The organism is Sphingorhabdus sp. (assembly GCF_041737645.1).
Taxonomy (GTDB): Bacteria; Pseudomonadota; Alphaproteobacteria; order Sphingomonadales; family Sphingomonadaceae; genus Sphingorhabdus_B.
This window is the reverse complement of the sequence record NZ_JBGSRI010000033.1, coordinates 1-115,343: the sequence shown is the minus strand read 5'-3', so window position 1 is coordinate 115,343 and position 115,343 is coordinate 1. Positions and strand designations below refer to the sequence as shown.

Annotated in this window: 100 protein-coding genes and 1 tRNA gene (1 of these 101 running past the window's edge); 33 read left to right on the top strand and 68 right to left on the bottom strand. The window is 52.7% G+C overall.

What is annotated here, in order from left to right; all coding sequences use genetic code 11:
- The 4 genes from ACEW72_RS04495 to ACEW72_RS04480 all read right to left on the bottom strand — a co-directional run.
- Positions 1–2,216 carry the 5' portion of an ATP-binding protein gene (locus ACEW72_RS04495; protein ID WP_373475177.1) on the bottom strand. 292 nt of this gene lie to the left of the window's left edge, so the window shows 2,216 of its 2,508 coding nt (coding positions 1–2,216); the start codon lies at positions 2,214–2,216; its stop codon lies beyond the left edge, outside the window.
- On the bottom strand, positions 2,213–4,354 hold the full coding sequence (locus tag ACEW72_RS04490) for an EAL domain-containing protein (protein WP_373475176.1): 2,142 nt from the start codon (positions 4,352–4,354) through the stop codon (positions 2,213–2,215). The genes ACEW72_RS04495 and ACEW72_RS04490 overlap by 4 nt, the downstream gene beginning before the upstream one ends.
- 84 nt (positions 4,355–4,438) lie before the next feature.
- The gene (locus ACEW72_RS04485) at positions 4,439–4,666 is read right to left on the bottom strand and encodes a hypothetical protein (RefSeq protein ID WP_373475175.1); all 228 of its coding nucleotides are present in this window, start codon (positions 4,664–4,666) and stop codon (positions 4,439–4,441) included.
- Between the two features lie 14 nt (positions 4,667–4,680).
- A complete protein-coding gene (locus tag ACEW72_RS04480) occupies positions 4,681–6,066 on the bottom strand; it encodes a M28 family peptidase (protein WP_373475174.1) in 1,386 nt (461 codons plus the stop codon).
- Between the two features lie 116 nt (positions 6,067–6,182).
- On the opposite strand from ACEW72_RS04480, the gene ettA reads away from it, so the two are divergent.
- Positions 6,183–7,862, top strand: coding sequence for an energy-dependent translational throttle protein EttA (gene ettA / locus ACEW72_RS04475; protein WP_373475173.1), 1,680 nt, complete (start codon positions 6,183–6,185; stop codon positions 7,860–7,862).
- 93 nt (positions 7,863–7,955) lie between these two features.
- On the opposite strand, the gene ACEW72_RS04470 is transcribed toward ettA, so the two are convergent.
- Positions 7,956–8,192: a hypothetical protein gene (locus tag ACEW72_RS04470; RefSeq protein WP_373475172.1), complete on the bottom strand. Its 237-nt coding sequence runs from the start codon at positions 8,190–8,192 to the stop codon at positions 7,956–7,958.
- Between ACEW72_RS04470 and ACEW72_RS04465 the strand changes: the two genes are divergently transcribed.
- A complete protein-coding gene (locus ACEW72_RS04465) occupies positions 8,169–8,825 on the top strand; it encodes a hypothetical protein (RefSeq protein ID WP_373475171.1) in 657 nt (218 codons plus the stop codon). The two genes, ACEW72_RS04470 and ACEW72_RS04465, sit on opposite strands and share 24 nt — an antisense overlap.
- Here the strand turns inward: ACEW72_RS04465 and ACEW72_RS04460 are convergent.
- Together ACEW72_RS04460 and ACEW72_RS04455 are read right to left on the bottom strand one after the other, a co-directional pair.
- Positions 8,796–9,425 carry a pyridoxamine 5'-phosphate oxidase family protein gene (locus tag ACEW72_RS04460; protein ID WP_373475170.1) on the bottom strand — a complete coding sequence of 210 codons (630 nt, stop codon included), beginning with the start codon at positions 9,423–9,425 and terminating at the stop codon, positions 8,796–8,798. The genes ACEW72_RS04465 and ACEW72_RS04460 overlap by 30 nt on opposite strands.
- The gene (locus ACEW72_RS04455) at positions 9,422–10,045 is read right to left on the bottom strand and encodes a carbonic anhydrase (RefSeq protein WP_373475169.1); all 624 of its coding nucleotides are present in this window, start codon (positions 10,043–10,045) and stop codon (positions 9,422–9,424) included. Before ACEW72_RS04455 ends, ACEW72_RS04460 begins: the two co-directional genes overlap by 4 nt.
- A gap of 138 nt (positions 10,046–10,183) precedes the next feature.
- Between ACEW72_RS04455 and lipA the strand changes: the two genes are divergently transcribed.
- The gene (lipA, locus tag ACEW72_RS04450) at positions 10,184–11,110 is read left to right on the top strand and encodes a lipoyl synthase (protein WP_373475168.1); all 927 of its coding nucleotides are present in this window, start codon (positions 10,184–10,186) and stop codon (positions 11,108–11,110) included.
- A 20-nt stretch (positions 11,111–11,130) separates the two neighbouring features.
- A complete protein-coding gene (locus ACEW72_RS04445) occupies positions 11,131–11,589 on the top strand; it encodes a type II toxin-antitoxin system RatA family toxin (protein WP_373475167.1) in 459 nt (152 codons plus the stop codon).
- Here the strand turns inward: ACEW72_RS04445 and ACEW72_RS04440 are convergent.
- Complete coding sequence (locus tag ACEW72_RS04440) at positions 11,553–12,065, bottom strand: CinA family protein (protein WP_373475166.1); 513 nt, start codon at positions 12,063–12,065, stop codon at positions 11,553–11,555. The two genes, ACEW72_RS04445 and ACEW72_RS04440, sit on opposite strands and share 37 nt — an antisense overlap.
- Positions 12,062–13,213 (bottom strand): bifunctional 2-C-methyl-D-erythritol 4-phosphate cytidylyltransferase/2-C-methyl-D-erythritol 2,4-cyclodiphosphate synthase, encoded by a 1,152-nt coding sequence (locus ACEW72_RS04435; RefSeq protein ID WP_373475165.1) that lies wholly within the window; start codon positions 13,211–13,213, stop codon positions 12,062–12,064. The genes ACEW72_RS04440 and ACEW72_RS04435 overlap by 4 nt, the downstream gene beginning before the upstream one ends.
- 83 nt (positions 13,214–13,296) lie before the next feature.
- On the opposite strand from ACEW72_RS04435, the gene dusB reads away from it, so the two are divergent.
- From dusB to hflX, 7 genes are all read left to right on the top strand, one after another.
- Complete coding sequence (dusB, locus tag ACEW72_RS04430) at positions 13,297–14,292, top strand: tRNA dihydrouridine synthase DusB (protein WP_373475164.1); 996 nt, start codon at positions 13,297–13,299, stop codon at positions 14,290–14,292.
- On the top strand, positions 14,292–15,386 hold the full coding sequence (locus tag ACEW72_RS04425) for a nitrogen regulation protein NR(II) (RefSeq protein WP_373475163.1): 1,095 nt from the start codon (positions 14,292–14,294) through the stop codon (positions 15,384–15,386). Before dusB ends, ACEW72_RS04425 begins: the two co-directional genes overlap by 1 nt.
- Positions 15,383–16,804 (top strand): sigma-54-dependent transcriptional regulator, encoded by a 1,422-nt coding sequence (locus ACEW72_RS04420; RefSeq protein ID WP_373475162.1) that lies wholly within the window; start codon positions 15,383–15,385, stop codon positions 16,802–16,804. The genes ACEW72_RS04425 and ACEW72_RS04420 overlap by 4 nt, the downstream gene beginning before the upstream one ends.
- 137 nt (positions 16,805–16,941) lie before the next feature.
- Positions 16,942–19,152 (top strand): ATP-binding protein, encoded by a 2,211-nt coding sequence (locus tag ACEW72_RS04415; protein WP_373475161.1) that lies wholly within the window; start codon positions 16,942–16,944, stop codon positions 19,150–19,152.
- Positions 19,153–19,154: 2 nt separating this feature from the next.
- Complete coding sequence (locus ACEW72_RS04410; RefSeq protein ID WP_373475160.1) at positions 19,155–20,552, top strand: sigma-54-dependent transcriptional regulator; 1,398 nt, start codon at positions 19,155–19,157, stop codon at positions 20,550–20,552.
- Positions 20,553–20,672: 120 nt separating this feature from the next.
- A complete protein-coding gene (hfq, locus tag ACEW72_RS04405) occupies positions 20,673–21,170 on the top strand; it encodes an RNA chaperone Hfq (RefSeq protein ID WP_373475221.1) in 498 nt (165 codons plus the stop codon).
- Positions 21,167–22,486 carry a GTPase HflX gene (gene hflX / locus ACEW72_RS04400; protein ID WP_373475159.1) on the top strand — a complete coding sequence of 440 codons (1,320 nt, stop codon included), beginning with the start codon at positions 21,167–21,169 and terminating at the stop codon, positions 22,484–22,486. Before hfq ends, hflX begins: the two co-directional genes overlap by 4 nt.
- A 24-nt stretch (positions 22,487–22,510) precedes the next feature.
- On the opposite strand, the gene mazG is transcribed toward hflX, so the two are convergent.
- From mazG to ACEW72_RS04360, 8 genes are all read right to left on the bottom strand, one after another.
- Positions 22,511–23,287, bottom strand: a complete 777-nt coding sequence (gene mazG / locus ACEW72_RS04395; RefSeq protein WP_373475158.1) for a nucleoside triphosphate pyrophosphohydrolase — start codon at positions 23,285–23,287, stop codon at positions 22,511–22,513.
- Between the two features lie 40 nt (positions 23,288–23,327).
- Complete coding sequence (locus ACEW72_RS04390; RefSeq protein ID WP_373475157.1) at positions 23,328–23,933, bottom strand: TIGR02281 family clan AA aspartic protease; 606 nt, start codon at positions 23,931–23,933, stop codon at positions 23,328–23,330.
- Positions 23,930–24,709: a TatD family hydrolase gene (locus ACEW72_RS04385; protein WP_373475156.1), complete on the bottom strand. Its 780-nt coding sequence runs from the start codon at positions 24,707–24,709 to the stop codon at positions 23,930–23,932. The genes ACEW72_RS04390 and ACEW72_RS04385 overlap by 4 nt, the downstream gene beginning before the upstream one ends.
- Positions 24,706–26,274 carry a methionine--tRNA ligase gene (metG, locus tag ACEW72_RS04380; protein WP_373475155.1) on the bottom strand — a complete coding sequence of 523 codons (1,569 nt, stop codon included), beginning with the start codon at positions 26,272–26,274 and terminating at the stop codon, positions 24,706–24,708. Before metG ends, ACEW72_RS04385 begins: the two co-directional genes overlap by 4 nt.
- 23 nt (positions 26,275–26,297) lie before the next feature.
- Positions 26,298–27,260 (bottom strand): DNA polymerase III subunit delta', encoded by a 963-nt coding sequence (locus ACEW72_RS04375; RefSeq protein WP_373475154.1) that lies wholly within the window; start codon positions 27,258–27,260, stop codon positions 26,298–26,300.
- Positions 27,257–27,892 (bottom strand): dTMP kinase, encoded by a 636-nt coding sequence (gene tmk / locus ACEW72_RS04370; RefSeq protein WP_373475153.1) that lies wholly within the window; start codon positions 27,890–27,892, stop codon positions 27,257–27,259. The genes ACEW72_RS04375 and tmk overlap by 4 nt, the downstream gene beginning before the upstream one ends.
- A gap of 224 nt (positions 27,893–28,116) precedes the next feature.
- Entirely contained in the window at positions 28,117–29,079 is a 963-nt protein-coding gene (locus tag ACEW72_RS04365; protein WP_373475152.1) for an RlpA-like double-psi beta-barrel domain-containing protein, read from the bottom strand.
- Positions 29,063–30,040 carry a lytic transglycosylase domain-containing protein gene (locus ACEW72_RS04360; RefSeq protein WP_373475220.1) on the bottom strand — a complete coding sequence of 326 codons (978 nt, stop codon included), beginning with the start codon at positions 30,038–30,040 and terminating at the stop codon, positions 29,063–29,065. The genes ACEW72_RS04365 and ACEW72_RS04360 overlap by 17 nt, the downstream gene beginning before the upstream one ends.
- Positions 30,041–30,291: 251 nt before the next feature.
- Between ACEW72_RS04360 and ACEW72_RS04355 the strand changes: the two genes are divergently transcribed.
- Positions 30,292–30,381, top strand: a tRNA-Ser gene (locus tag ACEW72_RS04355).
- Between the two features lie 134 nt (positions 30,382–30,515).
- Positions 30,516–31,829 (top strand): chromate efflux transporter, encoded by a 1,314-nt coding sequence (gene chrA / locus ACEW72_RS04350; protein WP_373475151.1) that lies wholly within the window; start codon positions 30,516–30,518, stop codon positions 31,827–31,829.
- 15 nt (positions 31,830–31,844) lie between these two features.
- Here the strand turns inward: chrA and ACEW72_RS04345 are convergent, their stop codons facing one another.
- The 6 genes from ACEW72_RS04345 to ACEW72_RS04320 form a co-directional block, all read right to left on the bottom strand.
- Positions 31,845–32,189: a hypothetical protein gene (locus tag ACEW72_RS04345; protein ID WP_373475150.1), complete on the bottom strand. Its 345-nt coding sequence runs from the start codon at positions 32,187–32,189 to the stop codon at positions 31,845–31,847.
- Between the two features lie 123 nt (positions 32,190–32,312).
- Complete coding sequence (locus ACEW72_RS04340) at positions 32,313–33,617, bottom strand: amidohydrolase family protein (protein ID WP_373475149.1); 1,305 nt, start codon at positions 33,615–33,617, stop codon at positions 32,313–32,315.
- Between the two features lie 84 nt (positions 33,618–33,701).
- The gene (locus ACEW72_RS04335; protein WP_373475148.1) at positions 33,702–34,352 is read right to left on the bottom strand and encodes a phosphatase PAP2 family protein; all 651 of its coding nucleotides are present in this window, start codon (positions 34,350–34,352) and stop codon (positions 33,702–33,704) included.
- A gap of 8 nt (positions 34,353–34,360) precedes the next feature.
- The gene (locus ACEW72_RS04330; protein WP_373475147.1) at positions 34,361–34,822 is read right to left on the bottom strand and encodes a hypothetical protein; all 462 of its coding nucleotides are present in this window, start codon (positions 34,820–34,822) and stop codon (positions 34,361–34,363) included.
- A gap of 137 nt (positions 34,823–34,959) precedes the next feature.
- Positions 34,960–36,351 carry a dihydrolipoyl dehydrogenase gene (lpdA, locus tag ACEW72_RS04325; protein ID WP_373475146.1) on the bottom strand — a complete coding sequence of 464 codons (1,392 nt, stop codon included), beginning with the start codon at positions 36,349–36,351 and terminating at the stop codon, positions 34,960–34,962.
- 49 nt (positions 36,352–36,400) lie between these two features.
- Complete coding sequence (locus ACEW72_RS04320; RefSeq protein WP_373475145.1) at positions 36,401–37,654, bottom strand: pyruvate dehydrogenase complex dihydrolipoamide acetyltransferase; 1,254 nt, start codon at positions 37,652–37,654, stop codon at positions 36,401–36,403.
- 153 nt (positions 37,655–37,807) lie between these two features.
- Between ACEW72_RS04320 and ACEW72_RS04315 the strand changes: the two genes are divergently transcribed.
- A complete protein-coding gene (locus tag ACEW72_RS04315) occupies positions 37,808–38,263 on the top strand; it encodes a universal stress protein (protein ID WP_373475144.1) in 456 nt (151 codons plus the stop codon).
- A gap of 8 nt (positions 38,264–38,271) precedes the next feature.
- Here the strand turns inward: ACEW72_RS04315 and rnr are convergent, their stop codons facing one another.
- The 5 genes from rnr to ACEW72_RS04290 all read right to left on the bottom strand — a co-directional run bounded on the left by rnr (position 38,272) and on the right by ACEW72_RS04290 (position 45,586).
- Positions 38,272–40,530 carry a ribonuclease R gene (gene rnr, locus ACEW72_RS04310; protein ID WP_373475219.1) on the bottom strand — a complete coding sequence of 753 codons (2,259 nt, stop codon included), beginning with the start codon at positions 40,528–40,530 and terminating at the stop codon, positions 38,272–38,274.
- Positions 40,531–40,695: 165 nt separating this feature from the next.
- Positions 40,696–42,225 carry a proline--tRNA ligase gene (gene proS / locus ACEW72_RS04305; RefSeq protein WP_373475143.1) on the bottom strand — a complete coding sequence of 510 codons (1,530 nt, stop codon included), beginning with the start codon at positions 42,223–42,225 and terminating at the stop codon, positions 40,696–40,698.
- 36 nt (positions 42,226–42,261) lie between these two features.
- A complete protein-coding gene (gene phaR, locus ACEW72_RS04300; RefSeq protein WP_373475142.1) occupies positions 42,262–42,810 on the bottom strand; it encodes a polyhydroxyalkanoate synthesis repressor PhaR in 549 nt (182 codons plus the stop codon).
- A 118-nt stretch (positions 42,811–42,928) separates the two neighbouring features.
- The gene (gene alr, locus ACEW72_RS04295) at positions 42,929–43,969 is read right to left on the bottom strand and encodes an alanine racemase (RefSeq protein WP_373475141.1); all 1,041 of its coding nucleotides are present in this window, start codon (positions 43,967–43,969) and stop codon (positions 42,929–42,931) included.
- A 30-nt stretch (positions 43,970–43,999) separates the two neighbouring features.
- On the bottom strand, positions 44,000–45,586 hold the full coding sequence (locus ACEW72_RS04290) for an MFS transporter (protein WP_373475140.1): 1,587 nt from the start codon (positions 45,584–45,586) through the stop codon (positions 44,000–44,002).
- Positions 45,587–45,697: 111 nt separating this feature from the next.
- Between ACEW72_RS04290 and ACEW72_RS04285 the strand changes: the two genes are divergently transcribed.
- Positions 45,698–46,471, top strand: a complete 774-nt coding sequence (locus tag ACEW72_RS04285) for a cyclase family protein (protein WP_373475139.1) — start codon at positions 45,698–45,700, stop codon at positions 46,469–46,471.
- On the opposite strand, the gene ACEW72_RS04280 is transcribed toward ACEW72_RS04285, so the two are convergent.
- The 8 genes from ACEW72_RS04280 to ACEW72_RS04245 form a co-directional block, all read right to left on the bottom strand.
- A complete protein-coding gene (locus tag ACEW72_RS04280) occupies positions 46,468–46,872 on the bottom strand; it encodes an MAPEG family protein (RefSeq protein ID WP_373475138.1) in 405 nt (134 codons plus the stop codon). The genes ACEW72_RS04285 and ACEW72_RS04280 overlap by 4 nt on opposite strands.
- A gap of 70 nt (positions 46,873–46,942) precedes the next feature.
- Entirely contained in the window at positions 46,943–48,964 is a 2,022-nt protein-coding gene (locus ACEW72_RS04275) for a biotin carboxylase N-terminal domain-containing protein (protein ID WP_373475137.1), read from the bottom strand.
- Between the two features lie 218 nt (positions 48,965–49,182).
- A complete protein-coding gene (gene bioB, locus ACEW72_RS04270) occupies positions 49,183–50,190 on the bottom strand; it encodes a biotin synthase BioB (RefSeq protein ID WP_373475136.1) in 1,008 nt (335 codons plus the stop codon).
- Positions 50,187–52,310 (bottom strand): methylmalonyl-CoA mutase, encoded by a 2,124-nt coding sequence (gene scpA / locus ACEW72_RS04265; RefSeq protein ID WP_373475135.1) that lies wholly within the window; start codon positions 52,308–52,310, stop codon positions 50,187–50,189. The genes bioB and scpA overlap by 4 nt, the downstream gene beginning before the upstream one ends.
- 171 nt (positions 52,311–52,481) lie before the next feature.
- Positions 52,482–53,264 carry an enoyl-CoA hydratase-related protein gene (locus ACEW72_RS04260; RefSeq protein ID WP_373475134.1) on the bottom strand — a complete coding sequence of 261 codons (783 nt, stop codon included), beginning with the start codon at positions 53,262–53,264 and terminating at the stop codon, positions 52,482–52,484.
- A 46-nt stretch (positions 53,265–53,310) separates the two neighbouring features.
- Complete coding sequence (mce, locus tag ACEW72_RS04255; RefSeq protein ID WP_373475133.1) at positions 53,311–53,748, bottom strand: methylmalonyl-CoA epimerase; 438 nt, start codon at positions 53,746–53,748, stop codon at positions 53,311–53,313.
- Positions 53,745–54,005 carry a hypothetical protein gene (locus ACEW72_RS04250; protein WP_373475132.1) on the bottom strand — a complete coding sequence of 87 codons (261 nt, stop codon included), beginning with the start codon at positions 54,003–54,005 and terminating at the stop codon, positions 53,745–53,747. The genes mce and ACEW72_RS04250 overlap by 4 nt, the downstream gene beginning before the upstream one ends.
- A gap of 9 nt (positions 54,006–54,014) precedes the next feature.
- On the bottom strand, positions 54,015–55,541 hold the full coding sequence (locus tag ACEW72_RS04245) for an acyl-CoA carboxylase subunit beta (protein ID WP_373475131.1): 1,527 nt from the start codon (positions 55,539–55,541) through the stop codon (positions 54,015–54,017).
- A gap of 138 nt (positions 55,542–55,679) precedes the next feature.
- Here ACEW72_RS04245 and ACEW72_RS04240 point away from each other — a divergent pair, with 138 nt between their 5' ends.
- From ACEW72_RS04240 to ACEW72_RS04230, 3 genes are read left to right on the top strand one after another with little or no spacing between them, the layout of a single operon-like run.
- Entirely contained in the window at positions 55,680–57,086 is a 1,407-nt protein-coding gene (locus ACEW72_RS04240) for a short-chain fatty acyl-CoA regulator family protein (RefSeq protein WP_373475130.1), read from the top strand.
- A 27-nt stretch (positions 57,087–57,113) separates the two neighbouring features.
- Positions 57,114–58,052, top strand: a complete 939-nt coding sequence (locus tag ACEW72_RS04235; protein WP_373475129.1) for a rhodanese-related sulfurtransferase — start codon at positions 57,114–57,116, stop codon at positions 58,050–58,052.
- Positions 58,049–58,684, top strand: coding sequence for a glutathione S-transferase (locus ACEW72_RS04230; RefSeq protein WP_373475128.1), 636 nt, complete (start codon positions 58,049–58,051; stop codon positions 58,682–58,684). The genes ACEW72_RS04235 and ACEW72_RS04230 overlap by 4 nt, the downstream gene beginning before the upstream one ends.
- Here ACEW72_RS04230 and gorA read toward each other — a convergent pair whose 3' ends face one another.
- The gene (gene gorA, locus ACEW72_RS04225) at positions 58,685–60,031 is read right to left on the bottom strand and encodes a glutathione-disulfide reductase (protein WP_373475127.1); all 1,347 of its coding nucleotides are present in this window, start codon (positions 60,029–60,031) and stop codon (positions 58,685–58,687) included.
- A gap of 83 nt (positions 60,032–60,114) precedes the next feature.
- Positions 60,115–61,617, bottom strand: a complete 1,503-nt coding sequence (gene pgi, locus ACEW72_RS04220) for a glucose-6-phosphate isomerase (protein ID WP_373475126.1) — start codon at positions 61,615–61,617, stop codon at positions 60,115–60,117.
- A gap of 169 nt (positions 61,618–61,786) precedes the next feature.
- Here pgi and lepB point away from each other — a divergent pair, with 169 nt between their 5' ends.
- Genes lepB through era form a run of 3 tightly spaced genes read left to right on the top strand, consistent with a single transcriptional unit; the run spans position 61,787 to position 64,169 of the window.
- Positions 61,787–62,614, top strand: coding sequence for a signal peptidase I (lepB, locus tag ACEW72_RS04215; RefSeq protein ID WP_373475218.1), 828 nt, complete (start codon positions 61,787–61,789; stop codon positions 62,612–62,614).
- Positions 62,611–63,279 (top strand): ribonuclease III, encoded by a 669-nt coding sequence (gene rnc, locus ACEW72_RS04210; protein ID WP_373475125.1) that lies wholly within the window; start codon positions 62,611–62,613, stop codon positions 63,277–63,279. Before lepB ends, rnc begins: the two co-directional genes overlap by 4 nt.
- Positions 63,276–64,169 (top strand): GTPase Era, encoded by an 894-nt coding sequence (era, locus tag ACEW72_RS04205; protein WP_373475124.1) that lies wholly within the window; start codon positions 63,276–63,278, stop codon positions 64,167–64,169. Before rnc ends, era begins: the two co-directional genes overlap by 4 nt.
- 19 nt (positions 64,170–64,188) lie before the next feature.
- Here the strand turns inward: era and topA are convergent, their stop codons facing one another.
- The 3 genes from topA to plsY all read right to left on the bottom strand — a co-directional run bounded on the left by topA (position 64,189) and on the right by plsY (position 68,513).
- On the bottom strand, positions 64,189–66,732 hold the full coding sequence (topA, locus tag ACEW72_RS04200) for a type I DNA topoisomerase (protein ID WP_373475123.1): 2,544 nt from the start codon (positions 66,730–66,732) through the stop codon (positions 64,189–64,191).
- 80 nt (positions 66,733–66,812) lie between these two features.
- A complete protein-coding gene (dprA, locus tag ACEW72_RS04195; RefSeq protein WP_373475122.1) occupies positions 66,813–67,904 on the bottom strand; it encodes a DNA-processing protein DprA in 1,092 nt (363 codons plus the stop codon).
- A gap of 9 nt (positions 67,905–67,913) precedes the next feature.
- Entirely contained in the window at positions 67,914–68,513 is a 600-nt protein-coding gene (gene plsY, locus ACEW72_RS04190) for a glycerol-3-phosphate 1-O-acyltransferase PlsY (RefSeq protein ID WP_373475121.1), read from the bottom strand.
- Positions 68,514–68,617: 104 nt separating this feature from the next.
- On the opposite strand from plsY, the gene murI reads away from it, so the two are divergent.
- The gene (gene murI, locus ACEW72_RS04185) at positions 68,618–69,418 is read left to right on the top strand and encodes a glutamate racemase (RefSeq protein ID WP_373475217.1); all 801 of its coding nucleotides are present in this window, start codon (positions 68,618–68,620) and stop codon (positions 69,416–69,418) included.
- 128 nt (positions 69,419–69,546) lie between these two features.
- The gene (hemA, locus tag ACEW72_RS04180) at positions 69,547–70,767 is read left to right on the top strand and encodes a 5-aminolevulinate synthase (RefSeq protein ID WP_373475120.1); all 1,221 of its coding nucleotides are present in this window, start codon (positions 69,547–69,549) and stop codon (positions 70,765–70,767) included.
- Between the two features lie 9 nt (positions 70,768–70,776).
- On the opposite strand, the gene ACEW72_RS04175 is transcribed toward hemA, so the two are convergent.
- Positions 70,777–71,754: a threonine/serine dehydratase gene (locus ACEW72_RS04175; RefSeq protein ID WP_373475119.1), complete on the bottom strand. Its 978-nt coding sequence runs from the start codon at positions 71,752–71,754 to the stop codon at positions 70,777–70,779.
- Positions 71,755–71,807: 53 nt separating this feature from the next.
- Between ACEW72_RS04175 and ACEW72_RS04170 the strand changes: the two genes are divergently transcribed.
- The 5 genes from ACEW72_RS04170 to ACEW72_RS04150 all read left to right on the top strand — a co-directional run bounded on the left by ACEW72_RS04170 (position 71,808) and on the right by ACEW72_RS04150 (position 76,466).
- Complete coding sequence (locus ACEW72_RS04170) at positions 71,808–73,016, top strand: saccharopine dehydrogenase family protein (RefSeq protein WP_373475118.1); 1,209 nt, start codon at positions 71,808–71,810, stop codon at positions 73,014–73,016.
- Entirely contained in the window at positions 73,016–74,170 is a 1,155-nt protein-coding gene (locus ACEW72_RS04165) for a carboxynorspermidine decarboxylase (protein ID WP_373475117.1), read from the top strand. Before ACEW72_RS04170 ends, ACEW72_RS04165 begins: the two co-directional genes overlap by 1 nt.
- A 146-nt stretch (positions 74,171–74,316) precedes the next feature.
- The gene (locus ACEW72_RS04160; RefSeq protein ID WP_373475116.1) at positions 74,317–75,522 is read left to right on the top strand and encodes a type III PLP-dependent enzyme; all 1,206 of its coding nucleotides are present in this window, start codon (positions 74,317–74,319) and stop codon (positions 75,520–75,522) included.
- A gap of 65 nt (positions 75,523–75,587) precedes the next feature.
- A complete protein-coding gene (locus ACEW72_RS04155; RefSeq protein WP_373475115.1) occupies positions 75,588–76,016 on the top strand; it encodes an MAPEG family protein in 429 nt (142 codons plus the stop codon).
- 12 nt (positions 76,017–76,028) lie between these two features.
- The gene (locus ACEW72_RS04150) at positions 76,029–76,466 is read left to right on the top strand and encodes an MAPEG family protein (protein ID WP_373475114.1); all 438 of its coding nucleotides are present in this window, start codon (positions 76,029–76,031) and stop codon (positions 76,464–76,466) included.
- Here ACEW72_RS04150 and ACEW72_RS04145 read toward each other — a convergent pair.
- From ACEW72_RS04145 to ACEW72_RS04115, 7 genes are read right to left on the bottom strand one after another with little or no spacing between them, the layout of a single operon-like run.
- On the bottom strand, positions 76,456–77,655 hold the full coding sequence (locus ACEW72_RS04145) for a class I SAM-dependent RNA methyltransferase (protein WP_373475113.1): 1,200 nt from the start codon (positions 77,653–77,655) through the stop codon (positions 76,456–76,458). The genes ACEW72_RS04150 and ACEW72_RS04145 overlap by 11 nt on opposite strands.
- A 30-nt stretch (positions 77,656–77,685) precedes the next feature.
- Complete coding sequence (locus ACEW72_RS04140; RefSeq protein WP_373475112.1) at positions 77,686–78,105, bottom strand: hypothetical protein; 420 nt, start codon at positions 78,103–78,105, stop codon at positions 77,686–77,688.
- A complete protein-coding gene (gene ilvD / locus ACEW72_RS04135; RefSeq protein ID WP_373475111.1) occupies positions 78,092–79,813 on the bottom strand; it encodes a dihydroxy-acid dehydratase in 1,722 nt (573 codons plus the stop codon). Before ilvD ends, ACEW72_RS04140 begins: the two co-directional genes overlap by 14 nt.
- Before the next feature lie 26 nt (positions 79,814–79,839).
- The gene (locus ACEW72_RS04130; protein ID WP_373475110.1) at positions 79,840–80,586 is read right to left on the bottom strand and encodes an N-formylglutamate amidohydrolase; all 747 of its coding nucleotides are present in this window, start codon (positions 80,584–80,586) and stop codon (positions 79,840–79,842) included.
- Entirely contained in the window at positions 80,583–81,422 is an 840-nt protein-coding gene (locus ACEW72_RS04125) for a 4-(cytidine 5'-diphospho)-2-C-methyl-D-erythritol kinase (protein ID WP_373475109.1), read from the bottom strand. Before ACEW72_RS04125 ends, ACEW72_RS04130 begins: the two co-directional genes overlap by 4 nt.
- On the bottom strand, positions 81,419–83,053 hold the full coding sequence (locus tag ACEW72_RS04120; protein WP_373475108.1) for a tetratricopeptide repeat protein: 1,635 nt from the start codon (positions 83,051–83,053) through the stop codon (positions 81,419–81,421). Before ACEW72_RS04120 ends, ACEW72_RS04125 begins: the two co-directional genes overlap by 4 nt.
- Entirely contained in the window at positions 83,028–84,668 is a 1,641-nt protein-coding gene (locus ACEW72_RS04115) for an electron transfer flavoprotein-ubiquinone oxidoreductase (protein WP_373475107.1), read from the bottom strand. Before ACEW72_RS04115 ends, ACEW72_RS04120 begins: the two co-directional genes overlap by 26 nt.
- A gap of 115 nt (positions 84,669–84,783) precedes the next feature.
- On the opposite strand from ACEW72_RS04115, the gene ACEW72_RS04110 reads away from it, so the two are divergent.
- The 4 genes from ACEW72_RS04110 to ACEW72_RS04095 are packed head-to-tail and all read left to right on the top strand — an operon-like array spanning position 84,784 to position 88,929.
- Positions 84,784–85,548 (top strand): uracil-DNA glycosylase family protein, encoded by a 765-nt coding sequence (locus tag ACEW72_RS04110; RefSeq protein WP_373475106.1) that lies wholly within the window; start codon positions 84,784–84,786, stop codon positions 85,546–85,548.
- Positions 85,506–87,284 carry a lytic transglycosylase domain-containing protein gene (locus ACEW72_RS04105; RefSeq protein ID WP_373475105.1) on the top strand — a complete coding sequence of 593 codons (1,779 nt, stop codon included), beginning with the start codon at positions 85,506–85,508 and terminating at the stop codon, positions 87,282–87,284. The genes ACEW72_RS04110 and ACEW72_RS04105 overlap by 43 nt, the downstream gene beginning before the upstream one ends.
- Positions 87,271–87,798: a molybdenum cofactor biosynthesis protein B gene (moaB, locus tag ACEW72_RS04100; protein ID WP_373475104.1), complete on the top strand. Its 528-nt coding sequence runs from the start codon at positions 87,271–87,273 to the stop codon at positions 87,796–87,798. Before ACEW72_RS04105 ends, moaB begins: the two co-directional genes overlap by 14 nt.
- Positions 87,799–87,840: 42 nt before the next feature.
- Entirely contained in the window at positions 87,841–88,929 is a 1,089-nt protein-coding gene (locus ACEW72_RS04095) for a PA0069 family radical SAM protein (protein ID WP_373475103.1), read from the top strand.
- Here the strand turns inward: ACEW72_RS04095 and ACEW72_RS04090 are convergent.
- From ACEW72_RS04090 to ACEW72_RS04065, 6 genes are all read right to left on the bottom strand, one after another.
- Positions 88,926–89,363, bottom strand: coding sequence for a DUF1330 domain-containing protein (locus ACEW72_RS04090; protein WP_373475102.1), 438 nt, complete (start codon positions 89,361–89,363; stop codon positions 88,926–88,928). The two genes, ACEW72_RS04095 and ACEW72_RS04090, sit on opposite strands and share 4 nt — an antisense overlap.
- Positions 89,364–89,366: 3 nt before the next feature.
- Complete coding sequence (locus ACEW72_RS04085; protein ID WP_373475101.1) at positions 89,367–90,965, bottom strand: long-chain fatty acid--CoA ligase; 1,599 nt, start codon at positions 90,963–90,965, stop codon at positions 89,367–89,369.
- A gap of 24 nt (positions 90,966–90,989) precedes the next feature.
- Complete coding sequence (dnaE, locus tag ACEW72_RS04080; protein WP_373475100.1) at positions 90,990–94,466, bottom strand: DNA polymerase III subunit alpha; 3,477 nt, start codon at positions 94,464–94,466, stop codon at positions 90,990–90,992.
- 73 nt (positions 94,467–94,539) lie between these two features.
- Positions 94,540–95,028, bottom strand: coding sequence for a glutathione peroxidase (locus ACEW72_RS04075; RefSeq protein WP_373475099.1), 489 nt, complete (start codon positions 95,026–95,028; stop codon positions 94,540–94,542).
- A 25-nt stretch (positions 95,029–95,053) separates the two neighbouring features.
- Entirely contained in the window at positions 95,054–95,725 is a 672-nt protein-coding gene (locus ACEW72_RS04070; RefSeq protein ID WP_373475098.1) for an ABC transporter ATP-binding protein, read from the bottom strand.
- A complete protein-coding gene (locus ACEW72_RS04065) occupies positions 95,718–96,968 on the bottom strand; it encodes a lipoprotein-releasing ABC transporter permease subunit (protein ID WP_373475097.1) in 1,251 nt (416 codons plus the stop codon). Before ACEW72_RS04065 ends, ACEW72_RS04070 begins: the two co-directional genes overlap by 8 nt.
- Before the next feature lie 422 nt (positions 96,969–97,390).
- On the opposite strand from ACEW72_RS04065, the gene ACEW72_RS04060 reads away from it, so the two are divergent.
- Positions 97,391–97,873, top strand: a complete 483-nt coding sequence (locus ACEW72_RS04060; protein ID WP_373475096.1) for an Hsp20 family protein — start codon at positions 97,391–97,393, stop codon at positions 97,871–97,873.
- A gap of 191 nt (positions 97,874–98,064) precedes the next feature.
- Here ACEW72_RS04060 and ACEW72_RS04055 read toward each other — a convergent pair whose 3' ends face one another.
- The 13 genes from ACEW72_RS04055 to infB all read right to left on the bottom strand — a co-directional run.
- Positions 98,065–99,699 (bottom strand): CTP synthase, encoded by a 1,635-nt coding sequence (locus ACEW72_RS04055; RefSeq protein ID WP_373475095.1) that lies wholly within the window; start codon positions 99,697–99,699, stop codon positions 98,065–98,067.
- A 150-nt stretch (positions 99,700–99,849) separates the two neighbouring features.
- Positions 99,850–100,548, bottom strand: a complete 699-nt coding sequence (locus ACEW72_RS04050) for a Crp/Fnr family transcriptional regulator (RefSeq protein WP_373475094.1) — start codon at positions 100,546–100,548, stop codon at positions 99,850–99,852.
- A 197-nt stretch (positions 100,549–100,745) separates the two neighbouring features.
- Complete coding sequence (gene ligA, locus ACEW72_RS04045) at positions 100,746–102,761, bottom strand: NAD-dependent DNA ligase LigA (RefSeq protein ID WP_373475216.1); 2,016 nt, start codon at positions 102,759–102,761, stop codon at positions 100,746–100,748.
- Positions 102,762–102,796: 35 nt separating this feature from the next.
- Entirely contained in the window at positions 102,797–104,452 is a 1,656-nt protein-coding gene (recN, locus tag ACEW72_RS04040) for a DNA repair protein RecN (RefSeq protein WP_373475093.1), read from the bottom strand.
- Between the two features lie 4 nt (positions 104,453–104,456).
- A complete protein-coding gene (locus ACEW72_RS04035) occupies positions 104,457–105,251 on the bottom strand; it encodes an outer membrane protein assembly factor BamD (protein ID WP_373475092.1) in 795 nt (264 codons plus the stop codon).
- Positions 105,252–105,348: 97 nt separating this feature from the next.
- Positions 105,349–107,565 carry a M20/M25/M40 family metallo-hydrolase gene (locus ACEW72_RS04030; RefSeq protein WP_373475091.1) on the bottom strand — a complete coding sequence of 739 codons (2,217 nt, stop codon included), beginning with the start codon at positions 107,563–107,565 and terminating at the stop codon, positions 105,349–105,351.
- A gap of 321 nt (positions 107,566–107,886) precedes the next feature.
- Positions 107,887–110,226 (bottom strand): polyribonucleotide nucleotidyltransferase, encoded by a 2,340-nt coding sequence (gene pnp / locus ACEW72_RS04025; RefSeq protein ID WP_373475090.1) that lies wholly within the window; start codon positions 110,224–110,226, stop codon positions 107,887–107,889.
- A gap of 167 nt (positions 110,227–110,393) precedes the next feature.
- Positions 110,394–110,663 (bottom strand): 30S ribosomal protein S15, encoded by a 270-nt coding sequence (gene rpsO, locus ACEW72_RS04020; RefSeq protein ID WP_373475089.1) that lies wholly within the window; start codon positions 110,661–110,663, stop codon positions 110,394–110,396.
- A gap of 24 nt (positions 110,664–110,687) precedes the next feature.
- Complete coding sequence (gene truB, locus ACEW72_RS04015; RefSeq protein WP_373475088.1) at positions 110,688–111,578, bottom strand: tRNA pseudouridine(55) synthase TruB; 891 nt, start codon at positions 111,576–111,578, stop codon at positions 110,688–110,690.
- Between the two features lie 30 nt (positions 111,579–111,608).
- Positions 111,609–112,046, bottom strand: coding sequence for a DUF6491 family protein (locus ACEW72_RS04010; RefSeq protein ID WP_373475087.1), 438 nt, complete (start codon positions 112,044–112,046; stop codon positions 111,609–111,611).
- A gap of 35 nt (positions 112,047–112,081) precedes the next feature.
- Positions 112,082–112,663 carry a thymidine kinase gene (locus ACEW72_RS04005; RefSeq protein WP_373475086.1) on the bottom strand — a complete coding sequence of 194 codons (582 nt, stop codon included), beginning with the start codon at positions 112,661–112,663 and terminating at the stop codon, positions 112,082–112,084.
- Complete coding sequence (gene rbfA / locus ACEW72_RS04000; protein ID WP_373475085.1) at positions 112,663–113,067, bottom strand: 30S ribosome-binding factor RbfA; 405 nt, start codon at positions 113,065–113,067, stop codon at positions 112,663–112,665. The genes ACEW72_RS04005 and rbfA overlap by 1 nt, the downstream gene beginning before the upstream one ends.
- A 31-nt stretch (positions 113,068–113,098) precedes the next feature.
- Positions 113,099–115,343: translation initiation factor IF-2 (gene infB, locus ACEW72_RS03995; RefSeq protein WP_373475084.1), on the bottom strand; the 2,245-nt coding region annotated here is incomplete at its 5' end.

The window sequence follows — 115,343 nt, the reverse complement described above, 5'->3', positions numbered from 1 at the left end:
AAGCCATCAATCATTCCAGAAACGAAAACCTCATCTCCGATCGATCGTAGATATTCAATCTGGCTGGGGTCTATCGCCTGATAATCGCGCGATATTCCAGTCGAGAGGGGAACCACCACATTCATCGGATCAGGTCCCGAATTTTCAATGGCGGCAAGTCCTTGCGGCGATGGCGCACACAGATTTTCAATTGTTGCCAGCAATAGCTTGGCATCTACCGGCTTGGTGATCCGCACATCCATACCTGCTTTTTTGCAGCGGATTTCTGTATCGGCGGTTGCATCGGCGGTAACGCCGACAATCGGCAAATGTTGGCGGCCACCCTCTATCTGCCGCCACATCATGCAGGCATCAATGCCGTTCAAGCGCGGCATGTTTATATCGAGCAACAATATATCGAATTGCCCATTTTCCAATGCATCCAGTGCCTCGTCGCCATCGGTGACCATCGTCACGTCATGATTGGCGGAGCCCAATATTGCCCCAAGTACGTTCCGGTTGGTGCGGTTGTCATCCGCGACCAGTATTCTGCGTGGGTGGTAATGCGGTTTTTCCGGAACGGCGTTTTCTTCGGCGGGCTTGAACTGCCTTGCAAAAGAGCAGCCGATCCTGATTGCGCTTCGCAATTCGGCAAAGTTAGGGGCGGCGGGCAAGATCGACGCGAATGCAGCGCGCAGGGCGATCTCCTCAAAATCGACGTCTCGGTCGTCAGACACCAGAACCGGCGCGATTTCGGCTTCTGCAAAAAAGTCCCAAATGGCGCTTTCCGGTTCGATTTGCCGCGCAAGATCTTGCGATATCAACGCAACTTTATAATTTCGAAGCCCCTTATCGGCGATCATCGTCGCCAATTCGTCGGGTGTCGCGCAATTGATATGCCGCAAAATGAAATTGTCAGCCGTTTGTGCCTCGACCAGCAATTCCGGCGCAATATTGCCAAAGGAGATGATATGTACAATATCGCTTGTGCCAGATACCCATTCATTTTCTTCGATTGGGACCAGATTTACGGGGACTTTGATTAAAAAGGTACTGCCGCGTCCCAAATGGCTATCGGCCGAGATCCGGCCGTTTACTTGCTCGACAAGCTGTTTGCATATTGCCAAGCCCAGGCCGGTCCCGCCAAAGCGGTTCAACACCGTTTCGTCGGCTTGCTGAAACGGCTGGAATATCCGCTCGATGGCATTTTCGGCAATTCCGATGCCGGTATCGCTGACCGAAAACCAGATATGATCTTTGCCGGCTTCGGATGAAAAGCCACTGTGGATGGCGATGGTACCCGCTTCTGTGAATTTTAGGGCATTGCCGACGAGATTGAGCAAGATGTTACGCAGAACATCGGTAGGCCCCTCAACAAGGCGATCAGATAGCGGTTCGGCCTGCAAGTGAAGTGAAAGGCCCTTGTCCTCGATCCGGACGGCCATGATGTTGCGGATTTCAGTCAGCAATTCGGTCGGACGGAACGCCGACGTTTTTACTTGTGCCGACCCGGTGCCTGTTTTGGCGACTTCGATCAACTGTTCAATTAGGTGCAAAAGATGTTCGCCGGCAAGAACGCTGGCTTCAATCATTTCCTTTTGAGGACGCGGCATATCGGAATTCCGCAAGTGGTTGCCGTACCCAATGATCGCATTCAGCGGAGTCCGCAATTCGTGGCTGACGCTGGCCAGAAAATAACTCTTTGCCTTGCTCGCCATTTCGGCTTGTTCTTTGGCGTGGGATATCTTGCGGATCAGCGTCGAGCAATATGCCGGAATTACCAATAATGCGAGGGTCAGTGCATAACCCAAAAATGCGTTCTGCTGCCAATATGTGGTCGATACGACGACAAGCCCGAAAGTTATGGTGGACAATATCGCTGCGATAAAAAGCCATTTTACTCCGTATCGAAAGCCGTTCCCCAATATCATCCACAAAATTATGGGATAGAATATCGACATATGCTCCGGTTCGCGCAGCATGACGGTAAAAGCCATCATCACATCCATTGTGATCGCGGCGAACCAGCGTTCTTCGGGACGCCTGATATCCCGTTTCTGCATGGCATACAGGACAGCGTTACATGACAGATATGCAAAAAATGCCGAGAATATGATCGCGTCGAACGCAAACAGATAACACCCGATGCCCGATGTACCGCCCATTACGAGGCGGTTGCGTAATATTTCCTGTTCCGGGCTCAGATCACCGCGAAGCTTTTTGAAATAGGCCTTCATTGTGCGCCTGTTTCAACTTGCGATGAATTTCCGGAAAATAGATTTTGAAGCTCGTTCACACCCAAGGGGCGACCCAGAAAGAATCCCTGAGCCTCGTCACAACCCGATGCACGAAGCAAAGCGAATTGCGCTTCATTCTCCACACCTTCGGCGACAACGCGCATATTCAGCGCATGGGCCAAATGCGCGATTGTGGATATGATCGCACGATCAGCAGAAGAGGATTCAATGCGTGCAATAAACGTCTGGTCGATTTTCAGGCGTGATGCCGGCAAGTCCCGCAAATATTGCAATGATGAATAGCCGGTTCCAAAATCATCAATTGAAATTCCGACCCCTCCGGCCCGCAATTGCATCAATTGGTCACGAACTTCCTGATTATGTTCCAGCAAAAGCTCTTCGGTAATTTCGATTGCGAGCTTGCCGGACGGAATATTGTATTTGGCAACATTCTCCAATATGTCCGCGCTCATATTACTGTATTGAAATTGCTTGGGTGAGACGTTCACGGCAACCGGTGGAAGCATTATTCCTTTTTGTGCGAACAAAGAAATTTGTTTACACGCCTGGTTGACTACCCATTGACCGATATTGCCAATCAGGCCGGAGTCATTTGCAACACGAATGAAATCCGCAGGAACAAGACGTCCGCGAACCGGATGCTGCCACCGTAAAAGCGCTTCGAGACCGACATAATTTCCGGTCCCGATGTCGACGATAGGCTGATATTCCAAAAACAATTGTTCGTGAGCAAGCGCATCGCGCAAGTCACTTTCCACACCGGCATTCAATTGTGCGATTTGGTTCATTCTGGGGGAAAAGAAGCAGAATCTGTTTCGCCCGGATGATTTGGCTTCATACATCGCAAGATCGGCTAGTCGCAATAACTCATCGGATGAATCGCCATCGTCAGGAATCAGCGCGATGCCGATACTAGCGCCAATCAACTGTTCAACGCCACCAACCGAATAAGGCTCACCAATGTGGGTTAGCAGTTTCGAACAACAAGCAACCAGTTGTTCCTGACTTTCAAGATTTTGCATGACGATAGCAAATTCGTCGCCACCAATGCGGGCCGCAAACCCGTTCTTGTCCAATGCGGCGCTCAGGCGCTCTGCAACCTGGCGCAGCAACATGTCGCCTGCCTGATGCCCCCTTGTGTCGTTGATGACTTTGAAGCGATCCAAATCGAGCAACAGCAACGCGGCACCTTTGCCGGTCGTATTGCAATCATCAATCGCGCTTCGCATCCGTTCGGACAGCAAAGTTCGGTTGGGAAGGCCCGTCAACATATCGTGTAAAGCGAGATGCGTCCGGTGTTCTTCGGCAAATTTGCGCGCGGTTATGTCCAGCCCGGTCGTCAATATGCCGATGGTTTGGTTATCTTTATTTAACAAAGGTGATTTGTTGCAATGGAAGGTTAACTCGATGTCTTCGCTTACAAATTTTTCTTCATAATTGGGGATTGAAATACCAGTTTCCAGAATGACATTATTCCGGCGCTGCTCGCGTTCAACGACTTCCGGAGGCAATATTTCGGCAATTGGATGACCAACCAATTCTTCGGGATCACGACCAAATAATGCTGCTTGATAAGAATTTAAAAACAGGAACTTTCCGTTGCGATCAGTTGCGTTGATTAGAATTGGCGTAGTGTCGATAATCTGTTCGAGCATGGATTTTCCGGCAGGCTCGTTGCTGTCGTCGCCTTCTGCCGTTCGGTTATTTAACGCTAAAGATTGCTTAAGTTCTTGCTGCTTTTGAAATTGGCCAAGCAACAGGATCGCCCGATCACGGAATTCGACGTGCGAAACAGGGCTTTGCAAAAAGTCGGTTGCGCCCGCGTCCAATGCGCTAATCCTGCATTCCCGATCCTGCCGTGCCGTGATGATAATCGCGGGAATATGTGCGCCAACGGTTCGTGCCCTGAATCTGGAAATGAACGCAGCGCCGTCCATTTCGGGCATACGATAATCAACGATAAGAAGGTCGGCGTGTTCGGTTTCAAGCCATTTCAATGCTTCAACAGCGCTGTGAAAGCATTTAGCGGAATATTCCGGACCCATCATTGCGACATATTGCGCGTAAACGCGCAAATTGGTCGAACGATCATCAACTATGACTATGCGCGCTAGCATGGTTCTCGCGTTAGCTGGAGAACCTCAAGGATTGGTTAAGGGTGCGTTTGTAATTTGCCCCTTCGCGGGTGCGTTAAACCAATATCATTCAGTGCTAAAAACCTTGGTGGATTCACCCATTGAATCGATTTCGGCTTTTGCATCGGCCTCAATAATTTTTGTGGCTTGCTCTGCCGCTTCTTCAATGGAAATTTGTCGGGCTTTGACCTTATCCTGCGTCCCGTCGGCCGCCGTCACGTTGTCAGAAACCTGCTCGGTATCAATCGCCGGCTCGGCGCTGCAGGCCGTCAGAATTCCCAGCAATCCTGCCACGAACAAGCCATTTCTCATGGCTTGACTTCGGGACTAAGGGCCCCCTCATAATTGGCAGTCAATGCCAAAACGGACACCCAGGCCGCGACATTCTGACGCAATTCGGCCTTATCGATTTTATCGAGCGTATCATCCGGGGTATGGTGCAAATCAAAATATTTGGTACCATCTTGCTGAAGATCGATGATGCCGGGTTTTTGAGCGGCTATGATTGCCCCGATATCTGCTCCGCCCCCGGCTAAATTTGGGCGAGGAACCACGCCAAGGGGCGCAAGTGCGGCGATAATTTGACGTTTCAGGTCGATTGCACTTTCAGGCAGCAGGAAATCTGCAGCCCATACTTTTCCTGCCCCGAAGTCGGATTCCATAGCCAGTCCATGAGCTTCAGTGGCGTGTTTTGCACCATAATCTTTGCCGCCCCAAATGCCAACTTCCTCTGCGCCAGCCCACAGTAAGCGGACGGTGCGCTTGGGTTTTCCATATGATTGCAGATGTTTTGCAGCCGCCGCAATAATGCCGCATCCAGCGGCGTCATCAATCGCGCCGGTCCCCAAATCCCAACTGTCGAGGTGGCAAGCAATAACGATAATAGGCAATTGCGGATTTGAACCCGGCAATTCGGCAATGACATTTCCGGAAGTCTGCATTCCGACATTTTTGGGGGTCAGTTTCAGCCGCATTGTAACGGGCTTACCCCGGGCAAGCATTCGTTCCAGATTCTCTGCATCCGGAATTGAAATAGCACCCGAGGGTATCGGTAAAACACCAGCTTCAAAGTTGGTATTCCCGGTATGTGGATTGCGGTGATAATCGGTGCCTGCCGAACGAATAATGATCGCCGCTGCGCCCTTTTTCGCTGCTATATTGGGACCAACAAATCGGGCTGGACCGAACGCGCCATAGCTGCTGCCATCCTGCGTGCGGCGCATGGCGTGGCTGACAAAGGCAATTTTGCCTTTCAAGCTGCCGTCGGGGGCGGCGCGTAAATCGTCGAGAGTGGGGAAATATACAATTTCCGCCTCGATGCCTGTTTCGCCGGTGCTTCCACTATTGCCGAGGGCGGTAACGGACAGCTTTTGCTTGAAAGGTGACGAAATTTCGGCCGTCTCCTCGCCCCGCACCCATGTTGGCATCTTATATTCTTCGACCCGAACATTTTCAAAACCCAAGGATTTTAATTTACTGACGGACCAGATTCGCGCACGCGCTTCTGCTTCGGTACCGCCTTGGCGCGGTCCTATTTCGGTCGTCAGCCCTTCGATAATGTCGTAAGCAACCTCGTCATTATTCAGCGCAAAATCCCTTGTTTCGGGTAGTTTTGACTGCGCGTATGCGGCTACACTTTGTGTTGAAACCAGCAGCAATGATACCGCCGCGAATGTTCTGGTGTGTTTGTTCATAGCGCACAGGCATAATGGGCTTCTATCGTTTTGCAATCCCGCCTTGCGAGGATAGGGCCAGATGGCTAGGGAAGCGGCCAAATCATCGTCACATCCAAGACAGGAAAGTTACCAACATGGCAGCGCAATATAGCTACGTAATGAAAGGGATGACCAAAACCTTCCCCGGCGCGAGCAAGCCCGTCCTTAGCAATATCAATCTGCAATTCTACCCGGATGCGAAAATTGGCATTGTTGGCCCGAATGGCACGGGCAAATCGACGCTGATGAAGATTATGGCTGGTATGGATACCGAATTTACGGGTGAGGCATGGCCAGGCGAACATATTCGCGTTGGATATCTGGCGCAGGAGCCGGAACTTGATCCGAACAAGACGGTCAAAGAAAATGTGATGGATGGCGTCCGCCCGGTTGCAGACCTTGTTGACCGGTTCAACGAAATATCGATGCTGATGGCTGATCCGCCCGCAGACGCAGATTTCGATGCCCTTATGGAAGAAATGGGAACGTTGCAGGAAAAGATCGACGCCGTCGATGGATGGAGCCTGGATAGCCAGTTGGAGCTTGCGATGGATGCGCTGCGGTGCCCGCCCGGCGATAGTCCGGTAACGAGCCTATCAGGCGGTGAGAAGCGCCGTATTGCTTTGACAAGATTGCTGCTGGAAAAGCCCGATATTCTGCTGCTCGACGAACCGACCAACCACCTTGACGCCGAATCTGTGGCGTGGCTGGAAAAGCATCTGGTCGACTACAAAGGTAACGTAATTCTGGTGACCCACGACCGCTATTTTCTGGATAATGTCGTCAGCTGGATACTCGAACTCGATCGCGGGCGTTATTTTGTCTATGAAGGCAATTATTCGACCTATCTGGAAAAGAAAGGCAAGCGGCTCGAGCAGGAATCGCGCGAAGATGCCGGACGGCAAAAGGCGATCAAGGACGAGCTTGAATGGATCCGGCAAAGCCCCAAGGCGAGACAGACCAAGTCCAAGGCGCGTATCAAATCTTTCGATCAATTGGTCGAGGCGCAGGAAAATCGTACCCCTGGAAAGGCGCAGATCGTCATCCAGATACCCGAACGTCTTGGCAGCAAGGTGATCGAAGTCAAAAATGTGTCGAAAGCTTATGGTGACAAGATATTGTTCGAAAACCTGTCGTTCAGCATCCCTCCGGGCGGCATTGTCGGAGTAATCGGTCCCAACGGTGCCGGTAAATCAACACTTTTCCGGTTGATAACCGGACAGGAAACGCCCGACACCGGAGACGTCGATATTGGCGAGACGGTCCGTTTGGGCTTTGTCGACCAAAGCCGGGATGACCTTGATCCCAACAAAAATGTATGGGAAGAAATTTCAGGCGGTGCCGATTTCATGAAGCTTGGCAAACATGAAACCCCGACGCGGGCTTATGTTGGCGCATTCAATTTCAAAGGCACCGATCAACAGAAAAAGGTCGGACAGCTGTCGGGCGGTGAAAGAAACCGCGTTCACATGGCCAAAATGCTAAAAGAAGGCGGAAACGTTCTGCTGCTTGACGAACCGACCAACGATCTTGACGTTGAAACGCTCTCGGCACTTGAAGAAGCTTTGGAAAGCTTTGCCGGATGTGCGGTGGTCATCAGCCATGACCGCTTCTTCCTTGACCGTTTGGCGACCCATATTCTCGCATTTGAAGGGGATAGCCATGTCGAATGGTTTGAAGGTAATTTTGAATCCTATGAAGAAGACAAGATTGCCCGCCTTGGCGACGAAGCAACCCGGCCTCATCGCGCAACTTACAAGAAAATGACGCGATAGAATGCTCTGGGCGTGCATATTTTTAGGCTGATCTTAGTCTGCGGTATAACATTGGGGCTATTGTGCGCCAATGCGTCGTCGCGGACTAATTGGTCAGTAACCTCCGCCGATGCTTTGGTGGCGGTGGATGATGATTTCGCTAGAAACAATAATGACCCCGAATTCTTCGATGGCCTTGAAATTGCGGAATACCGTTTTTCGGAGAATGGCTTTAATTGGCACCTGATACGGTTTGCCAGCATCACGAATTCCTCTGGTCCGATGTGGCTTGTCCCGCATGACGATGAAAATGCAGCCTTTGACGCGATGATTATTGCGGTCAAAAAACATGGTGGCGTTGCGGTGGCGGTAAATAGCGGCATTGGAAGTTTTCGGATGCAGCCTGGCAACGGCTTTTGCGGAATTAGCCTTCGGCTCCAGAAAAGCTGCGATCCTAACCGTAATTTTGATAAAAGAGCGCCGTTGTTCACATCTGCCATTCTGGAACAGCGACCTTCAAACCAGCCTATTATTGCTCTGCATACAAATAGCCTGGGATTTGCAGGAGATGGCAAAGGGGGCAGAGGCGAAATCAGCATCGTTGACAAGGATGCCTTTCGGCGAGGCGAAATTGTCGCAAGGGCAGGCGGGGTGTTGGCTGTTAATCCGAACTTGGAGATGTTCAACTTCGACACACTCGCGCTCATTGCTTATCTTAAAAGCGATTCTCAAATATCTGAATTTGCTATAGAATGTGGCAAAAAATTATCCAATGCAGGAATTCATTTTTGGCACGAACCAGTGACAAGAAGCGACGGTTCAATGTCGAACTATCTTGCCCTGAACCATCCTGAAATCGCATATGTCAATTTCGAAAGCAGGATCGAAAACAATCTCGATGTGGCCTCGGCGCGGCACATATTCATGGTGAGCGCCTATCTAAAGCATTGTGTTTCAAGGAACAATCCAGCGTCCCGACCATGACTGTGTCCCATCGTGCCAATCCCAACGGGCGCGTCGGTGGCCCTGGTTTGCAAGGAATAGCCATTCGATAGAGTGAATTTCGAACCAGAGAACGGCAAAATTTGCACGCGCATCCACCAGTTGCAGTTCATCAGGTTGCCGACCTTCGATCCAATCTGGCAAGCCGGACGTAGGGACCAGGCTCGGCGTGGCTGGTGGCCGCTCGGCCATATAGCAACGCCGGGCAAAGGTGGTCGAGTTTGACCAGGCGTCGTCAATTTCAGCTTTGTCTTTTTGTATATGCGCTTCGCCCGATAATCGTAACTGTAGCTTTTCTGCGGCATCGTACATCAACACCGACGCTTTTCCGTTCGATGCTATCTCGTGAATTTTCGTCGAGCGCACATCGGTATGAAATCGCAAACGACGATTGGCCCTGTCGGCTTCGCGCAAGACCATTATTCGCAATTGGGGACCTCCATCCCCGCCAATTGTGCCAACAACAGGGGTATGGGCTGGAGAGGTCCTTTTGCTCGCACCCGGTTCGATCAGATCCCAAGCTTTGGCAAAGCTGAGGTTCAGATCATTATAGAAAACTGGGTCTTCGATTGATGGCGTCATTGCGGGTCGAAAGATCCAGTTACTTCATCAAGGACATGTAACTGACCCTCGGCAATGCCAAAATAGGCACCATGCAATTCAAGCATACCCGTCTTCTCTCTCTCCGCAATGAACGGGAAAGTCCGTAAATTGGCGAGACTGACTTTGACCGTTTCCAATTCGAGCGCGTGTTGTGGATCCGGCGTATTCGAAGCCAGAACCGCTTCTTTTGCAGTTTCGATAATGCCAACCCATTTGTTCACGAAATCGCGTGCTTCCGGTCCTAAATTGCTGCCTGACAGAGAAGCCGTGATGCCGCCGCACTGGGCATGACCCAAAACAACGATGTGTCGTACTTTCAACCCCAGAACGCCAAATTCAATTGCCGCAGAAACGCCGTGCAATCCGCCTCCGGTTTCATAAGGTGGAACCAGATTGGCAACATTACGCAATGCAAAAACCTGACCGGGGATTGTATCGAAAACGGTCGCAGGGTCGACCCGGCTGTCACAGCATGAAATTATCATGACTGGCGGCGATTGGCCATCGCTGGCGAGTGAATCGTAACGGGCTTTTTGTTGCACATAAGCTTCGCTGCGAAACCGTTTGTAACCCTCAACCAATGAAGCGAATTCAGACATTTACAAACATCCCTTTGCAAAAAATTGAAGATTTGGTCTGCCGCTGGACCCAATCTTCAAAATTAAGTCCAAAGGCCAGCCCCCGATAGCAGCCAAGTTGCAGTTGGCAAGTGGGTGCGGCATCGCTATCTGGGCAGCATGAACGCACCCATTTTACCGCCCGAGCGTGCTCCGCGCGAACGCAAACCTGACTGGATCCGGGTAAAGGCACCGACAAGCGCAGGTTATAATGAAACCCGCCGGTTAATGCGCGATCTTAACCTGAATACTGTTTGTGAAGAAGCAGCGTGTCCAAATATCGGTGAATGCTGGACAAAAAAGCATGCGACCGTAATGATATTGGGCGATGTGTGCACGAGGGCCTGTGCATTTTGTAACGTCAAGACAGGTATGCCGAAAGCCGTTGATCCGCTTGAACCAGAGCATGTCGCCATTGCGGCTGCGAAGATGGGGTTGGAGCATATCGTTATTACATCGGTTGATCGCGATGATTTGCCGGATGGTGGTGCCAGCCAATTTGTCAAAGTGATCAAAGCGCTCCGTCACAATACCCCAAAAACGACGATCGAAATCCTTACACCCGATTTTAGAAACAAGGCGGATGCAGCCGTAGAGGCCATCGTGGCCGCCCGTCCCGATGTGTATAACCACAATCTGGAGACCGTGCCGCGTTTATACCCGACGATAAGACCGGGTGCCCGCTATTACGCATCTTTGCGATTGCTCGAATCTGTTAAGCGGCATGATCCGTCTATTTTCACCAAGTCCGGCGTCATGCTTGGCTTGGGTGAAGAACGGTTGGAAGTGCATCAGGTCATGGACGACATGAGGAGCGCTGGCATCGATTTTCTGACGATGGGCCAATATCTCCAACCGACGCCAAGGCATACTAAGGTCATGGATTATGTGACGCCTCAGGCGTTCGATGCTTATGCTGCCATTGCCCGCGCAAAGGGATTTTTACTGGTAGCATCAAGCCCGCTTACACGTTCCAGTTATCATGCCGGCGACGATTTTGCCAAAATGCGCGATGCGCGCGCGGCGCAATTGGCAAAGGCTGGCTAAGAATAAAAGGGGCAGGGGCTATGCCACATCATCATGAGCGTCGCGTTTTGCCCCATAGTGCGGCGCAAATGTATGACTTGGTCGCTGACGTGGGCCGCTATCCAGAGTTTCTGCCGTGGGTTAGCGCTGTGCGCATTCGTAAAAATGATGAAAGCGAAATGCTGGCTGACATGATTGTCGGTTTTAAATCGCTGCGGGAAACATTTAGCAGCCGGGTCATAAAGGATGCAAATTACTCGATTGTCGTGGATTATCTTGATGGCCCGATGAAGCATCTGCAAAACAACTGGCGGTTCGAAGATTTGCCAGACGGTGGTTCAACCGTGGATTTCACGGTCGATTTTTCATTCCGCAACAGGGTTTTTGAAGCAATTGCCGGGCAGTTTTTTGACTCGGCATTACGCAAGATGACATCCGCTTTTATCGAGCGGGCCGATGTTCTTTACGGGGCAGGCGGCAGCAACAGCCCCAAGGCGTGAAGTGTCGCATAATTACGGATATCCGCGCGGCTTTTGTCAGAACCAAACTGGATTTTGTCGCCAACCATATCTTCGGCGTCTTTCCCTTTTTCCGCGACCGCGAAAACAACTGTGCCGACGGGTTTTTTCTCGGTTCCACCATCCGGTCCCGCAATTCCGCTAATCGCTACGGCAATATCAGCGCCGCTTTTTTTCAAGGCACCTTGTGCCATGGCCCAAGCTACTGCGACTGAAACGGCGCCAAATGTATCAAGTATGTCGGCGTTAACATCCAGCATTTTCATCTTTGATTCGTTTGAATAGGTTACAAAGCCGCTTTCCAAAACGGCGCTGCTGCCCGGAACTTCGGTTATTGCTGCCGCGACCAAGCCGCCGGTGCAGCTTTCTGCGGTTGCAATCATGCGCCCGGCCGCCTTGTTTTCGGCGACGACGCGTTCAGCCAATTTGGCAATCTTCGCTGGCAGGACAGATTTCATCGGTTCATCTTTTCAAAAGTGGCAATTGCTTGCGCCGCTATACCTTCTCCACGCCCAGTGAAACCAAGCATTTCCGTGGTCGTCGCTTTTACAGAAATCCGGTCTATTTCCGTATCGATTATTTCGGCGATACGTGCGCGCATAGCCAATCGGTGCGGCCCTATTTTGGGGGCTTCGCAAATGATGGTAATATCTGCGTTCGCCAGTTCAAAACCCATATCGCGTGCCAATTTCATGGCGTGTGCCAGAAATCGGTCAGAAGATGCCCCTTTCCATTGAGGATCGGACGGGGGAAAATGGTCCCCTATGTCACCCAAAGCGAGAGCGCCTAACATTGCATCGGTCAGGGCATGCATCGCAACATCGGCATCGCTGTGCCCTGAAAGACCTTTGTCATACGGGATAAGAACGCCGCAAAGCCACAATTGTTCACCCGTCACCAAACGGTGCACATCGAACCCTGTTCCGCATCGGATAGATAAGCCCATTTCTTTTTCCGTCATGTCATTTGCAAATGTTATTTTGGACAAGGCTTCGTCGCCTTTTACTATCCGGACTTCGCCGCCCGCAGCCATCATCATTCGGGCATCATCGGTTGAATCATCAACGCCCCAGTTCCGATGGGCCTCGTAAATCGCCTGAAAATGAAACGCTTGCGGGGTTTGGATGCGCCAAAGATTTTCGCGTTCAACAGATTCCGTCAATATGTCTGCGCCACGGGCGATGCTGTCAACAACCGGAAGTGCCGGCACAGCGCCGGGAGCGATTAGAAGTGCATCGAGCAGATCATCAATCACCATGTTTGACAAAAAGGGACGTGCAGCGTCATGGATTAGAACATAGTCTGCCCCTCCCGACTTGGCGATTTCATCAAGGCCATTGCGGACACTTTCCAGCCGTGTTGCGCCTCCTGTAACAAGAACGGGTGGGGGTAGGCCGTCAAGAGCAGCGCGTGCCAGATCATCCTGTTTCGCGCCTACAACGACAAAAATATCCTCGATTTCCGGCTTGTGCGTAAAAACAGCGTAGCTGTGGCGCAGCATAGGATGGCCCTTGACCTTGCAAAATTGCTTGGGAATGGTTCCTCCCACACGACTGCCTGAACCAGCGGCGACAATAAGGGCGACGATATGTGGACGAGAGGCCATTATCGCGCCTTAGCCAACCCACTGTTGCGCGCCAAGCCGAAAGCGAGTAACGGCCTGCCTAAATTTTAGGCAATGTTGAAAAGATGAAACTAGCACCCATACACATCGGCAATATCGAAATCGATTGCCCTGTCATTTTGGCACCGATGACCGGTGTTACCGATATGCCATTTCGTAAAATTGTCCGCCGCTTCGGATCCGGATTGAATGTTACCGAAATGATCGCCAGCCAGGCGATGGTCCGCGAAACGCGGCAGTCGTTACAAAAATGTGAATGGGATGCGATAGAAGAACCCGTTTCCATGCAACTTGCCGGCTGCACCGCATATGAAATGGGGGAAGCGGCAAAGCTGAATGAAGATCGTGGTGCCGCGATTATCGACATCAACATGGGATGCCCTGTTAAAAAAGTTGTGAATGGCGATGCGGGTTCCGCTTTGATGCGCGACCTGCCTTTGGCCGCGAGCTTGATCGAGGCGACTGTTAACGCGGTGTCGGTCCCGGTGACGGTAAAAATGCGGATGGGCTGGGACAATGACAGCCTGAACGCCCCCGAACTTGCCCATATTGCCGAAGATCTTGGCGCAAAAATGGTTACCGTGCATGGCCGCACACGCAACCAGATGTATAAAGGCAGCGCGGATTGGGCATTTGTCCGTAGGGTGAAGGACCGGGTGTCTATACCGGTCATCGTCAACGGTGATATTTGTACAATCAGCGACGCCGAAACAGCCTTGCAACAAAGCGGGGCCGACGGAATCATGGTCGGTAGGGGCGCTTATGGCAAACCGTGGCTTTTGAGCCAGATGATGCACTGGTTCAAAAACGGAAGCACCCTGCCAGACCCCGGTATCGAGGCGCAACACCATCTTATCATCGAACATTACCGGGCGATGCTCGACCTTTACGGGAATGATGTCGGGTTGCGTTGTGCGCGCAAACATATTGGATGGTACACCAAAGGATTGACCGGCTCGGCAGAATTCCGGAACTTTGTGAACCGTATCGAGGACCCGGAAGTTGTCGTTCAAGAGCTTGCACGTTTTTATGAACCATTTTTGTCCCGTTCCGCAGCCTGATGGCTCTTTTGACTTTGAAACAACCGGATTTCGCGCAAATCCTTACTAATATACCGGTTCCGGTTTTGCTTATCGCGCCAGACAATCATATAGCTTACGCGAATGATGCGAGTGAGGCATTTTTTGGCCGGAGCAGAAAACGGCTTGAAGGGCAGTTCGTCGAGACGGTATTGCTTTTTGAAAGTAACCGGATGAACCTGGCGTTGGTTTCGCAGGAAAACGACCTTTCAGCGCAGGATATGGAATTGAAGTCTGTCCACGGGTCCATCACCGTCGACATCAACATCTCGTTGTTGCCCGGTGAAACCGATTGGCGAATTGCCGTAATTTCTCCTCGACATGGGGGGCGTGAACATATCGGCGAACAAAAAGATAGCGGGCAACAGCAGGCTATGGGCGCACCTGCGATTTTGGGACATGAAATCAAAAATCCTTTGGCGGGCATAAAGGGCGCTGCGCAATTACTGGCGCGGCATGTGGACAAGAAAAACCAGCCCTTGACCGAGTTGATCGTCAACGAAGTCGACCGGATAGCCCGTTTGCTGGATCAAATGCAAAAGCTTGGCCGATCCGAGCCACCCGAACTTGCGCCTGCAAACGTACATTTGTTGATTGAACGTGCGATCCGCTCGCTCCGGGCCGCCAATCGCGCGATGCCCGAACTTTCGATCAATTATGACCCGTCCCTTCCCGAAGTGCTTATCAATGCCGATGCTATGGTCCAGATATTGATTAATCTGCTGCAAAATGCGGTTGATGCGTTGAAGGGCAGGTTGGATGGCGTAATAGGCATTTCCACGCGGTTTGTCATGAGCGGGGCTTTGCGTGAGGCGGATTTTGAACGAAAATCGGTAAAACTGCCTGTAGAAATCGCCATTTCCGACAACGGTCCCGGTGTGTCCGAGCATATTGAGGACGAGCTATTCTCCCCGTTTGTGACCACCAAGCGCGATGGTCAGGGACTGGGCCTTGCGATTGTGCGGAACCTTGCCCAGCAAATGAACAGCCGTATTGTTTTTGAACGCGACGCCCAAAGGCAAATTACCATATTCCGCCTGTTTCTTCCCGTTGCAACCATGAAGGGTGATGCATGACCAATCCCAAAGTTCTGATCGTCGAAGATGACGCATCGATCGGGTTGGTGGTTAGTGCCGCTTTGTCCGCCGAAAATATTGATACGCAAATTTGTGATTCAGTGAGCGCTCGAAATGCAGCGCTCGACAACGGCCATTTTGACTTGATGCTGACAGATGTCGTTCTCAAGGACAGCGATGGCCTCGCAAACCTAAAGGACGTGATGGCGGCGGCACCCGATATGCCGGTCATTATCATGTCTGCACAAAACACGCTGGAAACTGCCGTTCGGGCGAGCGAAATCAACGCATTTGAATATTTCCCGAAGCCATTCGATCTAAATGATCTGGTTTTGGCGGTGAAGCAGGGTATCGACAAGCGACGCACCACTCCTGATAGCACCTCGGATTCATTGTCAGAAGCCAATCTTCCAATGATCGGCCGTAGCGTGGCTATGCAGGATGTGTACCGGATGGTTGCCCGTTTGCTCCGCAACGACTTGTCGGTGCTGATTTCCGGAGAAAGCGGGACGGGGAAGGAATTGGTCGCAGAAGCCATTCATAGCCTTGGACATCGAAAAACGGGACCGTTTGTGGCCGTAAATATGGCTGCAATTCCCAGCGAGTTGATCGAGGCGGAGCTTTTTGGCCACGAAAAAGGCTCGTTTACAGGTGCAGTAGGTCAGGCCATTGGTCGTTTTGAACAAGCGCAAGGCGGCACGCTTTTTCTCGATGAAATTGGCGATATGCCCAAACATGCCCAGACCCGCTTGTTACGCGCATTGCAAAGCGGCGTAATCAGCCGGATTGGGGGCAAGGCCAGCATTCGCCTAGATGTACGCATAGTTGCGGCGACGAACCAGCGTCTCGAAGAACTGATCGCTAATGGCAAGTTCCGTGAAGACTTGTTCTATCGGTTAAACGTTGTTCCAATTCATATGCCGCCCTTGCGGGACCGCACCGACGATATCGGTTTGCTCGCCCATCATTTTCTAATCCTTGCGGCTAAAGATGGTCTGCCGCTCCGTAAAATCGACGACAGCGCGATAGCCGCGCTAATGACTATGCCTTGGCGCGGAAATATCCGGGAGCTTCGAAACCTGATCTATCGGTTGGCACTGGTATGCCGCGAAGACATTATAACCGAAGCCACGATTTATCAGAATGTCGAAAGCGCAACCGACGGCGATGCCCCCGTAAAAGGAGCGAGCTTCGAAGCTGCGGTCGTGCAATTTCTTCGTGACCACAAACAACGCGGACATTCACGAGATAGATTGTATCCCAAAGCGCTGGCACAATTTGAAACGCCGCTGTTGCAGCACATCATGCGCCAAGTGAAAGGCAATCAATTGAAAGCTGCGGCATTGCTCGGGATAAATAGAAATACTCTACGCAAAAAATTGACCGAATATGGTATTATTACGGGTGCTTCGGGATAAATCGGTTTTCTTGTACTTCCTTTGGAAGCATTTATCGTAAGTTTGTGCTTTTCAGGTAACGTTGACGCTGGCACAGTGGCTTAATGGCAACAACTCCTATGATTGAAGACAGCAGAGGGAAATCGTTCCTAACACGGATGCTTCAATCATCCGCGAACGCGTTAGGTAATAGCCAGTCAATCAAGTTTCTGGAAATCGGTAGTGCCCTGTTGCTGTTGATTGTTACGGCGACGACCGCTTATATCCTGATGGACCAGGGCCCTCAATCGGAACCGCTTTCACCGGCAGCATCAGCAACCATGTTGGTCGCCAATCTGTTGCCCGCGACTTTGTTGCTGGTGCTATTTGGACGGCGGATCGCGTTAAAGCGGGCCGAGGGAAGCAATATCGACAGCCAACAACTGCTGCACGTCAGGTTGGTCGCAATATTCTCCGCAATAACGGCGGTACCGACTTTGCTGCTGGTGGTCTTTGCGTCGCTACTTTTCCAAAGCGGTGTGCAGTTCTGGTTTTCAGGATCTGCACGAGGAATGCTGGAAAATGCGGGCGAACTTGCCAAGGGCTATTATGAAGTCAACGCCCGCGATGTAGGTGATGAAACACTCACAATGGCGGGGGATTTTCGCAACGCTTTAAGCCAAACCAACCCCGATGATCCTGCCTTTCTAAGCTACTATTTCGAACAGGTTTTCCGTCGGCGCCTAAGCGAATCTGCGATAGTATCTGTGCGCGAAGATGGAATTCAACGCACTGAGGCGGTGGCGACCGAAAATGAAGGGCGAAACCAGGATTGGATCCCGCCTGAAACTTTGGCAAAATTGCAAGCGGGTGAGGGAACGGTCGTAACCAATCGTACCGATCGTATCGAGGTCGTGACGGTATTGTTCGATTCACCCCGAAGTTATCTTTACGCCAGCCGGGCCCTCTCTGTTCCATCATTTCAACTGGGCGCCAAGGCGCAGTCGGTTTTACGGGATTATGATAAAATGGTTGCCCGCTCCCGGGCGCTGCAGCTGCAGTTCAACATTGCGCTCTATATCGTGTCCCTATTAATCATCGGAATTACCCTGTGGATCGCGTTGCGTGTTGCCGACCGGCTTGTGCGCCCCGTTAATAACCTGGTCGATGCGGCGCAACGTATTGCAGGGGGCGATTTGTCTGCGCGGGTCAGTGAAGACCAATATCGCGCAGATGAGGTCGGTTTTCTGTCGCAATCATTCAATCGCATGACGGAACGTCTCGAGCGCCAGACAGGTGCTCTGTTAGCTACAAACCACCAATTGGGTGAGCGGCGGGTGTTTATTGAAACAGTTCTGGAATCGGTTTCCGCGGGTGTCGTTTCAGTGAATGAAGCAGGCGAGATTGAACTGGCCAATTCGACGGCCGAAAAAATGTTGCGTGGTAAGACACAGACCATTGTTGGCTTAAACTTTATGGACGTTGCCCCTGCGCTTGCCGGGTTAACTGAAAATCGTTCTCGAGGCGTTGTGCAACTGGGTGATGGGCCTGAACCATTGACGGTCGCAGTCAAGGTAACACAACGTGAAAAAGGTGTTGTAGTCACGTTTGAAGATATTAGCCAGCAACTGGCGGATCAGCGCCGTGCGGCATGGTCTGATGTAGCGCGGCGGATAGCGCATGAGATCAAGAATCCGCTCACCCCCATACAACTCGCCGCCGAACGGTTGCAGCGACGGTTCGGGAAGCAGGTAACAAATGACGAAGGCATATTCGAGCAGCTTACCGCGACAATCATAAGGCAGGTCGGAGATTTGCGAAACATTGTGGACGAATTTTCATCATTCGCCAGAATGCCCAAACCGGTTTTCCGAAACGAAAATCTTCACGACATCGTTGGACATGCGGTGTTTCTATTTGAAGTGGCGCATCCCGAGATCAGTTTTCGCTATCAGCCGATTGAGAAATCCCCGATGCTGGTTTCGGACCGGCGACAATTGGGCCAGGCATTTACCAATATTTTGAAAAATGCCGTCGAATCCATTCAGGAAAGACGCAAATCCGATTCTGTCGACGGAACCATTTCTGTCGATATCAAGGAAACTAGCCGGCAGATTTTCGTTCAGATTTCCGACAATGGAATTGGCCTACCCGATGATCGGGATCGAATCATGGAGCCGTATATTACCAACCGGGCGACGGGATCAGGGCTAGGCTTGGCAATTGTCAAAAAAATTATCGAAGAACATTTCGGCGAAATAATCTTGGACGATGCGCCGGGAGGGGGGGCAATCATTACACTGACATTCACGCCGCAGGTCGTCGCCGAAAGAGCAAAAAGTGGTGCTTCACCGGGTGAACAAGGCAAATTAGCAGAGGACGAGTTTTAATTATGGCTCTCGATATTTTGGTAGTGGATGACGAACAGGATATCAGGGACCTTGTATCGGGGGTTCTTGATGATGATGGTTATAACACCCGCACTGCGGCCACCGCGGATGAAGCCTTGTCGGCTTTGGACGAACGTTTGCCATCCCTCATTTTGCTGGATGTCTGGCTTCGGGGTTCGTCGATGGACGGTATCGAGTTGTTAAAGGCGATTAAGAGCCGCGATCCCCAGATTCCAGTAATAGTGTTTTCTGGCCATGGAAATATCGACACCGCTGTTGCGGCCATTTCCCAAGGAGCAGTCGATTTCCTGGAAAAGCCGTTTGAAGCTGGGAAGCTACTTCATTTGGTTGCCAAGGCGACCGAAACGGAAAGGCTGCGTGCCGAAAATGCCTCATTGCGCGCCAAAGTCGGCCATTCTGAAGAATTAAATGGATCATCCGCCGCCATCAATAATGTGCGCGCGACGTTGAAGAAGGTATCGGGTACTGGTAGCCGGATGTTGATTACCGGCCCTGCCGGGGTTGGAAAAGAAGTTGCCGCGCGTCTATTGCACAGTTGGAGTCCAAGATCGGAATCCACATTTGTTTCCGTTAGTGCGGCGCGACTCTCACCCGAACGCTTCGACGAAGAACTGTTCGGCATCGAACAAGACGGTAGTTTGGTGCAGGCAGGAATGCTCGAAAAAGCACATGGAGGAACTCTGTTTCTCGATGAAGTTGCGGATATGCCTTGGACCACGCAGGGCAAAATCTTGCGTGTTTTGACCGATCAGAGCTTTGTCCGGGTTGGGGGAGATCGACAAATTCGTGTCGATGTTCGCTTCGTATCGGCAACGGCGCGGGATCTTGCGGTCGAAATTGCCGAAGGTCGGTTTCGCGAAGATCTGTTTTACAGGTTGAACGTTGTCCCGGTCGAGATTCCGCCTTTGGCGAGCAGGCGTGAAGACATTCCGGATCTTGCCAACCATTACGCCGCACGTTTTGCGTCTGAACACAGAATTTCGCCGCCGGTTATTTCGGATGACGCAATGGCCGCCTTACAGGCGTGCGAATGGCCGGGGAATGTCCGGCAACTCAGAAACATCATCGAACGGACGATCATATTGGCACCGTCGAACCGGATTCATCTGATTGAAGCCGATATGTTACCGTCTGAAATCATCAACAGCTACGAAGGTTCTGAACATAATGTCACTTCGCTAATGGGCGCACCGTTACGTGAAGCGAGGGAAGCATTCGAGCGGGAGTATTTGAGGGTCCAGATCAAGCGGTTTTCAGGAAACATTTCCAAAACAGCCGCGTTTGTAGGCATGGAGCGGTCTGCGCTCCATCGAAAGCTGAAATTGCTGGGTATTTCGGTTCGCAAAAATGGTGAGGAGGCATCCGACGAAGTGGATTGAAACCCGCAATTGCGAAAAAAATGTCACTGTTGTAAATAAAATGCATCAGATGCCGGTTAAGGACTTGCGCCAAGGGTCCAGCCTGCGTTTGCAAAAACATAAGATAAACGGAAAATGACAATGACTGAAAAGAATAATGGTCTTCAAGACCTCTTTCTGAACTCCCTCAGAAAGTCAAAAACACCGGTAACCATGTTCCTTGTAAAAGGAGTTAAACTACAGGGTGTTGTTACATGGTTTGACAATTTTTCGGTTCTATTGCGCCGCGACGGTATGTCGCAACTGGTTTACAAGCACTCTATTTCCACAATTATGCCCTCATCTTCGCCTGATCGCGCTATATTTGAAGATATGATGTCACGAATGACCCATCGGGCTGGCATGTTGCAGGATATTTTTCTCCATGCCATGTGTGATAAACGCGAATCGGTTACCACTTTTCTGGTAAATGGCGTAATGTTGCAGGGTGCAATTGCCGCATACGACCTGTTTTCGTTGTTGCTTGAACGCGATGGCACAACGCAACTTGTTTACAAACATGCCGTGTCTACAATTCAACCTGCACATCCTGTAAATTTGGCGGAATATAATCAAGGTGTTGATGAGGGCGATGTTTGAGCGTTTTTAATCGCAGTGAAACGGACGAATTTGCCCGCGGCGCACGCGCACTTATCATTTATCCTGAATTACCCGGCAAGGCGTCGGTCGGGCCAGAAGCACGACTTGACGAGGCTGAAGGTCTTGCGCTCGCTATCGGCTTGAATGTTGTTCGCAAGAAGCATTATCGGGTTCGAAGCCCGCGTGCCGTGACCTTATTGGGGGGAGGGCAGGTCGATGAAATCGCGAAGGTCGGGCGAGAATTAGAAATAGATCTTTTGATCGTCGATGCGGCGCTCACCGCTATTCAACAACGGAATCTGGAAGAAAAGACGGGCTTGAAAACCATCGACCGGACCGGGTTGATCCTCGAAATATTTGGCGAACGGGCCGCAACCGCAGAAGGCAGGTTGCAAGTCGAGCTGGCCCATCTCGATTATCAGGCTGGCCGGTTGGTTCGCAGCTGGACCCATTTAGAACGACAGCGCGGGGGTTTTGGTTTCCTGGGTGGACCTGGTGAAACACAGATTGAGGCTGACAGGCGAATGATCCGCGACCGGATGGCACGGCTAAGGCGTGAATTGGACGAGGTGAAGCGAACCCGATCGCTGCATCGCGCCCGGCGCAAACGCGCGCCTTGGCCGGTTATTGCACTTGTCGGTTACACCAATGCAGGCAAGTCAACCTTGTTCAATCGGCTGACGCGCGCATCCGTACTTGCCGAAGATATGCTATTTGCAACATTGGACCCGACAATGCGGGAAATTTCAGTTCCAGGCGTAGAAAAGGCGATATTATCTGACACTGTGGGGTTTGTGTCAGATCTTCCTACGCAACTGGTCGCAGCATTCCGTGCGACATTGGAAGAGGTTATTTCGGCCGATATTATCGTTCATGTCCGCGATATCGCTCATAACGAGAGCGACGCGCAACGTGATGATGTGTTGTCGATATTGCGGGATCTGGGCATTGGTAATGCTGAAGATCCGTCGCAAGGCCCGGAAATTATAGAAATTTGGAACAAGATAGATTTATTGACCGATGAAAGATGTCAGGAATTGGATGCGATCGCCAAACGGAATGATAGCATTCAACTTCTATCGGCAGAAACAGGTGAGGGGATTGATGCGTTTAAGACGCTCTTGTCATCGATAATTGCCAAACGAAATGAAGTACGAACATTGAATATCCCCATTGATAATGGTGCATTGCTGGCTTGGCTGCACGCACGCGGGAAGGTCGATGTCGGGCGGGAAGTGGGCGATTTTTTATCTGTTGAGGTTTCGCTCAGCCGGCAGCTTTGGGGGCAGTTCGAAAAGCAGTTTTCGGATAATTGAAGTAACGCTCCGCAAAGGAAAAATCTACTTTTCCTGCGACTTTACTTGTTGCCAGAGCTCTTCTTTTTCAACGAGAGACAATTTCGCGAACCCTTCACCTGATATCGCTTCCATTGCACGGAAACGACGTTCAAATTTTGCATTTGCGGATTTTAGGGCATGTTCCGCATCAACATCATGAAAACGCGCTACGTTCACGACGGCAAATAAAAGATCACCGATTTCGTCAGTCAGTTCGTCTTGCGAATTTGCTGCTTCAACTTCTTCTATTTCTTCAAAAATCTTGGCTTTGGCACCTTGAACGTCTGGCCAGTCAAAACCCGTGCGCGCTGCACGCTTTTGAATTTTCTGGGCCCGAAGTAAGGCGGGTAGGGCAATGGCGACTCCTGCAAGCGCACTTTGATCGGTGCTTGAACTGCGTTCAGCCGCTTTTATATTTTCCCAATTATACGTTACGGTTGCGGCATCATGAACATCGACATCACCAAAGATATGTGGGTGACGGCGTGTCATTTTATCACAGATTCCATTTATAACATCTTGTAAATTAAATATATTGCTTTCAGTCGCCATCTGACTGTGAAATACGACTTGTAGCAACAAATCGCCAAGTTCGTCTTTCAGCGCATCCATGTCATCGCGATCGATTGCATCGGCGACTTCATAGGCTTCTTCGATCGTATATGGCGCGATGCTACAAAAATTTTGTACGATGTCCCACGGGCAACCGGTGTCCCGGTCACGCAAACGCGACATGATCGACGTCAGGGGAGTAATATCGGCAGTTTCTTCTTTTGGCATTTTTAAGTTCGATAATATATATTATGTTAAGTAATCAGTGCTATTCAGGTTGCAGGGTCATAACATTCCCTTCAACTTTCCAGCTTTTCATTGTGTCGAGAAAATTCATACCCAGCACATTTGTATCGCCAAAGCTCTCTGAAACTACAACTGGATGTTTCTGTATGCGATGCGGGCCAATTACCAATGTCTGTATCGACCCACGTTTTGCAGTAACACGGCCGTTAGCCGTTGAAATAATCACCGGATAGCCACTGCGATCAACATCTATCGAAGCTTCAACAGCCGTGCTTTCGTTGATCGCTGTTGTTGTTGCACCGCTATCAATCAAGAACCGCACTGGTGTGCCATTTACCTCTAATTGCAGCCAATAATGGCCATCGTCCCGCCTTTTAATCTCGATTGCTTCTCCACTGACTGACTGGCTCGATGTGCCTGCAAAATCGGACTTGACCCGGTCCCATATTGCCAGGAATTCGAACCGAAAGCTAAAAACGGCAAAAAGAGCGGCGAAAATCGCAACCCACGCCAGTGCCATTTTGGCAGCTTCACCAAATGACATCCGCCTTGCGGCCAAAGACGCGATTAGCAATATGACGCAAACTACACCCCAGATGAGTGAAGGCCCATCTTCGTTTAAATTCATGGGGCAGCCTTTGAAAAAAGTCGGTAAAAATTGGCGCTTGTCTGCTGCGCGATCTGTTCAAACGTTATTCCGCGAATGCCGGCGACATACCGGGCGGTGTCGGCGACAAAGCCAGGCTCTCCAGTCTTTCCGCGATGTGGTACGGGTGCCAGAAATGGGGAATCGGTCTCCAGTAAAAGCCGATCGACCGGAAGCCAACGGGCAACTTCCTGCAAATCCTTGGCATTTTTGAATGTTACTATGCCCGACAGTGAAATATAAAAGCCAAGCCCAAGGGCAATTTTTGCAAAATCGGCACTTGCGGTAAAGCAATGGATGACACCGCTAAAACGGCCTTTTGCCATTTCTTCCGATAGCATCCGGGCCGTATCTTCTTCGGCATCACGGGTGTGGACAATCAATGGAAGGCCAGTTTCCCTCGCTGCTACAATATGTTCCAGAAACGAGGCCTGCTGTTGCGTGCGGTCACTATGGTCATAGAAATAATCGAGCCCTGTCTCCCCTATTCCGACGACCCGTTTGTTTGCTGCTCGATCAATTAATTTGCGTGAATCTATACCTTTATGACCATCGGCCTCATGCGGGTGAATACCGACAGATGCCCAAATATCTTCATGTTGTTCGGCAAGGTTTAGAATTTCATCCCATTCTCTTTCACGGGTCGAAATATTCAACATAGCAGTCACGCCACCGTCACGAGCACGCGCCAAAACTTCGGACTGCTGTTCGATCAGGCCCTTGTAATTGAGATGACAGTGGGAATCGACAAGACTCACGCTTCACTGCCCTCCTCTGTCGGTAGTTCCAACCTCGGGAAAAGTCCTTGCGGTTGTTGCAGGCGATAATTGCTCTCGGCATGGCCTGAATACCAATGCGAACCGATTAAATGAAAGCTGCGTACCGCCGACGGTATGCCCATCTGATCCAGTAGTTTTTCGGCACTTTCCGGAATAACAGGGAGCGCAGCTACAGCCAGTTGCGCGATGCAGATGAACAATGTGGCTAAGACTGTTTCCATGCGTTGCGGATCTGTTTTCTTCAAAGTCCATGGTGCTTGCGCGTCAATATACGCGTTGCATGCGAATACTGCTTGCATCCAGCTCTCCAAGGCTTGCGACATTGCAAGCGACTGGAAATGTTGGGGTATCTGGTTGGTTACCACATCGCCAATAGTTCGAAACAATTCTTCGTCATCTTTATGATGCCCATGTATTTCGGGCAAATATCCGTCACAATTTTTGAAAATCAGTGACAATGTACGTTGTGCCAAATTGCCAAAGCTGTTGGCTAGATCTGCGTTTACACGCGTAACAATGGCCTCTGCGCTGTAACTTCCATCTTGCCCGAAGCTTACTTCGCGCAGGAAAAAATATCGCAAAGCATCAACGCCGAATAACTGCGCCAATTCCATCGGATCGACGACATTACCGAGCGACTTCGACATTTTCTCGCCACGTGAAAGCAGAAAACCGTGACCGAATATACGCTTGGGAAGAGGTAAACCGGCGGACATCAGAAAAGCCGGCCAGTAAACAGCATGAAATCGCACAATATCCTTTCCAATGATGTGGACATCGGCAGGCCAAAAGCGCGAAAATTCGGGATCATTATCGGGATAACCCACGCCGGTCATATAAGTCGTTAGGGCATCAACCCACACATACATGACATGATCGGGTGAACCGGGCACTTTTACGCCCCAGTCAAAACTCGTTCGAGAAACACTCAAATCCCGCAATCCGCCTTCGACAAAGCGCATGACTTCGTTGCGGCGACTTTCAGGCTGGATAAATTCGGGGTATTCCTCAAACAGTTTCAGCAGTGCATCCTGGTAGCGCGACAACCTGAAGAACCACGTTTCCTCAACCGTCCATTCAACCGGTGTACCTTGAGGAGAGAGCTTTACATCCCCCTCCCCGGCGATAAGCTCGCTTTCATCATAAAATGCTTCGTCACGGACAGAATACCAACCTTCATATCGATCAAGATACAAATCGCCGCTGCCTTCCATTGCCTTCCACAAAGCTTGGCTGGCTTTGTGATGCCGCTCTTCACTTGTCCTTAAGAACGCGGTATAAGATATGTTCAGTGTGTCACACATATCTTTGAAATAGCCAGACATTTCATCTGCAAATTCCAGCGTATCACGCCCTGCCGCGCGCGCCGTTTGGACCATTTTCAGACCATGTTCGTCAGTACCTGTCACAAAGCGAACATCGCGGCCCATCAAGCGCTGAAAACGCGCAATAGCGTCGGTCGCTATTGCCTCATACGCATGGCCGATATGCGGTTTGCCATTCGGATAAGCGATGGCGGTCGTAATGTAAAAAGGATCGGACATGAAAACTCTTGCTGTAGATTAGTTTACGTAGCCTTATTCGGTTGCAACGATGCCAGCAAGCTTCCCATTTGGAAAACAACGCTCTGCTTATCCAGGCTCAACGTTATCGCTCTGTTGGCGAGCGCGCTTGCACTGGTCCAAGCTTCGGTTGCATGAACAATATCATTTACTTTCAGTTCGCGGGCGCAATTGGCAATAAACGCAGGAACAAGGCGGAGGAAGGCTTCATAGCGTGGTTGGGATGCCTTTAACGAAAGCTGTTCTGCCAACGCGCTTCGTATCTGGTTGCTCCGGTCGCCTGTTTGCAAAATTGACGTCATGGCGTCTTCGAGCTTGCCGAGATCAAGCCCCATAAAATCAATGGCTTGCCCCGGTGCGCCTTTGCCAATTCTGATATAGGCATCCATCTCCGCACTGTCTATTTCAGGTGCAGCCTGACGCAGCGCGGCCGCCATATCGCGCTGATCCAGCGGCTCGAAACGCAACAGTTGGCAACGTGAACGTATCGTCGGTAACAACCGGTCGCTTGCATGGCTCACAAGCAGGAAATATGTCCCGACCGGCGGTTCTTCCAAAGATTTCAAAAGTGCATTCGCGCCGCTTCGTTCAAGATCATCGGCGGCATCAATGATGATTGCACGCTTGTTGGATAAACCCGGCCTTGTGGTCAGGGCGGCTTGCAGCTGCCGGATCTGGTCGATCGAAATGCTGCGCTTTAGCTCCGCATCAGGATCATTCTCTTCGCCATCTTTGGCCGCCTCTTTCGGCAAGCGCTTGATCGTAAGAATATCAGGATGCGACCCACGTTCGATCATCGATGCATATTGCCCCTGCGGATCGACTAACGCCGCGGCGGCGCGACGGGCAAAGCCTGCCTTGCCCAAGCCGCGCGGCCCCACCAATATCCATCCATGATGCAGTTTTCCTGAATCCAAAGCCGACGCAAATTGCCGCCATGCCGCATCATGCCCGATAAATTCTGTCACGATGCAACCAAAAGGTCGGCAATTTCGGACAGCAATCGTGATGTGACTGCTTGTAAGGTTCCCGACGCATCCACGAGCCTTACGCGAGCCTCAACCTCTGCAAAGCTTACAAAGGCACTGTCGACATCCGAATGAAACCCGGTGCTTCTGCCTTGGATGCGATCAGCTTGCCCCGCATCGCGGACAGCAGCCCTTTCTATCGCTTCATGGGTATCCAGTCGCAGGACAAGTGTCCGGTCAGGAAGCAAGCCCATGCTACCGATTTTGTGCAATGCCAGAATATCGGTGTCGGAAATCCCCGATCCGCCGCCTTGATAGGCACGACTACTATCCAGAAAGCGGTCTGAAATAACCCATTTCCCGCTTTCAAGCGCCGGTTTAATAAGGCGTTCAACATGGTCGCTTCTTGCCGCGGCGAATAACAACGCTTCGGCCCGCGGCAGCCACCGCTCCGCGCTTCCGCCCAGAAGCAATTGACGTATTGCCTCCGCGCCAGGAGTTCCACCCGGCTCCCGCGTTATGACAACATCAAACCCGGCTTTTCGAATGGCGTCCGCCAGGGCAACAATCTGCGTTGATTTACCAACGCCCTCGCCGCCTTCTACAGACAGAAAGCGCCCATAATTGCTCATGCGATCACTCGATAATTTGATACTGCACCGGACACGCAGGACGGTTCGTCCAGCACATCATGTTTTTTGAACATCACCGACAAAATATGTTCGCTCTCAATTTGTTGGAACCCTGCGCCGGATATGTAACCAGCGCAGACATAATGCCAGTGCCAAAGAAATCGGCAAACTAAAAATTACACGATTATATGCCGGTCGAATGGGCAATCAGAAGGCCGGAGCCCTTAGTTCCGCAATATCTGGCCCCCGGAAAGCCCTTTTGTTCGCGCGTTTTTCAGGCTCGTCTCCGCTTCGGTTTTTGTCGCATATGGTCCCATCCGAACGCGATAAAGCTTGTCAGAACCACCCGAAACAACGGTCCCGCCATATTTGCGGGCCATCTCATCGGCCCGTTTTTGATCGGAAAACGCAGCCAGTTGAACGACATAATTGCCATTTGTTTTTCCAGCGACCTTAGGTTTGGCCGCCGTAATTTCCTTGACCTTGATTGGCGGCTTGCCAGAATCCGGCACCGCGATTTTTGCAGGCTTAGCCTCGACTTTTTCAACTTCGATCAAATTCGGCTTCGGTTCAATAACTACCGATGGCCGCTGACTTGCGATTTTGTTGCGTAGAACCCTAAGTAAAGACTCTGGCGTCGCCAGGCGTTCAGTCGCCGTCGCACCTTCGCGCAGCACTGCTTTTTCCTGCTCTGGAGGATTTACCCGCCGAACCCGAACCGCGGTCAATTCTTGCGTTTCAATGCCAAGCTGTTTTGCCGCCGCCGGCGAAAGTTCGATGAAACTGTCACCCGCCATTGGGCCGCGATTATTGATCCGAACCAGGATCGTGCGGCCACTATCGAGCGTCGTCACTTCAACATAACTTGGAACAGGCAAGGTTCTGTGTGACGCCGACACACTAGAAGGGTTGAATAACTCCCCATTTGCAAGTGTCGAGGTGGGTCCTTCGGCTGACGCTATGCCGGCAAAACCCACATCGTCGTAAGTCGGATTGTCTTGCGGAGTATAAGTAACACCTGCAATTATATAAGGCGCCCCGATTGCCGCGGGGTCGTCGCTCAATATAGGTCCGGTTGGTGCCACGGCCGCCGCAGTTGCCGCTGTTTGGTTTTTGCCCAATGCCCCGCACGCTGACAGGCTGGCGCACATCGCCAACATTATAATCGTTTTATTTGCGAACCTCATCAGCCAGTAACCCCACCGAAAGTGCGTAAAAATTGGAACAATTGTAATCCAATATCACGCGGTAGTTGCCACCAAGTAAATAGGCGGTTTTCCCCGGTCCGTCAGGTTCGATCAAAGTCGCCAGCATCGTGTCTTTTGGCCAAAATCCACGTTCGGGAGTAACACCCAATTGCCGCCATTCGCTTATCGTTAGCCATTTACTGTGCCGTGCGAATACCCGCGGGCAGCGTGGCGCCGTCATCAACGACTTTACAGCGGTCCGTTCAAACGACGCCGGAATTGTAACGGCAAAGCCCCATTCTTCATCGCGTCGCCAACCCGATTTGACAAAATAATTGGCGATGGATGTCATCGCATCGACTTCGCTTTTCCAGATATCTGCATATCCGTCACCATCGCCGTCCCGCGCCAGCCTGAGATATACCGACGGCAAAAATTGTGGTTTGCCCAGTGCCCCTGCCCAGCTTCCCGTGATCGCATATTGCGGGACACCGCGGTCGATCATTTTCAATACGGCAATCAGCTCCGCCTCGAACAGGCTTCGGCGGCGGCCCTCATATGCAAGCGAGGCAAGCGCTTCAGGCGCGTTATAATTGCCGGTCACGGTTCCATAATTGGTTTCGTGGCCGTAAATTGCGATCATCATCTCTTCAGGTACGCCGGTTTCCGTCTCGATCCGTCCAAGCATTGGGCGCAGTTCGGCATATTTGCTGCGGCCTCGGTTGATCCGCGCACTGTCCACATGCCGTGCCTTATAGGGGGCGAAATTGGGAACAGGCGCGTCGGTGGCGCCTTCGGGTTGCGAACGGTCAAGCCGAACGACACGTTCATTATAGCTGATCGAAGGAAGAACCGTATCAACAGTCTTCACCGATACACCTTCATTCAATGCCCGCTGCCGCACCTGCGAAAGATAGACGCGAAAGCCGCTTTCCATCGCAATTGCGCGCTGGTCAGGCATAACGGCGTCCTGTGCAAGGCATGGCTGCGCCAATAAAAGCAGAAAAAGACCAAGCCCTTTTATACGTGCGCCTTTGCCGACAATCACAATCAATCCCTTCGGTTTATTACGGCATAGACACTGCCACAAGAAGCCGGATGTGTGAATGACTTTGGTCGTTAATGACAGGCCATCCAACGCAAATGCGCTGCAATTTTGATATCTCACCGCTTGCATGGCCGCGAATTGCTAGCTAGGGGCAATTTCTTCGCGGACAGGTGGCCGAGTGGTTTAAGGCAACGGTCTTGAAAACCGTCGTGGGTGGAAGCTCACCGTGGGTTCGAATCCCACCCTGTCCGCCATATTTTCCTTGCATTGAATATTTGGTTCGAGCTACGACCAATTCATCGGGGCAAGGCAACTTCCCGAATAGGCGCTTCGCCCAAATGTTGTCTTTTTCGTCCCGTTTTTCGGGCGTTTAAGACTTGGAGTGAACATGGCGTCCCAGATTATGATCCCGGCTTTTTCAGAACTTGTCCGTGTTTTCACGCGGATCGGCTGTCTTAGCTTTGGCGGACCGGCGGGTCAGATTGCGTTGATGCATCGCGAACTTGTTGAAGAACGCAAATGGATCAATGAAGATCAATATCTCCACGGGCTAAACTTTTGTCACTTACTGCCCGGCCCCGAAGCGCAGCAACTCGCGACCTGGATTGGCTGGCGTCTGCATGGCGTGAAGGGTGGGTTAGTGGCCGGTTTGCTGTTTGTCATTCCCGGCGCATTGATTATTTTGGCGCTTTCTATTCTGTATGCTTATGCCGCTAATCTTGAGTGGTTCGCTGCCCTGTTTTTGGGGATGAAAGCCGCCGTTCTTGCAATTGTGGTGCAAGCGCTCATCCGTATTGGCGGGCGTGCGCTGAATACGCGGTTTAAGCAGGCTATGTCTGTGGCGGCTTTTGTGGCGCTGTTCTTCTTTAACCTTCCGTTTCCGCTCATCGTTCTGGGGGCCGGACTAATCGGAATTGCGACGGCGCAGCTACGGCCCGAATATTTGGCGTTAAAGGCTGGAAATGCCGCGCCTGTCGCAACCGCGCGGCCATGGGGCAAAACGATGCAGACGGTTGCGCTGTGGCTGGCGATTTGGGCTGCGCCAATGGTAATCGTGTTGCTGACGGTCGGGCAAGATCATGTGCTTTGGAAAATAGGCAGCTTTTTCTCGCAGTTGGCGATCGTCACCTTTGGCGGGGCCTATGCGGTGCTCGCTTATATGGCTCAAGAAGCGGTGCAGGGTTTTGGATGGCTGTCTGCCGGTGAAATGGCAGATGGTCTGGGGCTTGCCGAAACGACCCCGGGGCCATTGATTATGGTCACGCAATTTGTCGGCTTTCTTGCGGCATTTCGTGCGCCTGATCCTTTTACGCCGCTGCTCGCTGGTATCATTGGCGCAGGCTTGACCACTTGGGTTACTTTCGCGCCTTGTTTCCTTTGGATTTTCGCCTTTGCACCCTGGATCGAGCGGCTGGAAAATGCACATTGGCTAAAAGGTGGGCTCGCGACATTGACGGCCGCTGTTGTCGGCGTAATTGCCAATCTGACTATGTGGTTTGCGCTACATTTGCTGTTCGCCAGCGTTAGCGAGCAAAATTTCGGGCCTGTCCGGCTTTATAGTCCCGACCCGATGAGTTTTAACTGGCAAGCTGCCCTGCTCTCGCTGTTGGCCGCGGCCCTGATATTCCGTCTTAAATGGAGCGTTATCAAAACCCTTGTGGCCACAAGCCTTGGGGGTCTAGTCTTGGGGTGGGTGGTTTAAACTCTTCCGCTTCGCCTATTTTTCAGGTGTAAGCTTAGCATTGTTTTCGACATTTTCGTTGAAGCCGGAGACGAGCGAGTCAACGATCATCTGCACTTCTTCGCCCGCAAATTTCTCGGCATCTTTCTGGCTTGACCCATATGACCGTTCCGATTTTATCAATATGTTGCGATATGCGGTGCGTTCGGCAGTACATGCCTCGTCTGCAATTTTTGTAAAGCTATTGGGCGGCGTCTTATCGTCAATCCCCTTGTTATGGGTTTCGATCATACAGTTGTTGAATGCTTTTCTGGCGTCATCCATCGGATCGGCCTTCATTGCGGCCATGCTCAGCATACTTGCGGCGACCAAAGTCAACATATTCATTCCCCCGGCTACGTGTCCATTTTTCGGTTCTGTGAACCTTGCTTACATCAAGTACCACATTCGTGATCCAGATATCAATGCACTAACATCGCTGCAGCTAAGCTGAATGTGGTCCAATTACTCGATCAGTTTGCCACTTTTTACAACCGCGTCTACCGACTCAAGTTCACGTACATCGGCCAATGGATCGCCGTTAACTGCAATGATATCGGCAAAGCGCCCCACTGCTATGGCCCCTACATCCTTTTCCCTGCCTAGTGCCTGGGCGCCGTTGCGGGTTGCGGCCTGGATTGCTTCGAGCGGAGTCATGCCATATTCGACCATGACGCGGAATTGCTTGCCGATCTCGCCATGCGGCATGACGCCGGCGTCCGAACCGAAAACCATCTTGACCCCGGCCTTATGTGCTTTTCGGAAATTATCCCGTTGTATTTGAGCAACTTCGCGGTCTTTTCTAAGATTATCTTCAAGCACACCATTTTTCGCGCCCTCGGCCTGGGTGTATTCGGTGTTGTAGATATCCATCGAGAACCAAACCGGACGCGCCCGTGACGCCGCCAGCTTAATCCCTTCGTCGTCGACCAGGCTGGCATGTTCGATCGTATCAATACCTGCCTTGATTGCAGCTTTAATGCCATCTCCGCCGTGGGCATGGGCTGCGACACGAATTCCCCATTGATGCGCTTCATCCGCAATAACGCGAAGTTCGCTCTCGGTTAGCTGCTGCTGCCCTGGTTCGGTGTTGCGGGAAAACACGCCGCCCGTGGCGCACACCTTGATGACTTCCGCGCCATATTTGCGTTGACGCCGGACTTGATAACGCAATTCATCCAGGCTGTCTGCAATGCCTTCTTCTTTTTCGGGTTTTTCAAGGCTGGGCGGTAAAAAGGTTGAATCGCAATGCCCGCCTGTTGCGCCAAGCGCATAGCCGGCGGGTACGATACGCGGACCGATTGCGTAGCCATTTTCAATCGCTTGCTTCAGGCCGATATCGTTGCGGTTACCAGCGCCTACGTTACGCACGGTGGTAAAGCCCGCTTTCAGCATCGCATGTGCATTGCCTACGGCGGTCATGCCCCAGAAACTGTCGGTGAACTCCAGCCCGCGATAGCCGCCAATGTCCGCAGGGCCGTCCAGATGGACGTGCATATCGATCAGGCCGGGAAGCAATGTCTTGCCCGACAGGTTGATGTGCTTGACGTCGCTGCCCCACCTGACGGTACGAGCGTCGGCAATGCTGGAAATCCGTCCGTCCTCGCCCACGAAAATCGCCGGATATTCAATGACCTTCCCGGTCAGCACATCGACCATCCTGTCGCCGGTGATAACGATATTCTGCGCGTTCGCCGCGGTCGCAAAAAGTGCAGCGCCACACAGCGCCAAATTGCGCGCTTTTCTGACGAAGTTCACAGTCATTTCCATGTTTAGATATCCTACAACATCATTGAGTCTGCAGGATGGCAAAAACGCCGCGTGTAGGACAGCGAAAAAGGCTCGAAACGAATATTAAGGAGCAAGTACAGACGGAAATGCAGCCAGCCGTTGATGTTCCCGCCAGGCAATTACGGCGGCTGCCGTCAAGGCAAACGCGGTGCCGAGCATCCATCCGCCGATAACATCGGTTGGCCAATGTACGCCGAGCATGATGCGCGAAAGCCCGGTAAGGATTATCATGACCGCTGCAGCCAATTGCCAACCCGGATGCCGCGCCTGCGGGACAAGCATGATGAAGAGTATGTAGACCACTGCCGCGTTATTGGCGTGGCCGCTCGGATAGGCGGCGCTGGTTACGGCATCGAGATGCGGGACAAAATCAGGACGCATCCGTGCAAAAAAGGCCTTCAATAATTCGGAGGTAAATGCAGATACCAGCGAGGTCAGCCCCATCGCCAGCCCCGCGCCCCAACCCCACCAGCGCCAGAGCGCAATCGTAAGGATGGTGATAATGATGTAACGCTGGATACCCCCGCCGATCCAGCTGATGCCATGCATAACGAGGATGAGCCAATCGGGCGAGGTGCCGCGCTGCATATTGAGGGCGCTTGAGACGGCGAGATCGAATGTGCGGAAATAGCCTGCCGCGACGGCTAAGCCTAGGGCGATGACGAGTGCGAATAATGTAGCCGCACATGCTAGCAAACGAATCGGAAACGCCAAAGTCACGCCTATTTACCAGCCGCTAAACCGCGACGTTTCAACTCTCTCTTTAGTGAAGCACCGAACTGGAGGATAGCACGTTCACCTCCTTCAACAGCATTGTCCATGATAGTGACTTTCTTATCTTTGTCAGACTTGCTGCGGTAGTAGATCCTCAAAGCGGACCGGCATTTCGCTCCCATGTTTCCACCGAAGCTAGCTGCCGGCGATAACCCGCTAGCAATATTTTCGCTGACACTTTTGGGAAGCCGATCGGCTCTTGCAAACAGCACTGTTTGAATTTCTGAGTAAAGAATTGAATCCGGCGTGAACGGAAAGCTGGGGTGAAAACAAACGGCTTCTTCAGCAATAACAACAGCTGGCTCATCAACAAAAAAATGCCAGACCGACATTGCCGCTAAAAAAACAAAAACCGCTCCAAAGCTGCCAAATAGCAAAAGAAACAGCCAACCATCAGAATCTGCATTCATAGCTGAGAGCCACGCCCGTCGCCCCCGCGTTTCATGCGGCTCAGAGGAAGCCAGCCAAAAGCAAAGAGCAGCGATTCCTCCGAAAATTAAGACGCGATACATGCTCCCGCGTAGAGAGTATTTCAGAACAGTCCGCCTCACATGTGGATCATTTTGCCATAAGCTCCGAGCACGCTTTCGTGCATCATCTCGCTCAAGGTCGGGTGCGGGAAGACGGTGTTCATGAAGTCGACTTCGACCAGTTCAGCGGTTTTGCCGATAGTATAGCCCTGGATCAGCTCGGTTACCTCTGCGCCGACCATATGCGCCCCTAGCAATTCGCCGGTTTTGGCGTCGAACACGGTCTTGATGAAACCTTCGGCCTCGCCCAGTGCGATTGCTTTTCCGTTGCCGATGAACGGGAAATTGCCGACTTTTACGTCATAACCTGCTTCCTTGGCCTTGGCTTCGGTCATGCCAACGCTTGCGACTTGCGGGTGGCAATAGGTGCATCCCGGGATATTCAGCGGATCCATTGCGTGCGGGTGGCCACCCGCGATGGCTTCAGAGGCAATAACGCCTTCATGGCTGGCCTTATGCGCCAACCACGGCGGAGCGGTCACATCTCCGATGGCCCACAGGCCCGGTACGTTGGTGCGGCACATCGGGTCGGTTTTCAGGAACCCGCGGTCCATTTCGACGCCCAAAGCCTCAAGCCCGATATTTTCGGTGTTGGGGACGATGCCGATGGCGACGATGGTATGGGTATATTCGCCATTCACAACCTTGCCATCCTTGCCCTTGATCGAGGCGGAAACTCCCGTTGCCGTGGCTTTCAAGCTTTCCACGCCTGCACTGGTGATGATCGTCATTCCCTGTTTTGTCAGTGACTTTTCAAGGAAAGTTGAGACGTCTGCGTCCTCGACAGGAACAATGCGGTCCATCATTTCGACAACCGTAACCTCGGCGCCCATGTCGTTGTAGAAGCTTGCAAATTCGATACCGATGGCACCGGAGCCAATAACCAGCAGCTTCTTGGGCATTTCCGGTGGTACCATCGCATGGCGGTAGGTCCAGATCCGCTTTCCGTCGGCAGGGGCAAAGGGCAAGTCGCGCGCGCGTGCGCCTGTGGCGATGATGATATTCTTCGCCGTCAGCTCTTCGACTTTGCCGTCGTTGGTCACCGTCAACGCGCCCGGCGCGGTCAGCTTGCCGTCGCCCATATGCACGGTGATCTTGTTTTTCTTCATCAGATGCGTGACGCCCTGATTGAGCTGCTTGGCAACGCCGCGCGACCGCTTCACCACCGCATTGATATCTGCACTGATGTTGGCGGCTGTCAGGCCATAATCGCCCGCATGCTGCATATAATGATAGATTTCCGCCGAGCGTAGCAACGCCTTGGTGGGAATGCAGCCCCAGTTGAGGCAGATGCCGCCAAGATTCTCCCGCTCGACAATGGCGGTTTTCAAGCCAAGTTGGGAGGCGCGGATAGCGGCGACATAGCCACCTGGGCCGGAGCCTAAGACGATAAGGTCGTAATTGCTCACAAGATAACTCCAAATTCTAAACCGTTTCCGCCGCTGGCAGACAGTTCCCTCAAGCCACCAACCCCAAAGGCTTCTCGACCAATTCCTTGAACACCTTCATCAACATCGCCCCATCTGCTCCGTCGATTGCGCGGTGGTCGAAGCTGCCGGTGGCGCACATGACCGTGGCAATCGCCAATGCGTCGTCGACGATGTAAGGCCGCTTTTCACCTGCCCCAATGGCTAGGATCATGCCCTGTGGCGGGTTGATAACGGCATCAAACTGCTTAATGCCCATCATGCCCATGTTGGAAATGGAGGCGGTGCCGCCCTGGAATTCATGGGGTTGCAGCTTGCCCTCCTTGGCCTTGGCCGCAAGTGCTGCCATTTCGGTCGAAATTGCGGACACCGACTTGTTGCCAGCGTCAACGATAATGGGCGTAATCAGGCCCGTCGGTATGCTAACCGCGACCGAAATGTCGGCGCGGCTATATTGCAGCATAGTATCGCCAGCGAAGGACACGTTGCAATTTGGTACCTGCATCAAGGCTTTGGCCAGCGCCTTTATCAGCAGGTCATTGACGGAAAGCTTGACGCCCTGCCCCTCCAACGCACCGTTTAATTCGGCGCGAAGCTTCAATAACGCATCCAGGCGCACATCTACTGTCAGATAAATGTGCGGGACCTGTTGCTTGCTCTCGGTCAGGCGGCGCGCAATTGTTTTACGCATATTGGAAAGCTTGATCGCCTCATGCGGAATTCCGAAATCGGGAACTAATGCCGGTGCAGCGATCGCCGCAGGCGGTGTCGGAACGAGTGTTGCAACGGGTGCCGCAATTGCTGGCGTGGCAACAACATCGTCTTTCACTATTCGGCCGTTCGGGCCCGTTCCAGTGATTGTCGAAAGGTCGATAGACAATTCAGATGCAATACGCTTTGCAAGCGGACTGGCCTTAATCCGGCCCCCCTCAGGTTTCGCAATAACAGCGGCGCGAACAGGCGCAGGTGCAACATTTTCCATCTTGGGCGAAATGGTTGCCGCTATTACGGGTTTCGCAGGCGTCACAACCGACGGGTCTTCATCTTCACTTGTAATTGTTGCGATTACAGTGCCGACTTTTACGCCATCGGCCCCTTCGGCAACCAGCAATTTCGTGATGATGCCCTCATCAACCGCTTCAAACTCCATTGTCGCCTTGTCGGTTTCGATTTCGGCCAGCAAATCACCAGATGAAACCTTGTCCCCTTCTTTCACCAGCCATTTTGCAAGTGTGCCTTCTTCCATCGTGGGGGACAAAGCGGGCATTTTGAGTTCTATGGGCATTCGAACGGCCTTTTCTGGGTCAAGATTTCAGTTCATCGAATAGCCAAGCTTTCCCCAGCGTCAAGCGCGATAAGGTTGCCAAGCCATCAAATTTCGCGCAGGCTATACGAATTCATAATGGCTTGAACAACAAGGGCAAGTCGGGGGGTACGCATGCGGACATATTTGGTAGTCATCGATGAAACTGACGAGGCACGCCTGGCATTGCGCTTTGCATCCCGCCGTGCAGCAAAGACCGGCGGCGCTTTGCATATATTGGCTTTGGTTGAACAGGCGGATTTTGTCGCATGGGGCGGCGTTCAGGCCACAATGGAAGAAGAAGCGCGGGTCCGGGCAGAAGAACTTGTGACTGCCGCCGCGGGCTCTATTTTCGAGGAAATGGGCATGCGTCCGGCCATCACTGTCAAATCGGGTGACGCGATCGAGGTCGTGAAAGCAATGCTGGCCGAACATCCCGAAATTGCCGCCTTGGTGCTTGGGTCGGCCGCACAGGGTGCGCCTGGGCCGTTGATCGCGCACTTTACAGGCATAAATGCTGGAACCTTGCCCTGCCCTGTAATGGTTATTCCCGGTTCGCTAAGCGCTGAAAGCGTTGATGATCTAAGCTAATCGGCCGATTATCGCCTCTTTCCTTGATGCCTTATATTTTGGGGCCGCCCACGTTTTCCGACATCGAATTTACCTGCCTTGCCTTTGTGTCGCGGCCGATCCGAAGCATAGCTACCACCTTCCAGCAATTCGAAACGCAGCGACCCCGAAACTGGATTGGCCTCCGCCAGACGCAGTTCGAGTTTCATGCCTGGGCGAAATTCCTGCCGTGTTTTTTCCCCGATCAGGGTCTGGCTCGCCTCGTCATAATGGAAATAATCTTTGCCTAGAGTTGAGACTGGAACCAAACCGTCACCCCCAACCCCTTCAACTGTAGCGAAAAATCCGAAATTCTGGACGCCCGTGATGCGGGCCTGCACAATTTCGCCGACATGTGCCGACAGATAGGCGGCGATATAACGGTCCGTCGTCTCCCGCTCGGCCTCCATAGCGCGACGTTCGGTAAGGCTTATGGCTTCTGCTGTGGCGGCTAGCTTCGCGACCGCTGTTTCGGTCAAGCCGGTCATGCCTTCGATATCTTTATGGGCAGGCTTGGGCATTTCCAGTCCATAAGCGCTGACAAGGGCGCGGTGGACGATCAGGTCGGCATATCGCCGGATCGGCGAAGTAAAATGCGCGTAACTGCCCAGTGACAGCCCGAAATGGCCAACATTGGTCGGGCCATAATAGGCCTGGGTCTGGCTCCGCAGCACGGCTTCCATAATTTGCGGGCGAATTTCTTCGTCAATGACTTTGCTCAGGATCGTATTGAAGGTTTCGGGCTTGATGACCTGCCCCAGCGCGAAATCAATATCGAATGTTTGTAGATACTCCTTGAGCGCAACCAGTTTTTCCCGGCTCGGCGGTTCGTGGGCGCGGTAGATAAGCGGCGATTTCTTCGCTTCCAGTGCCTTGGCGGCGGCGACGTTGGCGGCGATCATGAAATCCTCGACCAACCGGTGCGCTTCCAGTTGTTCGCGCTCCGCCACGCCAGTGACGCGACCCTGTTCATCCAGCGTGATGCGCTTTTCTGGCAGGTTCAGTTCCAGCGGTGCTCGCTTGCTCCTAGCCTGCGCCAACAACCGCCAGCACGCCCAAAGCGGTTTGAGCGCGGTCTCCAAGAGCGGGTTTTCCATCTTTCCATCGATTGCGGCCTGTGCATCGGGATAGGGAATATTGGCGGAAATCCGGGCCACAGCGCGGGTGAAACGCCATGACGTCACTTGGCCGGTCTTGCCGATGGCCAAATGGCACGCAATGACGGCGCGATCTTCCCCTGCCCGCAACGAGCATTTGTCTGAAGACAAAGCATGGGGAAGCATCGGCACCACAAGGTCCGGGAAATAAACGCTGTTGCCGCGCTTCATTGCTTCGCGGTCGAGCGCGCTGCCCGAGCGAACATAATAGCTGACATCGGCGATGGCGACTATAGCATCAAAGCCTCCCGTCTCGGCATTGGGTGCCGCCCAGATCGCATCGTCAAAATCGCGGGCATCGCGTGGGTCGATGGCGATGATAGGCAAATGTCGCAAATCTTCGCGATGGTCAGCAGTGACAGGTAAGCGGCTGACTAAAGCGGCCTCCACTTCTGCATTTTCCGGCATTTCGAAAGGAATGCCATATTTGTGGATAGCAATCAGACTGAAGCTTTTCGGCGCAAAGGGATCGCCCAGCACCTGCGTGACCCGAGCCGATTTGCGTTGTGCATTGCCGGTGAGTTCAGCGAGAACCAGATCGCCAGCCTTGGCTTCTCCGACTTCGCCGATGGGTGTGTCAAAGCGCGCTTTCTTATCAACCGATTTCAGCCAGAAACGGCCGTTGTCGTCGCCTTCGACCACGCCCAATATCTGCTCGCTTCCCTTGGCGAGCTTTTTCATGACATGGGCCACCCAGCCATTGCCGCGCTCTTCGGTGCGGGCGAGTATCCTGTCGCCGATAGCCAACGCGCCGCGCTTGCTTTCAATGACCCGAATTTTGGGTGCTGGTATTCCCTCGGCTTCCCATCGTTCCGGGACTGCAACTGGCTGATTGCCATCTATGCCGACGATTTTTAGAACCGTAACCTTGGGAACGCCTCCCATTTTGTGAAAGGCACGACCCGGGGCCATATCGACAAGGCCCTCATCCGTCATATCTTTTAGCAGCGCCTTGAGTGCAATCTTTTCATTCCCCCGAAGCCCAAATTCACGCGCGATTTCACGCTTTCCCGCAGGTTCACTGCTTTCCTGAATAAACGCCAAAATCTGTTCACGACTTGGAAGACCAGGGGTTTGTCCTTTTTTCACGATGATTGGGTAACGATATTGCTGTTCGCAAAAAGACGCGAAGACACGAAGCTATCAAAATGCGTTCCGAATGCTTCATCGACAAATATAGCCGACAATATTTCCACCTTCAGCATTAGCTTCAATCCTTCGCGTCTTCGCGTCGTCGCGCGAACATTTATTTGGACCCTAATAAGTCCGCCCTATTAATATCCGCTCGACCGCAGGTTCGCCCGTGAAGAAGCACGGACCATCAGCTTTTGCGGCATCTAGGGGACTGTTTCGCATGGTCAGTTTCAGGGCCTTCAACTGCTCCACGATTTTGTCGAGTGCAGCTCCGGTTGGCCGTGCCCATTGCACCTCTACCCATCCGGCAAAACCGGCTTCGTCGCCTGCAAAATGGACGGCGAGATCGGTCACATCGCGGCGGATGTTGGCATCCATGCGCTGCTTTGCCTCAGTGTAGAGGTTCGCCTGGATTTCTTCGAGCATGGCGGCAGCCGCGCTCACAAACTCTGCGCGGGGGGTAAAGGCTGTGTCGAGTTTGCCATCGTCTTTATACAATCGGTCACGGCGCAAAACCGCCGCCTTGCCTTCCGCGACATCGCGGGGACCGACTTCGACGATAACCGGCGCACCCTTCTTGACCCAAGACCAGCGTTTGTTGGACGCCTTGGTTGCTTTCGTATCGAGCAGCACACGCAGCGGTTCGCCAAAAGCGGATAAAGCGAGCAATTCGAACCGCAAGGAGCGGCAATAGTCCAGTACAACATCGTCTTCGTCATTGTCGCGCAGCATGGGCACGATAACGATCTGGTACGGCGCTATCTGGGGCGGGCAACGCAGACCATCATCGTCACCATGTGTCATGATAACTCCGCCGATCAGGCGCGTCGAAACACCCCAGCTGGTCGTGTGGGCAAATTGTTGGCCGCCGTCCTTATCCTGATATTTGATTCCCGAACTTTCGGCAAAACCAGTGCCAAGATAATGCGACGTTCCGGCCTGCAAGGCCTTGCCGTCCTGCATCATTGCCTCGATCGAATAGGTTGCGACAGCACCAGGGAACCGTTCGTTTTCTGGCTTTTCCCCTGCCACGACGGGCATCGCCAGCGGGCCTTCGGCAAAAGACCGGTACATTTCAAGTGCCCGCATGGTTTCTTTGAGCGCATCGTCTCGGTCGACATGGGCGGTGTGCCCTTCCTGCCATAGAAACTCGCTCGTGCGCAGAAACATACGTGTCCGCATTTCCCAGCGCACCACATTGGCCCACTGGTTGACCATCAAAGGCAGATCGCGCCAGCTTTGCACCCAACGGCTCATGGCTGCGCCAATAACAGTTTCCGATGTGGGACGAACGACCAAAGGTTCTTCCAATTTGGATTCAGGATCGGGAATTAGCTTTCCCTTGCCGTCACTGACGAGCCGGTGATGCGTTACAACCGCCATTTCCTTGGCAAATCCATCCACATGATCCGCTTCTTTTTCAAAAAACGAAAGCGGGATAAAGAGTGGAAAATAGCAATTGTCGACTCCTGCCGCCTTGATTTCGGCATCCATCAACTTCTGAATGCGCTCCCACATGCCATAGCCCCATGGCCGGATGACCATACAACCGCGTACGCCAGACTCTTCGGCAAGATCGGCCTCCGAAATTACCTCCTGATACCAGCCAGCAAAATTTTGCGCGCGGGTGACGTTCAAAGCATTTTTTATCAAAACAATATCCGCTATTTATATGAATTATATCAACTTTCAGTCGACAGAAAGCTTGTCGATCTTTTCCTGCAAAGCCGCCATTTGTTGTTTCAACTCAGCGAGGCTTTCTGCTTTTTCTGCTTTTTTGCCAGTCAAATTTGGCATGAGCGCTTCTCTGGCAGTGCGCATGAATTCAATGTTTTGCTTTGCAATATGACCAAATGGACCAGATGTTATAGCGGTTTCAATGACTTCCTGAACCTGTTTTTGGTTCTTTCGGAAATTATCCATCGAGCTTTCCAGAAATTGCGGCACCATGCCTTGCATGGAATCGCCATACATTGAAATAAGCTGGCGCAAAAAACCGACTGGCAACATCTGCTGTCCGCTATTTTCTTCTTCCATGATGATCTGGGTCAGCACACCATGTGTGATATCATCATTTGTTTTTGCATCCAAGACCTTGAAATCAATATCTTTTCTGGTCAAATCAGCAAGAAAATCGAGTGTTATATATTTTGAAGAATGCGTATTATACAGCCGCCGGTTGGCGTATTTTTTGATGATGATCGGGCCATCACCATTTTTGCTGGCTGCGCGTGCCATGAACCGTGTTCCTTTCGGTATAGTCTAGATGGCAGTAGCACTAGTTTATCATGCACTGCAACATGCACCGATCACATGATCGATTGCCCATCTAAAAAGACACTTAAATTTATAGATGCTAGACCCAAATCCGATCAAATCTATTCCCCAAATTGGTCAGCAATTCATATTGTGACAATGAGGTGCCTAAGCTACTTTTTTGCAGATCATATGTGACATCAACCCAATCACCCTCTTCAAGTTCGGGGCGTTGGGAAATATTGATGGTGACCAAATCCATCGAGACCCTACCGATGACGGGCAAGGTTATATTTTGCACGGCGATGCTTCCATTTCCACCAAGCAGGCGCAAATATCCGTCGGCATATCCTATGGACAAAGTCGCGACTTTGGTCAGGGTGGTGCAGACGTAGGTCGCATTATATCCGACAGTTTCGCCCGGCTGTAGCCATCTGGTCTGCAAAATCCGAGACTTCAGCTGCATGACCGGAACAATCTTCGCATTCATTTCGGGGCGGGATACGCCACCATATAATCCAAGCCCAGGCCGAACGAGATCGAAATGATAGTCATGACCTAGAAACACCCCTGCGCTGTTGGCAAGGCTATACCGGTTAGCCTTTATCTGGCTCACTAGTTGCTGAAAACGCCGCAATTGCTCCGAATTCTGCAGGCAATCTTCATCAGCCGATGCCAAATGCGACATCAAAATATCGATGTCTAACCCGGCAAGCAGCTCATCTGAAATCTGGTCCCGGCCAATGCCAAGCCGGTTTATGCCGGTATCGATCATCACATGGCATTTCCCGCCACCAGACTCTTTCCACATCGCAACTTGTTTAGGAGTATTGAGTACGGGAATTGCGCCGAGTTCTTTGACCGCCGCTATGTTGATCGTATCGATTCCGTTCAAAACTGCAATCCAGTCGGGCGGGACCAAATCGGCGATCTCCAACGCTTCGTTCCAATGTGCAACAAAGAAATCCCTGCATCCAGCGTCCCGCAGACGTATTACAACATCGCGTGCGCCAAGACCATAACCGTTCGCTTTGACCGCAGCACCGCACGCGGCTTTACCCTGAGATTTCAAGATACGCCAATTGGCAACCAGCGCATTTCCATCAAGATGCAAGCGCAGCGGGGAGGAAAATTCAACCATCCCTGCCCTTCGCCTGCGCGGGCAAAACTGTCAATCCAGCTCCGTTAGGCCAGACGTTTCCGGAAGCCATATCAATGACACTACGAAAGCCATAGCAGTGACCGCCACGGTGTACCACAGACCGGAAAAGGGTTGCCCGGTCTGGGCTACGATATATTGCGATATATAGGGCAAGAACCCACCGAAATAGCCCGCGCCGATGTGATAAGGTATCGACATTGATGTGTAACGGATTTTGGCGGGGAACATTTCGACCAAAATCGCCGCCACTTGGCCGTAGGTCATCCCGGATAGCGCGACCATCAGGAAAACCGCGAGAATAATTTTCCACGGGCTTCGTTGTGCAGGGTCCGACTTGTCGGGATAACCGGCCTGTTCAAGCGCTACGACATAGGCCTTTTCATCAAAGCCCTGCAGCCTGGCTTCGCCAACCTCCAATGACACCGTTCCTGACAGTTGCTTACTATAGGCGATCCCGCGCTTGGTCAGAAAGTTAAGCGCCTTCGCGCATTCTGATGTATGCACCCGATTGAGCGCATTGAAATCGCACTCCGGCATTGAAAGCGTAACTGGATTGGTGGCTGTGGCCTTTGCAAGCGCAGGGTTTGCCGCATCTGCCATCATCCAGAAGATAGGGAAAACGCCAACAATCGACAGGGCATATCCCAGAAGAAGAAGCCGCTTGCGACCCCATTTGTCGGACAGCCACCCACACGCAACAAAGGTCGGTGCCGCCAACGCCGCGCCTACCGCCATATAAAGCAACGCGTCGGTCTCTGGCACTCGTGCAGTCCCGGTTAGAAAATACAATGTCCCGAATTGAGAGGTGTAATAAATCACCGTCAAACCAGCTGCCACCCCGAACAAGGCAACCAATATACGGCCGACATTCCCAGGATATTTGAAACTGTCGACAAACGGATTTTTGGACGTCGTGCCTGCGGCCTTCATTGCCTTGAACACGGGGCTCTCCGACAGCTTCAACCGCATATAGAGCGAAATTGCCAGCAGCAGGATTGAAGTCAAAAACGGTACACGCCAGCCCCAGGATTCAAATGCCTCAGTGCTCATGGAGTTACGGGTAATAAGCACGACGATCACCGCGAGCAGGAACCCGCCTGCTACCGACACCTGTATCCAGCTGGTATACTGGCCGCGCTTGCCATTGGGCGCATGTTCGGCGACGTAAATCGCTGCACCGCCATATTCGCCGCCAAGGGCAAGCCCCTGCAAACAGCGCATCAGTAGCAGCAATGCCGCTGCCCAGATCCCCGCCGTTTCAAACGTTGGCAACAAACCGATTGCTGCGGTTGCAACACCCATAAGTGTAATGGTGACCAAAAACGTATATTTGCGGCCGATCTTATCGCCGAAATATCCGAATAATATCGCACCAAAAGGACGAACTCCAAAACCTGCACCGAAAATTGCAAGCGATGCCAATGTTGCAGCGGTTGGGTTGTCGGCGGGAAAAAACAATTTGCCAATGAGCGCGGCTAAAATGCCGTAGACGAAAAAGTCATACCATTCGAACACCGTTCCCAGAGACGATGCGGTAATGACCAACCTATCACGCTTTGGATCAAGCGTGACTTCGCCGATTGCAGCATTTTCCATATTTTCCCTCTCCAAACTTCTTCCGATGTCTTATAGCCAATGTCGTCAGGTTCAAGCGGCTTGTTATGCTTTTCCAAAAGCGGGCGAAAGTCGACGTTCAAGGAGTGCCACGTGACCCGTTTCATCGACTTATCAATACCGATCACCAATGATGTCATATCCGATCCGCCGATCATGCAGCCTCAGATTACGTATATGACCCATGAAAAGACGTGGGAACAGATCGCCATGTTTTTTCCGGGTTTGACACGTGATGACTTGCCCGATGGGGAAGGCTGGGCCGTTGAGAGTCTTTCGCTTAGCACCCATAACGGCACCCATATGGATGCACCGTGGCACTTTCACTCAACTACCGATAGCGGGGCAACCCCCGCCCCTTCGATTGACGAAGCGCCGCTCGAACTGTTTTTCCGACCGGGCGTAAAACTTGATTTCTCTGGCATGCCTACAGGATATGTAATCGGGGCAGCCGAAGTTGAGGCAGAGCTAAACCGGATTGAATATATATTGAAGCCACTTGATATTGTGCTGGTCCAGTCTGGCGCTGTTTATGGAACTGAAAATTTTACAGACCAAGGCTGTGGCATGGGAGAAGAAGCTACGCTCTATCTGACCGAGCGAGGCGTTCAGGTTGTTGGCACAGACGCTTGGAGTTGGGACGCACCGTTCAGCTATACAGCAAAGCGGTGGGCAGAAAGCCGTGACCCTTCGATAATCTGGGAAGGGCATAAGGCGGGACGGATCAATCCTTATTACCAGATTGAAAAATTGACCAACCTTACAAGTTTGCCAGCATTTGGCTGGACGCTGAGTTGCTTTCCGATCAAAATTGAACGGGCGAGTGCAGGATGGATAAGGGCCGTAGCAATATTACAAGATCCCTAATTACGCAGGGCAAGCATCCACAAAGTCCAGCCGCTCAGAACCGCCAATGTGAGCCAAGTTACGATAACGCCGATACTGCGTGGCAAGGGAGGTTTGCCCGGTTCAACCTTGGCGTATAAACCGATAATATGGGCTATACGGCCTGCGAGAAACAGCGCGCCAATTGCCAGTAGTGCGATATGTTCAGCGCGGCTCATCTCAAGGAAAGCCATAAGCAGAATAACGATGGGTGCATGTTCGGCGAGGTTCCCATGACTCCGACTGGCACTGATGATCAGTGGGTCGTTGTTGTCGCCGAATGGGACCTTGCTCCGCATACGGTGTCGGACGGTGTCGACTCCGGTAATCAACAACATGATCGCGCAGATCGCTGCGACAAATGCGGTGACAGGTAACGTCATATGCTCTTCCCCTCCGGACAACTGGCTGCATGATGCCAGACCGGACCGCTTGGCTCAAGCAAGGACTGCCCTATTCCATCTCGAGAATGATCGCGTCTACAGCGAGACTTTCGCCTGCCGCTGCATTGACGCTTTTCACGACGCCCGCTTTTTCGGCGCGCAGGATGTTTTCCATCTTCATCGCTTCAACAATTGCAAGCGGCTGCCCTGCTTCGACCTTGTCGCCAACTGACACGTGTACCGCCGTTATCAGCCCCGGCATCGGGCAGATGAGATATTTGGACAGGTCTGGCGGAATTTTCTCGATCATGTGCGATGCGAGATGAGCGACATGGCCCGGCAAGACACGCGCCATATGGCTTGCACCGCGTGTCGTCAGTTTGAACCCGGTGCGGGTTTTTGTGATCTTGACGGCCAGTTCGTCGTCGTTGACTTCGGCTATGACCAGACGATCGCCCGGTACATATTCCATAGACAGTTCAAAATCTTCACCGTCGACACTGATCGCGCCGTCATCCATTGCGATGTCGTGAACCGCGTCGCCGATTTTCACCTGCCATCGGGATGGTGGCGGCAGGGTTCCGCCCAGTTGCCCGTCAACATGCCGGGCACGATCCGCCTCCGCCGTGGCAATAAATCCCGCAATCACGGAGAGTGACTTGATCAAGCTGGCATCTGCTGCCGCCCCATGGAAACCGTCGGGATATTCTTCGGCAATGAAGCCCGTTGTCAGTTCTCCAGAACGAAACCGCGGATGTTGCATGATCGCGCTGACAAAATCGATATTGTGGCCAAGGCCTTCAATTTCGAAACGGTCCAGTGCTGCGATCTGCAGGTCGGCGGCGTCGTCGCGCGTTGGACCCCAGGTAACCAGCTTGGCGATCATCGGATCGTAGAACATCGACACTTCGCCGCCATCGTAGACGCCATCGTCGACGCGGATGCCTTCTATACCACGCCGGCCGTTTTCAGCGCCGTCGTCGGTCCAGCCCTCGACCGGCGGGCGATAGCGTGTCAGGTGCCCGGTCGACGGCAGAAACCCGCGATAAGGGTCTTCGGCATAGACGCGGTTCTCGATGGCCCATCCGTCGATCTTGATATCGTCCTGAGTCATGCTGAGCTTCTCGCCAGCGGCAACGCGGATCATCTGTTCGACCAGATCAATCCCGGTGATGCATTCGGTTACCGGATGTTCGACCTGCAACCGCGTGTTCATTTCAAGGAAGTAGAAACTCTCGCCGCTCGGGTCCGCGCCTGAGACGATCAGCTCGACGGTGCCTGCCGAATAATAGCCCACCGCGCGCGACAAGGCGACGCATTGCTCGCCCATCGCCTGGCGCATCTTGGGCGTAACGAACGGCGAAGGCGCTTCCTCGACAACCTTTTGGTGCCGCCGCTGGATCGAACATTCGCGTTCGTTCAGATACAGGATATTGCCATGCTGATCGCCCAATATCTGGATTTCGATATGGCGCGGGTTGAGGATGAATTTCTCGATAAACACGCGGTCGTCGCCGAACGAGTTTAGCCCCTCGCGCTTAGTCGCCTCGAAACCCTCGCGCACGTCCGCCTCATTATAGGCAAGCCGCATCCCTTTGCCGCCGCCACCGGCGCTGGCTTTCATCATCACCGGATAGCCGATTTCTGCCGAAATCCGCACCGCATGTTCGGTATCGTCAATCTCGCCGACAAAGCCGGGCACGACATTGACGCCCGCCTTCATCGCCAGCTTCTTGGACTCGATCTTGTCCCCCATCGCAGCAATCGCATTCACCGGCGGGCCGACAAAAGCGATGCCCTCTGCGGCTAGCGCCTCGGCAAAACTGGTGCGTTCGGACAGGAAACCATAGCCCGGATGCACGGCCTCCGCGCCGGTTTGCTTGCACGCGGCGATAATCTTGTCCGCCAGCAAATAAGACTGCGCGGCAGGCGAAGGCCCGATATGCACCGCCTCGTCGGCCATCACCACAAAAGGCGCGCGCGCATCGGCATCCGAATAAACCGCGACAGTCGCGATCCCCATGCGGCGAGCGGTCTTGATAATGCGGCAGGCAATTTCGCCACGGTTTGCAATCAGGATTTTTTTGAACATTTAGCGTTTCCGAACGAACAGAGGAATTAGAATTACGAGTTGGACAGCGAGGTAGCGCCAGAAAATAACAGCAGGTTCGAAACGCAACCGTGCGCGGCATTCTTCAGTATCCATATAGCTACAATCGCCACTCACTAGCATTTGATACATGGCGTATGACCACCCAAGCCAGCATAGGCTTACAAAAACCGATAGTGTGGTGAGCAACTTTGGCAACTTCACTCCGCAGCCTCCAGCGCCTTGCACGCCCTGAGCGGCTCCTCCGCCTCCATCGGCACCAGCCCCAGCTTCGCCAGCATCGCCGCATCCTTGTCGTCGCCTGCATTGGCCGCGGTCAAGAGCTTGTCACCGGTGAAGATGCTGTTCGCGCCTGCCATGAAGCACAATGCCTGCGTCGCCTCGGACATTGACTCGCGCCCCGCGCTAAGCCGAACCATGCTCATCGGCATCGTGATGCGCGCCACGGCAATCGTGCGGACGAATTCGATATCGTCGATCTTCGCCAGCGGCGTATCGGCGAGCATGTCGCCAAGCACCGTTCCCTTCACCGGCACCAGTGCGTTGACTGGGACACTTTCGGGATGCTGCGGCAAGGTCGCCAGCGTGTGGATGAAGCCCACCCGGTCAGAGCGGGTTTCGCCCATGCCGACAATGCCGCCGCTGCACACATTGATACCAGCACGCCGCACCTCGGCTAGCGTATCAAGCCGGTCGTCCATCGTTCGCGTGGTGATGATCTCGTTATAGCGCTCGGGCGAGGTGTCGATATTGTGGTTGTAATAATCGAGCCCTGCCTCGGCCAGCATATCGGCTTGGCTTGGCGTCAGCATCCCCAACGTCATGCAGGTTTCCATGCCCATCTGCCGCACGCCTTTGACGATTTCAACAATCGCAGGCATGTCGCGGTCCTTGGGGTTGCGCCACGCCGCGCCCATGCAGAACCGGCGCGAGCCATTATCCGCCGCCTGCGCCGCCTTTTGCAGCACCGCCTGCACATCCATCAACTTTGTAGCCTCGACCCCGCTGTCGGCCTTCACCGATTGCGAGCAATAGCCGCAATCTTCGGGGCAACCGCCGGTTTTGATGCTAAGCAAGGTACAAAGCTGGATCTGTCCCACGGCATGATGCGCGCGGTGGACGGTCGCGGCCTGAAAGACCAACTCGTCGAACGGGAGGTTGAATAGGACTGCGATTTCTTCGCGGGTCCAGTCGGTACGGACGGTCAAGCGGCTTCTCCCAAAGGCGGCATATTATGGCCTAGCATGCGCAGCACATCGGCCGCGCACTCGACGACATTGCTGCCGGGTCCATAAATGCCCTGCACACCGGCATCGCGCAAGAAATCATAGTCTTGCGGCGGAATGACGCCGCCTGCAATAACCTTGATGTCGCTGCGCCCCGCTTCCCGCAGGCCTTTGATGAGTTCGGGGATCAGCGTCTTGTGACCCGCCGCAAGCGACGATGCACCGACCACATCGACCGAGCTTTCAAGCGCCAGCACCACCGTTTCCTCTGGTGTCTGGAACAGTGGCCCCGAGACTATGTCAAAACCCATATCCCCAAAAGCAGACGATATGACATTAGCCCCGCGATCATGCCCGTCCTGTCCCATCTTGGCGACGAGCAATTTGGGTTTACGGCCCAAACGGCGTTCAACGGCTTTTACGCCTTCGATGACTTGAGCCCAGCGTTTATCAAATTCATAGGCACTGCCATATATGCCCGTGACCGGCGTTGGTGTCGTGCCATAACGGCCAAACACCGCCTCCATTGCATCGGATATTTCGCCGAGCGATGCTCGGGCACGGGCAGCGACCACAGCGAGCGCCAGAACGTTTGAGCCAGATTTTGCGCCTTCAGTCAGAGCCGCCAATGCAGCCTGACATGCCGCCCCATCGCGTGACGCACGCATCTTGGCGAGCCGGGTGATCTGACCCTGCCGGACCATGTCGTTGTCAACTTCCAGCGTGTCCAAATGCTCTTCGGTTTCGAGCCGGTATTTATTTACGCCGACGATGACGTCCTCGCCTTTGTCCACGCGTGCCTGACGCGCAGCAGCGGCTTCTTCGATCAGGCGCTTGGGCATGCCGGACGCAACCGCCTTGGTCATGCCACCGAGTTCATCGACTTCGCCGATAATCTTCCAAGCCTGGTCGACCAGTTCGGCGGTCAAGGCCTCGACATAATACGAGCCGCCCAGCGGATCGACAACCTTCGTGATGCCGGTTTCTTCGGTCAGGATGATCTGCGTATTGCGGGCTATACGTGCCGAGAATTCCGTCGGCAATGCGATGGCTTCGTCCAGCGCATTGGTATGGAGGCTCTGCGTGCCACCCAAGGTCGCGGCCATCGCCTCGATCGTTGTGCGGACAACATTGTTATAGGGATCCTGCTCCTGCAGTGACACGCCCGATGTCTGGCAATGGGTGCGCAGCATTTTGGACCGCTCGTCTTTTGCGCCGAGGCCGTCCATGACACGATGCCACAATGTCCGCGCGGCACGCAGTTTCGACACTTCCATGAAGAAGTTCATGCCGATGCCGAAAAAGAAGCTCAAACGTCCAGCAAAGGCGTCTATATCCAGTCCGCTTTCCATCGCGCGCTGCACATATTCCTTGCCGTCAGCGATCGTGAACGCGAGCTCCTGCACTGCTGTCGCCCCGGCTTCGTGCATATGATAGCCCGAGATCGAGATGCTGTTGAATTTCGGCATGTTTGCGCTGGTGTATGCAATGATATCTGACACAATCCGCATCGATGGTTCCGGCGGATAGATGTAGGTGTTGCGGACCATGAATTCCTTGAGAATGTCGTTCTGGATGGTCCCGTCGAGCTGCGCCTGTGAAACGCCCTGCTCTTCGCCTGCGACGATGAAGAAAGCCAGGATAGGAATGACCGCGCCGTTCATGGTCATCGAAACCGACATCTGGTCGAGAGGGATACCGTCGAAAAGGATTTTCATATCCTCGACGGAATCTATCGCGACACCAGCTTTGCCAACATCGCCGACAACGCGCGGATGGTCGCTGTCATAGCCACGGTGCGTGGCGAGATCGAAGGCAACGGATAAACCCTTTTGACCCGCGGCCAGATTGCGGCGGTAAAAAGCGTTAGATTCTTCGGCAGTTGAAAAACCAGCATATTGGCGAATAGTCCAAGGACGCCCTGCATACATCGACGCGCGCACGCCGCGTGTGAACGGGGCAAAACCGGGCAAGCCGGGGTCGCCAGCGTCCTCCGCCGTATAGAGCGGCTTCACGGATATGCCTTCGGGCGTGTGCCAGGTCAGGTCCTTGCCTTTGACCTCTTTGTCAGCCGCTTTTTTCCAGTCGTCGTAACTTGTCATTTCACCCTTATCCCCCTCTCCCGTTGGGAGAGGATACAAAAACTTGCCAGCTTGCTGGCTAGTTGTAGTTGGTGAGGGGGTGTGCCCTTTCGATAGAGCGGAACCCCTCACCCAGCTTCGACTAGCAAACGAGTTTGCAAGTCTGCGCAACCCTCTCCCAATGGAGAAGGGTTAAGCCCCCTTAAACTCCGCTTTGCGCTTCTGCAAAAACGCAATGCCACCTTCGCGCGCATCGGCGCTTTCGCCAGCTATTTTCTGCGCCTCAGCCTCGCGGATGAGCGCGCTGGCATAATCCATTTCAAGCGCGCTCGCGATATTCTGGCGCATTAAACCTAACGCTAACGTTGGGCCATTCGCAAGCTTGGTTGCCAAGGCGCGGGCTTCGGTCATCAAATCGGCATCCTCGACGCATTTGTAAATCAATCCCCAATCCGCGGCCTGCTCGCCGCCGATTTTCTCGCCCAGCATCATCATCTGCGTCGCCCGCGCCTTGCCGATCAGGCGCGGCAACATCCAGCTTGCACCGCCATCGGGGACGAGGCCGATATTTACGAAGGCTTGCAGGAAATATCCCGATTTGCCCGCAATAGCGAAATCGCTGCACAGGCCAAGGCTGCACCCGATACCCGCCGCAGGACCATTGACCGCCGTTATGATCGGAATGTTCAGCTTCGACAGTTTGACCATCGTCGGATTATAGCTCCGGGTCAGTGCGCCATAAGGGCCGCCAGCACCCGAGGCCGCCGCCCCGCCCCGTGCCTGCAAGTCCGCACCCGAACAAAATGCCCTGCCCTCGCCGGTGATAATCAACGCCCGTGCGCCGTCCAGATTGTCGAGCGCCTCGCTGATCTCGTCCGCCATTTGCGGCCCCATCGCGTTCAGCCGCTCGGGGCGGTTGAGGGTGATGGTTGCTATATTATCCGCAATGTCGAGGCGGATGGTTTCGTAGGTCATTCTTTACTCCCTAATCCCCTCTCCCGACGGGAGAGGGTTTGTGCAGTCAATGCCCCTCCGGCACTTCCATGATCTCGGTCAACACACCCTGCATATCTTTAGGATGCACAAAGAAAATCAGCGTCCCGTGTGCGCCGATGCGTGGCTCGCCCAGCACGCGCTTGCCCATCGCTTCGAACTCGGTCTTGGCGGCGTGGATATCGAGCACTTCGTAACAGACATGATGCTGCCCGCCCGCTGGGTTCTTCTCAAGAAACGCTGCGATGGAGGCATTGCCCGGCAGCGGCTCGATCAGTTCGATCTGTGTTCCATTCATCGCGCCGTCGGCTCCGGGCGTGTCGACAAAGCAGACCTTTACCCCCTGATCGGGTAGGTCGAACGGCTCATGGATTTTCGTTGCGCCCATCACGTCGCGGTAAAAGACGATGCTGTCCGCAATGGAAGGCGTCGCGACGCCAATATGGTTGAGACGACCTAGTTTCATAGTGCTTTCCAAATCCATCCGAACATTACAACAAACCCAAAAACTCCCACCGCACCGAAAAAAACAGCAAAAAACCTATGCCAAAGGCAATTGAAATTGAATGCAAGTGCGTTCTTATTTTTTCGGATGATGGGCCCCATTCCGTAGTTTATCTCACCTTTCGCCTGCCATTTCCCAACGGTTTTCCATATAGATGCCGCCGAGCCGCCCATGGCCAAGCCCATTAGAAGTCCGCAAAACGCCCAAACCCATTCCATATCTAAAATTCACAACGGAATATTATCATGCTTCTTCCAAGGGTTTTCCAACGCCTTGTTCCGCAACTTCCGTAACCCCAGCGCAATTCGCTTCCGCGTTGAGTGCGGGTAGATCACCTCGTCGATAAAGCCCTTGCTCGCCGCGACGAAGGGGTTGGCGAAGCGGTCTTCATATTCCGCCGTCTTAACCGCCTGCTCCTCCGCCGATAGCCCGCGGAAGATGATTTCTACGGCACCCTTCGCGCCCATCACCGCAATTTCGGCGGTGGGCCAGGCATAGTTCAAATCGCCGCGCAGATGCTTTGACGCCATCACGTCATAGGCGCCGCCATAGGCCTTGCGGGTGATGACGGTGATCTTGGGCACGGTCGCCTCGGCATAGGCAAAGAGCAGTTTTGCACCATGCTTGATAATGCCGCCATATTCCTGCGCGGTGCCGGGCAGGAAGCCGGGGACGTCGACGAAGGTAATAATCGGGATTTCGAATGCATCGCAGAAGCGGACGAAGCGCGCGGCCTTGCGGCTGCTGTTGATGTCGAGCACCCCCGCCAGCACCATGGGCTGATTGGCTACGATCCCCACCGTGCGGCCCTCGATACGGCCGAAACCGATGATGATATTCGCCGCGTGGGTGGGCTGAATTTCAAAGAATTCGGCTTCGTCGACTGTTTTGCGGATCAGCTCGTGCATATCATAAGGCTGATTAGCGCTTGGCGGGATCAGCGAGTCGAGACTTGGCTCCATACGATCCCACGCATCTTCAGTCGGCCGCTCGGGCACGCCCATGCGGTTGTTCTCGGGCAAATAGTCAAAGAAATCGCGGGTCGACAGCAACGCTTCAATGTCGTTCTCGAACGCATTGTCGGCCACGCCCGATTTGGTGGTGTGCGAAACTGCGCCGCCCAGTTCTTCCTGCGTAACCACTTCGTTGGTTACGGTCTTGACGACGTCGGGACCGGTAACGAACATATAGCTGCTGTCCTTCACCATGAAGATGAAGTCGGTCATAGCGGGCGAGTAAACCGCCCCGCCCGCGCATGGTCCCATGATGAGGCTGATCTGCGGGACGACACCGGATGCCAGCACATTGCGCTGGAATACTTCGGCATAGCCGCCAAGGCTGGCCACGCCCTCCTGAATGCGGGCGCCGCCGCTGTCGTTCATGCCGATAACCGGCGCGCCGACTTTCATGGCGTTGTCCATCACTTTGCAGATTTTCATCGCATGGGCTTCGCTGAGCGAACCCCCGAAAACCGTAAAATCCTGGCTGTAGACATAGACCAGACGGCCGTTAATTGTTCCGCTACCCGTTACGACGCCGTCGCCCGGAATTTTCTGATCGGCCATGCCAAAGTCTGTGCAATTGTGTTCGACATAAGCATCCAGTTCTTCAAACGAACCTTCGTCCAGCAGGATATCAATCCGCTCGCGCGCCGTCAGCCGACCTTTGGCGTGCTGGGCATCAATACGCTTTTGACCGCCGCCTAGTTTTGACGCGTCGCGCCGCTTTTCCAGTTCCGCAATGTTCGCCGACATGGCAATCCCCCAAAATCAATGCACTTTCTTGCGTCAGGTAACGCACAAAGTCCAATGTGAATTTGCAAAGTTGCGAAGTCATAATTTGCAAACTATGTCATTTAACTCAATTGGGTAATTTTGGAACGGCGGTTTAACTTGGCAAAGCGGCGAATTTTTGCAGGATCGCAATTGCGTAAGCTTCGCGATGGTCGGGGCTTGAAGCAGTCCGAAATGGCGGCTTTGCTTGGCATATCGGTATCCTATCTATCGCAATTGGAGCATGATGACCGGCCTTTAACGGCGACTCTAATCGAAATACTGTCACGTGACTTCCCGCTGGATTGGCAAGAATTTGAGGAAGATACCACCACACACCGCTTTGCTGCGCTGCGTGAGGCCGCCAACGATCCTTTGTTTTCCACACCGCTGTCGATCGATCAACTGACCCGCATTGCCGAACAGCAACCTGCTCTGGCTGACCAATTTGTAATGCTCCACACGGCCTATAGACGAACCGGGGAGCGGTTGCAGATTGTCGATGAGGCTTTGTCCAGCGAGAATGCAGGGGGCAGCCGCTTGCCGTGGGAAGAAGTACGCGACTGGTTCCATATGGCTGGCAATTATGTCGACCAGCTGGACCGCGCGGCGGAAGAATTGGCGATCCGTATAATGGGCAAATCTGTTTCCCCGTCGGCCGAAAGCATTGAGAGTTATTTGCGTGAGGCATTGGCGATATCGTTGTTATATTCAGTCAATTCCGGTCTGCGCCAATTCGATCACGAGGCGGGTCAACTCGTAATAGATCAAAGCCAACCTGCCGAAAGCCAGAGGTTTCAGCTTGCACATCAATTGGTCTCACTTGCTTTGCAAGACGATATTTCCGCTATTGTTGAAACCGCCGGGTTACGCAGCGCCTCATCTCGACAATTGTTGTTTGCCGGACTTGCCAATTATGCGGCAGGGGCATTGCTGATGCCTTACGGCCGTTTCCGGTTGGAAGCGCGCAGCCTGCGTCATGACATTGACCGGCTGCGCCAAGTATTCGGGGTCAGCTTTGAACAGGCTTGCCATAGGCTTTCGACATTGCAACGGTCTGGCGCACGAGGTCTGCCTTTCTTTTTCTGTCGCGTCGACATGGCCGGTAACATAACCAAGCGCCACAGTGCGACCCGCCTGCAATTTGCCCGCTTCGGTGGCGCTTGCCCTTTATGGATTGTGCATGAAGCGGTGGCTATACCCGATCGCATATTGGTTCAGCTCGCCGAGACGCCCGATGGCGTGCGCTATGTTTCGATGGCCAAAGGTCTCGTAAAACCTTCCGGCAGCTACGCGCGCGCACCCCGCCGATACGCCGTCGCTTTGGGTTGCGAGATCGAGCATGCGCGGGACTTCATCTACGCCGACGGTTTGGATCTATCCTCCCTGCACGCAGCGACCCCTATTGGCGCGTCCTGTCGTATCTGTCCGCGTGCCGATTGCGATCAACGCGCATTTCCACCTAGCGACAGGGCAATCATAGTTGATCCTGACCGGCGCGATGTGGTGCCGTACCGGATTGCCTGAGAAGCTAGCTGTGCCTATATGCGCGGCATGTCGAAGCCTCATCCCATTAAAGTTGCAGCGCTCTATCGCTTTGCAAATTTTGAAAATCCGTCTGAATATCAGCCGCAAATTGCTGAACGGTGCGAATTGCACGGCATAAAGGGTACGATTTTGCTCGCACATGAAGGGATAAACGGCACCATAGCCGGTAACCCGAATGCTATTGATGATGTGGTGGCGTTTCTAAAGTCCCTTCCCGGCTGCGCTGATCTGGACGTTAAATTTTCCCACGCTGACATCATGCCATTCTATCGATTGAAGGTCCGGCTAAAGCGGGAAATTGTTACTATGGGTGTCGACGGCATTGATCCGAAGCGCGAGGTTGGTACCTATGTGCAACCTGCGGATTGGAATGCCCTGATCTCCGACCCCGACACCGTCTTAATTGACACGCGTAATGATTATGAAGTCGCGATCGGCACTTTTGAAGGGGCGGTTGATCCCCGAACCAAGTCCTTTCGCGATTTTCCGCAATGGTTCCGTGAAAATAGAGATAGCCTGTCAGAGGGCAAAACCAAATTCGCGATGTTTTGCACCGGCGGCATACGCTGCGAAAAATCGACTGCCTTTTTGAAGGCGGAAGGTATTGACGATGTTTTCCATCTTGAAGGCGGCATCTTGCGCTATCTTGAAACTATATCGGAACAAGATAGCAAATGGCACGGCGAATGCTTTGTTTTTGACGACCGGGTTTCGGTTAAGCACGGGCTTGAATTGGGCAGCAAGCAATTATGCCGCGCTTGCCGCCATCCGATATCAGACGAAGACAAGCAGTCGCCGTTTTTCGAAGAAGGCATATCCTGCCCGGCCTGTTATCATGTTCGGAGCGAGGAAGACCGCGACCGTTTCGCAGAACGCCAAAAGCAAATTGCCTTGGCGCGAAAAAGGGGACAGCGACACATTGGCGCCATCCTGAAACGCGATTGACCTTGGGCACCTTGCCCATCCTCTACAGCTTTCGCCGGTGCCCTTATGCGATGCGGGCGCGGATGGCCTTGGCGGTCAGCGGTTTGGCCTTAGAGTTGCGGGAGGTCGTCCTGCGTGACAAGCCGCCGGAGTTGCTTGCAATATCCCCTAAAGCCACTGTGCCGGTATTGGTAACCTGCGATGGCGAAGTGCTGGACGAAAGCCTCGATATCATGCATTGGGCGTTGGCACAAAATGACCCGCAAAACTGGCATTCCGATATCGACGGCGATTTGATTTCCGCGAATGACGGCCCTTTTAAGCAAGCGTTGGACCGCTACAAATATCCGCATCGTTATGGTCTCCCCGACGGTGAAACCTTTCGCGGTGAAGCATTGGTGCATTTGCAGCGGCTGAACCAAATATTGTTGGATAAACCCTATCTCGGCGGCGGATCGGTAAACCTTACGGACATCGCCATTTTCCCCTTTGTCCGACAATTTGCCGAGACCGACCGGCTCTGGTTTGAAGGCCAGCCCTTGAGCGGGATTAAAAAATGGCTGGATGGGCTCGAAAACTCGACGCTTTTTGAGACCATTATGCAACGTTACCCGCAGTGGAATACATCATCGCCGCAAATTTGCTTCCCATGATTATTTCATCAGGACAAGTTCTTCGGACATGCTGGGATGCAGCGCGACCGTGTCATCAAACGCTTGCTTGGTCAGCCCGGCCTTGACTGCGATCGCGGCGGCTTGCAGGATTTCGCCGCTATCCGGGCCGATTAAATGCAAGCCCACAACCTTGTCGGTTTCGCCATCAACAACCATTTTGTAGAGCGCCCGTTCGTTACGACCCGCCAACACGTTTTTCATCGCCCTGAAATCGCTGCGATACACCTTTACCTGTGACAAGGTTGCATTTGCTTCCTCCTCAGTGATCCCGACAGAAGCAATAGGAGGATTGCTGAACACCGCCGTCGGTATGCAGCTGTAATCTATTGTACGGGGCTCATTGCCAAAGACGCTATCAGCAAAGGCATGACCTTCCCGGATGGCAACCGGCGTCAATTGAACGCGATTGGTGACATCGCCGACTGCGTAAATGCTTGGAACATTCGTGCGATTGTCGCTTCCAACAATAACGGCCCCATTATTGTCCAGCGCCACGCCAGCCGTTTCCAATCCAAGGTTCTTGCTGTTGGGGTTGCGGCCGATGGCCCACATCAGCAAGTCGGTTTCAATCATGCCCGCGTCGCCGCCATCGATCAATATGCTGCCATCTTCCTGTTTTAGAGCACTTTTGAACGGAAAGTTCATCTGTATATCGATGCCTTTTTCCCGGCTTATTCCCACCAGCTTTTCAACGATTTCCTGATCATAACTGCGTAGCATCTTGTCGCCGCGCGTGACCAAGGTCACATCCACGCCCAGTTCGTTGAATATTCCAGCAAATTCATTGGCGATGTAACCAGCGCCCGCAATCACCGCTCGCTTGGGCAGTTCGGGTAAATGAAAAACTTCGTTCGATGTGATACCCAAATCCGCACCTGGAACATCGGGAATCGACGGCCATGCGCCTGTCGCAATCAAAATATATCTGGCAGAAATATCACGACCACCAGCAAGGCGGATGCTATTCGGCCCCGAAACTACTGCCCTTTCATGGAATATCTCGACATTATTGTTGGTAAATATCTCGCCATATAATCCTTCCAGCCGGTCGACCTCTGCAGCAACATTGTCGCGCAACGTCGGCCAGTCAAAACTCGCGCCTTCTGTGTTCCAGCCAAAGCGTTTGGCATCGGCCAAATCTTCGGCAAAGTGCGAACCATAGACCAGCAGCTTTTTCGGCACGCAGCCTCGTATGACGCAGGTACCTCCAATACGATATTCTTCGGCCACGGCGACACGAGCGCCGTGCGATGCGGAAATACGAGCCGCCCTGACGCCACCTGAACCAGCGCCGATTACAAACAGATCATAGTCATATTCTGCCATTATCTTATTCTTTCAGTTATGACCGGAATGTGGGGTTAAAGCGCGGTTAGACAAATCGATTATATGAGACACTATGATCGATTTCAGATGTCGCCGAGTGCAGCCTCTATTAAAGCTGTGGTCGATGGATCGAACCCGAGAGGACCATTTTCCCCGATATCCTTGGCAATCTGCTTACCCAACTCAACGCCAAACTGGTCGAACGGGTTTATGCCCAACAACACTGCATTGGCAAAAGTACGATGCTCGTAAAAAGCAATCAAAGCGCCCACGGTGGCTGGAGTCACGTCATCAAGTAAGAGTGTTGTCGAAGGCCGGTTGCCGACATAATTGCGCGCAAGATCGTCACTATGACGACCTGACATAAGTGCAGCACCCTGCGCGAAACAGTTAATAAGCAAGGCTTCATGGTGAGCAGGATCAAAGTCATGCCCCGGCGTTTTGCTCGCTATAAATTCGACAGGTATCAAGTGCGTACCCTGATGCAACAATTGGAACACTGCATGTTGGGCATCTGTTCCAACCCCTCCCCATGTCACAGGTGAGCTATGCCGGCCTAAAGGGGCGCCAGTGGCAGTTACCGATTTACCGTTCGATTCCATTTCCAATTGCTGGAGATAATCAGGCAATAATCGCAAGCGTTCGTCATAAGCAAAAACTGCGCGGGTTTCGCTAGACTTGCATTGTGAATAAAAAAGATCGGTAAATGCCGCTAATGTCGGTGCGTTTTCTAAAGTTGGGGCATTGCGGAAATGCCTGTCCATTGTGGCTGCGCCTTCCAGCAACTCTTCAAACGCAGCCCAGCCAAGCCCTAGTGCGACCGGGAATCCTATCGAACACCAAAGCGAATATCGCCCGCCAACCGCTTCGTTGAAGGGTAGAATGCGGCTTTCATCAATGCCCCATGCCATTGCTTTTTCAGGATATGCCGTCAATGCGACGAATTGGGCCTGTGGGTCGGCCACGCCGCCACGTTGCATCCATTCCATCGCGCTTGTTGCGTTCAACAACGTTTCGGTTGTTGTGAATGTCTTAGATGCCACAGCAACGATAGTTTTGTGCGGATCCATGTCGTGCGTGGCTTCAGCAAGGGCGGCGCCATCCACGTTGGATACAACTTTCACATCATATCGCGCATCTTCGCGCCCCAATGCGTCAATCAACAGCTTAGGCCCAAGTGCCGAACCACCAATTCCGATATGCAAAACATGTTTGATTTCGCCAAAGGCGCCTGCCTCAATTGCGTCGATTAAACTGCGCAGCCGGTTTTGCAATTTCTTGGCATGGGCGACGGCTTCAGCATTTCCTGATCCCCGTTCTGCCGTATGTTCAGCGGCGCGCCCTTCTGTGGGATTTACAATAGCACCCGTAAACAAGGCTTCTTTCTGAGCGGCGAGACCGGCTGCGATTGCCATTTCTGAAAAGCCGGAAAGCAAGGTGTCGTCGAGATGCGTTTTTGACAGATCAAAGCGAATACCAGCAAGTTCTATTGTTAGTTTTTCAACTCTTCGGGCGTCCTTTTCGAACAGGGAAATCAGCGTTTGATTTTCATATCTCTCAAGCGCGTCCCAATTGCTGTTCGTCATTCGCTTTTTCCCATCATTCAGTTGAAAGAATCTCGGTACTGGCCAATAGCGCGGCTTGCTATTAGAAGACCAGTTATTCCGTCAGTAACTGACAGCTAATTTGCGAGTTTTTGTGACATCAACCACCGAACAGCCTGAATCTGGTAACGCCGCTACGAATACGCTACACATTTCCAGCAAGTCCCCGTCCGAATGGCGTGATTACGGCGCATTTCTGCTCAAACTTGCTTTATTTGTTTTCATTTTGCGTAGTTTCATCGTTTCGCCGTTCAACATTCCATCTGAATCGATGCAGCCGCGGCTGTTGATCGGGGACTATTTGCTGGTGGCAAAATGGCCATATGGATATTCCAAATATAGCTTACCTTTTTCCCTCCCGATCATACCGGGTAGAATATTTGCAACGCAGCCTGAACGCGGCGACGTCGTTGTATTTAAGGCGCCACCTTCCTTAAAAGACGACTACATAAAGCGGGTGATCGGGTTGCCGGGCGATGTGATCCAAATGCGAAATGGAGTTTTGGAAATTAACGGCGTTGCGGTCCAAAAAGAGCGGATCGCCGATCTTGTCATTCCGGTTTCAGACAATATGAAAGATGCAGCGGCACTGGATGGTTCTCCTTTTCCATGTTGGCGTCCGGATTTTGAAGAGCCTTCGAAATCTGGTGGAACACAATGTCGCTATCCACGTTATAGCGAAACATTACCGGGAGGCCGGTCTTACCAAATTCTTGATCTTGAGTCGGGCTTGCCTGGTGACGACACAGAAGCTTTTGTGATTGGCGAAGGCCAAATGTTCCTTATGGGCGACAATCGGGATCGCAGCGCGGATAGCCGCTTTCCAGCTGACGGCAAGGCAATCGGGATCGTGAACCAGGAATATCTGGTCGGACGTGCGCTGGTTAGTGTTTTTTCGACCGATGGATCTGCACGGCTTTTGCTGCCTTGGACATGGTTCAGTGCCGCGCGGCCGGAACGAATGGGGCAAAGCTTTTGACCGAAGTCTCTCAAGAACAGTGGCTAACGGAATTACTTCCGGTTAGTCCCAATGACCTCGAGATATACAATCGGGCATTAACGCACGGCAGTACCGGCCAACCTGATTACCAGCGACAGGAATTTTTAGGGGACCGCATTTTGGGGCTGGTAATTGCGGATATACTTTATCATCGCTTTGAATCAGAAGCCGAAGGCAGGTTGTCACATCGGCTCAACGCCCTTGTGTCAGGTTCAACCTGTGCCGAAATCGCACGCCAGATCGAACTTTTTTCTTATATAAAATTGGGAAAACAGGCGCGCGATGACGTCGCACAGCAAAGTGACAATGTGCTCGGCGACGCGATGGAGGCGCTCATCGGAGCGCTTTATCTCGATCATGGGCTTGATGCGGCGCGCGTGTTTATCGAACGCCTCTGGGGGCCTTTAATCGAAACTGCAAATGGTGCGCCGAAGCACCCAAAATCGTCACTTCAGGAATGGTGCGCCGCCAATGGTCGCAAAGTTCCAGATTATCAGATCACCAAAAAGGAAGGCCCACCACACGCCATGCGCTTTGAAATTACAGTCACGGTCAAGGGTTTTGATCCAGTAAGTGCGTCGGCCAACAGCAAACAAGCGGCCGAAACGGCTGCGGCTCTCGCATTTCTTGAGGCCTATGCATGACCAAAAAATGTGGTCATGTCGCCATAATCGGCGCTCCTAATGCCGGTAAATCGACTCTGGTAAACGCTCTCGTCGGGCAGAAAATCGCAATCGTCAGCCCCAAAGCGCAAACGACCAGGACACGGATGCTGGGCGTCGCTTTAGAAGGCGAAACCCAGATAATACTGGTCGATACTCCGGGTATTTTTGCAGCGCAGCGTCGTCTTGATCGGGCAATGGTCGCCGCCGCATGGGACGGTGCGGGAGATGCGGACTTAATCGCTTTGATTGTCGACGGGCGCGCGGGCGCTGGTCCAAAAGTTGAAAAAATACTGGAAGGCGTCAAGAACCGCCCTGAACGTAAATGGCTGGTGCTTAATAAGGTCGATATTTCAGCCAAGGAAAAACTGCTGTCGCTGACTTCAAAAATCACGGATATTTGTGATTTTGAACAGATTTACTACATCAGTGCTGCGACGGGCGACGGCTTGGTCGAGTTCAAGACGGCGCTGGCGGATGCCATGCCGGAAGGTGAATGGCACTTCCCTGAAGATCAGGTTTCGGATGCAACCGATCGCCTAATCGCCTCGGAGATTACGCGCGAGCAACTCTATTTGCAGCTTCATGAAGAATTGCCTTACGCGAGCGCGGTCGAGACCGAGAAATATCTGGAACGCGACGATGGCTCGCTGGAAATCCATCAGCAAATTTTGGTCGCCCGCCCTACACAAAGAGCAATTGTGCTGGGTAAGGGAGGTACGCGGATCAAGGCTATTGGCGAAGCAGCACGCACCGAATTGGCAAAGCTAATGGGCGTGCGCGTGCATCTTTACTTGCACGTCAAGGTACACGCGAAATGGGATGAAGACCGCAGCATCTACCGCGACATCGGGCTGGAATGGGTGGAATAGCGCCCACAATGCTATTGCATCATTCGACCTTCTTCACCTTTTTTGCGGGCGCTTTTTTCTTGGGCGCGGCCTTTTTGGGTGCAGTCTTTTTCTTTGGCTTACCCTTTGACGGCATCGCGGCCCGGGCATCGATTAACTGCGCGGCTTCTTCCAAAGTCAGAGCATCAGATGCAACTGATTTTGGCAATGTTGCATTGGTGGTTCCATCGGTCACATAGGGACCAAAGCGCCCTTCCATCAACTTGATTTCCAACTCGGTACGCGGATGCTTGCCCAGTTCTTTCAGCGGGGCACGCGCCGCCCCGCGTCCGCGACCCGGGTTGGCCGCGGCCTCCGCCAGCTTGACTACGGCACTGTTCATGCCTGTTTCAAAAACTTCCGCCGTCGAAGATAAACGTGCATATTTGCCAGCATGAACGAGATAAGGGCCATAACGTCCGATTGCAGCCGAGACAGGCTCACCGCTCTCCGGATGAAGGCCTACAATGCGCGGAAGCGAGAGCAGCTTTATTGCCCATTCGAGGCCGAAATCCTCGCTCGGGACATCTTTGGGGATCGACGCGCGTTTTGCTTCTTTTCCCTCGCCCATTTCAACATAAGGGCCAAACCGGCCTGACTTGCGGCTTATTTCCAATTCGGATTCGGGGTGTACCCCAAGAACTTCCGGGCCAGTGTCTTCACCATTTTCGCCGCCGGGCTGTGCAAATTTCCTTGTGTATTTACATTCTGGATAGTTCGAACAGGCCACAAAAGCGCCGAAGCGCCCGCCGCGCAGCGCCAGTTTGCCTTCGCCGCATTTGGGGCAAAGGCGCGGGTCGCTACCGTCTTCACGTTCGGGGAAGAGATAGGGCGACAGGAATTGGTCCAGTTCGGCAGTTATGTCAGACGGTTTCAAGTCCATGATTTCAACCGTCTTGGGTTTGAAATCACGCCAAAAACTCTCAAGAAAAGCCTGCCATTGCGCGCGACCACCGCTGATATCGTCAAGCTGGTCTTCTAACCCTGCGGTATAGTCATAAGCGACGTAACGTTCGAAAAACCGTTCGAGAAATGCCGTTAATAGACGCCCTGATTCCTCTGCAAACAAACGATTTTTTTCAACGCGGACATAAGCGCGGTCTTTAAGGACCTGTATAGTCGAAGCATAAGTGGAAGGCCGGCCAATGCCCAACTCTTCAAGCCGTTTTACCAACGTGGCTTCGGAAAATCGGGGTGGTGGCTGGGTAAAATGCTGGGTCTTATCGACCGCGTGTTTTGCAGGAGAATCACCGACGGCCATCGGAGGCAAGATGGCGCTGTCTTCGCCCTCGCTATCATCGAGCCCTTCTTCATAAACCGCCAGAAATCCTGGAAATTTCATAACTTGCCCGGTCGCCCGCAACCCCGTTTGACCAGTGCCGTCGAGCAGATCGACCGTCGTCCGTTCCATTCTGGCCGATGCCATCTGGCTGGCCATCGCGCGCTTGTATATCAAGTCATACAAACGGCCGTGGTCCCCGGAACCTGCTTTGTCTTTTGTAAAATCTGTGGGTCGGATCGCTTCATGCGCTTCTTGCGCGTTCTTTGCCTTGGTCTGATAGACGCGTGGCTTTTCAGGTAAATAGCCACTATCAAAACGGTCTGAGATGGTTTTGCGCGCGGCTGAAATCGCGCTGCCATCCATTTGCACGCCGTCGGTACGCATATATGTAATCGCACCGTCTTCATAAAGGCCTTGCGCGACTCTCATCGTATGACTGGCCGAAAATCCGAGCTTGCGCGCAGCTTCCTGTTGTAATGTAGAGGTCGTAAATGGCGGTTGCGGATTACGCGTAACCGGTTTCGTCTCGACACTATCGATCACGAAATTTCCGGTTTCAGCCGCCAGCCGCGCAGTTTCTGCCTGCACTTCGGTTTTAAGGTCCATCTTGTCTAGCTTGGTACCTAAATGCCGGATCAAACGTGCTTCGAACTTTTGACCTTTGTGTTCCATACTGGCCTTTACGGACCAATATTCCTGTGCCTTGAATGCTTCGATTTCCCTGTCGCGTTCGACGATCAGGCGCAAAGCTACGGATTGAACGCGACCAGCCGATTTTGCCCCAGGTAATTTGCGCCACAGAATTGGCGAAAGCGTGAAACCAACCAGATAATCAAGCGCCCGGCGCGCGCGATAGGCATCGATTAGATCGATATCCAGTTCACGCGGGTTTTTCATGGCCTCTGTCACTGCCGCTTTCGTAATTGCATTAAACGTGACCCGACCGACATTTTTGGGAAGCGCCTTTTTATGAGCGAGCACTTCCTGCACGTGCCAGCTAATCGCCTCGCCTTCACGGTCAGGGTCGGTCGCGAGTATGAGGCCATCGGCTTTTTTGGCTTCGTCGGTAATTGCTTTAAGCTGCTTGGCCTTGTCAGCATAATTGTCCCACAGCATTTCAAAGCCATTTTCAGGGTCAACCGACCCGTCTTTGGGCGGCAGATCCCTAATGTGACCATAAGATGCCAGCACCTTAAATCCGGGGCCCAAATATTTCTCGATTGTCTTGGCTTTTGCAGGTGATTCAACAATGACTAATTGCATGATATTTTGAACTTTTCTAAAATCTCTCGCGTACGCGTATAGGCTGATGGGGTTAATGGGGTGCAGTCAACCCTTAAAATTCATGCCGCTAACCGAACTTTTCCGCCAGCGCCACGCTCCAATTTGCCTGCAAGTTCCATCTCGAGTAGGACCATTTGGACGATTGACTGGCTGCTGCCCGATTGCCTAACCAATTCATCCACTGACACATAAGTCATTCCCATAAGATTGATGACAGACTGACGATCTGGTCCTTCTTCTTCATGACCCGGTTCCATTTTCGGGGTCTGTCTGAAAACTTGGCGAACCATTTGTGCGTCCATCGGACGAAGCAGTTCTGCGATATCGAAAGCATTCTGAACCAGTGTCGCGCCCTCCCGGATAAGTTGATTGCATCCGTGTGAGCGCGGATCAAGGGGTGATCCGGGAACTGCCATAACCTCCCTGCCCGCCTCTGCGGCCAGACGGGCAGTGATGAGTGAGCCGGATTTAGGCGCGGCTTCAATCACCACGGTTCCGGAAGCCAATCCTGCTATAATCCGGTTCCGGTACGGGAAATGACGCGCGCGTGGTTCGGTTACCGGGGGTTGTTCAGCAATCAACAACCCGCGCTCAGCAATCGCATCCTGTAAATCACGATTTTCGGGAGGATAAGCCACGTCAATACTGCCTGCAATAACTGCAACAGTTCCGCTATTGATCGATCCAATATGTGTTGCTGTATCGATACCCCGTGCCAGCCCTGATACAACCGAAAAGCCAGCCTGACCCAATTCAAATGCCAGTGTCCGTGCAAAGCGGCAGGCCCCGGCAGAGGCATTTCGCGCACCTACCATTGCTACTGTCGGTCGATCCAACAACCCGATTTGACCGCGCACGGTTATGACGGGCGGGGCATTGTCAAGATGGGTGAGCAGGTTGGGATAGTCCGCATCTTCGATAAAAATATAACGTGCACCCAAAGCCGCAACCGCAGCCATTTCGCGTTCAATCAAAGCCGGTTCCGCAAGTTCCACACGGTTTCCACCACCTCGAATTACAAGGTCAGGTAAAGCTTCCAGTGCCCCGCTTGCGTCGCCGAAACGTGCTTTTAGCTGCCTATAGGTTACCGGACCGATGTTCGGCGAACGGATAAGGCGCAGTCGATCAAACGGGTTATTACCTGATGGCATATTTCAGGCTCAGGCTTTGCTTTTTCCGATTTTGGGCTCGGTTCCATTGATGATATTTTTGATATTTGCTTGATGCTTCCAGAAAATAATCCCCGAACAAGCGCTAAGTAACGGCACCAAGTCATAACGACCGAAATAGGCCGCAGCGATTGGGGCAATCAACGCAGCCAGCAAACCACCCACTGAAGAAATCCTGAATATCAGCAACGCTCCGACCCAGGCAACCGCGTAAACAACGCCACCTTGCCAAAAAAGTCCGAACAATATCCCAGCATAAGTGGCGACGCCCTTGCCGCCTTTGAAATTTAACCACACCGGATAAAGATGTCCGAAAAATGCCCCGGCTGCAGCAAAGGTTATGGCACCGGGCAGAAAAAGCTGCGCTAACGAAACTGCGACAAAGCCCTTCAACAAATCAAGCAGCAAGGTTAGAGCGGCAAGGCCCTTACGCCCCGTCCGAAGCACGTTTGTTGCACCTATATTGCCTGAACCTATGTCGCGAATATCACCACCACCCGCAGCTTTTGTCAGCAGCAATCCAAATGGAATTGAACCGAGCAAATAGCCCATAATCAATGCCGGGATAATTTGGAGCCAAATGGCCATCATCGAACGAATCCTCTAACTGTCTGTATTATGTAGCTGTTTTGTTCTGGCTGCTCAAGTCAGCTTGGCTTGCGTTAAGCAGACGGTGCAGATATCAATTCTTGATGATGTCTAATGACCCCGCAGCTCCGCTTTTGTTTTTTGATTCCGGAATTGGCGGTCTGTCGGTGGTAAATGAAGTAAGGCGTTCATTACCCAACGCACCATTGGTATATGCCGCCGACTATGCAGGCTTGCCATATGGTACAAAAAGCGAAGTCGAAATCATGGCTCGGGTGCCGGCGTTGCTGGGTCGTTTAGTCGAACGATATCGTCCGCGCCTGGTTACCATAGCGTGCAACACAGCATGCACCATCGCTCTGTCTCATGTTCGCGCAGCCTTGGATGTTCCCGTGGTGGGAACGGTACCCGCGATCAAACCAGCTGCAGAGTCCACCCGGACAGGCGTTATCGGATTATTGGGAACTGCTGCAACTATCCGGCAAAGCTATGTTGATCGGCTGCAAACGGCCCATGCGCCGGGTATGATACTGTTACGTCACGCCGCGCCTGAGCTTGTGCACGCTGCTGAAGCCAAGCTTCGTGGGGAGGCCGTAGATCCGCAGATCTATAAAGATGCAATGCGAGGTCTGACCAATCATCCAGATGGCGACAGTCTCGATGTGACGGTATTGGGCTGCACCCATTTCCCGCTGGTGCAAGACGAGCTTGCCGTCGCTGCGCCTAATATGCGGTTTGTCGACGGTGCGGCGGGCATTGCACGGCGGATATGTCACTTAACCGCTGGCCAGTTATGGCCAAATGAGGGAATCGAAGGGGTTTTTGTTAGTACTGGCCCAATCGCAGAACTTGAAAGTTTACGCCCCGCGCTTGCAACATATGGTTTGACGCAGATCAAATCGCTTTGACCTAAACCGTGTCATGTAGGCAACTGTATCGACGGTTATTGCAAGTCGTTCGCGCTGGATTTTTCTATTTCCGGTGATTAAAGGCGATTAAATGCTGCTTCGGCAGGCCAAATCGGGGTTTATGTTCCGTGAATTATGACGTAGTTTTTGACAAAGCAATTGACCGCCTTCATGCCGAGGGCCGTTATCGTGTTTTCATCGACATTTTACGCAACAAGGGATCTTATCCCAATGCGCGTTGTTTTGCCGGTCATAACGGGCCAAAGCCGATAACCGTTTGGTGTTCCAACGATTATTTGTGCATGGGCCAGCATCCAAAAGTGATCAATGCGATGGAAGAAGCATTGCACGATGTCGGCGCGGGATCTGGCGGAACACGTAATATCGGCGGCAACACGCATTATCACATTGAACTGGAAACTGAACTTGCTGACCTGCACGGCAAGGACGGCGCATTGCTGTTTACATCCGGCTATGTATCGAACGATGCGACTTTATCGACGCTGGCCAAGGTTTTACCCGGTTGCATTATTTATTCCGACGAATTGAACCACGCATCAATGATAGCCGGTATCCGCAACGCAGGTTGCGAAAAGCGTGTTTGGCGCCACAATGATCTGGCCCATCTCGAAGAGTTGCTGGCCGCAGATGACCCAGAAGCGCCCAAGCTTATTGCATTTGAAAGCGTTTATTCGATGGACGGCGACGTCGCGCCAATATCTGGGGTTTGCGATCTGGCGGACAAATATAACGCCCTTACTTATTGTGATGAGGTTCATGCGGTTGGCATGTACGGCGCGCGTGGCGGCGGCATAACCGAGCGGGATGGTGTAGCGGACCGGGTAACTATCATCGAAGGCACTTTGGGCAAAGCTTTTGGCGTTATGGGTGGCTACATCGCGGCGGACCAGAAAATCGTTGATGTCATCCGCAGCTATGCGCCCGGATTTATTTTCACGACGTCACTGTCACCAGTGTTGGTCGCTGGTGTGCTGGCCGCCGTTAAACACTTGAAGGCATCAAGCGAAGAACGCGATGCACAACAGGCTAATGCGGCCTTGCTGAAGTCACTATTCGCGGATGCTGGCCTGCCGGTCATGATGAGCAACACGCACATCGTGCCGCTAATGGTCGGCGATCCGGTAAAAGCCAAGAGGATTAGCGATACCCTGTTAGCGGAATATGGCGTTTATGTTCAGCCAATTAACTATCCTACCGTTCCGCGTGGGACCGAGCGTTTACGATTCACGCCTGGGCCGAACCATGACGAAAATATGATGCGTGAGTTGACCGACGCGTTGGTCGAAATTTGGGAACGGTTTGAATTGCGCGAAGCCAAAGCCGCTTAGATCAGGACATTAGGCAATCATCTTCACAAAAGTGTCTCTGTCGACATTTCCGCCAGATAGCGTAATGGCGGTAACAGGTTTTACGTCAACCTTGCCCGCCAAAACCGCAGCAAGCGCTACTGCTCCGCCCGGTTCGACCACGACATGCAGTTTTTCAAACGCCAAACGCATGGCTGCGGCAACTTCTTGAGTGCTAACTGTCACCCCCTTTGAAACGCGCTTCTGCAAAATTTCAAAATTGATTGGATAGGTTTGCGGCGTTTGTAGCGCGTCGCACATCGTGGGGTGGGTAACATCTTGTACAGATAATATTTTGCCCGCATCCAAAGAGCGGATTATATCATCCCAACCTTCGGGTTCGACAATGATAATCTCGGCATCAGGGCAAGCTAGCGATAATCCAGCGGACAATCCGCCGCCGCCGCAGCAAGCCACTATCTGATCGGGGTCACCTAAGCCTCTTTCTTTCAGCTGCTCGTTAATTTCTATACCCGCAGTACCTTGACCTTCTATAACCCAGGGGTCGCCAAAAGCGTGAACTAATGTTCCTCCGCTTTCGTCAATCAATCGCGCAGCTATTAAGTCACGCGATTCAGTCGCCCTGTCATAAAGAACGACTTTGGCCCCAAGCGCTCGTGTCGCTTGTAATTTAATCTGTGGCGCATTTGACGGCATGACGATTGTAGCGCTGATTCCGAGGCGATTTGCCGCCCATGCGACACCTTGCGCATGATTGCCACTTGATACCCCGACGACCCCTTTGGTGCGTTGGACTTTCGTCATGTCAGTTAACCTGTGCCACGCCCCCCGGATCTTAAATGCCCCGATGGGCTGCAGCATCTCCGCCTTGCACCAGATCGTAGTCCCATCAACTTCCAGCGGCAGGAGAGGCGTTTGTGGAAGAATTTCTGTAACTTTCGACATCGCGCGCAAAACCCCATCGCGCGATGGTTGACGATTGGGCGAGAGCAATTCTTGTCCTGTCATAAAAGACCCTTATATGCGTGCGCTAACGAATCCCTGATAAAAGGAACGGGTAAATGAGCAAGGTGTTGGTAATTGGTGCAGGCGGGGTCGGTTCGGTGGCTGTCCATAAGATGGCTATGAACCCCGAAATATTCAGCCATATCAGCCTTGCAAGCCGGACCAAATCCAAATGCGATGCCATCGCCGCGTCCGTGAAAGGCCGTACAGGAGTTGCTGTCGATACCTATGGTCTTGATGCGGATGATGTTCCTGCAACCACCGCGATGCTGAACTCGATCAAGCCCGAATTGGTCGTGAACCTTGCCCTTCCTTATCAGGACCTCAATATCATGGAGGCCTGCCTGGCCGCCGGCGTTCATTATATAGACACAGCCAATTATGAACCACTGGACGTCGCCAAATTCGAATATCACTGGCAATGGGCGTATCATGACCGTTTCAAGAACGCTGGCTTAACGGCGCTGCTCGGGTCGGGCTTCGACCCCGGTGTTACCAGCGTCTTTACCACCTATCTGAAAAAGCACCATTTCGATCGTGTCGACACGCTCGACATATTGGATTGCAATGGCGGTGACCATGGCCAGGCTTTTGCCACCAATTTCAATCCTGAAATCAATATCCGCGAAGTCACGGCAGTAGCCAGGCATTGGGAAAATGGCGATTGGGTGGAAACGCCGCCCATGTCGGTCAAGCAATCTTTCGACTTCGAAGCAGTCGGCCCGAAAAACATGTACCTCATGTATCATGAGGAAATTGAAAGCCTGAAAACCCACTTGCCCGAGATAAAGCGCATCCGTTTTTGGATGACCTTCGGCGATGCTTACATCACACACCTCAATGTCCTCCAGGCCGTTGGTATGACGCGGATTGATCCTGTCATGTACGAAGGCAAGCAAATCATTCCGCTGCAATTCCTGAAAGCAGTGCTTCCCGAGCCAGCCAGCCTTGGCCCAACGACGAAGGGCAAGACCAACATCGGTTGCATCGCGACCGGTATAGGCAAGGATGGCCTCGAAAAGACGCTCTACATCTACAATATTTGCGACCATGAGGACGCCTATGCCGAAACTGGCAATCAGGCGGTCAGCTACACGACAGGTGTACCGGCGATGATCGGTGCGGCAATGCTTGTGACGGGTAAATGGGCGGGCGCTGGCGTCTGGAATATCGAACAGTTCGATCCCGATCCATTCATGGACATGCTGAATGCACAGGGCCTGCCTTGGCAGGTGAAGGAACTCGACGGACCTTTGCAGTTCTGATGGAAACCAAAGCAGGCGATCCCGGGGCATTTGTCCGATTTGATCTTAACCGCGTTCCCTCGCCCGCCTTCGTGGTGGATGAGGTTGCAATACGGCGTAACCTTGCGATCCTCGCTGACGTTAAGCAGCGTTCCGGCGCGAAAGTGCTGTGCGCGATGAAAGCGTTTTCGATGTGGAGCCTCGCACCGATGATCGGCGAGTATCTCGATGGCGTTTGCAGCTCGGGCCTATGGGAATCGCGATTGGCACGTGATTACTACAAGGGCGAAATCGCGACTTATTGTGCGGGCTACAAAGAGGCCGACATGGCCGAAATTGTTGCGATTTCTGACCATGTTGTTTTCAACAGCCCGGGCCAACATCGCCGTTTTGCCTCTTTCTTGAACGGCATTGTCGATGTTGGTCTGAGGATCAATCCCGAACATGCCGAGGGGGAAGTAGCAAAATATGATCCTTGCTCGCCTGTTTCACGGCTGGGCTTTCCGGTTAGTCAGTTGAAAGCAGAGCATGTGGACGGCTTGTCCGGCCTGCATTTTCACACATTGTGCGAACAGGACTTTATACCGCTGCGGCGAACATGGGAATCGCTCAGGCCTAAAATCGAGCCTTATTTCGGTCAGCTAAACTGGCTCAATTTTGGCGGCGGCCACCATATTACTCGTGCCGATTACCAGCGTGACGAGTTAGTCGGGTTCATCCAATCTGTCCGCGCAGAAACAGGCCTCGAAATCTATCTCGAACCCGGTGAGGCCATCGCGCTCGATGCAGGCATCTTGGTGGGTGAGTTGCTCGACGTATTTGATAACGCTATGCCGGTGGCGATTACTGACATCAGCGCCACATGCCATATGCCCGACGTTATCGAAGCCCCCTACCGACCCGCGATGCTCGGCGAGCGCGCAGATGGCCCTGCAGTGCGCCTTGGCGGCCCTTCATGCCTCGCAGGCGACGTGATCGGCGACTACCGCATGCCTGTCGCAGCCGAGCCCGGTGCGCGATTCGCTTTTCTCGATCAGGCGCATTATTCGATGGTCAAAACCAACACCTTCAATGGCGTACCACTCCCTTCGATTTGGCTGTGGAATAGCGAAACTGACGCCCTCCATTGCGTGAAATCGTTCGAATGGACCGAATTCCGCGACCGGCTGAGTTAAGTCATAAAAATGTAATAAATGGTTCGATTTTTTCTTTACAACTTTGACCCCTGCCCATATATGCACCCTCCGCTGCCCCAGGGGGACTTCCAATAACCGCAAGGCAGCCTTGTTGTTTTTTGTTTATTTTTTGGGGGTCCCTTGAGTTGTACGAGAACATTGACGCACTTGATGTAGTCCGCGCGCTTCGCCCGGACGAACCAATCACGCTCCTTCGCCCGCACGCTGCAACGCGCGCCGCCCGTTTCTTCGTTGAGAAGTTTCAGGGCAAGTCGTTATATGCGGTAAAAGCGAACCCTTCACCTGCCCTGCTGGAATTGTTGTGGGAAGCGGGCGTTACCCATTATGATGTCGCTTCGCTTGGCGAAGTGCGTTTGGTGAATAAATTTTTGCCTGATGCAAAACTCTGTTTCATGCATCCGGTAAAATCTGAGCGCGCCATTGCACAGGCTTATCACAACCACGGTGTCCGCACTTTCAGCCTCGACAGTCACGACGAACTGCAGAAAATTGTCCGTGCAACTAACGGTGCGACTGATCTTGAATTATGCGTTCGCATCCGCGTTTCGTCCGAGCATGCAAAGCTGAGCCTTGCATCCAAATTCGGGGCAGATCCTTCCGAGGTCTCAGATTTGCTGGTTGCAACACGTCAGGTTGCCGATGCCTTGGGTATCTGTTTCCATGTCGGAAGCCAGGCAATGACGCCGGCGGCTTATGCAGATGCAATGGAACATGTTCGCGCTGCTATCGTGCAGGCGTCTGTAACTGTGGATATTGTCGATGTAGGCGGCGGATTTCCATCGGTTTATCCCGGTATGGAACCTCCCGCACTTGAAGGCTATTTCGATGTAATACACGAAATGTTCGAAGATCTACCAATTAGCTATTCGGCGGAACTGTGGTGTGAGCCGGGTCGTGCGTTGTGCGCAGAATATGCGTCGTTACTTGTGCGCGTTGAAAAACGTCGTGGTCAGGAACTGTATATAAACGACGGAGCTTATGGGTCGCTTTTTGACGCGGCACACGTGGGTTGGCGTTTTCCCGTGGCGTTGCTCCGCACCGATACGGCAATTGGTACGCAGATGGCCGAATTCAGCTTCTATGGTCCTACCTGTGACGATATGGATTATATGGCGGGACCATTTGTTTTACCTGATGATATTCAGGCGGGCGATTATATCGAAGTCGGAATGCTGGGCGCTTATGGATGTGCCATGCGAACCGAGTTTAACGGATTTGGAGAAACCGAAACCGTGAAGGTGGAAGACGAACCAATGGCGTCTCTTTACATCAGAAAACCCGCAAATGACGCCGGACTCCGCATGCCTCACGCTTCGGCGTCACAAAATTAAGTTGCAATTGACTATTTACTTTTTGTGAAGCACCCTTTTTATTACAGAATAGGGAGGGTCTTTTCATGGATACGTCAATTTTAGCCCCGGCGGCTGTACTGGTTTCCTGGTCGCTTTTTATGCTTTTGTGGATGGCCGCCACACGTTTTCCTGCGATATTCAAATCGGGTATGGACCTCAAAGCGGCGCCTCCAGGCGGACGCGGCCAAGATTTGGAGCAAGTGCTGCCCTCAAATGTAAATTGGAAATCCCATAACTACACACACTTAATGGAACAACCGACGATATTTTATGCGGCAGTTCTAATAATTGCGGTGGCGGGTGCTTCAACGCCGTTAATGGTCAATTTTGCGTGGGGATATACGATACTGCGGATTATCCATTCGCTGTATCAGTCGTTGGTCAACGTTGTAATGGTCCGCTTTACAATATTTGTATTAGCGACCATCTGTTTGGTGGTACTTGCGGTTCACGCCGTTATTACAACGATTTAAGGGGGGATTAAAATGCAGAGCGATATTCTTCAGCCAGTGGCCGTCTTGGCCGCATGGACCATGCTGATGTGGGTTTGGATGTACATTACCCGTATTCCGGCCATGCAAAAGGTCAAGGAACTTGACCTCAATAGCTGGACGGGCGGCAAAGGCAGTGATCTGGACAAGCTACTACCACCGCAGACGCAATGGATCGCGCATAATTACAATCATTTACATGAAGCACCCACCGTGTTTTACGCTGTCGCGCTGGTACTTGCTATTTCTGGTTGGGGCGATGGTTTGAATGCTACCATCGCATGGGCCTATGTAGGCCTTCGTATCGCGCATAGTCTTGTACAGGCGCTGTGGAACCGGATCATGGTTCGCTTTACACTTTTTGCGTTGTCATCTCTGGCACTTATGGCGCTTACCGTACACGCAATGATGGCGGTTTTTGCTAACGGCTAAATTGCCCGACAAGCTCGATATGGGTTGACCAACGAAACTGGCCTATGGGCCATATTCGTTGCAGCCTGTATCCAGCGGTTACTAAAGTCTGGGCATCGCGTGCAAAACTGGCTGGGTTGCAGCTGACATAAGCTATGTCATTAACTTGTGACGCCGCCAGTTGCTCCACTTGCTCTTTTGCACCTGCACGCGGGGGATCAAGAATAACTGCGTCAAACTTGTTCAGTTCATCCGAATTCAATGGCCGCCTGAACAGATCGCGATGTTCGGTAAAGATCGTGCGCCCTGCCCGACCGGCGGCGGTTTTCAGTCCAAGTATAGCTTCGCGGTCCGCTTCGCCTGCATAAACCTTGACGCCGCTCCCGAAAGACAAGGCGAATGTACCAAGCCCGGAAAACAGGTCCGCGATAAAGCTTTTGTCGCCAACGGCTTGATGAACTGCCTCAATCAACGCCGCTTCGCCATCATTGGTTGCCTGCAAAAACCCATAAGGCGCATATGCCACGGCAACACCGCTTAACGTAACCGTAACTGGCTCCGGCTCCCAAAATGGAACCGGACCATAGCCTTCATCCAGCGATAAGCGAGCAAGTTGATGGGCCTTGGCGAACTCGGATAACGCCTCATGCGTGTCAAGATCATTGGCAATCCAGTTTTCGATCAATACATCAACGCCCTGGTCAACGATCGCCAATTTTATTTGAACTTGCCGGGCGCGGTTTAGACGTGGTGCTAACAACTCCCGCAAAGGTTTGAGCAGTGCGAAGAGTTCAGGCGCCATGACGTCACATTGTTGTAAATCAATGATACGGTGACTTTTTTCGGTACTAAAACCCAAATGAAGCTGCTTGCCGGCCCAAGCAGAGCGCACCGCAACGCGTCGGCGTGAGGCAGGTGGTGAAAGATGTACTGGCATGATTTCGCCAATTTCAACCTGTTGCGTAGCCAATGCATGGGTAATGCGGTCTGCAATAAAGCTGCTTAGGCTAGCCTCGTCCAGATGCTGCAACTGACACCCGCCACAAAGCGGAAAATGCCGGCAAGGCGGCGTATTGTGATGTGGACCGTGTATCAGGCCCCCCGAAGGATCAAGGATATCGCCCGGTGCCGCATGTGCGACATAACGGCCATCTGCTGTGACGCCATCGCCTCTTGCAGCAACCCTGATAATTTCATTTGTAACGGTCATAGCGCCCCATGCCCGTGAAGCTGCTTACAATCAACCGGCCTCTTTGTCGCTTTTGATGTCTGTAGACGCGCTGTTGCCTTTTATTTGAGCCGGCAGGCGATATTTGTCGTCACCGGAACTGACCTCAATCAGACCTTCACTTAGAAGATCGATCCGCGTTTCATCAAATCCGTCGGCGGGGGCAAGGCCGCGACCATCGGTCAAAATGTCAAAGCGCCGAAACCCGCCGTCAGGATGGCGAATGACAAGGATATCGCCCCCGCTCGCGGATATCTGCTCAGTGGTGCATGTTCTTTCAAACAGGCGAGATCCCGACAATGCACATTCTATCTTGCCGTTCAGGGCGGCTTCCTCGTCAGCTTTGTTTTCTGCCTGATTTAGGTCGCCACCTCCGCAACCTGATAGCGCAATGAACGCCACCCAAGCAGCGCGCGTATCAGATATCCGCATAAATATGCGTTTCAGCTTGCCCACCGGGGTGCGTCACCGCCCCCTGATAGGCCGGCCCGACGTTCTGGGCGTAACGCCATAATGCGCCTGATCCGTAGTCGGTAGACCGTGGTTGCCAATTTTGTCTGCGAATTTCCAATGTTTCTGGGGCAACGTTCAGATCAATAATCCCGTTATCGGCATCAATTACGATTTCGTCGCCATCTTCGATCAACGCAATCGGTCCGCATTCGGCGGCTTCCGGTCCGACATGGCCGATACAGAAACCGCGGGTAGCGCCTGAAAAACGACCATCGGTAATCAAGGCAACTTTCTCGCCCATCCCTTGCCCGTAAAGCGCAGCGGTCGTCGACAACATTTCGCGCATACCGGGGCCGCCCTTGGGGCCTTCGTATCGGATAACTATCACAGAGCCATCGCGAATTTGACGCGCTTCAACAGCAGCGAAGCAATCTTCTTCGCAATCGAATACCTGAGCAGGACCGGTGAATTTCAGACGTTCCATCCCTGCGACTTTAACAATCGCACCTTCAGGCGCCAACGTACCTCGCAGGCCTACAACACCGCCTGTCGGCGTGATCGGTGCGCTCGCAGGATAAATAACCTTCTGGTCCGGGTTCCAGGTAACTTCTTCGATATTCTCACCCAAAGTCTTGCCAGTAACCGTCATGCACTCGCCATGTAAAAGCCCTTCACCCAGCAAGGATTTCATCAACATATAAACGCCACCCGCGTCGTACATGTCGCGTGCAACAAACTGACCACCGGGTTGCAAGTCGGCCATATAGGGCGTGGTTTTGAAGATTTCGGCAACGTCAAACAGATCGAAAGAAATCCCGGCCTCATGGGCCATTGCAGGCAAATGCAGTGCGCCATTTGTCGATCCACCTGTTGCGGCAACAATTCGTGCCGCGTTGATAAAGGCTTCCTTCGTACAAATATCACGCGGCCTTATGTTTTTGGCAAGCAATTCCATGACTTGCACCCCTGCGGCATGTGCAATTTGATCACGGGTAGAATATGGTGCTGGCACCATATTGCTGTTCGGTAAGGACAAGCCAATAGCCTCACCTACGCACGCCATTGTATTGGCGGTGTACTGCCCGCCGCACGCGCCATGACCAGGGCAAGCGACTCTTTCGAGTTCTTCCACTTCGGACAAAGGACATGCTCCGGCGGCATATTTACCTACAATTTCAAAAACATCTTTTACCGTGACATCCTTGTCCTTGTAACGGCCCGGAAGAATTGATCCGCCATATACAAAGATAGACGGCACATTGAGGCGCAACATTGCCATCATCATGCCTGGCAAAGATTTATCGCATCCCGCAAAACCGACGAGCGCATCGTAACAATGGCCGCGTACCGAAAGTTCGACGGAATCGGCAATGACCTCACGGCTTATCAGCGATGATTTCATTCCCTGATGCCCCATCGCTATACCATCTGTAACCGTAATAGTATTAAACCGGCGTGGCATTCCGCCGCCTTGTTCGACACCTTTGCGTGCGATATCGGCTTGCGCGTCCAACGTAGTGTTGCATGGCGCGCTATCATTTCCGGCGGAAACTACACCGACAAATGGTCGGGCGATTTCTTCGGCCGTTAGCCCCATCGCATAATAATAGCTGCGATGCGGGGCTCGTTCTGGCCCCATCGAGACATGACGGCTGGGTAATTTCGACTTGTCAAACTGGTGCGGCATATTGAACTCCTGATACAGCCGCGCCTCTATGGCTTTTGAAGGCCCAAGCCAAGCTTTTCTGAAACAAAATGACACATTTCGGTCAAAATTCGGGCGAATCTTTCCTGCCCTTCATTTTCCAATACTCTATCTTGGCGCAATTCGATTCCGACATAAGGTATTTCGTTGCCTTCCGCATGGCGGTTCATGGTCGCATTCAGGATTTTGCCAGAATATGGTAACTGATCGCCAACATTTATTCCGGCAGCGTCCAGAAAGGAAATGGCGCATTTGGATGGCGCTTCTTTTTCATTATACAACAGGCCCAACTCCCAGGGTCTTTGTTCATCAGGTCGGCTCGCCAATTGAGGCGTGAAGCTGTGTAATGACAGGATAAGCGCGGGGCGATGATCCTTTATCAGCGCATCCAACATGTCGTGATAAGGCTTAAAGTGCCGCGCTATTCGATCCATCCGTCCCATTAAATCTAGTTGATTTCCGGGTATAAAAAGTCCGTCACTCTGGACCGGGATGACATCAGGTTCATCTGGATAGCGGTTTAAGTCCACCACCAACCGCGATACATTCCCTAAGATCGCTGCACTGGGATAGTCAGCGACAATTTTTTCAGCGACTTCGGCGACGCCGATATCCCAAGCGATATGACGCTCCAGCTGTTTGGGATCGACTCCCAAATCAATACCGGCAGGAACATGGTTTGATGCATGGTCGCTTACAATCAAAAGGCCGTTCCGGAATGGCCTGCCCAAAATTCGATAGGGAAGCTCTGTCATCGAAGACACCCAGACATTGTCCAATATGTCGGACGTTGGGAAACTATTTCGGCCGAAGCATTCATTAGACTTTCCATATCTTCATAAATCGCAAAACAGGACGCTCCCGACCCGGACATACGCGCTACAACGGGCTGTGATTTTGTCAGCAGCACAAGTATTTCCGAAATTTCCGGGCATAATGATATCGCAGGCCTCTCAAGATCGTTCCGGCCATTCAGCAGAATTTCTCGGGCCGTCCCTTGTGGCAATGGTCCATGATCCACGCCATCCCAACCCTTGAATACTGGTCCGGTCGACATCGCAATGTTCGGATTGACCAGTAAACAGAAAAGACCCGACACATCATTCTTGACCGGCTCCAGAAAAGTGCCAGTTCCGCGTCCCATTACAGGGACACCGTTGATACACGCTGGCACGTCCGCACCCAGACTTTCTGCGATGTCATGCAGCCTGCTGGCTGGCAAAGGCGGTGCAAAGTAACCGTTTAGCAACCGCAGCGCCGCAGCGGCATCGGCCGAACCGCCCCCCAGACCGGAGGCAATCGGGAGGTTCTTCTCCAATCGGAATTTGACGGCAGGAGCTAAACTGCTTTGATGCAAGTTTGCCGCGCGGGCTATCAAATTGTCCGGAACATATTCTTTGGCTAAGGTGGCTCCGAATTTACCAGTAAATTCCAATGCGAAATGCTCTGCCGGTTCGATCGATAAACGATCGCCTTGATTCAGGAAGGCGAATATGGTTTCCAACTCGTGATAACCGTCATCGCGTCGCCTACGCACATGTAACGCGAGATTTATCTTGGCATAAGCCGTTTCTTCTAAAGGCGCGATCACGGACTACGCCCGATTAGACCGACATCTATTTTTCTTGATAGACGTTCGGCTGCTTCACCGTCAGAACCCAAATTGGCCACGCGCCAGGCATATCGCGCTTCCCGACGACGTCCAGCGGACCAATAAATGTCCCCAAGATGTTCATTTATCGCTACATCTGATCCCGCTGCTTTTGCTGCCATTTCCAACAGCGGCAAGGCGCGCTCGGTGTCACCTTGCAAATAATAGGCCCATCCCAGCGAATCTATGATCGCGCTGGAATCTGGGCTAAGTTCATACGCGCGCTTAACCAGCGCAAGTGCTTTTGCCAGGTCACCATTTCGTTCCAATAGGGAATATCCCAGAAGATTGAGACCCTGCGCGTTGTTTGGATCAAGTGTAAGTAAAGTTTCAAGTTCGGCTTTAGCACCGACCCAATCATCCGCCCGTTCAAGAGCAGATGCGAGTAATAACCGGTAACTCGCTTGTTGCCGCGGTGGTAATTTTCCGAAATCGGATGCCTCGGTTATGGCACGGTATATCGCAATAACTTCGGCCATGTTACCGACCGCTTCCTGTACGCGCGCTTCCAGCAACTGGTTAGATACCGATGTTGGATCGCGGGCAACTTGCTGTTTTGCAACTATCAATGCCTGCCCAGCATCTTTTGCTTCAACCAGCAATTCAATTCGCTTTTCCAAAGCGACAGGGTGATAGGGCGAGGCTACAGGAACGGATTCCAGAACATTCAATGCCTCACTTTGCAGCTTATTCGCACGCAAGGCGTAAGCCATGGCGAGTTGAACATCTGGTCGTGTTGGCGATATCCAATTCGCTATTCTGGCAAGAACGAGCCCTTCTTCAGGTTGGTTTTGTTCAATCAGTGCTGTCGCAATCCGGCTATAAAATGCGGCCAGGCCTATATCGGCGGTCATTTTTGTACGCACTATTGCTTTGGCCGCTCCGGCCCCCGCAGCCGCGCGCATCAAAGCTTGTGCAAAGGCAGGATCAGCCTCTTCACTAGCCATGCTTTCTGCTGCACTTATCATGACATTGCGGACAAAATCGCCCTTGGTTGCAGAAATGGCCCGCAATCCGGCTTTAGCTTTATCAAGCTGACCGGTTGCCAGATCAAAATATATACGCTGGTCCGTCGAATAATAAGCGAGAACACCGTTTTTTACCGGATCTACATCAGCGAAATCGGCGGGCTGATCCTGTTTTATACGAACCCAGCTTTTGAGCACAGGTGACATAAATGCAAGATTACCTCTGCTTGCAAGTTCATCGGCGGCAATTTCGGCAAGTTGCAGTTTTCGTAGACGCCAAGCATCGGCGAACAAAAGCAACGCGGTTTCCGCATTGCCATTCTTGTTGAGCGACTGGGCACGTGCGGCACGAACGGCCGCCGGCATATCGCCAGCCCTGATTGCCGAGTCAAACAACCTGTCTGCAATTATGTCACTTTGAGGGATAGTGGTCTGCAACTTAAGGTAACCCTCAACTGCAAAACCATTCTGCTCGCTGATTTCTGCAATTCGCGCAGACACATAACGATCAGCAACGTCTCCTGTTTTCCCGCTGGCGACAGCCGGAATAGCTAAAATTGCGATGCCCAGCGAATATTTACATATTTGGATAATTTGGCCCACCGCCACCCTCCGGAGATACCCAATTGATATTCTGGTTCGGGTCTTTGATATCGCAGGTTTTGCAATGTACACAATTTTGGGAATTGATTTGATAGCGCGGTTCCTTGCCATCTTCTTCAATCCACTCATAAACGCCTGCGGGACAATAACGGGCCGATGGCCCGGCAAATTCCATGAATTCACTGGATTTTTGCAGGTCCATATTTTTTACTTGCAAGTGTACAGGCTGATCTTCGGCGTGGTTGGTGTTTGATAAAAATACGGAAGACAACCGGTCAAAACTGAATACGCCATCGGGTTTGGGATATTCTATCGGTACACTAGATGTTTTCTTCTTGAGCGCCTTATGATCCGGATGGTGCTTCATTGTGAAGGGCATCTTGATGCCGAAATCCTCCAACCACATGTTGATACCGGAAAACATCGTTCCCCAAAAATTTCCGTATTTTTCGACGATGGGCAATACGTTCCGAACGATGCTCAGCTCTTTATATATCCAACTATTTTCATAACCGCTTTGATACGCAGAAAGTTCGTCATGTTCCCGCCCGGCGGCGATCGCCTCAACCGCAGCATCTGCGGCAAGCATTCCCGATTTCATCGATGTGTGCGTACCTTTAATCCTCGGTACATTCAAAAAGCCGGCGGTGCAGCCGATAAGAGCGCCACCCGGAAATGTTAGCTTTGGCACCGATTGAAAGCCACCGTCGCTGATTGCCCGTGCGCCATAAGATACGCGCTTCCCACCGTTCAGGATCTTCTTGATTTCAGGATGGGTTTTCCAACGCTGCAATTCTTCAAATGGCGACAGATAGGGATTGGCATAATTAAGCCATACCACAAATCCGAGCGCCACTTGATTGTTAGCCTGATGATATAGGAACGCGCCGCCATTGGCATCGCTTAAAGGCCATCCTTGGCTGTGTATCACACGACCTGCATGGTGTTGCTCAGGCGGAATGTCCCACAATTCCTTGATACCAATGCCGTAAACCTGCGGGTCGGAATCCGCATCCAACGCATATTTGGGTTTCAGTAATTTGGTTAGATGTCCACGAACACCTTCCGCGAACAAGGTGTATTTTGCATGCAATTCCAAGCCTTGCGTATAATCCGGTTTGTGACTGCCGTCGCGGGCAATACCCATGTCGCCAGTAGCCACGCCCTTGACCGATCCGTTTTGGTTATAAAGGATTTCAGCCGCAGAGAATCCGGGGAAAATTTCAACACCGAGATTTTCAGCCTGTCCGGCAAGCCAACGGCACAAATTGCCCAGCGAACCGGTGTAAGTGCCCTTGTTGTGCATAAAGCCCGGCGTTAGAAAATGCGGGATGTTGAATTTGCCCTTTTTGGTCAAAACCCAATGCTGGTTGTCGTTTACAGGAACGTCGGCAAGTGGGCATCCTTGATCCCGCCAATCCGGTATTAGCTCATCCAAAGCCTTGGGATCGATAACGGCGCCTGACAGAATATGCGCGCCGACTTCGGATCCCTTTTCAAGAATGCAAACGCTGGTGTCCGGCGATTTCTGTTTGATGCGAATTGCTGCCGACAGACCCGCTGGCCCTGCCCCAACAATTACAACGTCATAAGGCATCGATTCCCGTTCACTCATCGCCTTTTTCCTTTACCCCATCTATAATTCGGGCCATCCCGATTTCCGAACAGCCTGTGGAGTATTGCCATGCCAAGCAATTGACCCCGCCGTCAACCAGTGACTGAATGGAAAAATGGAACAGCAAGGAGAAAACACCGCCACCCGATTGGCTGAATCCTTTGCCGAATGGTGGAAACTTGCGGGTTTAGAAGGCGCTGTGGATGATAAGCCCGTTAATTGGTTAGCAAGTGATAGCGTCAAGGAAATTGAGGAAAGTAGCTCAATAGTGCGAGCTAAAACCAATGAAACAAGCATTGCCCCGCCATTGAAAACGAAAATGGCATGGCCAAATGACATTGAAATACTTAAAAAAATGGTTGCTGAGGGTGCCGAGTTACCCTGCAACACGTTCGGCGTGAGGACGGTTGCACCGATTGGACCTGAAAATTGCGATGTCATGATAATTTCGGATTTACCCGAGGTCGATGATCTGGATTCGGGTGCCCTGAACGGTGGCTTTACGGGCACCATGCTTGGCCGGATGCTTGCCGCAATCAATATTGATTTGAGTAGCTGTTATTGGACTGCGCTTGCAACGACACGCCCATCAACAGGCGATATTCCAGAAGAAAATCTACCCCAATTGACGGATTTTGTGCGACACCAAATTGCTTTGGTAAATCCCCGATCCATCATTCTGCTCGGTTCATCGGCATGTAATGCTCTACTCGGCGAAGAACTGCTGAAAACACGGCAAATTTTAGCGAATATTAACCATGACGGCAACAACATGACGGCCATGGCGACTTTTCATCCCCGGACTTTGATCGCACGCCCTGCTCAAAAGGCGCTGGCTTGGCGGGATTTGCAAATGTTCGCGCAAAGGGCTGGCTTGTGAACAAAATCGGCCTTGGGCTTCTGATTGCATCGATTGTACCTTTTTCGGCCCATGCAAATACGAGCGAAGGCTTTCGTGCGATAGTATCGGCACAACCTGCTCCAACAGTTTTGAACAGTTCGGAAAAGGCGGCCTTTACAGAAATTTATACAACAATCAGATTGCAAAAGTGGGAAGAAGCATCGAAATTGATCGACGCAGCACCACCGGGTCCGATGGTCGCAATGGCCAGGGCCGAATTGTATCTGGCCCCAAACAGCCCAAAAGTGGATGCCGGTAAATTACAGGCTTTGCTAATAAGTGCTCCTTATTTGCCGCAAGCGGAACAGTTGGCATCTATGGCGCGGAAACGGGGCGCCGAAGGCTTGCCAGACCGTCCCGGAACACGGCGTTTTGCGTGGCTCGGCGGGGCACCTAAAAGAGAATTGCCTGAGAACGTAGCCAGCGATTCCTTCAGAAAAGAGTTACAGACGTTTATTAAAAACGACGATCCATTATCGGCAGAGACCTTGCTTGAAAGCAAAGCTGATGCGTTATCGGTCGAAGCGTTGACCGAGTTACGATATCGCGTTGCCTGGTCCTATTATATCGAAAATGATGATGCTTCGGCCAAGCGCCTGTCTTCTGTTGCTCGTGTCGGAGGCGGAGAATGGGGTACACAAGCGTCATGGATTTATGGCTTGGCGTCTTGGAGATTGAAGAGCTTTGAAGACGCATTAGACGGATTTGACACGGTGTCGCGTCAGGCTGCGAATGATGATCTGAAAGCTGCCGGACTGTTTTGGAGCGCGCGCGCCGCAATGGCGATGAAACAGCCACATCAAGTACAGCCCCGAATGCAGCGAGCCGCACAATTTCCTGAAACTCTCTATGGCTTGCTCGCGAGTGAATCCTTGGGGATGGATCCGATCGCGCGTAAAGCGGCAAGAATTTCTAAACTCGATTGGAACAACCTAAAGCGTCAGGAAAACGCGGTTCTAGCGGTTGCGCTTACCGAAGTCGGGCAAACTAAACTGGCGGATGAAGCATTGCGCTACCAAGCTAAAATCGGTGACGCTAGTCAGCATGGAAATATCGCGCAGCTCGCCGGTTCTCTCAATCTTGCATCGACGCAATATTGGCTGGGCCATTACGGTCCTTCTCGCGACAAAAGCAGCGCGATGGCGCGATATCCTATGCCAAATTGGGAACCAAGCGGCGGTTGGCGCGTCGCACCTTCGCTTGTTTACGCCCACGCATTACAAGAATCCGCATTCCGGACCGATGTTGTCAGTCCTGCCGGCGCACGTGGACTAATGCAGGTACGTCCGGGAACCGCGAAAGATATCGCTCGTGTTCGCGGTATCAGTTTTGCCGCCACTGAACTGGATCGTCCTTCCGTTAATTTGGAATATGGGCAGTCTTATCTTGAAAAATTGCGAGATATGCCCGCTACGGGTGGATTATTGCCTAAAGTCATCGCGGCTTATAATGCAGGGCCGACACCAGTGACGCGATGGAATCTGGAAATTCGCGACAATGGCGATCCATTATTGTTCGTTGAATCAATTCCTTATTGGGAAACCCGGGGCTATGTTTCCATCATATTGCGAAATTACTGGATTTACGAAATGCGGGAAAACAAGGCATCGGGCAGCTTAACTGGCCTCGCCCAATTTCTCTGGCCCGAGTTTCCCGATAGCAACGGAAATGTGTTGGCTCGTCGGATATCAGGAGGATCTATTGCCGCTCGATGAAACCAGAATTTTCAAACCGGTAAATATCGCACTTCTGACCGTGTCGGATACACGCACAGTTGATGACGATAGCAGCGGGAATTTACTTGCCGAGCGGATTGTCGGCGCGGGACATAAAATAGTCGAACGCGCCATCCTGCGTGATGATGTCGCCCTTTTAACGGCACGTCTGCACAATTGGATTGATGATGAGCGGGTCGATGTTGTTATTTCAACAGGCGGGACGGGCTTGACTGGCCGCGATGTTACGCCGGAGGCTTTGGATAAGGTAAAATCGAAGGATATACCTGGTTTTGGTGAATTGTTCCGCTGGCTCAGCTTTGCCAGTATCGGTACGTCGACGATACAATCACGCGCATGTGCCGTATTGGCGCGCGGAACTTATATATTCGCTTTGCCCGGCTCGAACGGAGCGGTCAAAGACGGGTGGGACCAGATATTGCTGCATCAACTTGATAGTCGCCACCGCCCATGCAACTTTGTAGAATTGATGCCGAGGTTGCGCGAAACATAAATTGTTCTTTATTTGTTCTAATCATTCTGCCAAACAATGTGGATGCAAAAATCCAGCCATCCCGATGCAATATACGGACGTGGTTCAACAGCAAATCGAACTCCAACTCGTTTCAATCTGCTAAGTCGTACTGTAGATGATGACTGGCGTGACGAACATATTATGGTTGATGGAGAGACGCCGCGACTTCGAACTAGCGTTATCGAGGAACATCCCAAATCCATTGTGACTTTCAACACATCCCCGGATTTGCCATTCGACCGCTCAATCAACGCCTATCGCGGGTGCGAACATGGCTGCATTTATTGTTATGCAAGGCCAAGTCACGCCTTTCACGACCTGTCTCCGGGACTTGATTTTGAAAGCCGGCTTTTTGCCAAACCCGACGCTGCAAATTTGTTGCGTAAGACGCTTTCAAAGGCCGGATATAAACCGGCACCCATTGCAATCGGTACGAATACCGATCCGTATCAACCTATCGAGCGGACTTACCGGATAACACGACAAATATTGGAGGTTATGGTTGAAACACGTCATCCGATTGTCATCACTACCAAATCAGCAAAAGTAACCGAAGATATCGCTTTACTGGCAAATCTTGCAAAAGATGATCTGACCGGGGTGGCGTTATCGATCACGACGCTTGACGCAAAGCTGGCGCGTATATTGGAGCCAAGGGCTTCAACGCCAATGAAAAGACTTGAAGCGGTGCGCGAGCTGGCCAACACCGGAATTTATGTTCATGTGAATATAGCACCGATAATTCCCGCCATTACCGACCATGAAATTGAATCCATTGCAGAAGCGGCTGCAGAATATGGCGCGCGGAGTATATCCTGGATTCCAATCCGCCTTCCCCATGAAGTGGCGCCATTATTCCAAGATTGGCTCGATCTTCATTTTCCGGACAGGGCCGCCAAAGTAATGAATATCATTCGCGAGCTGCGCGGCGGTAAAAATAATGATCCTGCATTTTTTAGCCGGATGCAAGGAACGGGAGCATGGGCTGAATTGATCCGAACACGGGTCCGGATCGCCAAGGCAAAATATGCACTTAATAAATCAAAATGGAACGTCCGCAGCGACCTGTTTGTCGCGGCGGCCAACGATCGTCAACTCAGTCTATTTTAGCCAAAGCTGGTATCGTCGCCATCCAACGGTCTAAACCGGATCAAGCGGCTGGTCTGGATAGCCGCTTGTCGGTTAACCACTGCCTTTCGATATTCGGCATCCGTTACCATTTCCATAAAAGCCGCGCTATTCGGATAACGCGCGATAAAGGATGAGTCCCATTGCTTGTCATCGGGTCCGATCACCATAGCTTCCATCTTGCCACGCCAAATGATCGTGCCGCCAACCCGTTGGAAAATTGGTCCACTGGTCTTGCCATATTCCTGATATGCGCGCATGCCGCTCCAGCCATGTGCTGCATTGGGATGATCGGGCGGGTAGTTCGCGACTTCGTTGAATCGCAAAAGATTCAGCATATTGATTGGTACATCACGCGGCAATGATTTGAACAAATCAAATGCTTCTCGCGTCGGGTCGATAAAAACGTCAGTCATCGCTTATCCTTCCAACACAAAATCTTTGAACTGCTGACGCAATGCCACTTTTTGAATTTTTCCAGTGCCGGTATGGGGCAATTCGTCTACAAATAGGACCCGGTCAGGCATCCACCATTTGACTATACGTTCCGCCAAATAAGCCTTTACTGTGTCCTCATCTACATCGGCGCCCGGCTTTTTGACGACGATCAACACAGGTCGCTCATCCCATTTGGGATGGGGAATGCCGATTGCGCCAGCCTCTGCTATACCGGGGCACCCGATCGCGATGTTTTCGAGCTCGACTGAACTAATCCACTCGCCGCCAGATTTGATAACGTCTTTTACGCGGTCGGTTATTTGCATGGTACCGTCGGGGTGCAACACGGAAACATCGCCGGTATCGAACCACTGATCTGCGTCGGCAGTGTCGGCCTCTGCCTTGAAATAGCGCTTGATAACCCACGGGCCACGTATTTGCAGCGCGCCTGACGTTACGCCGTCGCGAGGTGCGACATTTCCATCCTTGTCAATTACGCGCAATTCGACGCCAAAAGGAACCCGGCCCTGCTTGCAGACAACGTCGATTTGTTCGTCGAGAGTCAGTTCATCCCAATTGGGGGTCGGTGCCCCCATCGTTCCGATCGGTGACGTTTCTGTCATCCCCCAGGCATGGCTAACGCGAATACCCGATTTCATCAGCCGTTCGATCATCGTGCGCGGAGCCGCCGATCCACCGATAGTGACCAGTCTCAATTTGCCAAGCGAAGCATTTCGACCGGCCGCAGCTTCGGCATCTAGGTGCCCGAACATGGCGAGCCAGACGGTCGGAACACCGGCACTGTGTGTAATGCCCTCATCCAGCATCAACTTATGCAAAACCGGCGCTTCGTTCGTTGCCGAAAATACAAACTTTACGCCAGCCGCCGCCCCTGCAAAGGGCAGCCCCCAACTGGCCGCGTGAAACATCGGCACAATTGGAAGCAAAGCAGCCTGGGGGCTAAGGTCAAAGACTGCAGGCGCTATTTCAGCCATAGCATGAAGCATAGTCGAGCGGTGTTGGTACAAAACACCTTTCGGGTTACCCGTTGTTCCGCTTGTGTAACACAGCATACACGGATCGCGTTCGTCCCCTGTTGACCAGTCAAACTGGCCATCCTGTGCCCCGATCAATGCATCGTAACTCGTAACATCATCAAAAATAATATAATGCTCAACCGTTTTCAGATGCGGCTTCAAACGATCAATGATGGGCTGAAACGCGGCGTCATACATCAACACTTTATCTTCGGCATGGTTCATGATGTAGATCAGATCTTCATCGAACAGCCGGATGTTTACGGTATGAATTACTCCGCCAAATCCGATGGCGCCATACCACGCCGCAAGGTGGCGATGATGGTTCATAGCAAAGGTTGCAACCCGGTCTCCTTTTTGAAGACCAAATCCGGCAAATGCTTGCGATAATTTGCGCGCTTCCGCGGCGACGCCGGCCCAGCTAGATCGTTCTATGCTGCCATCGGCCCAACGCGTTACAATTTCACGGGTGCCATGCTCTCGCGCAGCATAATCTATTAAATGTGTTACCCGAAGGTCCCAATCCTGCATGCTCCCCTGCATTGCTCTCTCCTGATTTTTTGTTCATTACCGTACCAATGCCAAAACAGGGCCTATTGGCGCAAGCTCTACATTGCCTGCCCCATCAATTGATTGCACTTTCTCAAGCATGGAGGCGTCCAGCTGGAAGCGTCGGCCAAGTAAAATTTGTGCCCATTTGCCATCGGATGTCCGGGTTTTTACAACCAGTTCGCTCCTTCCGCCCTGCAACGGCGCAACCAATTGGGCCAATTGTAGTATTCCAGCTTCACTGACGATGTCCAATTGCATCTTTAATCGTGCATTGCTGACTACGCTGTTGAGTGGCTTTGCGCTCTTGACCGTAAAACTGGGAACTTCATCGCCTGCGCGCATATCCATTTCGCAAGAAAGCAGCAGGCAAGCCGCCTCCTTCGACCATTCGGACAGTTGCAGCCCCACCGCGTCGTCGAAACAACGCACGGAAAACTGACCACTTTGGTCTGAAAAATCGGCAACCATGAACCGTTTGCCCTTACGCGATTCACGCCATCGCACACCTTCGATTAGGGCCGACATTGTGGCGGCACGACGAACACCCTCGGGTATTGGCCCGCTCTCTAACCAGACGCTGTAGGATTTTGCCCCGTGACTTGCGGCTATGGCGTCATATTGCGAGCAGGGATGTGCCGAAAAATAAAAGCCAAAGGCTTCTTTTTCGCGGTTCATCTGTTCACCAATCGACCAATGCAAATTTTGATCAAACCGCAATTGCGCGACGTCAGCTCCGCCTTCACCAAATAACCCGCCCTGCCCACTTACGCGCGAATCACGTGCCGATTGCGCGGCCGCCAGTAATGTTTCGGCTGCGGCGTGAACAGCCGCGCGATTTGGTTCCAAAGTATCGAACGCGCCGGATGCCGCCAGATTTTCAAGACTGCGGCGGTTTAGTTGGGCGGGATCAGCTCGATTGGCAAAGTCATCAAGGCTGGTGAAAGGACCTGCCGTTTCGCGTTCGGTAACCAGTACCTCCATTGCCCGCTCACCTACGTTCTTTATGCCACCTAACGCATAACGCACTGCAAGCCCACCCTCGCCGTCACTTTCGACGATGTATTCCGCCTCGCTGCGATTGATGTCTGGCGCAAGGCACGTGATACCCAGCCGCCGCATATCATCGATAAAAATGCCAAGCTTATCGGTCTGGTGCATATCAAAGCACATGGATGCGGCAAAAAAATCTTCGGGATGATGCGTTTTTAACCATGCGGTCTGGTACGCCAGCACGGCGTAAGCGGCCGCATGACTTTTGTTGAAGCCATAGCCTGCGAACTTGTCGATCAGGTCGAACAACTCATTGGCCCGGTTTGGTGTGATGTCGTGGTTGGCGCATCCTGTAACAAAGCGACCGCGCTGCGCGTCCATTTCAGACTGAACCTTTTTGCCCATCGCCCGGCGTAAAAGATCTGCCTCGCCCAAACTATAACCAGCCAATATCTGCGCGGCCTGCATAACTTGTTCCTGATAGACAAAAATTCCGTAGGTCTCTTGCAGGACAGGCTCCAGCATATGGTGCGGATATTCTATTGTTTCTTCGCCATTTTTGCGGCGACCGAACATGGGAATGTTATCCATAGGACCCGGTCGGTACAAAGAAACAAGTGCAATAATATCGCCAAAATTTGTCGGCCTAACCGCAGCCAGCGTGCGCCGCATACCTTCGGATTCCAACTGGAACACACCGACAGTATCACCGCGTTGCAACAGTTCATATACAGCCGGATCATCATGCGGCAGCAAATCGAGATTTATCGCTACACCACGTTTTGCCAGCATTTGGCATGCCTTCTGCAAAACCGATAACGTTTTTAACCCAAGAAAGTCAAACTTCACCAAGCCTGCACTTTCGACATATTTCATGTCAAATTGCGTGACCGGCATGTCTGAACGCGCATCGCGGTAAAGTGGAGCCAGTTCCGACAGTTCGCGGTCGCCGATAACCACACCGGCAGCATGAGTTGAACTGTGGCGAGGCAAACCTTCGAGCTTCATTGCAAGATCGAACAATCGCTTTACTTGTTCGTCCCTCCGATATTCTTCCCTCAGTTCAGCCACGCCGCCCAAAGCTCGTTTCAGATCCCAGGGGTCGGTCGGATGGTTCGGCACCTGCTTGCAAAGGCGGTCAACCTGGCCATAACTCATCTGTAGCACCCGGCCGGTATCCCGCAGAACGGCGCGCGCCTTTAATTTTCCAAAAGTTATGATTTGTGCAACCTGCCGCGAACCATATTTTTTCTGAACATAACGGATAACTTCGCCCCGCCGCGTTTCGCAGAAATCGATATCAAAGTCGGGCATCGAAACCCGGTCCGGGTTTAGAAAACGTTCAAACAGCAATCCAAGCTTTATGGGATCGAGATCGGTAATCGTCAAAGACCAAGCGACCAGCGACCCGGCACCCGACCCACGGCCCGGGCCGACCGCAATGTCCTGTTCCTTGGCCCATTTGATAAAGTCGGCAACAATCAGGAAATACCCCGGAAAGCCCATCGAACAGATAACGTCAGCTTCAAATTGCAAACGGTCAAAATAGAGCTGCCGCTCCACTGTGTCTGTAATGCCTGCAATTTGTAACCGCTTTTCAAGGCCAATGCGGGCGTCTTCACGCAATTGCCTATCTTCGGCATCGCGATCACCGGCAAGGCTTGGCAAAATGGGGTTACGATAAGGGGCGCCGACCGCACATCGTTGCGCCACCACCAAAGTGTTGGCTAACGCTTCGGGAATGTCAGCGAACAATGCTGCCATTTGTTTGCCAGTTTTGATCCATGTTTCGCGACTGCTTTTCCGGCGGTCCTGATTTTCGACATATTCTCCGTCGGCGATACAGAGCATCGCGTCATGAGCGTCGAAAAATTCCGGTTCGGCAAAAAATGCAGGATTTGTGGCGACCAAGGGCACATCATGGGCATAAGCCAAATCGATAAGCGCACTTTCGGCTGATTCTTCAACCGGGTCTAATCGTCGGCTCAGTTCGATATAAAGGCGGTCCGGAAATAGCGATTGCAAACGGCCAAGATAATCGAGGGCGGCACTTGCCTGCTCTTCCGCCAGCAGTCGAGTCATTGCCCCCTCGCCGCCTCCCGTAAGTGCAATTATACCCTCGGTCAGTCCATCCAATTGTTCAAAACTGACATGAGCATCGAAATCCTCGGGCCGGTCCAGATGGGCCATCGACACCAGACGGCATAAGTTATTATAGCCCGTCTCATTTTGGGCATATAATGGCAACCAATCCCGCACGAACTTCCCGTCACCCGACGGCCGACGAACGCCCAGCAGAGTGCCGATAATCGGCTGTACAGCTTTCGCCTTTGCGCCATCCTGGAACGGCATAACGCCATATAGTCCATTGCGATCACAAATCGCGATTGCCGGAAAACCCAGTTTTTTTGCGGTCTCGCCTATGGCTTTAGGCTCGATCGCGCCTTCCAGCATCGTATATGCGGAAAAAACACGCAAAGGTATGAAGGGTACATAGGCCATAAATGGAGCTTAGGCTCGACCGGAACGATTCGGCAATTTCGGGTTGTCGGTTGGCTGTGGAAAGTTTTGCGAATTACGCGACTTGCGCTAGCAACCGCTCGATATCTTTTGCTAATGCCGCCGGCTTAACCTGCGGTCCGTGACGGGCGACCACATTGCCTTTGCGGTCCACCAGAAATTTAGTGAAATTCCATTTGATACCGCGTGAACCCATCAGTCCGGCCTGCTGCTGTTTCAGATAATGCCAAAGCGGGTCTTCTTCGGCGCCATTCACATCAATCTTCGCCGTCAAAGGGAACGACACGTCATAGGTCAACGAGCAGAAATTTTTGATTTCTTCTTCATTCCCCGGTTCCTGTGAGCCGAATTGATTGCACGGAAAAGCAAGGACTTCGAAACCCTTATCCTTGTAGGTTCGATATAATGCTTCGAGACCTTCATATTGCGGAGTGAACCCACATTTCGACGCGGTATTGACTACCAGCAATACCTTGCCCTTGTGCGCCGCCATTGCTTCCTCACGTCCGCCGGGCATTTTTACGTTGAAATCATAGACTGACATTACTGCATCCCCTTTAAGCCACTGCCTAAGCCAATACGCCTTCGTGCAAACGAAATACGCGGTCCATTTTTGCAGCAAGCCGTTCATTATGTGTCGCCACAATTGCCGCAGATCCTTCTCCGCGGACAAGCGCCATGAATTCACCTAGCACAATATCTGCGGTATGTTCATCAAGATTGCCGGTCGGTTCATCAGCGAGAACAAGCTTGGGCCGGTTGGCCAATGCCCGCGCAACGGCGACACGCTGTTGCTCACCGCCCGAGAGCTTCGACGGCCTGTGGCGCAATCGTTCGGCAAGTCCCAATTGCGAGAGTAAATAGGTGGCGCGATCATGTGCTGCATCAGGAGCGGCGTCGGCAATCAATTGCGGCAAGATAACATTTTCAAGCGCATCAAAATCAGGAAGCAAATGGTGAAATTGATATACAAAGCCAAGCTTTTCGCGCCGAATTTCGGTCTGGCGGTCTACACTCGCCGCACTCACCTCTTCACCGTCCAATTTTATCGACCCGGAAAACCCGCTTTCCAAAAGGCCAATCGCTTGCAGCAAAGTCGATTTGCCTGAACCGGATGGTCCGAGCAAAGCTACAAGTTCGCCTTTTCCCACCGACAGGTTTATTCCGCGCAAAACTTCTATTGTAACATCGCCCTGTACAAATTTGCGACGGACATCATTAAGTTCGACGATCTTATTCATAGCGAAGCACTTGCACAGGATCGGTGCTAGCCGCTTTTAGAGCGGGGTATAATGTCGCAAGAAAGCTGAATAACAACGCAAGGCCGCATATCGCCAAAACCTCCATGGGATCGGTCCGTGATGGTAATTCCGTAAGAAAGCGAATTTGGGGGTCCCACAAATTCTGACCGGTTAAAAACTGCACGAAGTTCACCACAGATTGCCGGAAATACAAAAATATTGAACCCAGGATTAGCCCAAGACCGATGCCGGCGGTCCCGATCAACAATCCCACGGTCATAAAAATACGCAGCAGGGATTTGCGTGATGCACCCATTGTCCGCAAAATCGCTATGTCGCGAGTTTTGGCACGCACCAGCATGATGAGCGACGACAATATGTTGAATACAGCAACAAGCACAATGATTGATAATACGACAAACATTGCAACCCTCTCAACCGCCAAAGCCTCGAATAGCGACGCATTCATGCTTTTCCAGTCAACGATCAGCCCCTTGTTTTCAATCTTAGGCAACAATGGCCGCAATATCTCGTTCACAGAATCGGGGTCTTCGGTCTTGATCTCGATCATGCCCACTTCATCACCAAGCAGCATCAACACCTGTGCCCGTTCGATCGGCATGATGACGAATGCCTTGTCATAATCATAGACCCCGACCTCAAATATCGCGGCAACCTGATAGGATATTTCACGAGGTACAGTCCCAAAAGGCGTGGTCCGACCTGCCGGATTGATTATCGTAATACTCTGCCCGACTTGAACGCCCAGATTTTGTGCAAGACGTGAGCCGATGGCGATTTTGTCTTCATCTGCTTTTAATGCCCTTAAATCACCTGCAACCGTTTTGCCGTTTAACGTTTCATTGTCGCGAATATCTTCAACCGACATACCGCGCGCCAAAATTGCCTCCACCCTGCCTTCATAAGTGGTCAAAAGTGGCTGTTCGATTAGCGCGGTTGCATTGGTAACACCGGGGGTTGCTTTGACATCCGCCAGCACCTGCCGCCAGTCCTGCAGCCTGCCGCCATATCCCTGCACAACTGCATGGCCGTTAAGTCCCACAATCTTGTCAAAAAGTTCGGCCCTAAAACCGTTCATAACACTCATTACGATTATCAGCGCTGCTACCCCCAGGGCAACAGCGACAAGGCTGATACTGGCGACCAGAAAAATAAAACCTTCGCCTTTGTTTGGCAACAGGTAACGGCGCGCGACCATTTTTTCATATCTGGATAAAAACATCAGCGATCTTTATTCAATATTTTTGGCATGTTGCGCTCTTAGGAGTCGCAAAAGCCGCTGGCAAGCGTTGTTGCAGCGATGCAACAGCTTTCGAAAAAGCACCTGCCTCGGGTGAGTAAAGATTGCAAATAGCAAGTTACGAGCGGAATACAGTCCGGAATTCGTCGAAGCCAAAGTGGCCGAGGGTTCAGGGGGAAAAGACAGGCCAGCCGGTGGGGATCGGCATCGGACTGAAACAATGCGCTAGCAAAGCTGCAAAACAAGACCGTCTGGAAAAATCCAGGCGGTCTGGTTTTTTGTCCTCTTGAAAATTCCAGCGATTTTACCATCTTGAAAATCGGACGCCCAAAAAGGGTCCAGACATGACCGCAGGTGCCATTCAGGGCCTGCACAAAACCAAATTGCTTTAAGGAGAATTTGACATGAATCGTTTTGATTTTACTCCATATCGTCGGAATACCGTTGGCTTCGACAGATTGTTCGAACTTCTCGAAAATACAGGCCGCGCAGCACAGAACGAGAATTATCCCCCGTTCAATATCGAGCGCACTGGAGAGAACGACTATCTGGTTACCGTTGCCGTTGCGGGTTTCAAGCCAGAAGAAATCGAGATTACTGCCCAACAAAATCTATTGATTGTAACCGGAAGCAAGCTTTCGGACAGCAACGACAATCGTGATTTTCTTCATATGGGTATTGCGAATCGCAACTTTGAACGCCGTTTCCAATTGGCCGACCATATTCATGTAACCAATGCCGATCTGACAGACGGACTGCTGCTGGTTACGCTGGTTCGTGAAGTGCCTGAAGCACTGAAACCGCGCAAAATTGAAATTGGCGTACAGCCGACGCCGACAGTCATTGAACATGATGAAGGCAAGAAAAAAGGCCCGAAAGTAGCCTGAGGTCCAAAGGAAAATTCGGGGCGACCGACTCCTCGGTCGCCCCGGGCACTAATGCGCCCTTTCCATCCAATCAGCCCGGGTCGCAATTGGGCCCATTGGACAAGAAACTGTATGTGACAGGTCGTTACACAACCCCTGTTAGCGGTCATGTATCAATATTTTGTAACTTTTTTATTATTAGGGCCCCGACCCTAAACCAGTCGGCTTTGCCGCACGGCAGCTTCAACAAAACTGGCAAATAAAGGATGAGGCGCAAATGGCCTTGATTTCAATTCAGGATGAAATTGAACGCCAATGAACCAGGGGTGATCTGGACGTTCCACGATTTCCGGCAATTCACCGTCAGGCGACATTCCGCTGAAAAACAGGCCGCCCGCTTCAAGCGCATTCTTGTAACGGGCGTTGACTTCATACCGATGACGATGACGTTCCGAAATTTCCGTGCAGCCATATATGGTGGCGACATGGCTGTTTCCAGTCAGCTTTGCTTCATAGGCCCCCAGCCGCATCGTTCCGCCCAAATCACCGCCTACTTCGCGCTTTTGCAAGCCTTCTTCGGTCATCCATTCGGTAATGATGCCAACAACGGGTTCATTTGTCGGGCCGAACTCCGTACTAGAGGCCTCAGCTATTCCGGCAGTGTTACGCGCTGCTTCGATGCACGCCATTTGCATACCTAGACAAATTCCGAAAAACGGCACCTGACGTTCGCGTGCGAATTTTACAGAAGCAATCTTCCCTTCTGACCCACGTTCACCAAAACCACCGGGAACCAAAATAGCATGCATAGGTTCAAGCGCGGCCGCAATTTCGGCTTCTGATTGAGCGAATAATTCGGCATCGATCCAATTTATGTTGACCTTCACCCGATTGGCGAGCCCGCCATGTGTCAGCGCCTCATTTAAGGATTTATAGGCGTCTGCAAGGCCCACATATTTGCCAACGACGCCAATCGTAACTTCCCCTTCCGGGTTGGATTGGCGTTCAATGATATCTTCCCAGCGCGAGAGGTCGGGAATACCGGAGGCATCCAGACCGAATGAACGCAACACCTCAATATCCAGACCTTCGGCATGATATTGTAGCGGAACAGAATAAATGCTTTTCGCGTCGAGCGCGGGAATAACCGCTTCTTTCCTGACGTTACAAAAAGCTGCGATTTTTGCGCGCTCGTTTTCGGGCAAGGGATGTTCGCAACGACATAACAGGACGTCGGGCTGAATGCCCAAAGACGTCAATTCACGCACGCTGTGTTGCGTAGGCTTGGTTTTCAACTCGCCGGCTGCTGCGATATAAGGAACTAATGTTACATGAACAGATAAAGTGCGTTCACGTCCCAAATCGTTCCGCAACTGGCGGATCGCCTCGATAAACGGCAGGGATTCAATATCACCGACAGTCCCGCCAATTTCGCACAATACGAAATCCAGATCATCAGTTTCGGCCCGCGCAAATTCTTTAATTGCATCCGTTACGTGCGGAATAACTTGAACAGTGGCGCCAAGATAGTCGCCGCGTCGTTCCTTTTGGATGATCGTCTGGTATATCCGGCCAGACGTAACATTGTCCGATTGCCGCGCCGAAACACCCGTAAAGCGTTCATAATGTCCTAGATCCAGGTCAGTTTCTGCGCCGTCGTCGGTGACATAGACTTCACCATGTTGGTAAGGTGACATCGTGCCCGGGTCGACATTTAGATATGGGTCGAATTTGCGGATACGAACACGATATCCGCGCGCCTGCAACAAGGCAGCAAGCGATGCTGCCATAAGGCCTTTGCCAAGCGAGGAGACCACGCCACCGGTGATAAAAATGAACCGTGTCATGGGAGGAAAGGCTTAAAGCCCCTTTGTGACAAAACACAAGCGTCAGAATCTGTAAGGTGCAAATAAATATGTGCAAAAGCGATTTTTTGGGGTGACTAGAATTTGCCTGGCAGGGTAAATTTCAGAAAACTTTGCGTTTGAATTTCAAATCTAGCTTTTCATCCATTGACGCAAGGCAACGGGGTTTTCGATGACCAAACGACCATAATGGCGCGAAACAAACCCCAGGTTTTCCAGCTCCGACAACGCAGAAGCGATCGTCATTCGGGACACACCTATAAGTTCTGCCAGTTCTTGCTGCTTGATCCCCAAAGTTACCGGCGGTTCGCGGTCCGCCACAAAGGCCAGCAAACGCTGTGCCAATCTTTTGGGTGCCGGCATATTTCGAAAGACCAGCAGGTTATCCAACGCTTCCTGCAATTGCTTCGCGAGTATTTTAAGCATTTCGCGGGATATTTCAGTCGAGCTTGTGATAATGTCGGACAAGATTTTCTCGCTTATCCAGAGCATTTCAACTTTGCCCAGCGCTTCGGCGTCAAGCACACGACTAAATTGTCCCAGGCAAGCCAGTTCGCCGAAGCTATCGCCTGACCCCAAGATAAAAAGGACGTGCATCACGCCTTGCTTATCTTGATGACCCAGCTTCACTTGTCCTTTGTCAATAATCCAGAAACCACCCGCCGTATCTCCACGGTGGTGCAAAAACTGACCCGATTCGAATGTACGGCGGGTCGCCTTGGACCGCAGTTCTTCACGTAGAACCTCTGGAAAACTGGCAAAAAGCGCTGGTGCGTCGATAGACCTGCCAATGTTTTCAGACCGATAGTCCGTTTGTAAAGTTGTTGACATTATTGTGACACTTACCGTCATATAAAAATGGTGAAGCAAGACCTTTCGGAGTCGCGGGATCTGATGTCAGGCATAATGCCGATATTGATCATAAATTGAAGGGATAAAGCTTTGGACCGCGCGGCTTGAGGGGGATCGCTGTGGTTCTGGCGGCGTACTGACTGCTCCTTTTTAGTCAGTACGCCGCCAAGCTTCTTTCAACTTGCCTGCACTATTGCGGCCCATTCCGCTTCATCGATCACCTGAATACCAAGTGCGGTGGCCTGCTTCAATTTCGTCCCTGCGCCCGGCCCGGCGACAACCAGGTCCGTTTTTGCGCTCACCGATCCGGCTGCCTTTGCTCCCAAAGCTTCGGCCTGCGCCTTGGCTTCGTCGCGGCTCATGGTTTCAAGTTTGCCGGTAAAAACTATAGTTTTTCCTGTCCATTCACTTTCCCGGACGTTCGAAATATAGGCGGGAGGATCGACCTCCTGCATCAAATCGTCCCACACCATCAGATTATGCTGTTCGTGGAAAAAGTCGCCCAAAGCCTCCGCCACCGTGGGACCGATACCATCAATATTTGTCAGCTCTGCTATGGCCGACGCATCACCGGCGGCAACCCGCTTTCCAATTTCGGCAATCGCGTCGAGCGTTCCGAAATTACGGACCAGATCTTTTGAAGTACCCGCCCCCACATGCCGGATGCCCAGACCAAAAAGCAACTTCATGGCATCCGGCGCACGCTTGGTTTCAATGGCTACCAACAGGTTATCAACAGACTTTTCCTGCCATCCATCGCGTGCCAAAATCTCAGTTCGGTGGGTATGGAGGCGATAAATATCTGCCGGACTTTCCAACCATCCCGCCGCGAAAAACTCCTGCACCGACTTTTCGCCAAGTCCCTCAATATCAAGCGCTGCACGGCTAACGAAGTGGATTAGTCGTTGCACACGTTGCGCGGGGCAAATCAGCCCTCCTGTGCAGCGTACATCAACCTCTCCCTCTTCTGCCACAGCTTCGGATCCGCATTCGGGGCAATGATCGGGGAAATCAAAGGTGGGCCGGTAAATGTCTCGGGTAAGGTTGCCTACAATTTGGGGTATAACATCGCCAGCGCGCTGAACTAAAACCCGGTCGCCGGGTCTAACACCCAAACGGGCAATCTCGTCACGATTGTGCAAGGTGACGTTGGAAACGACGACGCCCCCGACGGTCACTGGCTTCAGACGTCCAACAGGCGTCAGCTTGCCCGTGCGACCGACCTGGATATCGACCGATTCCAATGTCGTTTCGGCTTGTTCCGCAGGAAATTTATGGGCGATCGCCCAGCGCGGTGCCTTGGCGACATAGCCTAGCCGTTCCTGCCAATCCAGCCGGTCAACTTTGTACACCACGCCATCTATGTCATAGGGCAGCTCCGCCCGTTGGCGCTGGATGTCTTCATAATGCGCCAGTGCACCGGTCGCTCCGTCGACTTTTACCAATAAGGGCGATACCGGAACACCCCATTCCGCAATCGCAGCCATTACGCCCGCTTGATTTTCTGCGGGCAACTTACTCACCTCTCCCCAGCCATGCGCCAGAAAGCACAAGGGACGGGATGCTGTGATACGTGCATCTTTCTGCCGCAATGACCCGGCCGCCGCGTTCCGCGGATTGGCGAATATCTTACCTGCCTTTGCTTCCTGCTCCGCATTCAGCGCCGCGAAGTCTGACTTGGCCATATAAACTTCGCCCCGAATTTCGAAAAGTGCGGGCGGGTTGCCTGAAAGACACTGCGGTATGTCGCTGATCGTGGCCACATTCGCGGTTACATCTTCGCCAACAGTGCCGTCACCACGAGTTGCCGCCTGCTTCAACACGCCATTTTCATAGCGTAGTGACAGCGACAGTCCGTCGATTTTGTCTTCGGCGGTTAACGCCACTGAAGCTTCAGAGGGCAAATTCAAAAAGCGACGCACCCGTCCGACAAAGTCCTCAACGTCCTCTTCATCGAAAGCATTGTCGAGGCTCATCATCCGTTTGGCATGAGTGATTTTCTTGAGGCCTGACCCATCGACGGCGGCCCCCACTTCCCGGTTTGGGCTGTCGGCTCGAATAAGATGCGGAAACGCCATCTCCAGTTCATTATTGCGACGCACCAAAGCATCATATTCCGCGTCGGATATCTCCGGCGCGTCTTCTGCGTGGTAGCGTTTGTTGTGATAGGCTATCTGCTTTGAAAGCCGCATCAGTTCGTTGGCGGCGTCTGCTTCATTGCGAACTGTCACACGCCCTCCAGCAACCGCTCTGCTTGCGCCCTTGCTTCGTCGGTGACTTCTGCGCCCGAAAGCATACGTGCGATTTCCTGCCGCCGGGCTTCGGCATCGAGCAGGACTACCCCTGTACGCGTGACGGTTCCCTGGCTGGATTTAGCAATGAAGTAATGTGCCTTTCCCTTGGCTGCGACCTGAGGACTGTGCGTTACCGCCAGCAACTGTGTGTGGTGGGCAAGGCGGGCAAGGCGTTCGCCGATGGCCGCCGCCACCGCGCCGCCCACACCCCGGTCAATCTCGTCAAAAATGATCGTGGCCGCCCCGCCTTCTTCCGCCAAAGCAACCTTCAACGCCAAAATGAAACGCGACAATTCCCCGCCTGACGCGATTTTCGCCAATGGGGCAAAGGGCGCGCCCGGATTTGTGGAGATCAGAAATTCGACCCGGTCCATGCCTGTCATGCTCCACCGGTCCTCAGGCAACCGCTCTACGGCAGTCTGAAACTGCGCCGCATCGAGTTTTAACGGAGCAAGCTCCATTTTTACCGCCGCGTCCAGCTTTGCAGCCGCCTGCGTTCGCGCTGCGCTCATCGCTTCGGCCGCATCGACAAAGGCGCTATGCTTGGCTCTCACTTCAGCTTCCAGCTTCGCAAGCCCTTCCCCACCTGCCTGAATGGAATCAAGCCGTGCGGTTAAATTTTCCTGCAAGGACATAATCGCATCAGGCGCAACATTATGCTTGCGCGCCAATGCACGCAGCTCAAAAAGGCGTTCTTCAATTTCATCCAACCGCGCAGGCTCAAATTCGATCGCTCGTGCGGCGGCGTTCAATTTATCTTCGGCTTCACTCGCCTCGATAACAGCGCGGTCAAGCGCAGTGAGCGCGTCGGCCAATAAAGGATGGGCGTCGGCTAACCGGTCCAGTTTACGTGCAGCAGACCGGATCAGCGCCAAACCGCTTTTCGGGCCGTCAAAGCTCTCAAGAACCGTTTTCAAATCATCGGCAATACGTTCACCCTTTTGCATATCGGAACGTTCGCCAGCCAATTGCTCCTCTTCGCCGGGTTGCGGATTAAACTTCGCCAATTCGGCAACGGCGTGTTCCAGCCATTCCCGGTCACGTGCCGCATTTTCGAGAGCTTCGCGGGCGACATCAAGCCGTGACTTGGCCTCCTGCCAGGCTGTAAAATGAGAGGCCACTAAAGCGGTATCGCACCGCCCAAAACTATCCAGCAATAGCCGATGGCCGCGCGGATTGAGCATCCCGCGATCGTCATGTTGCCCGTGAATTTCCACCAATGCTGCACCAACATCGCGCAGCAGCGCGGCAGAACAGGGTTGGTCGTTGATGAAAGCTTTGCTTCCGCCGTCGGCTTTCACCGATCTCCGGATGAGCAGAGGTTCCTTTTTGTCGATTTCGATATCATTGTCCGCAAGCAGACCAATAACATTGTCGGGCGCATCGAAACTCGCCGTCACTTGCGCCCGTTCGGCACCGTTGCGGACAAGGCCGCTATCTGCCCTTGCACCAAGCGCCAGACCTAGCGCATCCAGCAGGATCGATTTACCGGCACCGGTCTCACCGGTCAGGACACCCAATCCACCTGCAAATTCAAGGTCCAGCGCCTCGATCAACACCACATCGCGGATCGAAAGCCCCGTTAGCATGGCATTAGGCGCTGGGTGCGTTCTTCTGCATCAGATCATAGGCACGCTGGTACCATTCGCTGCCGGGATAGTTGGCACCAAGAACAGCTGCCGCCTTTTTCGCCTCTTCGGGAACACCCATCGCAAGATAAGATTCAGTCAGGCGGTACAAAGCTTCTGGCGCGTGGGTTGTGGTGTCGAACTTGTCGACAACCTCCCTAAAGCGCAATGAAGATGCAAGCCACAGCGCACGACGTTGATAGAAACGGCCAATTTCCATTTCCTTGCCGGCCAAGTGATCGCGCACCAAATCAACTTTGAGCGAAGCATCCGCAGCATATCGGGAAGTCGGGTAACGGCGCTGCACTTCGCCTAGCGCCGCCAGTGCCTGCTCCGAAATCTTCTGGTCGCGGGTTACATCGCTGATTTGTTCATAATAGCTCAGCGCAATCAGATAATAAGCATAAGGCGCGTCTTTATTGCCCGGGTGGATAGACAGAAAACGACGTGACGATCGAATCGATTCGTTATATTTCTGCGCCATGTAATAGCTGAACGAGCTCATCAGCTGCGCCCGACGTGCCCAAGGTGAATAAGGATGCTGACGTTCGACTTCATCGAACAACGCGGCAGCCGCGGGATATTGCTTATTATCCAGCTTTTCTTTGGCTGCGGCATATAATGTATTTACGTCGCGTGCGACGTAACGGGTATTGCTACCCGGCTTTGCGCCGCCGCCGCCAAGCCCGAGAGCAGCACATCCGGAAAGCATTGAAGTAGTGGCAAGTAACGCCACAGACACGAGCAGTTTTTTGTTCATAGACATTCCCTAGATAAACTTCATCGCGTCGCCAAGTGCTTTGCTGATTTTGTCCCCAGATGCCTTCTGCACCCTGTATAGCAGATGAACTCAGCCATCATTCAGGTTGGGGCGACATACCATAGATCAGGTTAATGGAGCCGCGCACCACTCTGGTTCCGTTAAATCGCGCCCAATCCGTATCCGGGCCTCCAATAGGGGGCGCGCCGGGGGGAAGTTTTGCGACAGCATATAAATAATCAATAGTCAGACCTCCCGGATCTTTCCGGTCGAATTCGAACGACAGTTTTGCATCCGGCGTTTCGGCGCGCCACCCTACCCGCGCGGGTTGACCGGGGGGCATTTTGATCGCCTTTCCATTCACGCGCACATTGGACAAAATCGAAGTCGGCTTGATCAAAAAGTTCATCAACCGCGGCGCAGCTTTGCTCATAATGCTAATCACAATTTTTTCGCGCTGCTCGTCAATTGTCACCACAGGTAGTGCCACCTCGGTAGGCGGCGCAGGCACGGCGGTCCATTTATAGCTCTCGAAGCCCGGTGGAGTAAGTTTTGTCATGGGGCCGTCGGGCAATTCGCGCGAAGTCGAGCTGGTTGCCCAATAGTTTTTGCCATTTACACGATCGCTATAGTGAAACAGGTCACCAGGCTTGGGATTCTGGTCCGAAAAGCTCGGATCAAAAATCAACCACGCCGCGCCGAGCCATGCCATGGAAAAAATGACACCACCAAAGCGACGGGCGTGAGTGAGATTTCCGAAGCCCATGATAACGGGACCAATCAGCGCGATCGCAAAAGGAATGATCAACGCGACCGGAGCAGGCGTCATCGGCGCGACGGTATCATAGGTTACGATGACGCCTGAAAGCAACAGAGCTCCCCATAATCCTCCCGTTATGGCGCTTACGGAAATGACAGCTGTAGATTGCCAGCCAGACCGGGCAGCCAAATTAAGCAATAGCGCCCCAATTATTCCACCCCAGTCAAAAAGCCAACTCGCACCCGGCATCCAGATTTGTGTCAACACTGCGAAGACAAGCATAAGGATAACCGAGCCCGTCCACATCGCCTCTCTAGGACGAACCAGCAGGACTGAACTCGAAGCCAGCGCTACAAAAAGCCACAGCGCCGGTCCCATTTCATTTATCCGCTCGCGCAATTGTATTATGCCGGTGCCATAAGCGTAACTCGCGAAAAGATGGCTTATTAGACCAACGGTGACAGTCAACGCCAGCACACCCAATGTGCCGCCCAGCGCTTGACGCCATCGTACACCAAGTCTTTCCACCTTTGCTGTGAACAGTAAGCCAAAACCTATTGCTACCAGTACCCAGCCGAACCACATTGGATAGCGGACAACGAAAAGTCCGAAAAAATCGAAATAGGCTGCTTCGCTCGCTTGCGGAGGCAACACCTCGGCATTTGCAAGAGCACCTGTCGTGGTAAGCGCAAAATTCCCCAAATGTTTCACCGCAAACATGTCGATATTATCGATTTGATCGCTGGGCATGTGATAATCTTTTAACCGGTTGATAAACGCCGCATTTATTCCCGTGATGCCTTTTTTCAAAGGAACAGACAAATCGGTATCGTTCGGCAGCAGCTGATAAACGTTATTGGCCAGACTGTTCCCGGTCGGCTGGACTGCATTTTTCGCCCAAAGTTGAATAAGCTCACCGTTGTCGGGGGATGTCTGGAACATGATGGCCCGGCCCCGCGATCCACGTGTGTCTACATTAACTACCGCTCCAACTCGTGCCGCAAGAGCATGCCTGTCAAAAAACTCCTGTGCGCCGACAAGGCCAACTTCCTCAGCATCGGTTAGTAAAAAGATGACGTCGCGCGCCGGTATCGGACCATTTGCAAGAATCCGAGCCGTTTCGAGTACTGCCGCAACGCCAGAAGCATTATCGGCCGCCCCGTTCGCTCCCGGCACACTGTCATAATGCGCCATCAGCAGCACGGCCTTTTTAGCCCGATCCCGCCCCGGTATAACTGCAACTATATTCTCGTAAGGCGAAACGCTCACCGCACCTTTTCGTCGGTTGTCAAAATCCGCCTGTCTGACTCCCACACCTGCCTGCGTATTTACGTCCAGCCCAAGGGCAGTTAAACGCGCCACGAGCCAGTCACGTGTCTTAGCATGGCCAACTGAGCCCACCGGTCGCGGTTCGGAAGCAATCGCAATTAATACCTTCTTGGCTTCGGCGAGCGAATAACCCGTGCTGTCACCTCCATAAGGGGCAACTCGTGTAATAAGAGCGATCGCAAGTGCGACTGCAACCACTAAAGGTAAAAAAAGATATCGACGCATTCAGAAAAGGGGCCCCTAAACCCCGGCGCAAACTGCTTATCGTTATAATGCGCCGCTATAGGGAATATTAACCATAAAACAATCGATCTGATGTTAAACGATCCCAATTCCCGTCACATAATGATACAAAGTTGCTTTTTTACACATCGTTTTTGTCAGATGTGTTCTCATCATTAGAGGCGAAATAACACTATTCTTCACTGAGCCTTTCTCTCCTAACAAAAAAGGGGCCGCTCCTGCGACCCCTTTCCTCTGCAATCCTTTTGCAGGATGTACCATAAGTTTGAAATGTACCGCTCTCGTGACCGGTACAAATTCAGTTCAGTCCTTTAGAAAAGCAGGAACATGGTCGGGATCACCCCCACCGTTGTTGCCGCTTTCATTAACGCCTTCGGAACGTTCACGACGAGGACCGCGGGGTCCACGATCGCCACCGCCATCAAGGCGAGGGCCACGGTCGCCACGACCTTCGCCGCGTCCACCGCCGCCACCTTCACGACGGGGACCACGATCGCCGCGGCCTTCGCTACGCTCGCTCTTTTCGCGGGGCGGACGTGTGTCTTCCAGTTCTTCGCCAGTTTCCTGGTCAACAACGCGCATCGACAGGCGAACCTTGCCGCGCGGGTCAATCTCAAGAACCTTTACCTTGACGTCCATGCCTTCGCTGACGACGTCTGTTACCTTTTCAACGCGCTCATTCCGCATTTCGCTGACGTGGACGAGACCGTCCTTGCCGCCCATGAAATTAACGAACGCGCCGAAATCAACGAGATTTACGACCTTACCGTCATAGACTTTGCCAACTTCGGCTTCTTCAACGATACCGCTGATCCACTTGCGGGCAGCTTCGATCTGGGTGAGATCGCTTGACGAGATCTTGATCAGACCTTCATCATCGATATCGACCTTGGCACCGGTTGTAGCCACGATTTCGCGGATGACCTTGCCGCCAGTACCGATGATGTCGCGGATCTTCGCTTTGTCGATCTGCATCGTTTCGATACGTGGTGCGTGCGCCGAGAGTTCGCCGCGAGCTTCGCCAAGTGCCTTCGCCATTTCACCAAGGATATGCGCGCGGCCTTCCTTGGCTTGATTGAGCGCTGCTTCAAAGATTTCACGGGTGATGCCTGCAATCTTGATGTCCATCTGCATCGTGGTGATGCCTTCGGACGTGCCTGCTACCTTGAAATCCATATCGCCGAGATGGTCTTCGTCACCCAAAATGTCGGAAAGGATCGCGAAATCCTTACCTTCAAGGATGAGGCCCATGGCGATGCCGCTGACGGGACGCTTGATCGGCACGCCGGCGTCCATCATTGCAAGGCTTCCGCCGCAAACCGACGCCATTGACGACGAGCCGTTCGACTCGGTGATGTCGCTGGTGAGGCGGATTGTGTAGGGGAACTCCTCCTTGGTCGGCAGTACGGCATGGAGCGCGCGCCATGCGAGCTTGCCATGGCCGATGTCGCGGCGGCTTGGAGCGCCGAAACGTCCAACTTCACCAACGCTGTAAGGCGGGAAGTTGTAATGCAGCATGAAGTTTTCGTAATGCAGGCCGCCGAGCCCGTCGATCATTTGCTCTGCGTCCTTGGTGCCCAAGGTGCAGGTGGCGATGGTCTGGGTTTCGCCGCGGGTGAACAAAGCCGAACCGTGCGAGCGTGGCAGGAAGTGAGTTTCTGCAAGGATCGGACGAATTTGCGAAGTCGTACGTCCGTCGATGCGGGTGCCGTCTTTCAGGATGGCGCCGCGAACGATTTCGGCTTCGAGCTTCTTCATCAGCTTGCCTGCGGCCATCTGGTCCTGCGGGCTTGCGTCGGTGAAGGCAGCCTTTGCCGCAGCGCGGGCTTCGTTGAGCGCGTTCGAACGGGCCGACTTGTCAGTCAGCTTGTACGCAGCAGCAATATCCTTGCCGATGAGCTTCTTCAGCTTGTCCTTGGCAGCAGACAGGTCGGCCTGTTCAGCCATCGCCCAAGGTTCCTTGGCAGCCTGTTCGGCCAGCTTGATGATCGCCTTGACGACTTCCTTACACGCATCATGCGCGAACAGAACGGCGCCGAGCATGATTTCTTCCGAAAGCTCGTTAGCTTCGGATTCAACCATCATCACCGCGTCATAAGTCGCCGCAACCACCAGATCGAGATCGCCTTCGGCAACCTGTTCATCTGTGGGGTTCAGGATATATTCGCCGCCCACATAACCAACGCGCGCTGCGCCGATCGGACCCATGAATGGAACACCCGAAATCGTCATCGCAGCTGAAGCGGCTACCAATGCAAGAATATCTGGCTCGTTATGGCCGTCATAGCTCAGAACCTGAGCGATACAGTTGATTTCGTTGTAGAAACCTTCTGGGAACAACGGACGGAGCGGACGGTCGATCAAACGGGAAACCAAGGTTTCCTTTTCGGTCGCACCACGTTCACGTTTGAAAAAGCCACCGGGAATACGGCCGGCTGCGGAATATTTTTCCTGATAGTGAACGGTTAGCGGAAAGAAATCCTGGCCATCCTTCACCGACTTTGCAGCGGTAACCGCGCAAAGTACTACAGTTTCGCCCAGCGACGCCATGACGGCACCGTCGGCTTGACGGGCAACTTTGCCCGTTTCGAGAGTGAGAGTTTGTCCGCCCAGCTCGATTGATACAGTTTTCGTATTAAACATTATATTTCCTTTATCCCGCCTGCCCAATGCAGTGCGGGGCCTCTTGGAATGCCGGGTAATCCGTCCCGGTCCGGGTGGGGCTTTAACGGCCCCTATGGCAGCCCAGCCTCATTGCCGGGCGACCCCATAAGCAAAAAGCGGCCCGTTTCGGGGCCGCTTTCGCAAAATTACTTGCGAAGACCGAGCTTCGCGATGAGAGCGGTATAACGATCCGCATCTATTTTCTTCAAATAGTCCAGAAGCGAACGACGCTTGTTGACCATCATCAAAAGACCACGACGCGAGTGATTGTCCTTGTGGTGATCCTTGAAATGACCCGTCAGGGCGTTGATACGGTCGGTCAGAATGGCAACTTGCACTTCAGGCGATCCGGTATCGTTAGGCTCGCGAGCATGCTCTTTGATAACCTCGGCTTTACGTTCAGCAGTAATAGACATATTTTTCCTTCGAACATCATGGTTTTACAAGTTAAAGCCACGGACGGATCTTAACTCTCCGTCGATGCTCTCCACCAGCGCGATAGGCCGCAAATCTGCGTCCCTTGCCCAATGTAGACCATCTTTCATGGCAATCCCGGTCAAGACGCGACCCTGTTGGATCGCCCTTGCCTGTTCCGGGGAGAGATCGAAAGCCGGGATGTCGACCAGCCCTGCCTCTATCGGCAAGATAATGTCTTCTTGGGCCGCCCCTTGGCCGAATGCATTCAGTTTGTCCAGCGAAATCGCGCTTTCGAGGTCGAATGGTCCTGCCTGCGTGCGTCTCAGCATCGTGACATGGCCGACCGTGCCGAGGGCATAGGCAATATCGCGGGCAAGCGAGCGGATATAGGTGCCTTTGGAAACATGGGCCGATAGGGTCACCGAAACCAGCGGGGAGGTTCCGGAAAGGATACGCAGATCATATATCGCAACGGTCCGCGCCTTCATCTCCACATCGTCGCCTGCCCTGGCCCGGTCGTAGGCGCGTTTGCCATCGATTTTGATCGCGGAATATGCCGGTGGAATTTGATCAATTGCACCCATGAATTTTGGTAATATCTGCTCAATGTCCGAAAATGTTGGCCGATGCTCTGAAGTCGCCACTACCTCGCCTTCGGCATCAAGGCCGCTGGTTTCAGTGCCGAACTGGATGGTGAACTCATATGTCTTCGACGCATCCAGCATTCGCCCGCACAGCTTTGTTGCTTCACCCAAAGCTATCGGCAAAACTCCTGTTGCCAAGGGATCGAGCGTCCCGCCATGTCCCACTTTGACTTTGCCAAAACCAGCCTGGCGCAGGTTCCGTTTTACCGCAGCCACGGCCTGCGTGGACCCCAAACCCAATGGTTTATCCAATATGATCCAACCATGCATGGCCTGCCTTTAAGGCCGTCCACGCTTTAGTCAATTTGAAGGCGCGACAACGTCTTTAGCGGCAAGCTTCGCTGCGTTCCGCAATTTCAGCCTTTCCTTGCGCGGCAAAGGCTTTTCCGAAGTTTGCAGGCTAATCAACGGACATTTCTGACCACGCACGATAATTGAACTGAATTTATCAAACTGGGGTAATCCCCCGGTATCGAACCCGATAGCTTGGGCAAAATTCAGATCATGGCAACCACCCAGAAGTTCGGCGTAATACCAACGGCGCTGACGGTCCTCCAGCCAGATGCCGTCGCTGCCGTCGGCTTCGAAATTGCTAATTGCGCCGTTGTTTGGAAAGATGATCTTACTTTCCACGCCAAGTTCAGGCCAGACATAAGGCGCCGGCTTTTTTGCTTCAACGGGGGAAGACAGGATTGCTGCGGCTAAGGCGATGATAATGAAGCTTTTCATACCAGCCATGATAAAACTGCGAACCTGAACAGGCGATTAAAAATTTATCGGGCTGAACGTGCCGCCATAAAATGTTTCCGGCACATCGCGACATAACGATCATCACCGCCAATTTCGGTCTGGGCACCATCAATCACGGCTTTGCCAAATTCATCGATGCGTAGGTTCATCGTCGCCTTGCGTCCGCAATCGCAAACGCCCTTCAATTCAACCAGGCTGTCGGCAATACCAAGAAGCGCCGCGGAACCCGGAAATAACTCGCCCTGAAAATCGGTCCGCAGGCCATAGCACACAACTGGAATTCCGGTTTCATCGGCCAGTCGCGCGCACTGCCACACCTGTTCTTTCGACAAAAACTGCGCCTCATCTATCAACACACAAGCCATCGGCGTTTCCCGATGCCGTTCAAGCACTGCCAATTCTATATCTGTCCCACCTTCAAACCGGCTCGCGTCCCCCGCAAGTCCAATACGCGAACTGATCGCCCCGAAACCCGGGCGATCATCCAATGCAGCTGTCCAAAGCATCACTTTCATGCCACGCTCGCCATAATTGAAGGCCGCTTGTAGAAGCGTCGAAGATTTCCCGGCGTTCATCGATGCGTAATAGAAATAGAGCTTTGCCATCAGTCGTCTTTTTCGGACAAATCCTGTTGCACCTTCGGTTGGGCCAACAATCCTTCGATATGGGTCGCTTGATCGAAACTGTCATCGGCCAGAAACTTTAGCTTGGCTGCATATTTCATGCTGACCCGCGTAGCCACTTCCTTTTGGAAAAACGCCGTGTTGGTACGAAGCGCTTTTAGGACCACCTCTTCGTTTGCGCCGAGCAACGGCTTGATGAACGCCGTAGCGTGGCGGAGATCCGGCGACATACGCACTTCAGTAACGCTGACGCTGTGACTATTAAGCACATCATCATGCACTTCGCCCCGCGCCAACAATTCCGACAATATATGGCGGAACTGTTCGCCTACGCGCAGCAAACGGACGGAGCGGCCTTCGGGCGAGACATCGTTATGTTTGGCCATAATGCCTCCTTTTGTGTCGTCGACGCCGGACTTACAACGTCCGTTCACGCTCCTCAATTTCGAAGACTTCAAGCATATCGCCTGCCTTGACATCGTTCGTGTCGGCCAAGACTACACCGCATTCAAGACCAGCGCGGACTTCATCGATATTGTCCTTGAAGCGGCGCAATGATGCGATCGTCGTTTTCGATACGATAACGTCTTCGCGAGTAAGACGGGCATGAAGGCCTTTCTTGATAATGCCTTCGGTGACCAGCAGACCGGCCGCCTTGTCGCGCTTGCCCGATTTGAACACGTCCTTGACTTCGGCGCGTCCGACGACGGTTTCTATGATCTCTGGTCCCAATTCGCCCGCCATTTCCTTGGCGATGTCGGCGGTCAGGTGATAGATTACGTCGAAATACTTCAAACGAACCCGGTCCCGCTTGGCGAGCGCAGCTGCCTTGCTGTTTGGTCGCACGTTAAAGCCGATAAGTGGCGCGTTGGAAGCGGCTGCCAAAAGCATATCGGATTCAGTGATACCACCGACACCGGCCAGCAATACGCGGACTTTAATGTCATCTGTGGAGATATTGTTAAGAGCGGTCACAATAGCTTCGACCGACCCCTGCACATCGCCCTTGATAACCACAGGATATTCCATCGCCCGTGTGGCCGAAAGATTATCGAACAGGTTTTCAAGGTTAGGCGTAACCTGGGCAGTACGGACCTTGGTTGACTGTTCCTTGCGGTAAAGCGCAACCTCACGCGCGCGGGCTTCGTTTTCGACGACCGTCAAAACGTCACCAGCCGACGGAACTCCGGTGAGGCCGAGCACTTCAACCGGCGTTGCCGGCCCTGCTTCGGAAACCTGTTGACCCTTGTCGTTAATCAACGCGCGGACTTTACCGCTTTCGGACCCGACAACAAAGATATCGCCGCGCTTCAACGTGCCGCGCTTGACCAATACAGTTGCGACCGCGCCGCGACCCTTATCAAGCTGGGCTTCAACTACGATAGCTTCGGCAGGACGGTCTGGATTGGCTTTCAATTCCATAACCTCAGCCTGCAAGGCCAGCTTTTCGAGCAGCGTATCAAGCCCCGTCTTTTTAAGAGCGGATACCTCGACATCCTGAACTTCGCCGCCCATTTGTTCGACGATTACTTCATGTTCAAGCAAGCGTTCACGCACCTTTTGCGGGTTGGCTCCTTCTTTGTCGACCTTGTTGATCGCGACGATCATCGGCACACCAGCTTCTTTACTATGCCTGATTGCTTCGATGGTTTGCGGCATCAAGCCATCGTCAGCCGCGACCACCAGGATCACGATGTCGGTCACCGAAGCGCCGCGACGGCGCATCTGGGTAAAGGCTTCGTGGCCGGGTGTATCGAGGAAGGTAATGACAGAGCCGTCTTTCGCCTTCACCTGATAAGCACCGATATGCTGCGTAATTCCGCCTGCTTCGCCGGAAACGACATTCGCACCGCGCAAGGCGTCTAGCAAAGACGTCTTGCCGTGGTCGACATGGCCCATGACCGTGACGACCGGCGGACGCGGTTTTTGCGTTTCAGCTGCATCGACGTCTTCGTCATGTACGATGTCGACATCGGCATCGGAAACGCGCGTTATATTGTGGCCAAATTCTTCAACGAGAAGTTCGGCAGTATCCTGGTCGATTGTTTCGTTGATCGTGACGGGCATACCCATCTTGAATAGCGCCTTGACCAAGTCGCTGCCCTTTTCGGCCATACGGTTGGCGAGTTCCTGAACCGTGATCGTTTCAGGAACGACAACGTCGCGGCTTTGCTTGGGTTGAGCGGTACGATTACCACCGCCATGCAGGCGCTTTTCCTTTTCACGGGCGCGTTTCAGCGCTGCCAATGAACGTGCGCGGGCGCCTTCATCATCGTCGAGCGCGCGGGTCACGGTCAGCTTGCCCGATTGGCGTCGGTCTGCAGTGCGATCGCGCGTCGGACGGTGTGGGGCCTTTTTGGCTTCTTCGCGCTCACGCTCTGTCGGTGCGGGTGCAGCGGCGGGGCGTTTCGGCGATTCTACAGGTGTAAACCTGCGCGGTGCCGGAGCGGCTCCGTCGTCATTGCTGACCTCAGGTTCAGGTTCCTGTTCAACAACAGGGGCCTCGGCAATAGCGGGGGCCGGCGCTTCTTCAGCCTTGCGGTTTTCTTCGGCGCGACGCTTTTCCTCTTCGGCGACGCGTGCCCGCGCTTCGACTTCGCGGCGGCGGCTTTCTTCGAGCATAGACAGGCGTGCTTCTTCAGCCTCACGCAGCAATTTTGCC

Excerpts from the sequence above, each read along its gene's own strand:
- ACEW72_RS04490 (WP_373475176.1), bottom strand. The coding sequence starts at position 4,354 with ATGCTAGCGCGCATAGTCATAGTTGATGATCGTTCGACCAATTTGCGC.
- ACEW72_RS04480 (WP_373475174.1), bottom strand. The coding sequence starts at position 6,066 with ATGAACAAACACACCAGAACATTCGCGGCGGTATCATTGCTGCTGGTT.
- ettA (WP_373475173.1), top strand. The coding sequence starts at position 6,183 with ATGGCAGCGCAATATAGCTACGTAATGAAAGGGATGACCAAAACCTTC.
- ACEW72_RS04465 (WP_373475171.1), top strand. The coding sequence starts at position 8,169 with ATGATTATTGCGGTCAAAAAACATGGTGGCGTTGCGGTGGCGGTAAAT.
- ACEW72_RS04470 (WP_373475172.1), bottom strand. The coding sequence starts at position 8,192 with ATGTTTTTTGACCGCAATAATCATCGCGTCAAAGGCTGCATTTTCATC.
- ACEW72_RS04460 (WP_373475170.1), bottom strand. The coding sequence starts at position 9,425 with ATGACGCCATCAATCGAAGACCCAGTTTTCTATAATGATCTGAACCTC.
- ACEW72_RS04455 (WP_373475169.1), bottom strand. The coding sequence starts at position 10,045 with ATGTCTGAATTCGCTTCATTGGTTGAGGGTTACAAACGGTTTCGCAGC.
- lipA (WP_373475168.1), top strand. The coding sequence starts at position 10,184 with ATGAACGCACCCATTTTACCGCCCGAGCGTGCTCCGCGCGAACGCAAA.
- ACEW72_RS04445 (WP_373475167.1), top strand. The coding sequence starts at position 11,131 with ATGCCACATCATCATGAGCGTCGCGTTTTGCCCCATAGTGCGGCGCAA.
- ACEW72_RS04440 (WP_373475166.1), bottom strand. The coding sequence starts at position 12,065 with ATGAAATCTGTCCTGCCAGCGAAGATTGCCAAATTGGCTGAACGCGTC.
- ACEW72_RS04435 (WP_373475165.1), bottom strand. The coding sequence starts at position 13,213 with ATGGCCTCTCGTCCACATATCGTCGCCCTTATTGTCGCCGCTGGTTCA.
- dusB (WP_373475164.1), top strand. The coding sequence starts at position 13,297 with ATGAAACTAGCACCCATACACATCGGCAATATCGAAATCGATTGCCCT.
- ACEW72_RS04425 (WP_373475163.1), top strand. The coding sequence starts at position 14,292 with ATGGCTCTTTTGACTTTGAAACAACCGGATTTCGCGCAAATCCTTACT.
- ACEW72_RS04420 (WP_373475162.1), top strand. The coding sequence starts at position 15,383 with ATGACCAATCCCAAAGTTCTGATCGTCGAAGATGACGCATCGATCGGG.
- ACEW72_RS04415 (WP_373475161.1), top strand. The coding sequence starts at position 16,942 with ATGCTTCAATCATCCGCGAACGCGTTAGGTAATAGCCAGTCAATCAAG.
- ACEW72_RS04410 (WP_373475160.1), top strand. The coding sequence starts at position 19,155 with ATGGCTCTCGATATTTTGGTAGTGGATGACGAACAGGATATCAGGGAC.
- hfq (WP_373475221.1), top strand. The coding sequence starts at position 20,673 with ATGACTGAAAAGAATAATGGTCTTCAAGACCTCTTTCTGAACTCCCTC.
- mazG (WP_373475158.1), bottom strand. The coding sequence starts at position 23,287 with ATGCCAAAAGAAGAAACTGCCGATATTACTCCCCTGACGTCGATCATG.
- ACEW72_RS04390 (WP_373475157.1), bottom strand. The coding sequence starts at position 23,933 with ATGAATTTAAACGAAGATGGGCCTTCACTCATCTGGGGTGTAGTTTGC.
- metG (WP_373475155.1), bottom strand. The coding sequence starts at position 26,274 with ATGTCCGATCCTTTTTACATTACGACCGCCATCGCTTATCCGAATGGC.
- tmk (WP_373475153.1), bottom strand. The coding sequence starts at position 27,892 with ATGAGCAATTATGGGCGCTTTCTGTCTGTAGAAGGCGGCGAGGGCGTT.
- ACEW72_RS04365 (WP_373475152.1), bottom strand. The coding sequence starts at position 29,079 with ATGAGGTTCGCAAATAAAACGATTATAATGTTGGCGATGTGCGCCAGC.
- ACEW72_RS04360 (WP_373475220.1), bottom strand. The coding sequence starts at position 30,040 with ATGCCTGACCAGCGCGCAATTGCGATGGAAAGCGGCTTTCGCGTCTAT.
- chrA (WP_373475151.1), top strand. The coding sequence starts at position 30,516 with ATGGCGTCCCAGATTATGATCCCGGCTTTTTCAGAACTTGTCCGTGTT.
- ACEW72_RS04345 (WP_373475150.1), bottom strand. The coding sequence starts at position 32,189 with ATGTTGACTTTGGTCGCCGCAAGTATGCTGAGCATGGCCGCAATGAAG.
- ACEW72_RS04340 (WP_373475149.1), bottom strand. The coding sequence starts at position 33,617 with ATGGAAATGACTGTGAACTTCGTCAGAAAAGCGCGCAATTTGGCGCTG.
- ACEW72_RS04330 (WP_373475147.1), bottom strand. The coding sequence starts at position 34,822 with ATGAATGCAGATTCTGATGGTTGGCTGTTTCTTTTGCTATTTGGCAGC.
- ACEW72_RS04320 (WP_373475145.1), bottom strand. The coding sequence starts at position 37,654 with ATGCCCATAGAACTCAAAATGCCCGCTTTGTCCCCCACGATGGAAGAA.
- ACEW72_RS04315 (WP_373475144.1), top strand. The coding sequence starts at position 37,808 with ATGCGGACATATTTGGTAGTCATCGATGAAACTGACGAGGCACGCCTG.
- phaR (WP_373475142.1), bottom strand. The coding sequence starts at position 42,810 with ATGGCACGCGCAGCCAGCAAAAATGGTGATGGCCCGATCATCATCAAA.
- alr (WP_373475141.1), bottom strand. The coding sequence starts at position 43,969 with ATGGTTGAATTTTCCTCCCCGCTGCGCTTGCATCTTGATGGAAATGCG.
- ACEW72_RS04290 (WP_373475140.1), bottom strand. The coding sequence starts at position 45,586 with ATGGAAAATGCTGCAATCGGCGAAGTCACGCTTGATCCAAAGCGTGAT.
- ACEW72_RS04280 (WP_373475138.1), bottom strand. The coding sequence starts at position 46,872 with ATGACGTTACCTGTCACCGCATTTGTCGCAGCGATCTGCGCGATCATG.
- ACEW72_RS04275 (WP_373475137.1), bottom strand. The coding sequence starts at position 48,964 with ATGTTCAAAAAAATCCTGATTGCAAACCGTGGCGAAATTGCCTGCCGC.
- scpA (WP_373475135.1), bottom strand. The coding sequence starts at position 52,310 with ATGACAAGTTACGACGACTGGAAAAAAGCGGCTGACAAAGAGGTCAAA.
- ACEW72_RS04260 (WP_373475134.1), bottom strand. The coding sequence starts at position 53,264 with ATGACCTACGAAACCATCCGCCTCGACATTGCGGATAATATAGCAACC.
- mce (WP_373475133.1), bottom strand. The coding sequence starts at position 53,748 with ATGAAACTAGGTCGTCTCAACCATATTGGCGTCGCGACGCCTTCCATT.
- ACEW72_RS04250 (WP_373475132.1), bottom strand. The coding sequence starts at position 54,005 with ATGGAATGGGTTTGGGCGTTTTGCGGACTTCTAATGGGCTTGGCCATG.
- ACEW72_RS04245 (WP_373475131.1), bottom strand. The coding sequence starts at position 55,541 with ATGTCGGCGAACATTGCGGAACTGGAAAAGCGGCGCGACGCGTCAAAA.
- ACEW72_RS04235 (WP_373475129.1), top strand. The coding sequence starts at position 57,114 with ATGTCGAAGCCTCATCCCATTAAAGTTGCAGCGCTCTATCGCTTTGCA.
- gorA (WP_373475127.1), bottom strand. The coding sequence starts at position 60,031 with ATGGCAGAATATGACTATGATCTGTTTGTAATCGGCGCTGGTTCAGGT.
- pgi (WP_373475126.1), bottom strand. The coding sequence starts at position 61,617 with ATGACGAACAGCAATTGGGACGCGCTTGAGAGATATGAAAATCAAACG.
- era (WP_373475124.1), top strand. The coding sequence starts at position 63,276 with ATGACCAAAAAATGTGGTCATGTCGCCATAATCGGCGCTCCTAATGCC.
- topA (WP_373475123.1), bottom strand. The coding sequence starts at position 66,732 with ATGCAATTAGTCATTGTTGAATCACCTGCAAAAGCCAAGACAATCGAG.
- dprA (WP_373475122.1), bottom strand. The coding sequence starts at position 67,904 with ATGCCATCAGGTAATAACCCGTTTGATCGACTGCGCCTTATCCGTTCG.
- plsY (WP_373475121.1), bottom strand. The coding sequence starts at position 68,513 with ATGATGGCCATTTGGCTCCAAATTATCCCGGCATTGATTATGGGCTAT.
- murI (WP_373475217.1), top strand. The coding sequence starts at position 68,618 with ATGTCTAATGACCCCGCAGCTCCGCTTTTGTTTTTTGATTCCGGAATT.
- ACEW72_RS04175 (WP_373475119.1), bottom strand. The coding sequence starts at position 71,754 with ATGACAGGACAAGAATTGCTCTCGCCCAATCGTCAACCATCGCGCGAT.
- ACEW72_RS04170 (WP_373475118.1), top strand. The coding sequence starts at position 71,808 with ATGAGCAAGGTGTTGGTAATTGGTGCAGGCGGGGTCGGTTCGGTGGCT.
- ACEW72_RS04165 (WP_373475117.1), top strand. The coding sequence starts at position 73,016 with ATGGAAACCAAAGCAGGCGATCCCGGGGCATTTGTCCGATTTGATCTT.
- ACEW72_RS04155 (WP_373475115.1), top strand. The coding sequence starts at position 75,588 with ATGGATACGTCAATTTTAGCCCCGGCGGCTGTACTGGTTTCCTGGTCG.
- ACEW72_RS04150 (WP_373475114.1), top strand. The coding sequence starts at position 76,029 with ATGCAGAGCGATATTCTTCAGCCAGTGGCCGTCTTGGCCGCATGGACC.
- ACEW72_RS04145 (WP_373475113.1), bottom strand. The coding sequence starts at position 77,655 with ATGACCGTTACAAATGAAATTATCAGGGTTGCTGCAAGAGGCGATGGC.
- ACEW72_RS04140 (WP_373475112.1), bottom strand. The coding sequence starts at position 78,105 with ATGCGGATATCTGATACGCGCGCTGCTTGGGTGGCGTTCATTGCGCTA.
- ilvD (WP_373475111.1), bottom strand. The coding sequence starts at position 79,813 with ATGCCGCACCAGTTTGACAAGTCGAAATTACCCAGCCGTCATGTCTCG.
- ACEW72_RS04130 (WP_373475110.1), bottom strand. The coding sequence starts at position 80,586 with ATGACAGAGCTTCCCTATCGAATTTTGGGCAGGCCATTCCGGAACGGC.
- ACEW72_RS04115 (WP_373475107.1), bottom strand. The coding sequence starts at position 84,668 with ATGAGTGAACGGGAATCGATGCCTTATGACGTTGTAATTGTTGGGGCA.
- ACEW72_RS04110 (WP_373475106.1), top strand. The coding sequence starts at position 84,784 with ATGGAACAGCAAGGAGAAAACACCGCCACCCGATTGGCTGAATCCTTT.
- ACEW72_RS04095 (WP_373475103.1), top strand. The coding sequence starts at position 87,841 with ATGCAAAAATCCAGCCATCCCGATGCAATATACGGACGTGGTTCAACA.
- ACEW72_RS04090 (WP_373475102.1), bottom strand. The coding sequence starts at position 89,363 with ATGACTGACGTTTTTATCGACCCGACGCGAGAAGCATTTGATTTGTTC.
- ACEW72_RS04085 (WP_373475101.1), bottom strand. The coding sequence starts at position 90,965 with ATGCAGGGGAGCATGCAGGATTGGGACCTTCGGGTAACACATTTAATA.
- dnaE (WP_373475100.1), bottom strand. The coding sequence starts at position 94,466 with ATGGCCTATGTACCCTTCATACCTTTGCGTGTTTTTTCCGCATATACG.
- ACEW72_RS04075 (WP_373475099.1), bottom strand. The coding sequence starts at position 95,028 with ATGTCAGTCTATGATTTCAACGTAAAAATGCCCGGCGGACGTGAGGAA.
- ACEW72_RS04070 (WP_373475098.1), bottom strand. The coding sequence starts at position 95,725 with ATGAATAAGATCGTCGAACTTAATGATGTCCGTCGCAAATTTGTACAG.
- ACEW72_RS04065 (WP_373475097.1), bottom strand. The coding sequence starts at position 96,968 with ATGTTTTTATCCAGATATGAAAAAATGGTCGCGCGCCGTTACCTGTTG.
- ACEW72_RS04060 (WP_373475096.1), top strand. The coding sequence starts at position 97,391 with ATGAATCGTTTTGATTTTACTCCATATCGTCGGAATACCGTTGGCTTC.
- ACEW72_RS04055 (WP_373475095.1), bottom strand. The coding sequence starts at position 99,699 with ATGACACGGTTCATTTTTATCACCGGTGGCGTGGTCTCCTCGCTTGGC.
- ACEW72_RS04050 (WP_373475094.1), bottom strand. The coding sequence starts at position 100,548 with ATGTCAACAACTTTACAAACGGACTATCGGTCTGAAAACATTGGCAGG.
- ligA (WP_373475216.1), bottom strand. The coding sequence starts at position 102,761 with ATGCGGCTTTCAAAGCAGATAGCCTATCACAACAAACGCTACCACGCA.
- recN (WP_373475093.1), bottom strand. The coding sequence starts at position 104,452 with ATGCTAACGGGGCTTTCGATCCGCGATGTGGTGTTGATCGAGGCGCTG.
- ACEW72_RS04035 (WP_373475092.1), bottom strand. The coding sequence starts at position 105,251 with ATGAACAAAAAACTGCTCGTGTCTGTGGCGTTACTTGCCACTACTTCA.
- ACEW72_RS04030 (WP_373475091.1), bottom strand. The coding sequence starts at position 107,565 with ATGCGTCGATATCTTTTTTTACCTTTAGTGGTTGCAGTCGCACTTGCG.
- pnp (WP_373475090.1), bottom strand. The coding sequence starts at position 110,226 with ATGTTTAATACGAAAACTGTATCAATCGAGCTGGGCGGACAAACTCTC.
- rpsO (WP_373475089.1), bottom strand. The coding sequence starts at position 110,663 with ATGTCTATTACTGCTGAACGTAAAGCCGAGGTTATCAAAGAGCATGCT.
- truB (WP_373475088.1), bottom strand. The coding sequence starts at position 111,578 with ATGCATGGTTGGATCATATTGGATAAACCATTGGGTTTGGGGTCCACG.
- ACEW72_RS04010 (WP_373475087.1), bottom strand. The coding sequence starts at position 112,046 with ATGGCTGGTATGAAAAGCTTCATTATCATCGCCTTAGCCGCAGCAATC.
- ACEW72_RS04005 (WP_373475086.1), bottom strand. The coding sequence starts at position 112,663 with ATGGCAAAGCTCTATTTCTATTACGCATCGATGAACGCCGGGAAATCT.
- rbfA (WP_373475085.1), bottom strand. The coding sequence starts at position 113,067 with ATGGCCAAACATAACGATGTCTCGCCCGAAGGCCGCTCCGTCCGTTTG.